The following is a 109833-nucleotide window of genomic DNA, read 5'->3' as shown; positions in this document are numbered from 1 at the left end:
TTAGCACCACCCCGGAAGGGTGGTTCTCCTCTTTGGGGTTGAGGGAAAGATGATCTGCTGGTAGCCTCGAAGGTTCGCCCTTGCCATTGGCCTGGGCCCCGAGGTGGACCATGAAGCGCACTTTCCAGCCCAACAACCGCCGTCGTGCCAAGACGCACGGTTTCCTCAGCCGGATGAAGACCAAGAATGGCCGTCTGGTGCTCAAGCGCCGCCGGGCCAAGGGCCGTCACGTCCTCGCACTCTAGTGCGATGAGGGTGGCCGGGCGCTACCGGGTCGTGCGGCGCCAGGATCACGCGGTCCCCCAGATACCGCCCCGTCCCCTGCTGGGGAAGGAGCAGCCCCTGGACATCCGCGTGTGGCGTCTGGCCGGAGGCGTCGAGCCTCTGCTGCTGGTGAACGCATCCCGCAAGCAGGGACGGGCGGTTCAGCGCAACCGCTTCCGTCGGCGCGTACGCATGGCCTTCCTCCAGGTGCTCAGGCAGCATTCCCATCTCCAAGGCAGTCCAGGCGTTGTGTGGGTCCGACCGGCCCGCGGTTCCGCCCGGGGCTGCCCGTTCACGTACCAGGAAATCGTCGGCCAGCTCACGCTGGCCCTGACCCGTTGGGAATCCCGATGAACAACCGGAATATGGTGATCTTCGTGGCCGCCAGCATCGTCATGCTGCTGGGCTACAACTACGCCATGAGCACGCTCTATCCCACCAAGCCGGCTCCGGCCCAGACGGTGGTCCGCCAGGAGAGCGCTCCCGCGCCTGCTCCCGCCGCGCCCGTCGCGACCGCGCCCCAGGCTTCGGCCGGACAGGCTCCCGCGGCGGATCCCGCCGCCCGGTTCACCCTGAAGACCCCGGTCCTCCAGCTCACCTGGCGCAAGCAGGACGGCGCGCTGGTGCAGGCCCGCTGGAGCGACGGCACCGCCTTCTTCACGGAGGCCCACCGGGACAAGGAGGGCAAGGAGGTCGCCCACGACTTCCCCGGCCTCGGCGCCGCCGTGGCGGCCCGGTTCCAGGGCGACCCCGCGGTCACGGTCGAGAACGGCTTCCAGGTGGTGACCTTCACGTCGCCCGAAGGCGACCGCCTCGTCTACCGGGTGCCGGACCAGGACCATGTGGTCGAAGTCGCCTGGACGAGCCCCCGCGCCATGGCCCTCAACCTGGTGCCCATGCCGGACGGCGAGGCCTCCGTGCACAACCTGGGCCGCGTCTTCACCCTGGAACCCAAGGACATCCACGCGGTGTCCTGGGGCGACATGCTGAAGGACCCCTTCTTCAGCTTCCTGGGCGCCAAGCGCAAGGTCCTGCCCCCCGCCGCCACCCGCGTGGGCCTGGACGCGGGCGTCGACGCCGGCTCCAAGGGCCAGCGCAGCTGGTACTTCGCGGCGATCTGGGATGCCGCCTCCCTCCCGGTCCGGGACGGGGCCAAGGGCTACCTCCTGTCCGCCCCCGCGGGCGGCACCGCTTCCGCCCGCCTCTACCTGGGCCCCAAGCAGGCCGAGGAACTGAGCGCCTTCCATCTGCCCGGCCGCAAGGATGACGGCAAGATCTTCGTCCAGGTCATGGACTTCGGCTTCTTCGGCCTGGTCGCCAAACTCCTGTTCATGATCCTCCGCGGCATCCACCAGGTGGTGCCCAACTGGGGCTGGTCGATCATCCTGCTGACCGTCCTCATCCGCGGCGTCCTCTGGCCCCTGAACACCAAGACCACGGTGCAGATGCTGCGCATGAAGGAGCTGGAGCCCCACCAGAAGGCCCTCCAGGCCAAGTACGAGAAGTTCGGCAACGACATGGCCAAGAAGGCCGAGATGCAGAAGGAGCTGATGGCCTTCTACAAGAAGAACGGCCACAACCCCATGGGCGGCTGCCTCCCCATGCTCCTCCAGATGCCCGTGTTCTTCGCCCTGTGGTCCATGCTGAACGCCGTGTTCGAGCTGCGGCACGCGCCCTTCGCCTTCTGGCTGAAGGACCTGTCGGCCCACGACCCCTTCTACGTCCTTCCGATCCTGATGGGCGTCTCCATGATCGTGCAGCAGGCCATGACCCCTTCCGTGGGCGATCCGACCCAGCGCAAGATGATGATGGTGATGATGCCGGTGATGTTCACCTTCTTCTTCGCCACGACCCCCTCGGGCCTCTGCCTCTACTACCTGATGTTCAACCTCATTGGCATTCTTCAGACCTGGCTGGTGATGCGCGGCTACAAGCCCCAGCCGATCGTGGTCTGATCCCGGAGGAAGCATGCGCAAGGCCTCCCTGTCCCTCGACCAGGTCCCCGAAGCGGTGGGCCGGTGGTGCTCCCACCTGGGCCTCCAGGTGACCACGGCGACCGTTCCCTCCGGGGATGAGGAACTCTTTCCCAACCGCATCGTGATCGACGGTCCCGACGCCCACTGGCTGGCGGCCAACAAGGGCATGGCCCTGGACGCCCTCCAGTTCCTCGTCCACGAGGCCCAGGGCGAGCGCGAGGAGCACCGCCAGGCCTACCTGGACGTGCAGTCCTTCCGCCTCTTCCGCATGAAGGAGATCGTGGCCATGGCCCAGTTCGCGGCCGAGAAGGCCCGGAGCCTGGGGTCGTACACCTTCGCCTCCCTGAGCCCCCGCGAGCGCCGCTGGGTGCACCTCGTCCTGGCCCGCGAGCCCGGGTTCACGACCGAGAGCGAAGGCACCGGCACGTTCAAGGCCCTCAAGGTCAGCCGCGTCTAGGGCCGGCCGGGCCATGGGAAGGGGTCGCCGCCGTGCCTGACCTCTCCGGGGCCCGGACGGGACCCATCTGTGCCCCCGCCACCCCCCTGGTGCCCGCCGCCGTGGCGGTGGTGCGCCTGTCCGGCGATAGCTTGGCTGAGCGCTTGGTCTCCATGGTGGCCCTTCCGCCTCCTCGGATGGCCCAGGTGCGCACCCTGGCCTGGGACGGGTTCCGGGAGCGGGCCCTGGTGCTCCACTTCCCGGCCCCCCACAGCTACACGGGGGAGGACGTGGTGGAGTTCCAGGTCCACGGCAACCCGCTGCTCGTTCGGCGGCTCCTCGACCACCTGGCCACCCTGGGCATCCGGGGGGCGGAGCCGGGCGAGTTCACCCGCCGGGCCCTCCTGAACGGCAAGGTGGACCTCCTGGGCGCCGAGGCCCTCCGGGACCTGGTGGGGGCCACGACGGACGCCCAGCTGCGCCAGGCCCAGGCCCGGAGTGGGGGCGCGCCCCCCTGGGTGGCCCGGGCGAAGGCGGCCCTGGCGCCCTGGGTGGCCCGGGCGGAGGCCTGCGTCGACTACGGGGAGGAGGAGGGCATCGGCCTCGACCTGACCGCCCTGGCGGCGGACCTGGACCCCCTCCGGCGGGTGTTCCACGTGGAACAGGAACGGGCGGCCGCCGCCCGGTGGCTCCGGGACGGCATCCGGGTGGTGCTGGCCGGACGCCCCAACGCCGGGAAGAGCACCCTCTTCAACGCCCTGGCCGGGCAGGACCGGGCCATCGTGACGGAGCACCCGGGCACCACCCGGGATGTGATCGACGTGGCCGCCCAGTGGGCGGACCTGCCCCTGCACCTCCTCGATACGGCGGGCCTCCGGGAGAGCCAGGATCCGGTGGAGCGCCTCGGGGTGGCCCGGGTGGGGGAGGAGCTGGCCCGGGCCGACCTGATCCTGCACCTGGTGCCCCTGGCCGACGCGGCGCCCGACCCGGCCGTGGAGGCCCACCTGGCCCCCTACGCCGCCAAGGTCCTGCGGGTGCGCACCCAGGCGGACCTGGGCGGAGCGCCGGATCCCGGCGCCCCCTGCGTCAGCGCCGCGACCGGGGATCTGGCCGCCCTGGCGGAGGCCCTGCGGACCCGCTTCCTGGGGGCCTGGTCCCCCGACGCCTGCCTGGGGGCCCTGGACACCCGGCGGCAGCGGGAGCTGCTGGACGAGCTCGCCGCCCAGGCGGACCTCCTGACCGGCCTGGACCCCGCCACGCCCCCGGAGATCGCCGCCTCCCTCCTCCAGGGCGCCTGGAGCCTCCTGGCCCGCCTCACGGGGGAGGATCGCGCCGAGACGGCCCTGGACCAGGTCTTCAGCGGGTTCTGCCTGGGCAAGTGAGGGGCCGCGTTCAACGTCGAGCCGCCCCGGGTCTGAGCAGGTACACTGGGGGCCGGAGCGCTCCATGGTGGTTGCCTACGAAGCGGTCATCGGCCTGGAAGTCCACGTCCAGCTGCTGACCCGGTCCAAGATGTTCTGTCCGTGCCCCAACCGGTACGGGGGGGAGCCCAACAGCCGAACCTGTCCCGTGTGCCTGGGGTTGCCCGGCGCCCTGCCGACCCTCAACGGGGAGGCGGTCCAGGCCGCCCTCCGCCTGGGCCTGGCCCTGGACGCCCGGATCCAGCCCCGGAGCACCTTCTACCGGAAGCAGTACTTCTACCCGGACCTGCCGAAGGGCTACCAGATCACCCAGGGGCCCGTGGCCCTCGTGGAGGACGGGCACCTGGACGTGCCCGGCGATCCCGCGGTGCGGGGGGCCGAGGGGCCGGTGCGGGCGGGCATCCTCCGGGCCCACCTGGAGGAGGACGCGGGCAAGTCCCTGCACGGGGCCTCCAAGGGATTCACCTGGGTGGACCTGAATCGCGCGGGGGTCCCCCTCCTGGAGATCGTGGGGGCGCCGGACCTGCGGAGCGCCCAGGAGGCCTCCGACTACCTGAAGGCCCTCCACCGGCTGGTGGTCTTCCTTGGCATCTGCGACGGCAACCTGGAGGAGGGCTCCTTCCGCTGCGACGCGAACGTGAGCGTCCGCAGGCCGGGGGCGCCCTTCGGCACCCGGGTGGAGATCAAGAACCTCAATTCCTTCCGCCATGTGCGCCAGGCCCTGGCCTTCGAGGTGGACCGCCAGACCGGGATCCTGGAGGCGGGGGGCGCCTTCCGCCAGGAGACCCGCGGGTGGGACGCGGACCTGGGCGAGACCCGGCCCCAGCGGAGCAAGGAGGAGCACCAGGACTACCGCACCTTCCCGGAACCGGACCTGCCGCCCCTCCAGGTGTCCCCCGCGGAGGTGGCGGCCGCCCGCGCCGCGCTGCCCGAACTGCCCTGGGCGCGGGAGGCGCGCTTCATCCGGGAGCACGGGCTGACCCCCTACGAGGCCGGCATGCTGCTCCAGTCGCCGGCCTTCGCCGCGTGCTTCGAGGCGGTGGCGGCCGCTTCGGGGAATGGGAAGCAGGCCGCGAACTGGATGCTGGGGGACGTGAGCCGGGTCCTCAACGCCCGGAACCTGCCCCTGGAGGCCCTGGGCCTGGCGCCGGAGCACCTGGGCGAACTCATCCGCCTGGTGGAGGCCAGGACCCTCAACCTGAAGACCGCCCGGGAGGTGGTCTTCCCCGCGCTCCTGGCGGGGGAGGGGAGCCCCCAGGCCATCGTCGCCGCCCGGGGGCTGGGCCAGGTGCGGGACGCCGGGGCCATCCGCGCCCTGGTGGACGGCGTGCTGGCCGCCCATCCCGCCCAGGTGGCCGAGTACCGCGGGGGCAAGGCCCTCCTCCGGGGCTTCTTCGTGGGCCAGGTCATGAAGGCCGGCGGAGGCAAGGCCGATCCGGCCCTGGTGAACGCCTGCCTGGACGAAGCCCTGGCGGAAGGGGAGGCCAGCCATGGCGCCTGACCAGGAACAGCCGAACCGGGATCCGGAGGCCTGGAAGCCCGTCGTCATGGGCCAGCTCAGCGGCGGCCTCATCCCGCCCCATCCGGAGCCCCCGGAGGCCGACGAGGACGAACTCACCCGCGCGGCCCTGGAGGACCCCGCCGCCCAGGCGGGACATCCGGCCGATGCGCCGCCCACCGTCTGGCGCCTGGTCTTCATCATCCTCGTCGCCGTGGCGGCCCTTTCCATCGTCTTCCGCCTGGCCCGCTGACCTGGAAGGCCGCGCGGGGTGATACCATGGCCCCTGCGCGCGGCCCAAGGACGGGCCCGGGGAGGACGGGCATGGATCCGCATGAGTGGGGCCTCAGCACGACCGCGATCCACGCGGGACGGAAGCACAATGGAACCCGGTCGGTGACGACCCCCATCTTCCAGACCTCCGTCTTCGAACTGAAGGAGAACGCGGAGGGGGCGGAGTTCGCCGCCGCCGTGGAGCCGCCCCAGTTCTACACCCGGTGGGGCAACCCCAACTTCAGCGAGGTCCAGGCCGTGGTGGCCTCCCTGGAGAAGGCCGAGCGGGCCCTCATCACCAGCAGCGGCATGAGCGCCTTCGCGACGGTCTTCGAGACCTTCCTCAAGCCGGGGGACCACGTGGTGGCCCCGGCTGCCATCTACCTGGGCACCGAGCAGCTGCTGCGCCGCTGGGAGACCCAGAAGGGCCTGCGCATCACCTGGGTCCAGAACACCCTGGACGCGGCGGAATGGGAGGCCGCGGTCACCGACGGGACCCGCCTGATCTTCGCGGAGACCCCCTCCAACCCCACGCTCAGCATCACCGACCTGGCCATGGTCGCCGACCTGGGCCGGCGCCGGGGGGTGCGGACGGTGGCCGACAACACCTTCGCCACGCCCATCTTCACCCGGCCCGTGGAACTGGGCATCGACCTCAGCGTGTCCAGCGCGACCAAGTACCTGGGCGGCCACTCGGACCTGGTGGCCGGCGTCATCGCCGGCTCGGAAGCGGATATCGCCGCCTGCTGGGGCACCACCAAGATCACCGGGCCGACGGTGGATCCCTTCTCCGCCTGGCTTCTTCACCGGGGCCTCAAGACCCTGTGCCTCCGCGTTCGCCGGGCGGCGGACAACGCCCAGTCCCTGGCGGCCTGGTTGCTCTGGCAGTCCCAGGTGGTGCGGGTGGACTACCCGGGCAACCGGGAGCACCCCGGGCACGCGGTGGCCGCGCGCCAGATGACCGGCGGCTTCGGCGCCATGCTCAGCTTCGAGTTGGCGGGAGGTCTGGCGGCTGGCCAGCGGTTCTGCGAGGCCCTGTCCGTCATCACGCGGGCCGTCAGCCTCGGCGGCGTGGAGAGCCTCATCCAGCACCCGGCGAGCATGAGCCACCTGCGCACCCCGCCGGAGGTGAAGGCGCGCCTCGGCATCTCCGACGGCCTCCTGCGGTTCTCCGTGGGCATCGAGGACGAGGCCGACCTCAAGGCCGATCTGGAAGCGGGCTTCCAGGCCGCTGGCCTGGCGCGGTAGGGGCCCGCATGCGCCTGATCATCAACGGCCAGCCCCAGGAGGCGCCGGAGCTGGGCACGGTCGCCGACCTCGCCCGGTGGATGGGCCTGCCCGACTTCGGGAGCGCCATCGAATTGAACGGCCAGGTCATCCGCAAGGCCGAGTGGCCCCAGCGCGGCCTCCAGGCCGAGGACCGCCTGGAAGTCGTCCGGCTCGTGGGGGGCGGTTGAGGGCGGTCCGCTAGGACGCCGCGAACACGTCCCAGACGCCGCCGGGGAAGGGCGTGCGGCTGCGGTGCGCCGGCAGGCGGCTCATGTCCAGGTCCACCCGGGGGCCGTGGGCCGGGGTCGTCGACTGGAAGCGGTGGAACTCGTCCACCAGGCCCTCCTGGAGGAGCTGGCGGGCCAGCATGCCGCCCCCTTCGAAGAGGACGCGGCCGACGCCCCGCGCGGCCAGTTCGAAGAGCAGGTGGCGGAGGCTGCAGCCGCCGGGGCCCGGGGGCAGGTGGAGGTCCTCCACGCCGCGGATGGGGGGGCGGTCCTCCACGAGGGCCCTGAGCACGGGCTGGCCGGGGACGGGGAGCCAGACCTTCCGGGTATTGGGCAGGCGCCCATGGCTGTCCAGGACGACCCGGAGGGCGGAGCGGTGGGGCAGGGTCGGGCCCGGCCAGCGGTCGGTGAGCCGGGGATCGTCCACTTCGACGGTCCAGCGGCCGACCACGAGGGCTTCGGTGGCCCGGCGCAGGGCGTGGGCGAGGGCCTGGATCTCGGGCGCGGTCACCTGGGTCGTCTGGCCCTCGGGTCCGAGGGCGCCGTCGGCGCCCAGGGCCAGCTTCAGGAGGACCCAGGGCAGGCCGGTGCGGATGGCCTTGAAGAAGGGGGCGTGGAACCGGGCGCAGGCCTCGCCGAGCACGCCCGCCTGGACCTCCACCCCGTGGGACCGGAGGATGGCCATGCCCCCGCCGTCCACCCGCGGATTGGGATCCTGGACCCCGATCACCACCCGGCGGATGCCGGCCCGGATGAGGGCGTCGGTGCAGGGCGGGGTGCGGCCGTGGTGGCAGCAGGGCTCCAGGGTCACGTAGGCGGTGGCGCCCCGGGGGTCCTGGTCGCGCAGGTCGGCGTCCCGGAGGGCCATGATCTCCCCGTGGGGATCCCCGGCCCGGGTGTGGACGCCCCGGCCGATGACCTCGCCGTCCAGGACGAGCACACAGCCCACCGGTGGATTGGGGCTGCTGAGGCCCACCCCGCGCATGGCCTCCCGCAGGGCCAGGGCCATGAAGTGCTCGTCACCCTGGGTGGCTTCGGGGGTGGGGTAGGGGCCCCCGCAGGCCAGCTCCCAGGCCAGCGTGCTGTCCAGGGGCCGGTCCGTCTCAGACATCGAGCAGCCCGTCCACGAAGGTCTCGGGATCGAAGGGGATCAGGTCGTCCACCTGCTCTCCCACGCCCACGAAGGCGATGGGGAGCTTCATGCGCTCCAGGATGGCCACGGCCACGCCGCCCTTGGCGCTGCCGTCCAGCTTGGTGAGGATGAGGTCGGTGACGCCAGCGGCCTGCTTGAACGCTTCCGCCTGGACGAGGCCGTTCTGGCCCGTGGTGGCGTCCAGCACCAGGAGGACCCGGTGGGGGGCGTCGGGGATGACCTTCTGGAGGGAGCGGCGGATCTTGTCCAGCTCCCGCATGAGGTTGTCCTTGGTGTGGAGGCGCCCGGCCGTGTCGATGAGGACCCAGGGGGTGCCCTTGGCCTTGGCGGAGGTGGCGCCGTCGAAGGCGATGGCCGCGGGATCGCCGCCCATCTGGTTGCGGATGACGGGCACCCCGGCCCGCTCCCCCCACAGCTCCAACTGATCGATGGCGGCGGCCCGGAAGGTGTCGCCGGCCACCACGAGGACCTCTTCGCCCCGGGCCTTGAGGTGGGCCGCCAGCTTGCCGAGGGTCGTGGTCTTGCCGACGCCATTCACGCCCACCAGCAGGCAGACCTGGGTGCCGGAGGCCTCCAGGGGGCGGGCGGGGACCTGGTGGATGATCTTGAGGAGCTCGTCCTTGAGCAGGGCCTTGGGGTCGATCTCGCTGGAACGCTTCATCTCGAACCGGAGGCGATCCATGAGGCGCTGCACCCCGTGGACGCCCAGGTCGGCCTGGAGGAGCAGGTCCTCCAGCTCCTCCAGCTGGGCCTCGTCCAGGCGGCGGAGGCCCAGGAGCCGGCCCATGGGGGCCAGCACGAGCTCCTGGGTGCGCTGGAGGCCCTGCTTGAACTTATTGAACAGGTTGCCGAAAAGACTCACCTTCACCTCGCGGGGGGCGTCCGTTCCACGTGGAACAGCCTAGGCCTGGGTCCGCCTGGCGCGGGGCTTGCGGGCCGACCCGGGCCGGACCCACCCCTCCAGGACCATCTCGAAGACCTCCTCCACGTGCTTGACGGGGTGGAAGCGGAGCTTCTTGCGCACCTCGGGGGCGATCTCCTCCAGGTCCTTCTGGTTGGCGAAGGGGATGATGATCTCCCGGACGCCCATGCGGAGGGCGGCCAGGGACTTCTCCTTCAGGCCGCCGATGGCCAGGGCCTCGCCCCGCAGGTCGATCTCCCCGGTCATGGCGAACGTGTTCTTGATGGGCACGCCCTTGAGGACCGACAGGAGGACGGTGGCGATGGCCAGGCCCGCGCTGGGGCCGTCCTTGGGGATGGCCCCTTCGGGGAAGTGGATGTGCAAGTCGTTTTTCTGGAATACTTCCGCATCAATCTCAAAGGCTTCGCCCCGGCTGCGGATGTACGAGAGGGCCGCCTGGGCGCTCTCCTTCATGACGTCGCCCAGCTGGCCGGTCAGGGTCAGGCCGCCCTTGCCGGGCATCTTCAGGGCCTCGACGAAGAGCACGTCGCCCCCGGTGGAGGTCCAGGCGAGGCCGGTGACGACGCCGACCCGGGGCGCCTTGAGGCGCTCGTCCTGGAGGATCTTCACGGGGCCCAGGAGCTCGTGGACGTTCTTCTCACTGAGGACCATCCGTCCGGCCTGCTCGCCCTCGGCCACGCGGCGGGCCACCTTGCGGCAGACGCTGCCGATCTCCCGCTCCAGCTGGCGGAGCCCCGATTCCCGGGTGTAGCCCGTGACGATGGCCTGGAGGCCCTTCTGGGTGAAGGAGAGCTGCTTCTCGGTGATGCCGTTCTTCTGGAGCTGGCGGGGGATGAGGTGGCGCTCGGCGATCCCCACCTTCTCCTCCAGGGTGTAGCTGGAGAGGTGGATGATCTCCATGCGGTCCCGGAAGGCGGGCTGGATGGGGTCCAGCTCGTTGGCGTTGGTGAGGAAGAGCACCTCGGACAGATCGATGGGCACGTTCATGTAGTGGTCGCGGAACGTGTGGTTCTGCTCCGGATCCAGCACCTCGAGGAGGGCGGCGGAGGGATCCCCGCGCATGTCGCGGCCGATCTTGTCCACCTCGTCCAGCATGATGACCGGATTCATGGACTTGACCTGGTGCAGGGCCTGGATGATGCGGCCCGGCATGGCGCCCACGTAGGTGCGGCGGTGGCCCCGGATCTCGCTCTCGTCGTGCACGCCGCCCAGGGAGATGCGGCTGAACTTCCGGCCCAGGGCCCGCGCGACGCTGCGGCCCAGGGAGGTCTTGCCCGTCCCCGGAGGGCCCACGAAGCAGAGGATGGTCCCCTTGTGCTCGGGGTTCAGCTTGCGGACGGCGAGGTACTCCACGAGCCGGTCCTTGATCTTGTCGAGGCCGAAGTGGTCCTCGTCGAGCACGCGCTTGGCCTCCTTGAGGTCCAGGTTGTCCTCGGTCCGGGTGCCCCAGGGCATCTCCGTCATCCACTCCAGGTAGGTGCGGGTGACCGCGGTCTCGCTGGAATCGGGGTGCATCCGCTCGAGCTTCTTGAGGTTGCGGTCGATCTCGGTGAGGGGCTCCTCGGGCACCTTCATCTTGGCGATCTTGTCGCGGAAGGCCTGGATCTCCTCGGCCAGTTCCGAACCCTCGCCCAGCTCCTGCTGGATGGCCTTGAGCTGCTGGCGGAGGTAGTACTCCCGCTGGCTCTTGTCCATCTCGCCGCGGGCTTCCATGGTGATCTTCTGCTGGACCTCCAGCAGGTCGATCTCCCGCATGAGGAGCTCGTTGACCCGCTTGAGGCGCTGGACGGGGTTGGCGATCTCCAGCACTTCCTGCATCTGGGGCGGCTTGAGATCCAGGTTGGAAGCCACCATGTCGGCCAGCCGGGCGGGGCTGTCCAGGTTGGCCGCGATGACCAGGACCTCCTGGGGGAGGTTCTTGCCGAGGGCGACGGCCTTTTCCAGGGTCTGCTTCACGGACCGCATGAGGGCGTCGATCTCGATGTTCCGCTCCACGACCTCGGCCTCGGCCATGATCTCCACCTTGGCCTTGAACTGGGTGGCCGTCTCGGTGAAGTACTCCACCCGCACCCGCTGCAGGCCCTGCACCAGGGCCCGGACGCGGCCGTCGGGCAGCTTCAGGACGCGCATGATGAGGGCGGCGGTGCCGACCTTGTAGAGGTCCTCGGGACCCGGATCGTCCATCTCCACCTGCCGCTGGCTCAGGAGCAGGATCATGCGGTTCTCGACCAGGGCGGTGTCCACGGCCTTGAGCGATTTCTCCCGGCTCACGGAGAGGGGGAGGATCACGTAGGGGTAGACCACCACGTCCCGGAGGGGGAGCACGGGAAGGACGTCGGGGATCTTCGGGGATTCGTCGATGACCTGGGGGGCCTGGATTTCTTCAGCCACGGAATACCTCTGCTGCACAGTCTAGCCGATGACGTTGGATCAACGGGATTTGCGACGCCTGGGAACCCCGGGGTCCTCGGGCTCCACCCCCTCGAAGAGGGGCGTCGCGAAGGAGGGGCCTTCGGTGGTCTTGGGGGGGGCGGGCTGCCGCTTCACGAGGGGGGGCGGGGCGGGGGCCGCGGGCGGGGCCGTCTTCGGGGTCCGGGGGGCCGGGGGCGGCGGAGGCGCCGGCTGGGCGCCGGCGCTGCCCATGAGGCCCTCCAGGGCCCTCACGAAGTCGGGCAGGTCCTTGAATTCGCGGTAGACGCTCGCGAAGCGCACGTAGGCGACGGAATCCAGCCCCTTGAGGGCGTCCATCACCAGTTCCCCCAGCTGGCGGCTGGGGATTTCCCGGTCGGGCAGTTCCATGAGGCGGGCCTGGATGTCCCCGGCGACCTCCTCCAGGCGGGCCAGGGGCACCGGGCGCTTCTGGCAGGCGGCGGTGAGGCCCCGCATGAGCTTGGCGGGGTCGAAGGCCTCGCGGCGCCCGTCCTTCTTCACGATGAGGATGGGCAACTCCTCCAGGCGCTCATAGCTGGTGAAACGCCGCCCGCAGGCGAGGCATTCGCGCCGGCGACGGATGGCGTCCCCCTCCCGGGATTCGCGCGAATCCACCACTTTGTCCTCATTATGGCCGCAGAAGGGACACCGCATGCCTCCAGGGTAACCCAAAGCGGGCCGGGCCGCTGTTCCACGTGGAACGTGCGGGCCCCGAAAGGGCTCATCGACCAGGCGGATCCGGCCGATAATGAATTGCCATGGCCGACGCCGTGAATGCCCTCTCCCCCCTGACCGGCGTGGTGGATCCCACCCGCCAGGCGGGGTCCGCCCTCGCGGGGGCCGCCCTCGCGGGGGCCGCCCTCGCGGGGTCCACCCCTGCGGGTCCGGGCGCCCAGGCGGGGACGGGCACCCAGGCCGGGACGGGCGCCCAGGCTGGGACGGGCGCCGGGGCGGGGCAGGGGCGCGCTCCGGCCACCGGGGACACGGTGGAGCTGTCCCCCGAGGCCAAGGCCCAGGTGGCCCAGCTCAAGGCCCGGGACACGGAGGTCAAGGCCCACGAGCAGGCCCACATGGCCGCCGGGGCCGGCATCGTCACCGGCGGGGCCAGCTACGCCTACCAGCGGGGGCCGGACGGCCAGAGCTACGCGGTGGGGGGCGAGGTTTCCATCGACACCAGCCCGGTGAAGGGGAACCCGGCCGCGACCGTCACGAAGGCCCTGCGCATCGAGGCCGCGGCCCTGGCGCCCGCCGATCCCTCCGGGCAGGACCGGGCGGTCGCTGCCCAGGCTGCTAGCATGGCCGCCCAGGCGGCTGCAGAAGCCGCCACCCAGGCGATGGGCGGCGGGGACAAGGCCCAGGGAACGAAGGCGGGGGGCGCCCCCCAGGACGCGGGCGCCGCCGCGTCCCGCCCAGGGACCTCGGCCGCCGGCCCGTACGCGGAGCCGACGGGTCAGTCCGTCCGGGGCCGGGGGCTGGACCTCTACGCCTAGGGCAGACCGCCAGGCCTAGTCCCAGCCGATCTGCCGGCCCTTGTTCTGGGCTTCCAGCCAGGCGGTGAGGGGCTTGAAGTACTCGGCCATGGCCCGGGTCGACAGGTCCTCGCCCGTGGTCTCCTTCAGGAGCCTGCGCCAGTCCACGGTGGCGCCCTTCTCCATGAAGGCCTTGAGGAACGCGCCCACATCCTTGCGGTTGGCGTAGTTGGCGGCGTGGACGTCCTGGTGGAGGATGCGGCGGCAGATGTAGTCGTGCATCTGGAACTTGAAGACCGTGGCCATGGCGTAGTTGTAGTAGTAGGCCGGGGTGTCGTCGATGTGGGTCTTCGTGGCGGCGTCGCACCACTGCTCGCCCCGGGGGGAGGGGGGCTCCACCCCCTGCTTTTCCTTCACCAGGGCCCACCAGCGGGCGTTGAGCTGGTCTGCGGGCATGCCGCCGCCGTAGAATTCGGCCTCCCACTCGGTCATGACGCCCGAGGACCAGAACATGAAGGGGATGGCCACCTCCAGGGCGTCGTTGAGGAGGATCTTCATCTCGTCCGCCTTGTAGTCCTGGGGGAGGACGCCGGTGCTCTTGAGGTAGGGGATCTGGCGGGTGGCGAGGGCCACCAGCTCGCCGATGCCCTCATGGAAGGAGGGGTTGGCGCTGGTGCGGAGGAGGGGGGGGACGCCGGGCTGGGTGTAGCTGATGAAGTAGTAGCCGTGGCCGAGCTCGTGGTGGGTGGTGCTGAACCACTCCATGTTGGGCTCGACGCTCATGAGGCTGCGCACGTCGGTGCCCAGGTCCAGGTGCCAGCAGGAGGCGTGGCTGTTCTTCTTGCGGTCGGAGCCCTTGGGGACGGGGTAGAGGTCGGACTTGGCCCAGAAGGTGGCCGGGAGCTTGGGGAAGCCCAGGCCGGTGTAGAAGGCCTCCGCGGTCTGGACGATCCGCTCCGGGGTCCAGCCCTTGAAGAAGGGGTCGAAGTCCACGCCGTCGACGAAGCCGGTCCAGTTCTGGCTCCAGCGGTTGTTGATCCAGTGGGCGGGGATGGTCTTCGGCACGGGCTGCCCGAACTTCCGGGCCATCTCGTACTTCACCCAGGTGTGGAGCTGCAGGTAGAGGGGGCGCAGCTCCTTCAGGAAGGCCCGGTGGAGGTCCACCATCTCCTGGCGGGTCATGCCGTGCTTGGCGGTCTGCAGGGAGAAGTAGTCCGGGTAGCCCAGCTCCCGGGCGCACCCGTTCCGCAGGTCCCGCAGCTTGAGCAGGTTGGCCCGGAGGATGGCCCCGTTCTCCTTGGAGGCCTCCCAGACCTTCTGGCGTTCGGCCAGGTTGGCGCTGGCGCCCAGGATGCCGTCGATGTCGTTGGCGGTGAGGGGCTTGCCATCCATCTTCCAGGTGAAGCCGTTCAGGAGGCTGGCCTGCAGGGTCTCCGCCGCGATGCGGTCCCGGGTCAGGGCGGGCTGGGTCATGGGGCCCTCCGCCGCGTTCAGGAGCACCCATTCCAGCTGGCGCCAGGTGGTCTCCTTGAGCTCGCGCTTGTGGGCCAGGAGCTCCTTGGCCTCCCGGATCAGGGCCGGGTTCCCGGTGAAGGCGGCCAGCGCTTTGCCGGCCGTCTCGGCGGCGGCGTCGTGGGCCGGGGTCACATCGGTGCTGGCGGCCCAGGCGGCCTCCTGCTGGACGTAGGTGAGGGCTTGGTAGCCGGAATTGACCAGCTGGAGGAAGCGCTCGGCCCGCTCCTGGGCGGGGTGGAGGGCCTGGGCGGCCAGGGGGATGCCGAGGACAAGGGCGGGCAGCAGGCGCATGGAACCTCCGAACCCCATGATTCTGAAGGAGAAACCCCATTCATCCAACTGTGGGTGCAAACCGTCACACCCCGCCGGGGTCGGCGCCTTGGCACGCCTGGACGGCCCGTGCGGGGTGTTACCCTTTCCCGAGAAGGCCTGTTCGCCGCTTCCACCCTTTTTCGAGGCTGCCCTATGCGCTACCTGCCAACGGCCCCTTCGGAGGATCGCGCCCTGCTCGACGCCATCGGCGTCCAGCGCGCGGAAGACCTCCTGTCGGGGATTCCCGAATCCCTCCGTCTGCACCGGGACCTGAACCTTCCCGCCTGCCTGTCCGAACAGGAGGTCCTGGCCCAGGTGCAGGGCCTGGCGGACCTCAACACCCCCTTCAAGGCCCGGTTCCTGGGCGCCGGCGCCTACGATCACTTCGTGCCCGCGGCGGTGGACCAGATGATCAGCCGCCAGGAGTGGTTCACCGCCTACACGCCCTACCAGCCCGAGATCAGCCAGGGCACCCTGCAGCACATCTTCGAGTACCAGACGCTGATGTGCGATCTCACGGGCCTGGAAGTGGGCAACGCCAGCCTCTACGACGGCGGCACCGCCTGCGTCGAGGCCGCGCTCATGGCCGTGCGCCTCCAGAAGAAGCGGAACACCATCCTCGTGAGCCAGGGGCTCCACCCCCACTACCTGGAAGTGCTCTGCACGAACATCACCCCCCACGAGGGCCTCAAGCTCGTGGTCGTCGACCTCAAGGACGGCGTCACCGACATGGACGACCTCCGGGCCAAGCTGGACGGCGACGTGGCCGCGGTGCTGGTGGGCTACCCCAACTTCCTCGGCTGCGTGGAGGACCTGCCGGCCATCTCCGAGGCCGCCAAGACCTGCGGGGCCTTCGTGGTCTCCGTCACCCAGGAGGCCCTGAGCCTCGGCTGGTTCGAGGCCCCCGGCCGCGCCGGGGCCGACATGGCCTGCGGCGAGGCGATGTCCTTCGGGAACCGGCCCAGCTTCGGCGGGCCCTTCCTCGGCTTCCTCACGGTCAAGGACGCCCACAAGCGCGAGATCCCGGGCCGCGTGGTCGGCCAGACCAGGGACCTGGACGGGACCACGGGCTACGTGCTGACCCTGACGGCCCGCGAGCAGCACATCCGCCGCGACAAGGCCACGTCCAACATCTGCTCCAACCAGGGCCTCGTGGCCCTGCGCGCCAACATCTACCTGCAGCTGGCGGGCCCCGAGGGCCTGGCGGGCCTCGCCGCCCGGAACGCCGCGAAGGCCCAGTTCCTGCGGGCGCGCCTCCTGGAGCTGCCGGACTTCGCCGCGCCCTTCGGCGCCCCCTTCTTCAACGAGTTCGTCACCGAATACAAGGGCGACATGAAGGCGCTGCTGGCGTCCTGCGCGAAGGAGGGCATCCTCCCCGGCCTCGACCTCACGCCCTACGCCCCCTCCCTGAAGAACCACATCCTGTGGTGCGCCACCGAACTCAACACCCGCGAGCAGATCGAGCACCTCGTGGAAGTGCTGGCCCGCGTGCCCAGCGTGGTCGGATAAGGACTGCCATGACTCCCCGAAACCGCGAATCCCTCATCTTCGAGCGTTCCGTGCCCGGCAAGGTCGGCATGGACCTGCCCCGCCTCGACGTGCCCGAGGCCAAGGACACCCGCCCCGAGAAGCTGCGCCGCAAGGGCTTCGACGCCATGCCCAGCGTCTCCGAGGTCGATGTCATCCGCCACTTCACCCGCCTTTCCAAGTGGAACTACGGCGTCGACGACGGGCTCTACCCCCTGGGCTCCTGCACCATGAAGCACAACCCCAGGCTCAACGAGAAGACCTCCGGCCTGCCGGGCTTCACGGACTCCCATCCGATGGCCCCCGCGGAGCACGTCCAGGGCAACCTGGCCCTCATCCACACCCTCCAGGAGTGGCTGAAGGAGATCACGGGCCTGGATGCCGTCACGCTGCAGCCCAGCGCCGGCGCCGCCGGCGAGCTCACCGGCGTCATGCTCATCCGCGCCTACCACGTGGCCCACGGCAGCAAGCGCCGGGTCATCCTGATCCCCGACAGCGCCCACGGCACCAACCCCGCGACGGCCGCCATGGCGGGCTACGAGGTGCTGGAGATCGCGAGCCAGGCCGACGGGACCGTCAGCTTCGAGGACGTCACCGACGCCGCCGGCAAGGTCCGGAAGGGCCTCCTGACCCTGGCCCGGGAGCTGGGCGACGAGATCGCCGGGCTCATGATCACCAACCCCAACACCCTGGGCGTCTTCGAATACCGCATCAAGGACATCGCCGAGGTGATCCACGGCGTCGGCGGCCTCGTCTACATGGACGGCGCCAACATGAACGCCCTGGTGGGCGTGGCCCGGCCCGGCGATTTCGGCGTCGACGTCATGCACCTCAACCTCCACAAGACCTTCAGCACCCCCCACGGGGGCGGCGGCCCCGGATCGGGCCCCGTGGCCTGCACCAAGGCCCTCGAGCCCTTCCTCCCCCGGCCCGTCGTGGTCCGGGAGACGCAGCGGGTCGGCGAAGGCCAGGTGGCCCGGCACACCTACCGCCTGGACTGGGACCGTCCCAGCAGCATGGGCAAGGTGCACACCTTCTTCGGCAACTTCGGCATCCTGGTCCGGGCCCTGACCTACTGCCTGAGCCACGGCGGGGACGGCCTCCGCGAGGCCACCCTGCGCGCCATCGTGAACGCCAACTACATCCGCAAGCAGCTGGAGGGGACCTACCACCTGGAGTACCAGACCCCCACCTTGCACGAGGTGATCTTCGACGACCACGACCTCGCCCAGCACGACATCCACACCCTGGACGTGGCCAAGGGGCTCATCGACCGCGGCTTCCATCCGCCGACGATCTACTTCCCCGCCATCGTCCACGGCGCGCTGATGATCGAGCCCACCGAGAGCGAGGGCAAGGACGAGCTCGACGCCTTCATCGACGCCATGAAGGACATCGCCCGGGAGGCCGCCGAGAACCCGGAGGCCCTCCACCAGGCCCCCGTCCGCGCCCCCATGCGGCGCCTGGACGAGACCACCGCCGCCCGCAAGCCGGTGCTGAGGTGGGTGAAGGGCTGATCGCGTCCAGCTCCTGACGGCAGAACGGCGCCCTGCGGGGCGCCGTTCTGTCGGGGCCGCCCGGGGCCCTTCAGTCCGGGCGCTTCGGTTCGGCTTGAGCGACCGGGCCCTCCACGGCCGGGGCCGCGGGGGACTTGGCCAGGGTCCAGGCCAGGAGGATGAGTTGCGCCGTTCGCTGGCCAGCTCGGCTGAGCTGCTCCCGGACGACGGGGCCCTGGGTCTTGGCGAAGACCAGCCAGTAGGTTTCGGGCTTGGCGGCCTTGCCGGTGGCGCCGGGATCGGCGAGGCGGTCGTCCCGGAGGACCCCGTCCACCAGGGCGTGGCTCTCCTCGAGCCAGGTCCAGCAGGCCTGGTACAGGTTCCGGGTCAGCTCGGCGGGGCGGACCTCGGGGGCGGGCCCGGCGAGGCGGTCGACGAGGCCCGTCTCCCAGCGGCTGTGGACCCCCCGCTGCCGGGTGCGCTGGCCGTCGTAGTTCTCGGCGGTGTGCAGGGGCACGTGGAGGTCGCCCACGTAGTGGCTCAGGACCGAGGCGAGGAAGGCCACCTGGGTCCGGTCCCCCTTGAGGAAGGCCTGGGCCAGGTCCTTGACCCGGTCCTGGATCACCCAGGGCAGCTGCCCGGCCCGCTGGAAGACGGCGGGGCCCAGCTGGGTCCGGGCTTCGGAGACGAGGGTGGGGACGTGGTCCCCGTAGCGCTCCATCTCCAGGAAGTGCCGGGGCCCCTCCAGGGGATCGTGCTTCCAGGTGTCGGGGTCGCTGCTGTGGGCTTCGACGAAGGCTTCCTGGCCCTCGAACCAGGCGCGAGGGCCAGCCGGCAGGTCCTGGAGGGCCAGGGCGGCGACGATGCGGTGGCCCTTCCGGCCCCAGGCCGCGAGGGGCGGGGCGGGGAGGAGGGCCAGGGCGAGGAGGGCGGGCAGCAGGCGCATGGACGGTTCCCGGGGCCACCGGGCCCTCCTTCCACCATGGCAGAGCGTCCCGTCAGCGGGAAGCGGGGGCGGGGGGCTCACCGGCCCGGTGCCAGGCCTCGAGGATCAACTGGGCGGTGCGGACGGCGGCGACGTCGAGCTGGCGTTCCACCTGGCGGCCCTGGAGATCCAGGAAGACCTGCCAGTAGGCGTGGCTCCGCCAGGTGGGGGCCGGCTCGGGCCGGCCCGCGGCCTCCAGGTCGGCGGCGAGGACGCCGGGAACCAGGGCGTGGCTGTCGGCGAGCCAGGCCCAGGGGGCGCCGGGGACATCGTCCAGCCGCCGGATGGCCCGGACCGGCGGGCGCCAGCCCCCCTTGCGCACCAGGTCCTCCACCAGACCCGATTCCCAGCGGTGGTGGATCCCGTGCTGCCCCGAGAGCTCGCCGTTGTGGTTCGTGGTGGTGTGGAGGGGCACGCTCAGGTCCCCCACGTAATGGGAGAGGCGGGCCGCCTCGACCCGCACCGCGCCGGCGTCCCCGGCGCGGAAGGCCTGGGCGAGCCGGTCCACGCGCTCCAGGACGACCCAGGGCACCTGCCCGGCCAGGAGGAAGGCCTCGGGGCCGAGCCGGGCCCGGGCCACCGCGGGATCGCGGGGGACCGAGGCGGGGCCGCCGTAGAGCTCGCAGTCCAGGTAGTGGCGGGGGCCCTCCAGGTGATCCCGGCCCTTCCAGTGGTCGGGGTCCATGGCGTGGGCGGTCAGGTCCGCCTCGGCCCCGTTGAACCACGCCGCGGGGCCGGGGGGGAGGTCATGGGCGGCCGCCACGGCCACGATGCGGTGGCCGAGGCTGCCCCAGGCCAGGGCCTGGGCGGGAAGGAGGGTGGCGAGGAGGAATGGGGCGAGCCATCGGAGCATGGGACCTTCCGGGAGTGGGGCGCGGACGTCGCGCGGGGTGGCGCGAGTCTGCGCCCTTCCGGGGACGGAAGGAACGGAATGGCTCGTATGAAAGGGGAGGGTCCGGGGCGCCTACTCGCTCTCCCGGAAGGTCACCTTGTTGATCTCGGCGAAGGTGGTCAGGCCCAGGCGGACCTTCTCCACGGCGCTCTCCCGGAGGCTCTGCATGCCGAAGGAACGGGCGGCGGCCTTGATCTCGCGGACGCTCGCCCGTCGGGTGATGAGCTCCCGGAGGTCGTCGTTGAGGCCCATGAACTCGATGATGGCCTGCCGGCCCCGGAACCCGGTGCCGTTGCAGTCCACGCAGCCGACCTTCTCGTAGAAGGTGGCGTCCCGGGCCCATTCGGGGGTGAGGCCGTTCTCCTGGAGCTCGGCGGCGCCGGGGGCGGCGACCTGCCGCTTGCACTTGGGGCAGAGGGTCCGGACCAGGCGCTGGGCCAGGATGCAGTTCAGGGCCGAGACGAAGTTGTAGACCTCGACGCCCATGTGCTGGAAGCGGCTCAGGACGTCCAGGGTGTGGTTGGCGTGCACCGTGGTGAAGACCAGGTGGCCCGTGAGGGCGGACTGGATGGCGATCTGGGCGGTCTCCGGGTCGCGGATCTCGCCCACGAGGATCTTGTCGGGATCGTGCCGGAGGATGGACCGGAGGCCCACGGCGAAGGTGAGGCCCTTCTTCTCGTTCACGGGGATCTGGGTGACGCCCTCGAGCTGGTATTCGACGGGGTCCTCGATGGTGATGAGCTTGTCCTCGGGGCTCTTGATCTCGCTGAGCACTGCGTAGAGGGTGGTGGTCTTGCCGCTGCCGGTGGGGCCGGTGACCAGGAACATGCCGTAGGGCTCCCGGGCGAAACGGCGCAGGCGGGTCAGCTCCCGTTCGCTGAACCCCAGGATGTCCAGGGAGAGGCTGCGGAACTCCTCCGACAGGTTCTCCTTGTCCAGGATGCGGATGACCGAGTCCTCCCCGTGGATGGTGGGCATGATGCTGACGCGGAAGTCGATGGCCCGGCCCCGCACCTTGAGCTTGAACCGGCCGTCCTGGGGCTTCCGCTTCTCGGCGATGTCCAGCTCGGACATGACCTTGATGCGGCTGATGATGGGGGAGGCGAAGCGCCGGTCGATGGGCTCGGCGGCGGCGTAGAGGCTCCCGTCGATGCGGTACTTGATCTGGAAGCCCGTGGACGTGGTCTCCAGGTGGATGTCGGAGGCCCGGCGCTGGAGGGCGTTGAAGATGGTGGTGTCCACGAGGCGGATGATGGGTGCTTCATCCTTGTCCGTGAGGTTCTCCAGGTCCAGGACGTCCTCGTCGATGTCCTCCTCCCGGAGCACCTGGACCCGCAGGGCCTCCCCGGCCTCCTCGAGCACTTTCTGCCCACTCTCCGACTTCTTGAGGACCACCTGGATCTGGGCATAGGGGGCTGCGGCGAACCGGAGGGGGCGCTTGAGGTGCATCCGGAGCACGTCCTGGGCGACGACGTCCAGGGGATCGGCCATGGCCAGCCAAAGGTGACCGTCCCGCTCATGTACGGGCACGAACCGGTGCTTGAGCATCAGATCGAGGGGGATCGCCTGGAAGAGGGCGAAGTCCACCACCTCCCGGGTCAGGTCGAGGGTGGGGTAGAGGGGCGCCGGGCGTGAATCGGTCTTGGATAATTCCTCGGCCGCGAGGGCGGATTTGATTTCGGACGCGGAGAGCGAAAATCCAGGGTCGGCTTGGGGGTCGGTTGGGGATACCATAGATATATAGTGTGGCGGTTTCCTCAGTGGTTCAAAAGGTCTTATCGGCCAAAAGCCCGAGGGATCCCTCGTTGACCGCCTTTGAAGGCGCAGACCACAATGGGTTATCCAACCCCGTCCCCTCCGGGAGGATCCATGCGCAGTTATGTTCCAGTCTTGTTGCTCATACTGGTCGCCGTCGCCCTGCCGATCGTGATCCTGTCCATATCCAGACTGGTCAGGCCCCACGTGCCGAACGCGACCAAGTACTCGACGTATGAGTGCGGCCTCCGCGTGACGACGGAGGCGCGCGAGAAGTTCTCGGTGCGCTACTACCTGGTGGCCGTGATGTTCCTCGTCTTCGACGTGGAGACGGTCTTCCTCATGCCCTGGGCCATCCAGATGAAGGAACTCGCCATCTTCGGCCTGGTCGAGATGGGCATCTTCCTGTTCCTCCTCCTGTTCGGCTACGGCTACATCTGGTCCAAAGGAGCCCTCACATGGGAATGAATCAGCCCTCGGCCCTGGAGAACATCCTCATCACCACCAAGGTTGAGAAGGTCATCAACTGGTCCCGGGCCACCAGCGTGTGGCCCATGACCTTCGGCCTGGCCTGCTGCGCCATCGAGATGATGGCCGCCGGCGCGGCCCGCTTCGACTTCGACCGGTTCGGGTGCGGCATCTTCCGGGCCAGCCCCCGCCAGGCGGACCTCATGATCGTGGCCGGCACGGTCACCTACAAGATGGCCCCCATCATCAAGCAGCTCTACGACCAGATGCCCGAGCCCAAGTGGGTGATCGCCATGGGGTCCTGCGCCACCGCGGGCGGGCCCTTCGACAGCTATCACACCATCCAGGGCGTGGACAAGGTCGTGCCCGTGGACGTGTACATCCCCGGGTGCCCGCCCCGTCCCGAGGGACTGCTCTACGGGTTCATGAAGCTGCAGGACAAGATCATGGCGAGCAGCATGGCTGACCGCTACAAGGAAATCTTCGAGGCGGTGGGCTAGCCATGGCGATCATCAAGGTCTGGATCGAAGAAGGTTGCATCGTCTGCAACGCCTGCGAGGCGGAGTGCGCGGACGTGTTCAAGGTCACCGACGACACCTGCGTGATCAACGCGGCCGTCCGCGAGGACGGCAAGGTGACCGAGAACCGGGTCGAGAAGGCCGCCCTCAAGGTGGATGTGCGCACGAGCCTGGAAGCGGGCATCGTCGCCGCCGCCGGCGGATGCCCCGTCAATGTCATCAAGTTCGAGCAGGTGGCCGCCGAGGCCCCCGCGCCCGTCGCTGAGCCGCCCGCGCCCGTCGCCGCCGCGCCCGCTCCGGCCCCTGAGCCGACGCCCGCGCCGGCCCCTGCGCCCGTCGCCGCTGCGCCCGCGCCGGCCCCTGCGCCCGTCGCCGCTGCGCCCGCGCCGGCCCCTGCGCCTGTCGCCGCTGCGCCCGTTCCGACGCCCGCTCCGGCCCCTGCGCCCGCGCCGGTGGCCGCCGAGGCCCCCGCCGCCCCCGAGGCCGCCGGTCCCTACGTCTACGACCTCAAGGCCGCGCCGAACCGGCAGGTGGTGATGCCGAAGACCGTGCCCCTGCCCAGCCTCCGGACCTACCTGGAGGAGCAGGCCGCCGCGGCCGCCGCCGAGGAGGCCAAGTGGCAGAAAGCCCTGGCCGACTACGAGACCGCCAAGGCCAAGGCCGAGGCCGAGGGCAAGGACGCCCCCAAGGCGCCCGTTCGCCCCGCGCCCAAGGCCGACGCCAACGACCTGAAGTACCCCGCCCCCCAGGAGGCCACCGATCCCGACCTCCTCCGGCTGAAGGAGCTGCTGGGCGACAAGGTGCAGGAGGTCTTCCAGCAGGGGTGCGAGCTCACCTGCCAGGTGGCTCCGGACGCGATCCGGGAGGCCCTGGAAGTCGTGAAGGCCGACCCGGCCCTCCGCTACGAGATGCTGGCCGACGAGACCGCCACCCACTATCCGGCGGCCCAGGGCTGGGCCTTCTCGGTGGTCTACCACCTGACCAGCCTCCGCCGGGCCAAGCGCCTCCGCCTGCGCATCCTCATCCCGGAAGGGTTCGAGCCGATGAGCGCGGTGCCGGTCTATCCGGGCGCGAACTGGCTGGAGCGGGAGATCTTCGACATGCTGGGCATCCGCTTCCAGGAGCACCCGGACATGACGCGGATCCTCTGCCCCGAGGACTGGGAGGGGCATCCGCTCCGGAAGGAGTACCCCGTGCCCGGCCTGGGCATGCGGGACATCGACTTCCGCGAGGACCGGAGCGGCGTGCTCATGCGCATCGCGATGGAGAAGGCCGGCAACATGGGCATCAACCTCCATCCCCCCAAAGCCGAATAGGAGTTCCTTGTGTTCAAGAACGAGGAGATGGAAATAAACATGGGGCCGCAGCACCCCTCCACCCACGGGGTGCTGCGACTCAAGCTGAAGCTGGACGGCGAGGTCATCACCTCCTGCCGGCCCTGCATCGGCTACCTGCACCGCGGCGTGGAGAAGATCTGCGAGAACAAGACCTTCTTCCAGGGCCAGGTGTGGACGGACCGCATGGACTACTGCTCCGCCGTGGCCAACAACCTGGGCTGGGCCGAGGCCGTCGAGAAGCTCTTCGGCATCACGGTGCCCCGCAAGGCGCGCTACGTCCGGACGATGCTCAACGAGTTCAACCGCCTGGCCTCCCACCTGATCTGGCTGGCCACCCACGGGCTCGACATCGGCGCCATGACGGTCTTCCTCTACACCTTCCGCGAGCGTGAGCGGATCCTCGACATCAACGAGGCCTTCTGCGGTTCGCGCCTGACGACGACGGCCTTCCGCATCGGCGGCCTCCGGGAGGACATGCCTCCGGGCTTCGAGAAGATGGTCCGCGACTTCCTGGCGATCTTCCCGGACGCCATGAACGAGTACGAGACCATGCTCACCGAGAACCGCATCTGGAAGAAGCGGACCATCGGCGTCGGCATCCTCAAGGCCGAGGACGCCATCGCCATGGGCGTCACCGGTCCCGTGCTCCGCGCGGCCGGCGTCGAGTACGACATCCGGAAGGCGCACCCCTACGCGGCCTACTCGGAGATGGACTTCTCCATCCCCACCCGGCCCGAGGCGGACACCTACGCGCGATATCTCGTCCGTCTTGAGGAGATGCGCCAGAGCGCCCGGATCATCCAGCAGTGCATCGACGGCATGCCCGAGGGCCCCGTCATGGCCAAGCTGCCCAAGGTCCTCCGGGCCGAGGTCAACGAGGTCTACCATCCGACCGAGGCTCCCAAGGGCGAGCTGGGCTACTACCTGGTGGGCGAGAAGGGGGGCCTCAACCCCTACCGCTTCCACGTGCGGGCCCCCGGATTCGTCAACCTCCAGGCCCTGCCCAAGATGATCGAGGGCAGCCTGGTCGCCGACGTCATCGCCACCATCGGGACCCTCGACGTGGTCCTGGGAGAGATCGACCGATGAACGCACCCGTCCAGATGACCCTCCTCCAGACCTGCGTCATGGCCATCCTCCAGGCCGTCGCCGCGGTCATCTTCATCTTCGTGGTGGTCCCCATGACCATCTACGCGGAGCGCAAGGTGATCGGGCACGCCCAGGACCGCCTCGGCGCCACCCGCATCGCGGGCCACCGGGTCGGCCTCACCGGCTTCCTCAACAAGTGGATGTGGCGCGCCGGCAAGGTGCCCATCCTCTCCTACTGGCGGGGCCTGCCGATGCTCGTCGGCGACATCGCCAAGATGTTCCTCAAGGAGGACGTGGTCCCCTCCAAGGCCGACCGCGCCATCTTCCTGGCCGCCCCCTGCCTTTCCATGATCGCCGCCGTGGTCGTCTTCGGCGCGATCAGCTTCGCCCCCGGCGCGCTCTTCATCATGCCGAAGTGGTTCCCCATCGTGGGCGGCCTGCCTTTCAACGGGGCCATGACCGACATGAACGTGGGCCTGCTCTTCATCCTGGGCATCGCCTCCGTGGGCGTCTACGGGATCGTGCTCGGCGCCTGGGCGTCCAACTCCAAGTACCCGCTCCTGGGCGGCCTCCGCAGCGGCGCCCAGATCGTCAGCTACGAAGTGCCCCTCACCCTGAGCCTGCTGGCCCCGGTGGTCCTGGCCGGCACCCTCAACTTCGGCACGCTCACCCGCGTCCTCGCGGTGGAGAGCTCCCCCCTGGCCATCCCCCTGATGGCCGTCGGGTTCCTGGTCTACCTCACCTGCGGCTTCGCCGAGACCAACCGCGTGCCCTTCGACATGCCCGAGGCCGAGAACGAGCTCGTGGCCGGGTTCCACACCGAGTACTCCGGCATGCGGTTCGGGTTCTTCTACCTGGCCGAGTACATCAACATGGTGGTCGTGTCCTGCCTGGCCGGGGCCTTCTTCCTGGGCGGCCCCTACCTGCTGCCCTTCGGCCTCCACCAGTTCGCCGCCAAGCTGCCGGTCATCGGCGCCCCCAACGCCCTCTGGTACGTCCTGAAGATCATCTTCCTTCTCTGGGTGTTCATCTGGGTCCGGGCGACGATCCCCCGCTACAGGTACGACCAGATCATGTCCGTCGCCTGGAAGTACCTCATCCCCCTGACCCTCGTGCTCGTCGTCCTGGCGGGCGCCGTCCGGTTCGTGTCCTAGGGGAGGAAAGCCGATGAAAAAGATCCTCAAGACCCTCATCCCCATCGACATCGCCAAGGGCCTCAAGGTCACCGGGAAGTACTTCTTCAAGGTGTTCCTGACCGCGAACCGCGCCAAGAAGCGTCCCCACGGCACGGAGGAATACCCCGAGGTGCCGGTGAAGCTGCAGCCCCGGTTCCGCGGCCGGCTCACCATGCTCAAGGACGAGCAGGGCGAGATCAAGTGCGTGTGCTGCCTGGCCTGCGAGAAGATCTGCCCGACCCAGGTCATCACCATCGAGAGCGGCAAGAAGGAGGGGCGCAAGACCAAGCTCCCCACCCGCTACGACTTCGAGATGGAGCGCTGCATCTTCTGCGAGTTCTGCGTGGAGAGCTGCGGCTTCGACTCCATCATCCTGAACCACCAGTTCGAACTGGCGGCCTACAACCGCGAGGACTTCTCCATCGGCATGCTGGGCAAGGAGCACAACATGTTCGAGGTGACCCCGGTCGCCAAGTTCTCCTACTCGGACGAGGACTGAGCCATGGAACACCTGATGACCTCCATCGGCAGCCACCTCTTCCTGGTCTTCGGCCTCCTGGCCGTGGCCGGGGCGGTGTCGCTCGTCTTCTCCAAGAACGCGGTCCACAGCGTGGTGGGCTTCCTCTTCTCCATGCTCTCCGTGGCCGCCTGCTACCTCTGCTTGTCCGCTGAATTCCTCGCCGTCGCCCAGCTCCTGGTCTACGCCGGGGGCATCGTGGTCCTGTTCCTCTTCGTGGTCATGCTCGTCGAGCTGACCAAGTACAAGGAGTCGGGGCTCTTCCAGCGCCAGACCGCGTGGGCGGTGGCGGCCGTGACCGTGGGCGCCGTCGCCTTCATCACGGTCTTCTGGAAGACGGTCTTCGGGCCCAGCGCCACCGTCGCGCTGACCCTCGACGCCGGGCTCGCCCAGGGCCTGGACGTCGCCACCCAGAACTCCCAGGCCGTGAGCCGCGGGATGTTCGCGGGCTACCTCCTGCCCTTCGAGATCCTCTCCGTGATCCTCCTCGTGGCCCTGGTGGGCGCGGTCACGCTGGCCAAGAAGGAAAGGGTGTAAGCCATGGCCTCCATGAACACCGTCCTCTTCATCTCCTTCCTCCTGTTCTCCGTGGGCGTGGCCGGCGTGCTGATCCGGCGCAACGCCCTGGTGATCCTGATGTGCGTGGAGCTCATGCTCAACGCCGCCAACCTGAACCTGATCGCCTTCGCCCGCCACGCCGGGACGGTGGCGGGCCAGGCCTTCGCCCTCCTGGTGATGGGGCTCGCGGCCGCCGAGGTGGCCATCGGGCTTGCCCTGGTCGTGGCCCTCTACCGCAAGCGGGACACGATCCAGGTTGACAACATCAACCTGCTCAAGGGCTAGGCGGAACGAGCCATGAACCTATCCTCCCCGACTTCGACCCAGGTGAACGCATGATCATGGAACCCGCCGCCGTGAGTACGCCGCTCCACAGCTCCGTGCTCTGGCTGATCCCCTTCCTGCCGGTCTTCGGCGCCCTCTTCAACGGCCTCACCGGCCGGCGCCTGAAGAACAACAAGCTCGTGGACCTCGTCGCCCTGGGCTCGGTCTTCGCCTCCTTCCTCATCGTGGCCTTCTACTTCGTGAAGCTCATGGGGATGGCCCCGGAGAACCGGGTGGTGACCCAGACCGTCTGGACCTGGCTCTCCTTCGGGGACGCCCAGGTGCTGGGCGGCCTCACCCGGACCACCATGACGTGGGCCTACCGGATCGACCCCCTCTCGGCCTGCATGGGCCTCCTGGTCACCGGCGTGGGCTTCCTCATCCACCTGTTCTCCACGGGCTACATGGCGGATGAGCGCAAGCGCGGCGAGTACTACCGCTTCATGACCTACCTGAACCTCTTCGTGTTCAGCATGCTCAACCTGGTGCTGGGCGCGAACATGATCATGATGTTCCTCGGCTGGGAAGGCGTGGGCCTCTGCAGCTACCTGCTGATCGGCTTCTACTTCGACCGCGAGTACGCGGCCGTCGCGGGCAAGAAGGCCTTCGTCACCAACCGCATCGGCGACTTCGGGTTCCTCATCGGCTTCTACCTCCTGTTCATGATCTTCGGGTCCGTGGACTTCGACACCCAGATGGGCCTCGTCCGCGGCGTCCTGGCCCAGAAGGAGCTCACCCTCTTCGGCCTGAGCCACAGCCCCACCTGGTGGTTCAACCTGGTGGGCTGCTGCCTCTTCCTCGGCGCCTGCGGCAAGTCGGCCCAGATCCCCCTCTACGTGTGGCTGCCGGACGCCATGGCGGGTCCGACCCCCGTGTCCGCCCTGATCCACGCCGCGACCATGGTGACCTCCGGCCTGTACATGATCGCCCGGATGAACTTCATCTACGTCAACGCCCCGGTCGCCCTGGCCGTGGTGCTCTTCGTCGGCGCCCTCACGGCGCTGGTGGCCGCGAGCATGGGCCTGGCCCAGTACGATATCAAGAAGGTCCTGGCCTACTCCACCGTGAGCCAGCTGGGCTTCATGTTCATGGGCATGGGCGCCGGCGCCTTCACGGCCGGCATGTTCCACGTGTTCACCCACGCCTTCTTCAAGGCGGCCCTCTTCCTCGGATCCGGCTCGGTGATCCTGGCCTGCCACCACGAGCAGGACATGCGCAACATGGGCGGCCTGCGGAAGTTCATGCCCTGGACCTTCGCCTCCATGGGCATCGCCACCCTGGCCATCGCCGGCATCTTCCCCTTCTCGGGCTTCTTCTCCAAGGACGAGATCCTCTGGAAGGTCTTCGAGGGGTGGTACGCGCACGGGACCTTCGCCGGTCCGCGCCTGAACATGATCGCCTGGGCCATGGGCATGATCGCCGCCTTCATGACGGCCTTCTATATGGTCCGCCTCATGGTCATGACCTTCTTCGGGGAGTACCGGGGCGCGGGCCACGACCCCCACGGCCTCACGGTCCCCTCGGAAGCCCACCACGCCTCCCCTGACGACGGCCACGACGCGCACGGGCACGACGCCCACGCCCACGGCCACGACGACCACGGGCACGGCGGCCACGCGGGTCCCCAGGAGGTGCCCTGGAACATGTGGTTCCCGGTGGCCCTCCTGGCCCTCCTCGCCCTCGTCGGCGGTTTCCTGAACATCCCCCACAGCCTCCACTGGATCGGCAGCTCCCACTTCAGCGAGTGGCTGAAGCCGCTGCTCTTCCAGGCGCACGGCGCCCACGAGGCCCACGGCGCGGCCCCCGCCATCGAGTACGTCCTGATGTTCGTCGCCACCGTCGTCTGGGCCCCGGCCGCCATGGGGCTGGCCTGGTGGTTCTACGGCGCCGATCCGACCTGGAGCAAGCCCCGGGCCTTCGTGAAGCGGTTCCCCGAGCTGTTCGAGTGGGTCCACGCCAAGTACTACGTGGACGAATTCTACGAGGCCGCCTTCATCGGCCCCTGCAAGCAGCTGGGCGCACAGCTCTGGGCCTTCGACGCCTGGGCCGTGGACGGCATGGTGAACGGCGCCGCGCGCCTCACCCTGACCGTCAGCCACGCCTTCCACTGGTTCGACGCGAAGATCGTGGACGGGCTGGTGAACCTCGTCGCCTGGATCCTGTCCCAGGTCTCCGGAGGCTTCCGGAAGCTGCAGACCGGCCGGGTCCAGAATTACGCCTTCGTCATGTTCCTGGGCTTCCTGGCCATCGCGCTCTGGAAGTTCCTGGCCTAACCCCTTCCCCCTCACGCCCGCCCAATCGCCGCTCCTGGAGTTCCCATGATCCCCTGGTACCAAAACCTTCCGTTGTGGGTCACCGTCCTGCCCCTCCTGGGGGCCCTCCTGCTCCTCTTCGTCCCCAAGGGCAGCCGGAGGATCTTCGAGCTCGGAGCCCTCGCCGTCACGGTGGTGGACTTCCTCCTGAGCCTGCCCCTCTGGTTCCAGTACGACCGCGCCTCCAGCGCGGTGCAGTGGGCCACCTCCTATGAGTGGATCCCCAGCATCGGCGTGCGGTTCAGCATCGGCATGGACGGCATCAGCCTCGTGCTCTTCCTCCTGACCACGTTCCTGGGCTTCATCGTGGTGTGGTGCTCCTTCACGGCGATCTCCGAGCGCCACAAGGAGTACTACATCTGGCTGCTGGTCATGCAGTTCAGCATGATGGGCGTCTTCATCACCCAGGACATGTTCCAGTTCTACCTGTTCTGGGAGCTGATGCTGGTGCCGATGTACTTCCTCATCGCCATCTGGGGCGGCCCGCAGAAGCTCTACGCCGCCATCAAGCTCTTCCTCTACACCCTGGCCGGCTCCGTGCTGATGCTGGTGGCCATCCTGGCCATCTACTTCCTGCAGTACAAGGCCACCGGCCGCTACGACATGTCCATCGCCAGCTTCCAGGCCATGGCCCCCGTCATCGCCCAGCAGTCCCGGACCTTCCAGACTCTCCTGGCGGTGGCCTTCTTCCTCGGGTTCGCCATCAAGGTCCCCATGTTCCCCTTCCACACGTGGCTGCCTGACGCCCACGTGGAAGCCCCGACCGCGGGTTCCGTCGTGCTGGCCGGCGTCCTCCTGAAGATGGGCACCTACGGCTTCATCCGCTTCCTCCTCCCCATCGCCCCCGACGCCACCAAGCAGCTGATGCCCTGGTTCATGACCCTGGCCCTGATCGGCATCATCTACGGCGCCCTCGTGGCCATGATCCAGAAGGACATGAAGAAGCTGGTCGCCTACTCTTCCGTCAGCCACCTGGGCATGTGCATGCTGGGCCTCTTCGCCCTGAACCCCGACGGCATCACGGGCGGCATCCTCCAGATGCTCAACCACGGCATCTCCACCAGCGCGCTCTTCCTCATCGTCGGCATCGTCTACGAGCGCCGGCACACCCGCCTCATCGCGGAATACGGCGGCCTCTCCAAGACCATGCCCCTCTACGCCACGGTCTTCATGATCATGACCATGAGCAGCATCGGCCTCCCCGGCCTGAACGGCTTCATCGGCGAGCTCGCCATCCTGCTGGGCGCCTTCCAGGCCGCTCCCTGGATCGCCGTCCTGGCCACCACCGGCATCATCCTGGGTGCCGCCTACATGCTCTGGCTCTACCAGCGCGCCATGTTCGGGCCCATCCGCGAGGTCAACACCCAGATGAAGGACCTCAACGCCCGCGAGCTGGCCTACTTCGCGCCGCTGATCGCGGTGGCCTTCTGGATCGGCATCTACCCGAAGCCCCTCCTGAAGGTGCTGGAGGCCCCCGTCGCCAAGCTCGTCACCCAGGTCAACCCCGACTTCTACAAGCAGAAGGCGCTTGATGCCGCCCAGCGCGAGGCCGCCAAGGCCGGCATGGCCGCCATGGCCGCGCCCGCCGAGCACGCCGCCTCCGGCGAGCCCGCCGGCGAGGCCGCCCACGCCGGGGCCGGAACCGAGCACGGAGGTCACTGATGGCTTTCGCCGCGACCCTGTGGGCGGCCCTCAACCGGGACCTCCCCCTCATCTACCCCCAGCTCCTGATGCTGGTGGCCGCCACGGTCATGCTGTGGCCGGCCGACGCCTTCGTGCCCCGGGCCTCCAAGGGCTCCTGGGCCGCCGTGACGGTCATCGTCCTCGCCGCGGCCGCCGTGCTCGTGGTGCGGACCCCCTCCGCGGACGGGTTCTCCCTGATGTTCCGGGTGGACGGCATCACCCGCGGCTTCCAGCTGCTCTGCCTGGGGGCGGGCATCATCACCGTGCTGCTCAGCCAGCTCCAGCTGAACCTCCTGCGCGAGCAGACCGTCGAGTACTACGCCCTCATCCTCTTCAGCGTGACGGGCATGATGTTCCTCGTCGGCGCCACCGACCTGGTGTCCATCTACTTCTCCCTGGAGCTGATGGCCCTCTGCATCTACATCCTGGTGGCCTACTTCCGCAACCAGGAGCGCAGCGTCGAGGCCGGGGTGAAGTACTTCCTGCTCGGCGCCTTCTCCAGCGGCATCCTGCTCTTCGGCATCAGCCTGATCTTCGCCGCCACCGGCGGGCGCACCACGAACCTCGAGGCCCTCTACGAGATCCTGGCCCTGGCCCCCGTGAACAGCAACCTGCTGGTCTTCTCGGGCCTCCTCATGGTCCTGGTGGGCTTCTGCTTCAAGGTCGCGGCGGTGCCCTTCCACATGTGGTCCCCCGACGCCTATGACGGCGCCCCCACCGCCGTGACCGCCTTCATGTCCATGGCGCCCAAGGCGGCCTCCCTGGCGGCCTTCGCCCGGGTCTTCGGCTCCGGCTTCGGCGGCGTCCAGTCCGAGTGGGCCGCGCCCCTGGCCTTCGTCGCCGGCGCGAGCATGGTCCTGGGCAACGTGGCCGCCCTCCGCCAGCAGAGCATGAAGCGCCTCCTGGCCTACTCCAGCATCGCCCACGTGGGCTACATGCTCCTGGGCATCCTCAGCGTCAACGTCCCCGGCGGCATCCAGGCCATCTGGCTCTACATGCTGACCTACCTGCTCATGCAGAGCGGCGCCTTCGGCATCGTCATCTACCTGCAGGGCAAGGGCGAGGGGGAGCGCATCGACGACTTCCGCGGCCTGGCCAAGACCCGTCCGGTCCTGGCCTTCGCCATGATGGTGGTCCTCCTGAGCCTGGCGGGCATTCCCCCCCTGGTGGGCTTCTTCAGCAAGTTCTACCTGTTCAAGCTGGCCATCGAGCAGGGCCATGTGACCCTCACCGTCCTCGCCCTCCTCACCAGCGCCGTGGCCGCCTACTACTACCTGAACGTGGTGGCGACGATGTACTTCAAGGAGCCCGCGGAGGGCGAAGTCCGGCCCCTGGCCGGCCTCACCTCCCTGGTGGTGGGCGCCTCCTGCGCCCTGATCCTGGTGGGCACCCTGTTCGGCTCCTACCTCCTGGACTGGGCCGGCAGGATCCTCTAGGCTTCGCGGACCGCCAGCGGCTCCGCGCACGGTCTTTTCCCACGGTTCCCGCGGTCCGCCGCGGCTCCCGGGGAAAGGCCGGCGCGGAGCCGCCGGGCCGTACGGGGGACCGCGCGCGGGAAGCCGGGGCCGGCGGCGGAAACGCGGGATAATGGACCCTCACCAGGATTCAGCATGCTCTTCAAGCGCAACACCAAGGACGCCTCGCCCCGGGAACGGGCCCTGTGGGGGGACCTCATGGGCCTGGGGATGGTGTTTCCCATCGCCATCGCCCTGGGCTTCTTCCTGGGGCGCTGGGCCGGGGGCAAGCTGGGCCACCCCAGGGCCGGCATGTGGATCGGCCTCGTGTGGGGCGTGGCCACCGGGTTCTGGGAGCTCTACAAGACCACGGTGCGCCTGGACCGCTACGACGAGGCGGAGCGCAAGCGCCGGGAGGACCAGGGCGATGACCGTTGAGGACGGCGGGACGGGGCACCTGCGCCGCATCGCCTGGATCCAGGCGGCCCTGCTTCCCGTGGGCGGGGCCCTCTGGGCCCTGCGGTCCTGGCGGGCCGTTCCGGCCTTCCTGGCGGGGGGGCTGGCCAGCCTCGCCTTCTGGAGCCTCCACCGGTGGGTGGTGGGGGGCATGCTGACGCCCTCGGTGCGCCGGCGGTGGCTGTTCGCCCTGGCCGCCATGGGCAAACTGGCTTTGATCGTGATTCTGCTTCGTGGGATGATGGTCTGCTTCCCGTCGGAAGTCCTGCCTTTCGCCACCGGCATCCTGCTCTTCAGCGCCGCCATCGTCGTTGAAGCGATCCGGCTGGTGTTCCGGCCGGAATGAGCTCCTGAGGTCACATCCATGGAACACCATGCGTCCTTCCTGGCGGTCCTGCTCACGAACCTGCTGGGCCTCTCCCGTCATCCCTGGGGCAGCTTCGCCCACGGGGCGCCCCTGTCGGTGCTGGAGCGCTTCGATCACCTGCTGATCTCGGCCCTGGCCGCCCTGGTGACCGTGCTCCTGGTTGTCCTGGTGCGGGCCCGCCTGGTCCGGATCCCCGGTCCCCTCCAGCAGACCATGGAGTACCTGGTCGGCTTCGTGCGGACCCTGGTGGCCGACAACGTCGCCCATCATCCGGACCGTTACGTGCCTCTCATCGGGACCCTGGGCGTCTTCGTCCTCCTGAACAACCTCTTCGGCCTGATCCCGGGCCTGGGTTCGGGCACGGCCAACTACAACGTCACCCTGGGCTGCGCCCTGGTGGTGTTCCTCTACTACAACTTCCACGGCATGCGCGAGCACGGCGTCCTGAAGTACCTGGGCCACTTCGCGGGCCCCGTGTGGTTCCTCTGGATCCTGATGTGGCCCCTCGAGGTCCTCGGCCTCTTCAGCCGGATCCTGAGCCACAGCCTCCGTCTCTTCGGCAACATCGCCGGCGAGCACGTGGTGTCGGGCATCTTCTTCGCCCTCGCGCCCCTCGTCGTGCCGGTGCCGCTGATGATCATGGGCCTCTTCTTCGGGCTCATCCAGACGTTCGTCTTCATCATGCTCGCCACCATCTACGTGTCCGGGGCCGTCGCCCACGAGCACTGAGCCCGCTTTCCCACCTGGCGTCGGGATTCCGAACCCCGCGCCTCCAACCGAAAGGTGTCCCATGAAGAAGTTCCTCGCCACCGCCTTCCTCTTCACCGTGGCCATCGCCGCCTTCGCCCAGGGCGCTCCCGCCGCCCCCGGCCTCTTCGAAGGCAAGTTCCTGGCCCACATCGCCCTCGCCATCGCGGCCGCCGGCTGCGGCATGGCCCAGGGCAAGGCCGTCGTGGCCGCCTGCGAAGGCATCGCCCGCAACCCCCAGGCCGCCGGCAACATCCGCACCACGATGATCATCGGTCTGGCCCTCATCGAGGCCCTCGTGATCTACGTCCTCGTGGCCGCCTTCGCCGTCAAGTAGGCGACGGACGCGAACCCCGCGATGCCGGGGAGGTGGGCATTCCAGCCCCCTCCCCGGTTTTTTCATGCCTGTCCGGACACGCCGCGACCCCCGGGCTCCGCCCCGCGGACGGGCGTCGTTCGCCGGCCATCTTTCTTCCAATCCAGCGTTGATTCCGGCGCGAGACGCGATTAATTTCTTTCTTGCAGCTGTTCTTCAAATAACGCCCCTGGATCCGTGCCGTAGGAGGTCCCATGTTGAACATCCAGACCCGCCAGGAGGGCAACGCGTCGGTCGTGACCATCCAGGGCAAGGTCAATTTCGAGGTGACGGCCCAGCTCCGGGACGTCATCCGGGACACGGTCACCTCCCTCCAGCCCAAGCTTCTGGTCATCAACCTCGAAAGCGTCTCCTTCATCGATTCCTCGGGCCTCGGCCTGCTGGTGGCCGCCCGCAACAGCGTGGACAAGAACAACGGCAAGCTCCACCTCTGCGCCCTGCCGCCCCAGGTCAAGAAGACCTTCGACCAGACGAACCTGACCAACTACTTCTCCATCTTCGCGACGGAGCAGGACGCCCTGCGCGGGGCCTGAGCCATGCCGAAAGGGGTCGTGCTCGTCGTCGATGACGAAGCCCCCATCCGTGACATCCTCAGCTTCTACCTGAAGCGCGCCGGCTACACCGTCCTGCTGGCGGAGAACGGGCGCGCGGCGATGGAGGAGATGGGCAAGCTCCAGCCCGACCTCATCCTGTCGGACCTGCGGATGCCGGAGATGGCCGGGGACGAACTCTGCCAGAAGGTGAAGGGCGATCCCCGGACCCGCGATATCTATTTCATGCTCGTCTCCGCCATCGACGGCACGGCCTCCAAGATCGGCGGCCTGAACCTGGGCGCGGACGACATGATCTCCAAGCCCTTCCATGCCCAGGAGGTGATGGCGAAGGTGGAATCCGCCTTCCGCATCATCGGCATGCAGAAGGAGATCAAGCGCCAGAACCTGGAGCTCACCCGCTTCCAGGAGCGCATGACGGCGGAGCTGGCGCTGGCCGCGCGCCTCCAGGTGGGCCTCCTGCCGCCCATTCCCGGCCGCGCGGGGGACCTGCGCTACACCCACCGCTACCTGCCCGCCGAGGGCATCGGCGGCGACATCTACGCCATCCTCGCCCTGCCCGACGACAGCGTGGCGCTCATGATCGCCGATGTGAGCGGGCACGGGGTGACGGCGGCCCTCATCTCCGCCATGGTCAAGACCTGCTTCGAGAACCAGGTCCGCTTCGGCCACCGGCCCCTCGCCTGGGCCCAGGCCATGAACCGGGACCTGGCCCGCAGCACCCTGTCCGAGCAGTTCGCCACCGCCTTCCTGGCGCGCCTGGATCCGGCCGCCGACACCCTCCAGTACGTGGCGGCGGGCCATGTGGCGCCCATGATCATCCCCCAGGGAGCCTCGGGAGGGCCCAAGCAGCCGACGATCCTGGGCGAGCGTGGGTTCATGCTCGGCATCGAGGAGGACCTGCCCTTCCAGGAGCGCAGCGTGCCCTTCCGCCGGGGCGACCGTCTCATCGTCTACACCGACGGTCTGGTGGAGGTGGAACGGGAGGACCGCACCTTCCTGGGCGACGAGGGCCTCCAGCAGATCTGCGGCGACCTGCCGGCGGACGAGGAGGCCGCGGCGGACCACATCGTTCACCGGGCCATCGCCTTCAACCAGTCCACCCCCTTCTCGGACGACGTGACCCTGGTCGTGCTGGACCGGGCCTAGCCAGGGGCTCCCGGTGGACAGCCCGGCCCGGCCCGACGCCTTCGCCCCTCCGGATGGCACCCTGCGGCGGTTGCGGCAGGCCCTCGCCCTGGCGCCGGACGACGTCGGGGCGCGCCGGGACCTGGCCGCGACCCTGGCGCGCCAGGGCCGCTTCGCCGAGGCCCGCCTGGAAGCGGAGGCCCTCGCCGTCCGGACCCCGGCGGACCCGGAGGCGGCCTTCCTGCGCGCCTGGGCGGGCCTGGGGGCGGGGGAGACGGAGGTGGCCTCCCACGTGCGGGGGCGGGCGGGAGAGGCCGAACTGTGCGCGCGACTGGCCCCCCTGGCCGCGGACCTCGGGCGCTGGGGGGAGGCGGTGGCCCTCACCGGCCGCGCCGCGGAGCTGATTCCCGGCCAGCCGGAGGCCGTCCTCCGCCAGGCCCTGGCCCTGGACTACGACGACCGGTTCGAGGCCGCCTCGGCCCTGCTGGAGGCCCTGGCGGGGCGGTCCGCCGGCGACCCGGGCCTGGAGGCCCGCATCCGCTTCCACCTGGCCGTCACGAACCTCCTCCAGGGGCGGCTGGCGGAGGGGTTCGCGCGCATGGAGGCGCGGCTCCAGGTGCAGGGCCCCCGGCCCATGCCCTTGCCCCGCTGGGACGGCTCCCCCTTGGCCGGTCGCTCCATCCTGGTTCGGGCCGAGCAGGGCTACGGGGACCTGTTCATGTTCATCCGCTACGCGGGCCTCCTGGCGGCCCAGGGCGCCCGGGTCCTGGCCGAGCCCTTCCACGGGGCCGAGGGGGTCCTGGCGACCTGCCCGGGCGTCGCCGAGGTGGTGACCGGGGCCCTGACCCTGCCGGCGGACACCTGGCAGATCGAGCTCCTGTCCCTGCCCCACCTGCTGGGCACCCGGGAGGGGGCCGTGCCGGCGCCCATCCCCTACCTGGCGGTGCCGGCCCACGTGCCCAGCCGGGAGGCCCTGGACCGGGCCCTGGACGTCCCCGGGCGCCGCCTCGGCCTGGTGTGGTCCGGGAACCCTGGCCACGCGCGGACCCAGGAGCGCAACCTGCCCCCCGAGGTCCTGGACCTCCTGGCGGACGTGCCGGGCGTGACCTGGTTCAGCCTCCAGAAGGGGGCCCGGGCGCGGCCCGCCCTGCCGCTGGTAGACCTGGAGCCCTGGCTCACGGACTTCTCCGACACCGCCCACGCCCTGAGCCGCCTGGACGGCCTCGTCAGCGTGGACACGGGCATCGTCCACCTGGCCGGGGCCATGGGCCTGCCCACCTGGGTGCTCCTGGCCCACCTGCCGGATTGGCGGTGGGGCTTGGCCGGCACCCGGACGCCCTGGTATCCGAGCCTCCGCCTCCACCGCCAGGCCCGCCACTGGGACTGGCCCCCCGTGGTCGAGGGCCTGGCCGCGGAGCTGACGCGTGCCGCGTCCGCCTAATCGCCTGAATCATCCGGACGCGAGGGGAGCGGCCCGTGCCGGGGGTCTGGGGGCCAGGCCCCCGATGGACGCGCGGCGGCCGCTCCCCCCGGATGACCCAGGCTACTTTGCCCGCTGCACTAGGGTGTGTTCGTAATCTAGGATAGTAATGGCTAATACCCATCCGTGCCGGAGCATGGAGGAGCTGGAATAGTGAGTCTGTGCTGCAGTGCCTGATGGCGCCGCGCATTCGCAGCATCCTATTGGAACGCGGAGGCGCGGAGGATCTCGCTGAGGCTCGCGGAGAAAGGATCAAGCCCTTGTATGTATCACCCGCTTGATTCCACCGTCTTTGAAAGGCCACTGACGGGAATTGAGGAGCAGGCCGACCTCCATTCCGCCTTAGCCTCCACGACCACGAGGTCGTCAACCAGCAAATCCAGCCGGTAGGCCCGCTCAACCACAAGCCCCCTCCACTCGATATCCAGGGGCAGGTTCCAGGAGCGCTTTCCTCCGCGACCCTCTGCGAGATCCTCCGCGCCTCCGCGTTTCATAGGATCAATGAGGATCCGGAACGCTTGTCACCCTCCGCTCATAGCCTCAGCCAGATCACGATGCAGGCCAAAGCCACCTGGGCTGAGAAACTTCGCGCCGTTTTGTCGAACCTGGTGGCCAGCGCCCTGAACTGTTTGAGCTTGGCGAACCCATGCTCGATGGCATGGCGGGCCTTGTATAGGTGTGAGTCCCAGGCCGCCGGATTCTTGCGCCGGGGATGAGGTGGGATGACGGCTGTCGCACCCATGGCCTCGATCGCCTTCCATACCGGGTTCCCATCGTAGGCCCGATCTCCGAACCCGTACTCTGCCTGCCAACCGCACAGCAATCCTTCAGCAGACCGGCTTTCATGGGCTTGCCCCGGAGTGACCAGGAAATCCAAAGGATTACCGTGGGCATCGCAGATCAAATGGATCTTGGTCGAGCATCCACCCCGAGATCGTCCGAGCGCCTGGTTCCAGAGCCCCCCCTTTTGCCTGCTGAAGGTTGATGAGCGCGAAGGATGGTGCCATCCAGCATGACCCACTCCAGGTCGGCTTCCTTGCGCAGGAACTCCAGGATCCTTTGCCACACGCCGCGCTTGGTCCAGGCCTCAAATCGCGTGTACACGCTTGTCCAAGGTCCAGATTCCTCCGGCAGGTCCCTCCACGGCGCCCCAGTCCTGTGCCTCCACAGGATCGCCTCCACCATGGGACGGTTGGGGTGACGGGATCGCCCCATCCCTCCACGCTCTGGCGGAAGGAGCGGTTCAAGCTTTGCCCACATGGCATCGGTCAGGAAACGTCTCGGCATCGTTACCCCAGGAAAATTCGTGGTGTACGAGCCTTTACGTATGAGTACAAGTTAACTATTTATCTAATCTATAGATTCCGAACACAGCCTAGGCTTCCAGCTCCTCGAGGGTGAGGCGGATGCCCTCCTCCAGCTCGGTCATGGGCCGGGTGTAGCCGGCTTGGCGGAGGGTCGTGAGGTCGGCCTGGGTGAAGCTCTGGTACTTGCCCTCGAGTTCCCTGGGGAAGGGGATGTACTCGATGCGGCCCTGGCCCAGGTGGCGGATGAGGGTCTCGGCGATGGCGTTGAAGCTGCGGGCCTTGCCGGTGCCGGCGTTGAAGATGCCCTTGACCAGGGGGCCGGTGGCGAAGGCGAGGCCGATGTCGATGACGTCGCCCACGTGGACGAAGTCCCGCACCTGGCCGCCGGGCCCGAAGCCGTCGGTGCCGTCGAAGAGGCGGCAGACCCCCGTCTCCCGCAGCTGGCGCAGGAGCTGGTGGAGGACGGACATCATGCGGCCCTTGTGCTGCTCCCGGGGGCCGTAGACGTTGAAGTAGCGGAGTCCCACCACCGGGCTCGCCGCGTGGGGCAGGAGGGTGCGCACGTGCTGGTCGAAGAGGAGCTTGGAGTAGCCGTACACGTTGAGGGGACGCTCGTTGGCGGGCTCGGGCACGAAGGCCCGGCTGGCCCCGTACGTCGCGGCGCTGCTGGCGTAGACGAAGGGGATGCCCTTGGAGAGGGCGTAGTTGAGGAGGGCCTTGGAATCCCCGAAGTTGTTCTCGAGCATGTAGCGGCCGTCGGTGCCCATGGTGTCCGAGCAGGCCCCGTTGTGGAGGATGAAGTCCACCTTGAGGTCGAAGGTGCCGGCGTCGAGGCGGGCCCGGAAGTCCCGCTTGTCCAGGTAGTCCTGGATGGTGAGGTCGGCCAGGTTCCGGAACTTCTCGGCCCGCTCCAGGTTGTCGACGACGAGGATATCCGTCCGGCCCCGCCGGTTCAGCTCCTTGACGGTGTTGCTTCCGATGAATCCGGCGCCGCCGGTGACGATCAGCATGGTCGCTCCTTCATTCCGAACAGGCCCTGGCCCGATTATCCCTCAACCGTCGAGCTCCGGGCGCGCATCGCCGAACCGGGCCATCCACCGCGGGCCCACCTCCGCCAGGATCATGGCGCCGAGGATGATGGCGCCGCCCAGGAGCTGGAGGGGCGACAGGCGCTCCCGGATGCCCGGGACCCAGCCGGTCATGGCCAGCAGGGCCGTGAACACGGGCTCCAGGGAGTAGAGGATGGCGGCCTCGGTGCTGCCGAGGTGGGCCTGGAGGGTGGACATGAGATAGAAGGCCAGGGAGGTGGCCAGCACCCCGAGGTAGAGGAGGCTCGTCCAGACGCCGGGGGCGGCCAGGGCCGCGCGGGCCGTCTGGAAGCCGTGGGGCGCGGGGAGGAAGGCGGTGATGGCCAGGGAGAGGCAGGCCAGGGTGGCCACCTGCGTGAAGGCCAGCACCCACCCGCTGGAACGCCGGGAGAAGATGCCCGTGTAGGCGATGTGGAAGCCGCAGCCCACGGCGCAGGCGAGGGTCAGGCTGTCGCCGCTGTTCCAGCCTCCGAGGCTGGCCCCCGGGGTCCGGACGAGGAGGAACAGGCCCCCCGTGGCGACCAGGGCCCCCAGGGCGTGGGCGATCCGGAGCCGGTGGCCGAGGAGCACGCTGGCCATGGGCGTGAAGAGCACGTAGAGGCCGGTGATGAACCCGGACTTGGTCGTCGTCGTCGTCACGAGGCCCCCGGCCTGGAGCCAGAAGACGATCGTCAGGATGACCCCGAGCACGAGCCCGTCCCGCACCTCGGGCCACCGGGGCCTCACCTGGAGGACCGCGAGGAGGAGGCCCAGGCAGACCGTCCCGATGCCGAACCGCACGGTGAGCATGGCGCCCACGCTGAGGCCGGCCTGGAGGATGAACTTCATGGCCGCGAAACTGGCGCCCCAGACGAAGGCCGTGGCGATGGTGCCGGCGACGGCCGTGGCGTGCCGCGCGCCGGATGAGGATGCTGTCATGGGCTCAGCGGAGGGAGGCGGCGACGCGCAGTTCGAATTCCCGCTGGTCGGGGCTGTCGGTGGTGAGGGTGATGCGTTCGTTGTAGAGGCCGGCCTTGGCGCGGGCGTCCATCACGATCGTGAGCTCGTGGCGGTCCGAGGCTCCGCCGCCGAGCCCCTCGACGCGCAGGAGCGAGCTGGTGGCCCTGGCGGAGAGGATCCGGAAGGGCTTGCGGTCGGCGTTCGCGACGAGGATCTTCTGGCGGTGCTCCCGGCCAGGGGCCTCGGCGATGGCGACGCGGGGGGGCGTCGCGGTGAGGGCCTGGTAGGCCTCCCACTGGACGGTCACGTTGAGGAGCGGGGCCCGGGGGTTGTCGGTCTGGATCGCGACGGCGTCCGTGCCCACCATCTGGTGCGCGGGCAGGGCCGCCCCGTCGAGGGCGATGTCCACCCAGACGTTGCCGCCCTCGGGGCGGATCCCGAAGGAGAGGTACTTCGCGCCCGGCGCGTCGATGCGGGTCACCCGGACGGGGCGGCCCGTGCCGGAGGTGAGCTTGACGGCGTGCTTCGTGGTCCCCGTGCGGCGGACGCCCTGGAAGAACACCGAATCCTGGGAGGGGGTGATCTCCCGGACGATCTCCGCCTCGAAGGTGAGCGTGAGGTTCGGGTTGGCGGGGTCGTCCGAGACCACCTGGATGGACTTCCGGACCGTGCCCCGGAAGCCGGCCGGATTGAACGCGGCCTCGACCTCCGTGCTCTCGCCGGGCTTGAGGGTCCACTGGCCGATGACCGTGGAGGTGCAGCCGCAGGAGGGGTTCAGCCGGGAGATGTTGAGGTTCGCCCCGCCCCTGTTGGAGATCCGGAACCGGTGGGTGACGCGGCTGTCGCCGTCGATGCGGCCGAAATCGTGGTGGGGGCGGTCCACGGAAATGACCGGCCCCTGGGCCCAGCAGAGGGCCGGAACCGTGAGCAGCAGCAGGGGTGATCGCATGGGTACCTCGGACAGGCCGATTCTAGCGTGAAACCAGGGCCTCCAGGGCCGACCAGGCCCGTTCGGGCCCGAGCTGCGCCAGGCAGGGGTGGCCCGCCACGGCGCACACCCGCTTCCTGCAGGGGGCGCAGGGGATGCCGTCCAGGCGGAGGGTGGCCGCCCGGGGGCCCACGGGGGCGCAGTCCGTGGCGTCCGTGGGGCCGAAGAGGGCGAGGGTCGGGGTGCCGCAGGCCGCGGCCAGGTGGCAGAGCCCGGAGTCGTTGCCCAGGGCGGCGCGGGCCCCCTTGAGCCAGGCGGCCGCCTCCACGAGGGTCGTGCGGCCGACCAGGTCCAGGTCCCCGGGCTGGATGACCTGGGCGCAGAGCTCCCGCTCGGCGGGGGCGCCCAGGACCGCGATCTGGAGCCCGGCGGCCCGGGCGATGGCCGCGACGCGCCGGAAGTGATCCGCCGGCCAGGCCTTGGAAGGCCACATGGAGCCGGGCATCAGGCAGAGGTAGGGGGCCCCGGGCAGGGCCACGGTCCCGGGGGGCGTGTAGTCGGCGGGGGGCAGGGGGGGCAGGCCCGGCCAGCGCTGGGCGAGGACCGCGTGGTAGCGGTCGAGGAAGTGGCCCGGGGCCCCCCAGAAGGGGGCGCTGTGGGTGTTGAAGAGGCCCGCCAGGCTCTCGTCCACCCCGATGCGCTCCGGGACCCGGGCGAGGAAGGCGGCGAGGGCCGGCCGGAGGGATTTGGGGAAGTGGACGCTGCGGGCGGCCCGGTGGGTCCGCAGGAGGGCGGCCATGGCCCAGGGGCCGGGCCGGCCCACGTCCGGGATCACCGCGTCGGCCAGCGGATGGCCGTCCACGAGGGCGACCGTGGCGGCGGGGCCCCAGACGACGAGGGGGCCGGCGCCCACCGCCCGCAGGGCCCGGAGCACGGGGAACTGCATGACCGCGTCCCCCACGAAGCGGGGGAAGCGCACCCAGGTGGCGCCCGGCGGGGGCGGGGCGCCCATCATGCCTCCGGCTGGGCGAGGCGCGCCAGGTGGGGCAGCAGGTCGCGGGGGTCGAGGCGGTCCATGCCGCCGGAGAGGTCCGCCTCGGGGGGCGGATACTGGAGCACCTGGACCCGGCGGCCGAGGGGCGCCCAGCGGCTCGGGCCCCGGTTGGAGGTGAGCCCCATGAGGGCGAGGGTGGGCACGTCCAGGGCCCCGGCGATCTGGGTGGGGCCCGTGGAGGGGCCCAGGAAGACGTCGCAGGCCGCGATGCGGGCCAGCAGGCCCCGCAGGTCGGCGGGGGGCAGGGGGGCGTCCTCGGGGGGGGACAGGATGACGGGTGTCCAGCCGGCCTCCCGCACCACCGCCAGGGCCCGGTCCCACCAGGCGGCGCTGGGGTAGGCCGAGGACCCGGAGGAACGGGTGGCCACGCCCAGGCGGGGGCGGGGCAGGTGGGCGAGGTCCGCCCGGCCCCGCTCCCGCTCCGCCGCGTCCAGGACCAGCCGGGGCGGGGCGGGCCAGCCCCCCTCCCAGCCCCAGGGCTTGAGGAAGTCGAGGACGTTCATGGCCTCGGGGCGCCCCGTGCCGTTGCGGCCGTTCCACAGCACGTGGGTGGCCTCCCAGATCTGGCGGCCCCGGCTCCGGGCGACCCGGACCGGAACCCCCGCCGCGCGCGCCGCGGTGATGATCGCCTGGTCCCGGTGGCCCAGGTTGAGGACGGCGTCCGGGGCGATGGCCCGCAGGAGGGCGGCGAGGTCCTGGCCGTCCTCCCGGAGGTGGACCGTCCCCAGGCCCCGCAGGAGGGGGGCGGCGTAGGGGCGCACGAGCCAGTGCACCTCGGCCTCCGGCATCCGGGAGAGGATGCGCTCCCTCACGGGAAGGGAGATGACGACGTCCCCCAGGGCGTCGGTCCTGCCGAGCAGAAATCGCATGATGCGATGGTTCCGCATTCCCCTGGCACCGTCAACGCTGAGATACTGACGCGGCACGTCACTTCCAGGTTCCCCATGCATCCGTCCGCACCCGTCCGAACGGTCCTCATCGTGGAGGACGAGCCCGGTTTCCGGGACGTGCTCCAGATGGGCCTCGCCCCCCAGGGCTTCGACAGCCAGCCTGCCGGCGGCCTGGCGGAAGCCTGCCAGCTCCTGTCCAGTCGGGCCTTCGACGCCGTGGTCTCGGACCTGCGCCTCAAGGACGGCAGCGGCATCGACCTCCTCACGTGGATGAAGGCGCGGGGGCTGGAGACCCCCGTGGTCATCATGACCGCCTACGCCACCACCGAGACCACGGTCCAGGCCCTGAACCTGGGCGCGGTGGACTTCCTGACCAAGACCAAGAACGACATCCAGGAGCTCACCAAGGTCCTCAAGGGGATCTTCTCCGTCTCCGAGACCTCGCCGGCGGCCGAAGTGCGGGACATCGGCGACCTGGTGGGGGTCGGCCCCACCATCCGCAAGGTCCAGGCCCTCGTCGGGAAGGTGGCCCGGGCCGACACCACGGTCCTCGTCACCGGGGAGAGCGGCACGGGCAAGGAGATCGTGGCGCGCCTCATCCACCGCTACTCGGACCGGGCCAAGGGGCCCTTCGTGCCCGTCAACTGCGGGGCCCTGCCCGAGGCCCTCCTGGAGTCCGAGCTCTTCGGCTACGAGAAGGGGGCCTTCACCGGCGCCACCGGCCTGAAGCGCGGGCTCTTCGAGGAGGCCGAGGGGGGCGTCATCTTCCTGGACGAGATCGGCGAGATCCCCCTGCCCCTGCAGGTCAAGCTCCTGCGGGTGCTCCAGGAGCGGCGGGTGCGGCGGGTCGGCGCGACCGGGGAGCTCCCCGTCGACGCCCGGGTGATCGGGGCCACCAACCGGGATCTCCGGGACCGGGTGGCCCGGGGCCAGTTCCGCCAGGACCTCTACTACCGCCTGAACATCCTCCACATCGGGCTGCCGCCCCTCCGGGAGCGCCAGGAGGACCTGCCGGTCCTGGTGGAGCATTTCCTGGCCCGGTTCTGCCGCAAGCTGGGGAAGCCCCCCATGGGCCTCTCGGCGGAGGCCATGGACGCCGTGCGCCGCTACCGGTTCCCCGGCAACGTCCGGGAGCTCGAGAACCTCATGGAGCGCTGCGTCGCCCTCAATTCCGGGGGCCCCATCGGCGTGGACCTCTTCCCGGACGAGGTCCTGCGCCCCGGGCCCGCCGCCCCGGGCGCGGTCCTGGAGATCCCGGGCGCCGGGTTCGACCTCGAGGGCTACCTGGCCGCGCTCAAGCGCCATTTCCTCCTGGGGGCCCTGGAGCGGGCCGAGGGGAACAAGACGCGAGCCGCTCGCTTGCTCGGCATGAGCTTCCGGGCCTACCGCTACTGGCTCCAGGAGATGGGGGGGGCGGAAGCTCCCGCCGGCGCCTTCCCCCTTCCCGAGGCCTTCCCGCCCGGGGCGGCCGCGGAGGGGGAGGGGAAAGGCGAGAATGTCAATGAATTCTTGTAAAATCGTGCACCTGTGGCACACTGGGATGCTTGGACAGGACCGTTCGGCCCCCCCATACTTGGTTGCGCCTTCGCGCCTACCGGGAACCCCTCAAATGAACAAGAAAACCCAAGCCGGCTTCTCCCTCATGGAACTCCTGGTCGCGATGATGATCATCGCCGTCCTGGCGACCATCGGCATCAGGCAGTTCCGGGAGTTCTCGGCCAACGCCCGCTACATCAAGGCGCATGACACGGTGAAGATCGTCAGCGAGGGCCTGGACCAGTACTTCCTCAAGCACGGCAAGTATCCCGACCTGACCTCCTTCGAGGCGATGGTCGAGCCCAACTCCCCGCTGGTCAAGGAGAACCTGATCCCCGTCGGCGTGGCCAACCAGGATCCCTGGGCCAACCCCTTCGAGGGCAAGTCCGGCAAGGGCACCTACGAGCTCAAGTGCGCCGGCGACCCCAACGGGTCCCCGGACCGCCCCCCCTTCGCCGTCGAGCCCGGCAAGATCTCCGGCGGCGCCACCGGAACCCCCTCCGCCCCCGCCGCGGACGCGAAGGAACCCGGGAAATGATCGATCTCGCCCAGCTGCCCCCCGAAGGCGCCACAGCCTCCGGCGCCGCGGCCTCCCTCGACCTGGGGGACGGCACCGTCCTGCGCGACGCCTCCTGGCGGGTCCGCGTCCTCCCCTCCGACGGCGACTACTTCCTGGAAGTGAAGGGCGCCGCGGTCTGGGAAGGCGCCTGCTCCCGCTGCCTGGAGCCCCTGGACCTCTCCCTGGAGCTGGAAAGCCGCTTCCTGGGGAGCCGGGACGCCGCCCTGGTCTCCGGCGGGAACCACGTGATCGGGTCCCAGGACCTGGACGTCGTCTTCCTCCCCGAGCCGGCCGTGGACGAGGAGGCCCTCGCCGTCGAGCACTTCCAGCTCCACGCCCCCATGCACCCCCTGTGCAGGGAGGATTGCGCCGGTCTCTGTCCCCAGTGTGGTAAGAATTGGAACAAGGGTCCCTGTTCCTGCAGGCCCGACATCGTGAAGGAGCCCGGCGCCCTCGCCAAGGCCCTTTCCGGACTCAAGCTCAACCTGGAAGGGGACTGAACCCTCCTTCCGCCCCTCCCCTCAACCGACACCCCCCATCGAGGAGCAACGCCATGCCGAATCCGAAACGACGCCACTCCCGCGCCCGCCGCGACCGCCGCCGCACCCATGATTCCCTCGAGGCGATGAGCGCCAGCACCTGCCCGAACTGCGGCGAGGCCAAGATGCCGCACCGCGTGTGCCCCTCCTGCGGCTTCTACCGCGGCAAGCTGACCGTTCGTCCCCAGCAGACCGTCTGAGGGGAAAGGTGGACGTTCCCTCCGTCTACCACATCGCCCTGGACGCCATGGGGGGCGACCATGCCCCCCGCGCCATCCTGGAAGGGGCCCTCGCGGCCCTGGAAGCCCACTCGGACCTCTACCTCCACCTCGTGGGGGACGAGGCCCGTCTGCGTCCCCTCATGGGGCAGCTGGGCTTCAAGGGCGAGCTCCTCTCCCGGTGCGCGGTGGTGCATGCCGCCACCGTGGTGGAGATGGATGACAAGGCCACGTCCATCCTGAAGGAGAAGAAGGACTCCTCCATCCGGGTCGCCGCCCAGATGGTCCGGGAAGGCAGGGCGGACGGGATCGTGTCCATGGGGCACACCGGCGCCGCCATGGTCGCCTCCAAGATGGTGATCGGCACCCTGCCGGGGGTCGACCGGCCCGCGCTGGCCACGATCCTTCCGAACATGAAGGGGCGGCCGACCGTCCTCGTGGACGTGGGCGCCAACGTCGACTGCCGGCCGGAGCACATCGCCCAGTTCGCCATGATGGGCGCCATCTACGCGGGCGAGGTGCTCGGCATCGAGCGCCCCCGGGTCGGCGTCCTCAGCGTCGGCGAAGAGGAAGGCAAGGGCTCCGCCACCTCCAAGGAGGCGGCCCAGGCCCTGAAGGACATGGAGATCAACTTCACGGGCAACGCCGAGGGCCGGGACATCTGGAACGGCAAGTTCGACGTCATCGCCTGCGACGGCTTCGTGGGCAACGCCCTCCTGAAGTCGGCCGAGGCCCTCGCCGAAGGCCTCATGATGGGCCTGCGGGACACCTTCTACGAGAACATCTTCACCAAGCTCGGCGGCCTGCTTACCAAGCCGGCCCTGAAGCGCTTCGCCAAGCGCCTCGACTACGCGGAGTACGGCGGGGCCCCGCTCCTGGGGGTGAAGGGCATCTCCATCATCGGCCACGGTCGCTCGAATGGACGGGCCGTCCACAGCGCCATCCGCGCCGCCCTCATGGCCTGCGAGCACCGGGTGAACGACCACATCCAGGAATCCCTGGGGCGCCTGCTGCCCCAGACGGAAACCCGGGAGACAACCTGACCGGGAGGGGACGCCCCCTCCCGCCGCCCGTCCGCGCTCCTGGAAGCCCCCCTTCCGGGAGCGCGTTCCATGGAGCCTCCACATGAAATACAAGCGCATTCTCCTCAAGCTTTCCGGCGAGGCCCTCATGGGCGACCTGGGCCACGGGATCGATCCCGAGGTGGTCTCCCTCATCGCGGGCCAGGTGAAGGCCATCCAGGCCCTGGGCGTGGAAGTGGGGCTGGTGATCGGGGGCGGGAACATCTTCCGGGGCGTCGCGGGGGCCACCAAGGGCATGGACCGGGTGACCGCCGACCACATGGGCATGCTCGCCACCATGATCAACGCCCTGGCGCTCCAGGACGCCCTCGAGCAGGACGGCATCGAGACCCGCGTCATGGCCGGCATCGACGTGCCCAAGGTGGCCGAGAGCTACATCCGCCGCCGCGCGATGCGCCACCTGGAGAAGGGGCGCGTCGTGATCTTCGGGGCGGGGACGGGCAACCCCTACTTCTCCACCGACACCGCCGCCGCCCTCCGCGCCAACGAGATCGACGCCCAGGTGGTGATGAAGGCCACGAACGTGGACGGCGTCTACACCGCCGATCCCAAGAAGGACCCCACGGCCACCAAGTACGACCGGATCAGCTTCCAGGAGGTCCTGGAGAAGAACCTCAAGGTCATGGACGCCGCCGCCATCAGCCTCTGCCGCGACAACCACCTGCCGATCCTCGTCTTCAACATGACCGAGCCCGGCAACCTCCTGGCCGCCGTGAAGGGCCAGGTGGTGGGCACCCTGGTCGGCTGACCCGGGCGGGGGCGATTGGGTCCACAATGGATCCATGGCCACCTTTCCCGAGATCCCCGACGCCGCCGTCCTCACCGCCTCGGACACCACCGAGGCCTACCGCCACGACGAGTCCCACCTGACGGGGGACGCGCCCCTGGCGGTGGTGAAGCCCCGCACCCCCGCGGCCCTGCGGGAGCTGGTGCGCCGCGCCAAGGCCGAGGGCTTCTCCCTGGTGCCCCGCGGCACCGGCACGGGCAAGGCCGGCGGCTGCCTCCCCATGGGACCCGCCGTCGTGGTGGACATGGGCCAGTACGAAGGCCGCATCGAGGTGTCGCGCCCCGACCTGGCCCTGCGGGCCCCCGCCAGCGCCCTGCTGAAGGACGTGAAGGCCGCCGCCCTCGCCGAGGGGCTGTTCTATCCCCCGGATCCGAACTCCTGGGACCAGTGCGCCTTCGGCGGCAGCCTCGCCACCAACGCGGGCGGGCCCGGCGCCTGCAAGTACGGCATGACGCGCCAGTGGGTGCTGGCCGTCGAGGCCCTCATGGCCGACGGCGAGGTGCACACCTTCGGCATCCCCAGCGTCAAGTGCAACACCGGCCCCAGCCTCGGCCAGCTCCTCATCGGCAGCGAGGGCATCTTCGGCATCATCACCGGCGCCACCGTCCGGCTCATCCCCGCGCCCCAGGAGCGCCTGACGCTCCTCCTGCCCATGGAGCGCTGGCACGACCTGCTGGAGCTCCCGGCCCGCCTGGTGTCCGCGGGGTACCTGCCCGCGGCCTTCGAGTTCTGGGATCCCTCCGTGCTGGCGGACCTGCGCAGCCATGGGCCCGAGGCCGCGCGCCGCATGCCCGGGGAGGCCCTGGCCCTCCTGGAGTTCGATGACCGGGACTGCGGCACCGAAGCCTTCCTGGAGGGGCTGATCGAGGCCCTCGGCGACCTGGCCGAGCACCTCCAGTCGGCCACCGACGCGCGCCAGCGCGAAGCCCTATGGGAGGTCCGCCGCCTCACCTCCGTGCACCTCAAGGAGCGCTACCCGCGCAAGGTCAGCGAGGACATCGTCGTGCCCCGCAGCCGGGTGCGCGAATTCTTCGAGGCCATGGAGGGCATGGGCCTGCCCACGGTCACCTACGGGCACCTGGGCGACGGCAACCTCCACGTCAACCTCCTGGCGGCGGGCGAGACGCCGCGGCCCGAGCTGGACCGCCAGCTGGTGGACCTCTTCGGCATCTGCGTGCGCCTGGGGGGCACCCTCAGCGGGGAGCACGGCATCGGCCTCGCCAAGCGGGACGCCTTCCATCACTTCAGCGACCCCTACCACCTGGAGGCCCTCCGGGGCATCAAGCAGGGCGTCGATCCGCTCGGCATCTTCAACCCCGGCAAGATCATCTAAGGTCCCGCCTCGCCGGTGAACCATGATCGCCCCCCGGACCTTCCTCGCATCCATCCTTTTCTGGTCCCTGCCCGCCGCGGCCCCGCTGCGGGCGGAGACGCCCCCCCGGCAGGAGCCCCCCATGACCCGCATCCTCGGCCATCGCGGCCTTTCGAGCAAGCACCTGGAGAATTCCCTGGAAGCCTTCAAGGCCGCCCTGGCGGCCGGCATGGACGGCTTCGAGCTGGATGTGCAGCCCACGGCGGATGCCGTCTGCCACGTGCTCCACGATGACGACCTCGGCCGCACGGCCCAGGGCCGGGGCCTCCTCCGCCGCCTGAAGAGCTCGGACCTGCCCCGCCTCCGGAACGGCGAGGCGGTGCCCCGCCTCTCCGACGTGCTGGACCTGCCGGCCCGCCTCATCAACGTGGAGCTCAAGGGCGAGCCCGGCTGGGTCCAGGCCCTGGCCGCCGTCGAGGCCGCCGGGGCCCTGGATAGGGTGATCTTCAGCAGCTTCGAGCACAGCGAAGTGCTCCAGCTCTGGGCCGCCTGCCCCGAAGCCCGCTGCGGCTTCCTCTGGGAACCCGACGAGGCCGCGGACCTGGACGCGGAGGCCCTGGCCGACCTGCCCGAAACCCTCACCCTCCACCTGCCCCTGTCCGCCGTGAAGGCCCGCCCGGCCTTCTTCGCGCCCTACGCCAAGCGCATCGCCCTCTGGGGCCTGCGCACGCCGAAGGACGCCGAGGGCCTCGGCTTCGCCCCCGGCATCCTCATCGTGGATGGCCTGGACTGACGTCCCGCGGGGCGGAGCTCAGCGGCGCTGCCAGTGGGCCCCCAGCCGGGAGGCCCCCAGGATCCAGGCGGCTGAGGCCGCCAGGGCGGCGGGGGCGACGGGCAGGGCCAGGGCGGCCAGGGCCGCCGGGGTCCAGGTGCCCAGGAGATCGCCCACGCGGTAGATGAAGGTGTCGATGAAGGGCTTGGCCTTGTACTTCTCGTCCGGGCCCAGGGGGATGTAGAGGGCCTCCCGGGCCGGGCGGTCCACGGCGTAGTGGAGGCCCCGGCGCAGCACCTGGAAGACCGCCAAGGTCCCGAAGGTGGGCAGGGCCGCCAGGGCGCCAAAGCCGCCCAGGGTCAGGACCGGCATGAAGCAGAGCACGGCCCGGAGGCCGAAGCGGGCGATGATCCGGCTGGCCAGGAGCACCTGGGTGGCGAGGGTGAGCACGTTCACCCAGAGATCGATGCGGGCGAAGGCCGCGGTGCGGGCGGCCCCGGTGAAGGTGCGGGCGACGATGGCCCCCTGCTCCAGGTAGAGGAAAGTGGACGTGAGGGTGTAGAGCAGGATGTAGAGGGCGATGAGGGCGAGGAAGGGCGACCCGGCGATGAGACGCAGGCCCTGGAGGGTGCCGGGGCCCGGTTCCCGGGTGGCGGTGCCCGCGCCCATGCCGAAGCGCGCGGCGAGGGCCCGGATGCAGAGGACCGCCGCCTCCAGGCAGAGCACCGCCAGGAGGAGGGAGGTGCCCGCGTCGGCCCTCCAGAGCCCCCGGGCGAGGGCCTGGGCGCCGGCCGCGCCCACGATGGCGCCCAGGGTGCCCCCCATGGCCATGAAGCCGAACAGCCGGCTGCCCTGCTCCTGGTTCCAGCCGTCGGCCATGAAGGCCCAGAACACCGAGACGGCGAAGAGATTGAAGACGCTCAGCCACACGTAGAACACGTAGCCCAGGGCCGCCCCGCCGTGGCCGGGGAGGAAGCGGTAGAGGGCGTAGAAGGCCACCAGGCACAGGGTGCACAGGCGATAGGCCAGGGGCACGAAGCGGCGCCGCGGGAGGCGGGAGACCATGGCCGCGAAGGCTGGGTTCACGGCGAACATGCACACCAGCGTGGCCGTCATGAGCCAGGGGAGTTTGTCCGCCCCGCGGGCGATGCCGAAGGCGTCCCGGACGGGCCGCAGGAGGTAGTAGCCGGTCATGAGGAGGAAGAACCAGGCCGTCCCCAGGACCAGGGGGCGGCCTTCGCCCTCCCGCACCTGGACGAGGCGGCCGAGGGCCTTGAGGGCAAAGGAGGGTTGGGCGTCCATGGGGGGTCCGAAAAAGGGTGGTTGATATATAGCATGACGAGGTATAGTCGAAGCACCTTTTCCACCGGGGGTCCCCATGGTCCTGTCCCGCCGCACCTTCCTCCAGGCCGCCGGCACCGCCGCCGCGGCCGCCACCCTGGGCCGCACCGCCTTCGCGGCCGCCACCCTGGGCCGCACCGCCTTCGCGGCCGCCCCCAAGGCGCCCGCCAGGCCCGCCAAGCCCCTGCGCATCCTCGTGCTGGGCGGCACGGGCTACCTGGGCCCCGCCACCATCGAGCACGCCCTGGCGAGGGGCCACAAGGTCACCATGTTCAACCGCGGCAAGACGCGGCCGGACCTCCTTCCGGGCGTCGAGCGCCTCCAGGGCGACCGGGATCCGAAGAAGGGCGAGGGGCTCAAGGCCCTGGAGCAGGGGACCTGGGACGTGGTCATCGACAACTCGGCCTACTACCCCCGCCACGTGGCCGCCTCCGCCAGCCTCCTGGCCGGGCGCTGCAAGCAGTACATCATCATTTCCAGCATCTCCGCCTACAAGGAACCCAACCCCGTGAACGGGGACGAGCGGGCCCCCCTGGCCACCCTGGCCGACCCGGCCGTGGAGGAGATGGGCAAGCAGTACGAGAACTACGGCGGCCTCAAGGCCCTGTGCGAGCAGGCCGCGGAGAAGGCCATGCCCGGGCGGGTGACCGTGGTGCGCCCCGGCTACATCGTGGGGCCCGACGACCCCACCGGCCGGTTCACCTACTGGCCTGTGCGCATGGACCGGGGCGGCGAGGTGGCCGTGCCGGGCGGTCCGGCGGATCCCGTCCAGATCATCGATGTGCGGGACCTGGGCCAGTGGCTGGTGCACCTGGCCGAGACGGGCACCCGGGGCGTGTTCAACGCCTGCGGCCCCGCCCGCAAGCTGCCCTGGGGCGAGCTGGTGGAGGCCTGCCGGGCGGCCAGCTCCACGAAGCCCACCCTCACCTGGATCCCCACCGCCTTCCTCGCCAAGCAGCAGGGGCCGGACTTCCCCATCTGGGCGCCCGCCGAGGGCGAGACCCAGGGCTTCCACACCTGGAGCAACCTGAAGGCCGTCAAGGCGGGCCTCACCTTCCGGCCCGTGGCCGAGACGGTGAAGGACACCCTCGCCTGGTACCACGGCCAGGAGCAGGTGGAGAAGGGCCGGATCCGCCTGGCCGGGCCCGACGCCGCCGCGGAGCGCAAGCTCCTCGACGCCTGGAAAACCGCGCAGAAGTGACGCGCCTCACCCCTTGGGGGAGGCCGGGGCCGTGCTAAGCTGGCCGTGGCAATATATTGCCCATTCCCGGCAACCCCACCCAAGGAGCGAACCATGGCAGTCAACCTGAAGGGCCGCAGCTTCCTGACCCTCATGGACTTCACCGTCGAGGAAGTCCGCTACCTCCTGGACCTGTCCAGGGACCTCAAGGCCAAGAAGCGCATGGGCATCTACAACGACGTGCTCAAGGGCAAGAACATCGTCCTGCTCTTCGAGAAGACCTCCACCCGCACGCGCTGCGCCTTCGAAGTGGCCGCGCTGGAGGAGGGGGCCCACGTCACCTTCCTGGACAGCAACAGCAGCCAGATGGGCAAGAAGGAGTCCCTGGAGGATTCCGCCAAGGTGCTGGGCCGCTTCTACGACGGCATCGAGTACCGCGGCTACAAGCAGGAGGTGGTGGAGGCCCTGGCCAAGCACGCTGGCGTGCCCGTCTGGAATGGCCTCACGGACGTGGATCATCCCACCCAGATCCTGGCCGACTTCCTCACCATCGAGGAGCACGTGGCCAAGCCCCTGAACAAGGTGAAGCTGGTCTTCTGCGGGGACATCCGCAACAACATGTCGTACGCCCTCATGTACGGCGCCGCCAAGACCGGCATGCACTTCGTGGGCCTGGGCCCCAAGGCCCTCGCGCCCAGCGAGGACGTGCTCGCCCGCGCCCGCGAGGCCGCGAAGGAGACGGGCGCGATCCTCGAGATCACCGATGATCCCGCCGCGGTGGCCGGGGCCGACGTCATCTACACGGACGTGTGGGCCTCCATGGGCGAGGAGGCGCAGATCCCCGAGCGCGTGCGGCTCCTGACGCCGTACCGCGTCACCCTGGACCTGCTCAAGCGCACGGGCAATCCCGACGTGATCTTCCTCCACTGCCTGCCGGCCTTCCATGACTTCGAGACCAAGCTGGCCAAGGACATGAAGGAGCAGGGCCACGACATCCGCGAAGTCACCGACGAGGTCTTCCGCAGCCGGCACTGCAAGGCCTTCGACGAGGCCGAGAACCGCATGCACACCATCAAGGCCGTGATGGTCGCCACCCTCTAGCTCAGCGTCCGCGACGGAGCCTGGATCCTCCGAGGGGATCGGCCGCTGCCCCAGGCGCCCGGGCCCGTACACGAAGGCCCCCGCTCGCGCGGGGGCCTTCGGGTTGGGTGGAACGGCTCAGAAGGCCAGCTTCACGCCGAAGCGGAAGGACCGGGGAGCCTGGTACGTGGTGGGGGACCTCCACTTGCCGTCCGGCAGCATGTTGCCGAGCACGTCGGCGGCCTGCTCGAAGACCGAGAGGGCGGGACGGTAGTTGTAGAGGTTGTAGATCTGGAGGAAGCCGGAGAGCTTCATCTTGTTGGCGAGGACGTGGGTGTACATCATGTTCACGTCCAGCTTGGTCTGGGTCTGGGTGCGGCCGTAGTTGCCCATCAGGCCGCCCACGAAGGTGGCGTTGCCGTAGCCACCGGGATCGCCCAGGCCGGCACCGTAGGTGCTGTCGCCGTTGTCCTGCTTGGAGATGGGCGTGCCGCTCTGGGCCATGAAATTGAAGCCCAGGGTGAGGGAATCCAGCTGGCCGACCAGGAACTTGTGGTAGCCGTAGGCCTTGAAGGCGTGCTCGTGGTCGACGGGGAGGAGGCCCGTGCCGACGTAGGGCTGGTAGTCGTACGAGGCGGTGATGTTGCCGTCAGCCTGGCCATTGGAGGGGCTGATGAGGCCCTCGTAATTGCCGTAGTTCCGGCTCCAGGTGTAGCCCAGGAAGAGGAGGGTGTTGGCCGTCTTGTAGGTGTACGAGACGTCCACGGCCTTGTACTCGTTGTAGGCCTCGGGGTAGCCCTGGACGTCGACGGTGACGTGCTGGCCCGCCAGGTTCGTGAAGGAGACCTTGCCGGGACGCGGGTTCCAGATGACGGCCTGGCCCACGTCGTCGTTGGGATCCAGGGGCGTTCCGGAGCCGTCGTTGACCACCAGCTCCGAATCCTCGAGGGGGTTCGTCAGCTTGCGGTAGCGGCCGTGGATGCCGAGGGTGGTGGTGGTGGACACCTGCTGGTCGTAGCCCAGCTGGTACTCGATGCGCTTCGGCAGCTTGACGCCGTCGGCGATGGGATCGTGGCTCCAGCCGAGGGAGTAGTTGGCGGCGAGCACGGGGGTCTGGCCATTGACCAGGGTCCAGGGCTGGGTGGAGGCGGCGGCATTCCACATGAGGACGGGGCCGGTGTAGCCGCTGCCGTAGTAGTTGTAGCGGAAGTAATCCTCGTTGCCGTAGGTGCGGATGGCCATCCGCTGCGGGATCTGCTCGTAGTATTCGGCGAAGCTGCCGGACAGCTTGGACGTGGCGTCGCCCTTGATGTCCCAGGTGAAGCCGATGCGGGGCTGGATGTAGTCCGTGAACTTGAACTCCATGAAGGGCTTCCCGTTGTTGCCCTTCTGGGTCTGGTGCTCGGCGCGGGCGCCGTAGAACAGGTTCAGGTTCTTGGTCACCTGCCAGGTGTCCTGCAGGTACAGGGCCTGGAATTCGGCGTTGGCGACGGAGTCATTGGTGTAGAGACGCTTGCTGATGCGCAGCTCGCCATTGGCCGCCATGTTGGTGTACCAGACCACGCTCTCGGCGCCGCTGCGGTGGCTGTGGGTCTCGTACCGCGAGGTCATGTGGGAGAAGCCGCCCTTGACGGAGTGGTTCCCCAGGACCCAGGTGAAGTCGATGGAGCCCTGCCGGAGGAGGTTGGTCTCCTTCTCGTTGGTGCCGTAGCCGCCGGTGGCCCAGCGGATGCCCTCGTCGGCCTGGCCGTAGCCGGCGCCGCCGGGGAAGCCGGTGCGGGGCCCGTAGAAGTAGGTGTAGTCGATCACCTCGGGGGTGTCCGACTTGGGGGTGACCTGGTTGAGGCGGCTGGCCTGGCCGAGCTTCACCGACATGCTGAAGTTGGTCGTGAGGGCGGAATCCCAGATCAGGCTGAAGTTGTTGGAATTGTCCTTGGTCTTGTTGCCGGACCACATGTTGCCGTGGCCGTCCACGAAATCGCCGGGCGTGGCCGCGTTGTTGTCCTGGTCCGCGGTCTGCTGGCTGCCGAAGTAGGAAGCGGTCAGCTGGTTGTCCGTGTTCAGGTAGTAGTTGAACTTGGCGAAGAACTGGTAGGTGGGCGTCTTGATGGCGCCAACCGAAAGGCCGTCCAGGTTCGGGGAGCTGGGGGTGTTCGTCTGCAGCAGGTTGAGGCCCACGGCGTAGAAGAACTTGTCCTTGATGAAGGCGCCGCTGGCCAGCGCGCCGATCTGGTAGGTGTCGACGGGCTTGGACTCGGAGTAGAAGGCGTTCTTCTTCAGGGCGGGGGACAGGGAGCCGGGGCTCATGTCGGCCCAGGCGCTGCCGGCGAAGGTGTTTGTGCCGCTCTTGGTGAGCACGTTGAACACACCGCCCATGGCGGAGTACTCGGGCTTGTAGCCGCCGGTCTGGACCTCGATCTGGTCGACGAACTCCTGGCTCATGGAGACGCCCTGGCCGCCGTAGCGCATGTCGTTGGTCTTCAGGCCGTCCACGCTGAAGGAGTTCTCGGCGCCGGAGGCGCCGGCGATGGAGATGTTCAGGCCGAGGCTGTCGCTGGCGTTGAAGCCGGAGAACGACACGCCCGGGGTCATGAACGCCACGTCGCCGATGTCGCGGCCCTTCGGCACGTCCGCGATGACGTCCATGGAGAAGTTCGAGCCGGTCGTGGTCGAAGTTGTGTCGACCGCGGTGGCGGAGGCGACCACTTCGACGGTGGCGGACCCTTCCTTGCCCATCTTGAAGTTGGCGAGGGTGTTGGTGTTGATGCTGACCGAGACGGTCTGCTTGGTGGTCGTGTACCCGGGCTTGGACACCGTGCAGGTCCAACGGCCGGGGTTGAGGAGGCTCGCGGAGAACCGGCCTTCCGCGTCCGTCACCACGGTGCGGCTGATCTGACCGGAAACCATGAGGATGGTCGCGCCGGCGACAGGGGCGCCGCCCTTGTCGGCAACGACGCCGTTGACGCTTCCCGTCGTGGAGGTCTGGGCGACCAGCGCGGGGCTGGCGACCAGGGCCAGGGCTGTAAAGCCCAGCTTGGCAAAGCGGTTAGTCATAGGCTGGCTCCTATGGAACGTTGAGGGGAGGTCCCGGGTTCTCGGTCCCGGGACGGTGGAAGTGCAGTCTGGCAATGACCCCGTGTCGTCCAACGCATGGTTGTGACAATTCGGTGGCGGATTGCCGTCATTACAATCCTCTTTTGTTGAAATGCAAGGAGAAAGAGTGGATAAATTTATATAAAAAATTCACCAACTTGTCACAGCTTCACATAAATTCAATTAAGACTGAATTTCAAAAAGGGTTTACGCGGCGACCCTTTTTATTTTCTTTGGACCCGATTCGGAATTCCGGGGAACCCCACCCGCCATCCGCGCATACCTGAAGACGTGAGGGCCGCGCCCGCTCCGACTGGCTCCCGGAGATGGACACGCGGGGTTGGAAGCAGAAGAAGACGAAGGCCCCCTTCCGGGGGCCTTCCGTTCGTCAGGGCAGCGGATCCGTCACGTAGAGGTCGGAGGCCAGGGTGCGGGTGTAGGCGTAGGCCAGGGTCCGCCCATCGGCGCTCACCACCAGGGCGCGCAGGCGGTCGACACCGTCCCGGTCCGGGGGGCCCACCTCCCGCCAGGGTCGCCGGGCGCCCGTGGCCAGGTCGAGGCGCGTGAGGCGCGCGGGGAGGCCGGTCAAGTCGGCCAGCAGCAGCGCTTGGCCGGAGGGCTCCCACTGGACGGGGATCTCGCCCTCCCGGAGGCCCCGCACCGTCCGCAGGAGCCGGCCTTCCAGGGTGTAGATCTCCACCCGGCCGCGCACCGGCGCCAGGGCGACCTGGGCGCCGCCGGGGGCCACCACCGGAAAGGCCTCGGGGGGCACGGCGGCGGTCCAGGGGGTGGGCGCGCCGCCCGCCGCCGGCTGCAGCCAGACCCGGAATTCGCCGTCGGGGCCGATGCCGCCCACCAGGACCTGGCTGCCGCCGGCGGCGAACACGGCCCAGTCCGCCCGCACCGTCGGACAGAGGACCCGGGGCGCGCCCTGGCCGGTGGGGAAGAGGGAGAGGGCCTTCCGGGCGTCGACGGAGAGGATGAGGGCTGCGGAGCCGTCGGGCGCCAGGGACAGGGGATCCCCGTCCCCCAGGCGCACGGCGTCCCCCCCGTCCCGGCGCCGGAGGTAGGCGCCGCCGGGTCCCGGGCCCTCCTGGGGTTCGCCGAAGAGGACCTGGGCGCCGTCGGCCGAGAGATCGGCGAGGTACGAGGTGTTCAGCCAGGAGAGGTCCTGGCCGGCCGGGGATCTGGGTCCCTGGAGGACCATGGAGGTGCGGTTGAGGGTCTGGTCCAGCAGGAGCCGGCCCGAGGGGGTGATGTCCCGGATCCGCACGCGGCCCAGGACGGTCGCCACGACCTGCTGGCGCCCGGCGAGGGTCACGGACCGGATCTCATGCCGGTCCCCCCCGGGCTGGAAGGTGAAGAAGAGGCGCTTGCCGTCGGGGGCCCAGGCCAGGGTCTCGCAGGCGCCCTCCACCAGCACGGTCCGGCGCCCGGCGCGGTCCACCACGGACAGGCTTTCGCGGCCGATGCCCAGGTGCTCCAGGAAGGCGACCCGGTCCCCCCGGGGGCTGACCCGGACGTTGTCCAGGAGGGTGGGGGTCACCGGGGGGCCGTGGTAGACGGGATGCCCGATGGGATACTCGACCACGTAGTGGCTGTCCGCGCCCTTGCGGATGACGGCCAGGTGCTGGCCGTCGGGGCTCCAGTCGGCCTCGTACACCTGGGCGAGGCGCTCCCGGGGCGCCCCGCCGGAGAGGGGCGCGATGGCCAGCGTGCCTGCGTCCGAAGGATCCGGCCTCAGCAGGAGGGCCATGTCGCCGTGCCGGGAGATGGCGAGGATCTCGGTTCCCTCCGGGAGGCCCAGAGACCGGGCGCCAACACCGTCCGTGCGTCCCGCCAGCACCTGGGTGCGGCCGGTGGTGTGGAGGCTGTACACGTAGGTCTGCCCATCGGCGGAAAACCGGGCGGAGCGGATGACGCCTTTGCGGTAGGTGAGCCGGTGGTACCCCGGCGGCGCGGGGGCCGAGGCGCGCCGCCCCAGCAGGAAGGCGCCCGCGGCCAAGGCCGCCAATCCGGCCGTGGCCGCCGCGAGGCGGAGCCACCGGGGCACGGGCCGGGGGCGCCAGGGGAGGCGCAGGTGGGTCTGGGTGCTCTGGGGGAGCGTGGCCCCCTCCAGGTGGAAAAGCAGGTCCGCGGCGGTCTGGAACCGCCGCCGCGGATCCTTCTCCAGGCACCGGTGCAGGGCCCGGGCCAGGGCCGGCGGCAGGCGCCCGGCCGGGTCCGGATCCGGAGGCTCCTCCTTGAGGATGGCGTGCAGGGTCTCCACCAGGGTGGGGCGCTGGAAGGGGGGGCGGCCCGCGACCAGCTCGTAGAGGATGGCGCCGAAGGCGAAGAGGTCGGAGCGGGCGTCCACCTCCGAGCCGTTCACCTGCTCGGGGGACATGTAGCCCGTGGTGCCGAGGAGGGTGCCGGCCAGGGTCGCGCCCGCGGCGAAGGGCTGGGCCAGGGTCTTCTCCGCGTCCTGGGGAAGGGCGGGGGCGAGCTTGGCGAGCCCGAAGTCCAGGATCTTCACCAGGCCTTCGGTGGTGATGAACAGGTTCTCCGGCTTGAGGTCCCGGTGGATGATCTTCTTGTCATGGGCGGCCGCGAGGCCCCGGGCCGCCTGGATCGCGATGTCCAGGACCCGGCGGGGCGGGAGGGGCTGGCCCCCCATGCGCTCCCGCAGGTTGGACCCCTCCAGGAGTTCCATGACGATGTACGGCGCGTCCTCGTGCAGGCCCGTGTCGTACACCTGGAGGATGTTGGGATGGTTCAGGGCGGCCACCGCCCGGGCCTCCTGCTCGAACCGGCGGAGCTGCTGCGGATCGGAGGCCCCGGAGGCGTGGAGGACCTTGAGGGCCACGTCCCGGCCCAGGCGGGGATCCAGGGCCCGGTAGACCTCGCCCATCCCTCCGGCGCCGAGGAGGGCGACGAGCTCGTAGGGACCGAGCCGGGATCCGGGTGGGAGGCTCATAGGCTGCCCCCCACGTTACCATCTCAGGGGCGGGCGGGATCCACGCCCAGGGCCCCCAGCAGGTCGCCGATGAAATAGAGGGAGCCGCACACGAGGCGCGGGCCGTCCGCGGGTTCTCGCAGGCGGGCGGCGGCCGTGGCGATGTCCAGGACCGCCTGGCGGGTGCCCCAGATCTCCCGGAGGGCCTCGGGCGTCGCATACCGCGGGTTCTCGCCGTGCACCAGGGTGAGCGAGACCGGCGCGAGGCGCTCCAGCTCGGCGCGCATGCCGGCCAGGTCCTTGTCGCCCATGGCGCTGAAGAAGAGGTGGGGGCGGGTGCCCGTGGCGAGGGCGTGCTCCGCCAGGCGCCGGGCGCCGTCCAGATTGTGGGCCCCATCCAGGGTGACGCCGTCCAGCCCCGGCACGGCCCAAAGCCGGCCCGGCCAGCGCGTCGCCTCGACGCCCCGCCACGCGGCCGCCTCGGGCACGCCCAGGCAGCGCAGGGCCTCCAGGGCCGTGGCCAGGTTCTCCAGCTGGTGGGCGCCGGCGAGGGGCACGCGATGGCCGGCCACGCGGCTGTGGTCCCAGGCCAGGTGCTCCGCGCGGAGGGCGGGCGCGGGGTGGAGGACCGGGCGGCATTCCAGCAGGGGCCAGATCCAGGCGGGGTCCAGGCGCGGCCCCAGGACGAGAGGCCGGCCGTGCCGCGCCGTGCAGAGCTTCTCGCGGCCGATGGCCTCCCGGGTGGAGCCCAGGTACTGCATGTGGTCCCGTTCCACGTTGGTGAGGACGGTGAGCACGGGATCCGAGGCGTTGGTGGCGTCCCAGCGGCCGCCCATGCCCACTTCCACGACGGCGCCGTCCAGGCGCGCCGCACGGAAGGCGAGGAAGGCGGCGGCGATCATGAGCTCGAAGTACGTGGCCCGCAGCCCCAGGGCCGCTTCCGCCCGGAAGACCTCCTCCAGGAACCCCTCCAGCTCGGCGGGCTCCAGGCAGGCCCCATCCACCCAGATGCGCTCCCGGGGGTGGCGGAGGTGGGGGGAGGTGGTCCAGCCGACGCGGCGACCGGCGGCCCGGAGGGCGTGGGCCAGGAAGGCGCCGGTGCTGCCCTTGCCGTTGGTGCCGGCGATGAGAACGACGGGGCAGGCGCGCTCCGGGTGGTCCAGCCGCGCGAGCAGGCTCCTGATGTTCTCCAGCCCGCACTTGATGCCCCAGTGGCCCCGCGCTTCCAGGCGGCGCAAGCCGTCCGGCTCAGTCATGGCCGCCGGTCATCCAGTCCAGGGCCGTGGCCACGAAGTCCCGCAGCCGGTCGCGGGGGACGACCTTGTCCACCATGCCGTGGGCCTGCAGGAACTCGGAGCGCTGGAAGCCCTCGGGCAGGGTCTGCTTGATGGTTTGTTCGATGACCCGCGGCCCGGCGAAGCCGATGAGGGCCTTGGGTTCGGCGATGTTGAGGTCGCCCAGCATGGCGTGGCTGGCGCTGACCCCGCCCGTCGTGGGATCGGTGAGGATCGAGAGGTAGGGGATCCCGGCGTCGTCCAGGCGCGCCAGGGCCGCGCTCACCTTGGCCATCTGCATGAGGGAGAGGGTGCCCTCCTGCATGCGGGCCCCGCCCGAGCAGCTGACGATGATGTAGGCGCAGCCCTGGGCCAGGGCGCGTTCGGCGCCCAGGCGGAGCTTCTCGCCCACCACGCTGCCCATGCTCGCGGCCAGGAAGTCCCAGTCCATGATGGCCAGGACCACCGGGTGCCCCTTGAGGGTGCCCTCCACGACGAGGACGGCGTCGTGGTCGTGGCCCGCCTCGTGGAGGCGCTTGAGCTGGTCCTTGTAGGGCTTGGTGGCGACGAAGCCCAGGGGGTCGCCGCTGCGGAGGTTGCCGAAGAGCTCCACGGAACCCGGGTCCATCATGGATTCCAGGCGCTCGGCGACCCCGATGCGGAAGTGGTACCCGCACTTGGGGCAGACGTTCCGCGTGTTGGCCAGTTCGGCCCGGTAGATGAGCTCGCGGCAGGCCTCGCACTTGACCCAGAGCCCCTCGGGGACCCGGACCGTGCGCTCCTCGACCGCGGTCTTCTGCTGACGTTTCTTGATGAACCAGGACATCGGCACCTCAGAACCGGGGGGAACGGCGACCCTGCGCTGGGATGATCCGGATCCCCCCAAACCCCCGGCGGACCGCCGGGCTCAGCCCGGCCGGACCGAGGGGAAACGTTAACGGGTTCCCGGGCCCGATTTCAAGCCTTCGAAGATCCGGTCCAGCTCGGCCTCGCTGCCGTAGTGGATCTGGAGCAGGCCCCCCTTGCCCCGGGGGCGGATCTCCACCCGGGTGCGCCAGGCCTGGGTCAGCTCCTCGGCGGCCGCCTTGAGGAAGACCGCCTGGGGATGGTGGCGCCGGGTCTTGCCCTTGGTCGCCCGCCCGAGCTTGTGGACGCGGGCCTCCAGGGCGCGGACGCTGAGCTGCTTCTCGACCACCTCCTCGGCGAGCTGGTCCTGGAGCCGGGCGTCCTCGACGCCGAGCAGGACCTTGGCGTGGCCCGTGGAGAGGCGGGAGAAGGACACCAGCTCCTGGAGGCGGGAGGGGAGGCGCAGCAGCCGCAGGGTGTTGGCCACCTGGGGGCGGGACTTGCCCACGCGGTCCGCCACCTGCTCCTGGGTGAGGCGCAGGTGCTCGCCGAGCTGGAAGTAGGCCTTGGCCTCCTCGATCGGGTTGAGCTCCTGCCGCTGGATGTTCTCCACCAGGGCGAACTCCAGGAGCCGGTCGTCGGGGACGTCCTTGAGGACGACGGGGACCGTGGTGAGCCCGGCGAGCTTCGCGGCCCGCCAGCGGCGCTCGCCGGCGATGATCTCGTAGCGGTCGCCCACCTTGCGCGCCACGATGGGCTGGACCATGCCGTGGGTCCGCAGGCTCGCGGCGAGATCCTCGAGGAGGCCCTCGTCGAAGTGGAGGCGGGGCTGGTGGCGGTTCGCCACGAGGGCGCCCACCGGCAGCTCGCGGTTGGTGGTGTCTTCGGGGGCCAGCTGGCTCATGAGGGAGGTGAGCCCGCGGCCCAGGGCGGGGCGTTTGGTGGTCATGGGTTCTCTCTCGCGGGGAGGGGCGCCTCGAGCCCCAGCCACTCCTTGGCCAGGCTCAGGTAGGCCTGGGCGCCCTTGGAGCGGAGGTCGTAGAACGCGACGGGCTTGCCGTGGCTCGGGGCCTCGGCCAGCCGGATGTTGCGGGGGATCTGGGTCTGGAAGACCTTGCCGGGGAAGGCCGAGCGCACCTCGCTGGCGACGGCGGAACCCAGGTTCGTGCGCTCCTCGGCCATGGTGAGGAGGATGCCGCCCAGCTTCAGGCGCGGGTTCGGCCCGGCCTGGATGCGGCGGATGGTCTCCATCAGCTCCGCGAGGCCGTCCATGGCGAGGAACTCGCAGGGCATGGGGACGATCACCTCGTCGGCGGCGGTGAGGGCGTTGAGGGTGATCATGCCCAGGCTGGGGGGCGGATCGATGAGGATGTAGTCGAAGCGCTCCAGGACGGGGCCCAGGGCCCGGCGCAGCACCTGCAGCTCCGGCAGCTCGAAGAGCTCGAACTCCAGCTGGGCGAGGTCCTTGCCCGCGGGGATCACCTGCAGCATCGGGACCTCGGTGGTGAGGATGAGGGCCTCGACCGGGGCGCCCTTCATGAGGGCGTACGACCCCGCCCGGTGATCCGGCTTGGGGAACCCGAGCCCCGTCGTGCTGTGGCCCTGGGGATCGAAGTCCACCAGGAGCACGAGCTTCTCCATCATGGCCAGGCTCGCGGCCAGGTTGATGGCGGAGGTCGTCTTGCCGACCCCGCCCTTCTGGTTGGCCAGCGCGATGATCCGTGCGGTCATGACAGGGCCTGCGGGATGGGGGGAGGGAGAGGGGACACCGGTAGATCCTCGGGCGTGGAACAGTGGAAATTCTAGCAGGTTCCACGCCGAATGTTCATTAGGTGGTTAAGGGATTCCCCGACGCGACGGCCCACGTCCGCCCAGTCCCCGTAGCGGATCTGCCGGAAGAGGCGGAAGGCCGGGTACCAGGGGGTGGACTCCCCCTCCAGCCGCCAGCGCCAGTCGGCGATGAGGGGGAGCATGAGCCAGACCGGCTTGCCCAGGGCGCCCGCCAGGTGGGCGACGGCGGTGTCCACGGCGAGGACGAGGTCCAGCCGCTCAATCACCCGGGCGGTGTCCCCGAAGTCCTTCAGCCAGGGCGCCAGGTCCCGCAGGGCGGGATCCGGGAGGCCGCCCTCCCAGCCCACCTGGAGGCTGTGCCAGGCGATGCCGGGCAGGCGGAACAGGGGCGCCAGGGCCTCGGGCGGCAGGGTGCGGAGCGCGTCCAGGCGGTGGCCCGTGGAACCCGCCCAGACCAGGCCCACCCGGAGGCCCTCCCCGGCCACCCGCGCCTCGGCCTCCGAGGGGGCCGCCGGGGCCCGCAGGTAGGGGATCTCCGCGGGAATCTCGCCGCCGAACACGTGGGGCAGGGACATCAGGGGCAGGTGGAGGTCGTGGGGCGGCAGGGGGTCCCCGGGGACGAGCCACTGGTCCACCCCCGCGCAGCTGCGGACCACGGGCAGGAGCTGCGGCTGGACCTGGACGGCCACCGCGCCGCCGAGGGCCTTCACCCGGCCCGCGTAGCGCAGCGCCATGAGCGTGTCGCCGAAGCCCTGCTCGTAGTGGAGCAGGAGGGTGCGCCCGGGGAAGGGGGTCCCGTCCCAGCGGGGGGCCTTCAGGTCCAGCACGGGGCCCACCTGGGGCGGGTCGGCCCAGCGGGCCTCGTAGTCCCGGAAGCCTTCCCGCAGGTCGCCGCAGGTGAGCCGGGCCAGGCCCCGCTCGAAGACCGCCTCCGCGCCGGTCATGTCCCGCTCCGCGATCTCGAGCCAGGTGGCCAGGGCCCGGTCCCAGGCGCGGGCCTTCATGCGGCTCGTCCACAGGGCGAGCCGGGCCCGTCGGTTCCCCGGGTCCAGGGCCAGGACCCGGGCGAAGTGGGGTTCGGCCTCCAGGTGGAGGTCCCGGGAGGCGAGGCCCAGACCCAGGCCCAGGTGGGCGGCGGGGGCGTCCGGGACCCGGCGGAGCAGGTCGCGGCAGTGGGCCTCCGCCTCCGCGTACTGCTCCAGGCCCAGGAGGGCCCCGATGAGGTTCTGGAGTGCCGCGGGCAGGCCCGGGCGGGCCTCCAGCGCTTCCCGGGACAGGGCCAGGGACTCCTCGTACCGGCCCAGCACCAGCAGGAGGCCGGCCAGGTCCACCTGGGCCTCCAGGCAGCCCGGGTCGGCCCGGAGCACCAGCTTGTAGGCCAGGACGGCGCGCCCGTGCTGGCCCTCCCGGTCCAGGCGCCGCGCCTCCGCGAGGCGGGCGGGGGTCGCGGGATCGGTGCTCACCGGAGGTCCTCCAGGATGCGGGCGATGGCCGGCGCCCAGGCGCCCGGCTCCGGCTGCCGCAGGAGCCGCACGGAGGGGTACCAGGGGCAGGCCTCGCCGGTCATGCCCCAGCGCCAGTCCGGGAAGAAGGGCAGCAGCAGGCGGGTGGGGACGCCCATGGACCCGGCCAGGTGGGCCACCGAGGTGTCCACGGTCACCAGCAGGTCCAGGGTGGCCAGGGCGGCCGCCGTGTCCGAGAAATCCCGGAAGGTGCGGCCCAGGTCCACGAGGCCGGGCAGAGGGGGAGGCGGAGGCCCGCCCACCTGGAGGCTCGCCCAGCGGACCCCCGGCGCCGCCCCCAGGGGGGCCAGGAGGGCGGGATCCAGGCTGCGCCGGGCATCGTCCAGGTGCTGGGCGCTGCCGGCCCACACGAGGCCCGCGCGCCGGCCGGGGCCCTCCCGGAAGGCCTGGAGCTCCGGGGTCGCCGGATGGCCCGGCGGGGGGCCCAGGGGGGCGGGGGGCGGCAGGTCCGCGGGGGTGCTCCCGAAGAGGGCGGGCAGGTCCAGGAGGGGGGCCTGCAGGTCGAAGGGGGGCAGGTCCTCCGCCTCGGTGACGATGCGGTCGGCCCCCGGCAGGTCCCCCAGGACGCCCCGGAGGCAGGCGTAGGTCTGGAAGAGCACGGTGCCGCCCCGGGCCCGGGCGAGGGGCAGGTAGCGGGCGAACTGGAGGGTGTCGCCCAGGCCCTGCTCGGCCCACACGAGGAGGGTGCGGCCGGGGAAGGGCGCGCCGTCCCAGGCCGGTTCCTGGAAGCTGCGGAGGTTGTCCAGGCCCTGGGGAACGTCCAGGCGGGCACGGAAGTCCGGCCAGGCCTCCCGGTAGCGGCCCTGGAGGAGGCGCAGGTAGGCCAGGTTCCACCGGGCCTTGGCCAGGCCGGGGTCGGCGGCCAGGGCCGCCAGGAAGGCCGCCTCCGCCTCGTCCAGGCGGCCCATGCGCATGAGGGTGTAGCCGAGGTTGAGCCGGACCTCGGGGTTGGCGGGCGCCAGGGCGAGGGCCGCGCGGTCGGCCTCCAGGGCTTCATCCAGGCGGCCAAGCCGGGCGAGGACGCCGGCGAGGTTGGCGGTGGCGGCGAGGTTGCCGGGGTCCTGGGTCAGGGCCTCCCGGTAGGCCTCCAGCGCCGCCCCAGGGCGCCCCAGGGCCGCGAGGACCCCGCCGAGGGTCACCAGGGCGGCGGGGTTGGCCGGGGCCAGGCGCAGGGCCTCCTGGACGGCTTCGTGGGCCTCCTCGTGGCGGCCGAGGGTGTGGAGGACGGACGCCAGGTTGCTCCAGGCGTCGGGGATGGCCGGATCACGGCTGAGAACCCGCCGGTACGCCAGCAGGGCGCCGCCGAGGTTGCCCGCGCGCTGCTTGGCCAGCGCTTCGGCCAACCAGGGCAGGATGTCCGGCCGGGGGGCCTCCATGCGCGTCTCCGGGTGCGGGGTTCAGGATAGCAGTGCGGGATCGGGGGCGTGGGTGCCGAGCACACGGACGGGCCCCGACAGCCACAGGTCCCGCCAGTGGGGGCCTTCCAGGCGCACCGCCACCTGGACCGGATCGTCCAGGGTCTCCAGGCGCCAGACCGGAATGCCCGTGCGGCTGGCCAGCCACGCGCCGGCGACGGCGCAGCCCGTGCCGCAGCAGCGGGTTTCCCCCTCGACCCCCCGCTCGAAGCTCCGGATCCGGGCCTGGCCCGGGGCGAGGATCTCCACGGCGTTCACGTTCGTCCCACCGGGGAGGGCCGGGTGGTGCCGGAGGGGGCGGGCCAGGGCCGGCAGATCCAGGCCCGCGACGCCGCGCCGCTCCAGGACCAGCTGGGGATTGCCGATCCAGCCGAACGCGTGGCCGGGGCCCGCGGCCTCGGCCAGGGCGGGGGGGAGGTCCCGGAAGCCGGTGCCCGGCCCGTCGGGCATGCGAATGCCCACCTCCCCGCCGTGGCGGCGCAGGAGCACGTCCTCGCCGTTGGAGCGCGCGGCCACCAGGTCGCCCCCGGGGGCGCCCTCCACGGCCAGGGCCGCCCGTGTCCCGTTGGAACAGAAGGTGGCGCCGCCGTCGGCGTCCCAGTGCTCCAGGACCCAGGGGCCCCCGTCGCCGGCGGGCGGCTGGAGCACGAAGAGGCCGTCCAGCCCCAGGCGGGGACAGAGGATCCGGGCCCACTCGGAGGCCCGGTCGAAGGGCGCCCAGGCGTAGGCGAAGGCGTTGCCCGAGGCCGAGGCCAGGGTGAGCATGCCGCGGCCTACTTGCGGCCGCGGTCGCGGAAGGTGTAGACCGTCTCCCCGGGCCGGGCCAGGCCCTGCTGGCGGGCCAGGGCTTCGTAGAGTTCGGGATCCTTGGCGGCGAGGCGCTGCACCTCCTGCGCCAGCTCCAGGTTGGCCCGGTGCATGCGCAGGAGCTGCCGCTGCTGCTCGACGAGGTCGGCGCGGCGCTTGTGCAGGCTGGTCACGCCGTCGGGACTGAAGAGGAGGATGGCGGCGGATCCCAGCCCCGAGAAGCCCAGCACCGTCCAAAGGGTGCTGGACTTCAGGAGGAGGGAGGTGTTCATCGCGGTCCTAGCGGAGGAGGGCGCCGAAGGCTTCGGGGCCCGCGTAGCGGGCGGCGGCGCCGAGCTCCCACTCGATCTGCAGGAGGCGGTTGTACTTGGCCACCCGGTCGGAACGGCAGGGGGCGCCGGTCTTCAGCTGGCCCGCGCCGGTGGCGACGACCAGGTCGGCGATGAAGGTGTCCTCGGTCTCGCCGCTGCGGTGGCTGATGATCGCCCGGTAACCGGCCTTGTGGGCCATGTCGACGGCCTTCAGGGTCTCGGTCACGGTGCCGATCTGGTTGAGCTTGATGAGGATGGCGTTCGCGACGCCCTCCTTGATGCCCTTGGCGAGGATGGCCGGGTTGGTGACGAAGAGGTCGTCGCCCACCAGCTGGATCTGGTTGCCGAGGGCCTTGGTGAGGAGGCCCCAGTTCTTCCAGTCGGACTCGTCGAAGCCGTCCTCGATGGTGAGCACGGGGTGGCGCTCCACGAGGCCCTTGTAGTAGTCGACGAGCTGGGGACCGGTCTTCCGGCCGCCGTCGATCTCGTAGGCCTTGTCCTTGTAGAACTCGGAGGAGGCGCAGTCGAGGCCCAGGTGGAAGTCCTTGCCGGGCTTGAAGCCGGCCTTCTTGATGGCTTCCTGGATCAGCACGAGGGCTTCCTCGTTGCTGCCCAGGTCGGGGGCGAAGCCGCCCTCGTCGCCGACGCCGGTGGAGAGCTTGCGGGCCTTCAGCACGCCCTTGAGGGCGTGGTAGACCTCGGCGCACCAGCGCACGCACTCCCGGAAGCTGGGGGCGCCCACGGGGAGGATCATGAATTCCTGAATGTCCACGTTGTTGTCGGCGTGGGCGCCGCCGTTGAGGATGTTCATCATCGGCACGGGAAGCGTGCGGGCCGATGCGCCACCCAGGTAGCGGTACAGGGGCTGGCCGCTGGCGTTGGCCGCGGCGGCCGCGAGGGCCATGGAGGTGCCCAGGAGGGCGTTGGCCCCCAGGTTGGACTTGTTCTCGGTGCCGTCCAGGTCCAGGAGGAGCTCGTCGAGCTCGGCCTGCTGGAAGGGGTCCATGCCCTGGAGGGCCTCGTTGATCTCGGTGTTGATGGCCTGGACGGCGCCGAGGACGCCCTTGCCCAGGTAGCGCTTCTTGTCCCCGTCGCGCTTCTCGAGGGCCTCGCGGCTCCCCGTGGAAGCCCCGGATGGAACCATCGCCTGGCCGATGGTTCCATCTGAGAGCGTCACCCGGGCCATTACTGTCGGATTGCCTCGACTATCCAGGACTTCGAGGGCGGAAACACGATCAATCAATTTCATGGCGATATCCGGATCTGCTTTCTTGCGGGGTTGCTGAGGAACAGGTGCTGCTGACTGCGGCAGTGAGGGGAGGCTACTTCTTGGTGGTCTTCTTGGCGGCCGGCTTCTTGGCGACGGCCTTCTTGGCGACCGGCTTCTTGGCGACGGCCTTCTTGGGGGCGGCCTTCTTCGCGGGAGCGGCCTTCTTGACGACGGCCTTCTTGGCGACCGGCTTCTTGGCGACGGCCTTCTTGGGGGCGACCTTCTTCGCGGGAGCGGCCTTCTTGGCGACCGGCTTCTTGGCGACGACCTTCTTGGGGGCGGCCTTCTTCGCGGGAGCGGCCTTCTTGACGACCGGCTTCTTGGCGACGGCCTTCTTGGGGGCGGCCTTCTTCGCGGGAGCGGCCTTCTTGACGGCGGGCTTCTTGGCGGCGGCCTTCTTGGGGGCGGCCTTCTTGGCGGGGGCGGCCTTCTTCGCGGGGGCGGCCTTCTTGGCGGCGGGCTTCTTGGCCGCGGGCTTCTTCGCGGCGGGCTTCTTGGCGGCAGGCTTCTTGGCCGCGGGCTTCTTGGCAGCGGGCTTCTTGGCGGCGGGCTTCTTCGCGGCGACCTTCTTGACGGTCGGGGCAGCCGGCTCCGGGGTGGTCTCGACGGGGTTGGTGGTCTCGTCGGGCAGGTTGATGTGTTCCATGGGGAACTCCTTTTTGCCCTTGCGGGCGGGTTGGGGGGATTGGGTGGTGGATTGTGCCTTGCCGGTCGGGACCGCGCCACCCGTCTTGGTCTTCGAACCTTCCGCCGCCTCCGCCTGGGCCTTCTCGGGCCTGGAACCCTTGGCCTGGGGGGGCTGCTGCGCTTCCTGCTTGCCCTTCGCCTTCACGGGCTTCCTGGCCACCTCGACGCCCGAAAGGATCTGGGCCAGGCGCTTGCCGGGGTAGAACTCGTCCAGCAGGGCGTCGCCGATGACGACGCCGTGTACACCCATGCCTTCCAGCTGCTGGATCTGCTGGAGGGTGCAGACGCCGGCTTCCAGGATGCGCAGGCACCTGCTCTGGGGGACCTTCTTCATCAGCGCGAGGGCCTCCTCCCACTTGGGCTCCCACGTGTCGAGGTCCCGGCCCAGCACGCAGACGATGTCGGCGTCCGCCTCGAGGGCCTTCTTCAGGTCCGCGTCCGAGGCGATCTCCACGATGACGTCCAGGCTCTTGGCGCGGGCCAGCCTGGACAGGGCGGAGAGCCTCTCGGTCTCCAGGAGCGCCGCCATGAGGAACACGGCGTCCGCGCCGAGGATCTTGCTCTCCTCGATCTGGTACTCCTCGAAGATGAAGTCGTGGCGGAGGAGGGGGACCTTCACCGCGGAACGCACCTCCGAGAGATGCTTGTCCTCACCGTAGAACAGGAAGCGGTCGGTCGCGACGGAGATGGCCCTCGCGCCGTTCTCGACGAGGCTCTTCGCGTGGGTCGAGGCCCGGTACGCCTCGCGCACCTGGCCGCGGAGGGGGTTCCCGCCGGCGGTCTCGGCGATGACGGTGATGCCCGGCTGGCTCAACTCCTCCTTGAGGGAGTGGTGCCCCTTGTAGGCATCCTTGACTGCGGCGGGCCCTTTTTGCTTCTTGATCTCGATGTCCAGCGCTTTGAAGATCTGGACTTTTTTCAGCATTTACAACCCCCGGGTCTCACTGGGTCCAGACACGTTTTTGCACCAGGATCCTCATGAGAATGTTCTTACTAGAAACCACTAAACCAGCGTTTCTAAAGAGGTCAACAGAATTGTGGCTTCTTTTCTCCGTTGCGCCCGTGATTTTTTTCAAGGAACCACCGATTTCGGAATCGGCCGGGATGCCCCAAACTAGAGGCATCTAGGAGGCTGACCCATGGATGCGACCGTTCTCGATCACCCGTTGTGCGACCACAAGGTCTCCCTCCTGCGCGACCGGAAGACGCCTGGAATCCTGTTCCGGCGCGTGCTTGAGGAGCTCGGCCTGATCCTCGCCGTCGAGTGCACGCGGCATCTGCCGACCGAGCCCGTGGCCGTGGAAACGCCGCTGGAGCGCACTCAGGGCCGCAGGCTCACCGCCCTCGACCCGGTGCTCGTCCCCGTCCTGCGCGCCGGCCTCGGCCTGCTGCCGCCGTTCCTGCAGCTGCTGCCGACGGCCAAGGTGGGCCACCTCGGCCTCTACCGCGACCACGATTCGCTGGTGCCCGTGCCGTACTACCGGAACTTCCCCCCGCTCCTCGACCAGCGCCACGTCTTCATCCTGGACCCCATGCTCGCGACCGGCGGCAGCGCGTCCGAGGCCGTGCGCCAGCTGAAGGTCGCCGGCGCCCAGCGGATCACCCTCTGCTCCGTGCTGGCCGCCCCCGAGGGCGTCGCCCGGCTCCAGCAGGACCACCCCGACCTGCGCATCTTCGTCGCGGCCCTCGACCGGGAACTCAACGACAAGGCGTACATCCTCCCCGGCCTCGGCGACGCGGGGGACCGCCTCTTCGGGACCCTGTAGCCGGCACGCCCGGGCGTCCACGGCCGGATCCGGGTCCCCGCCGACCCGGATCCCGGCGCGTGGCATCGCCGCGGATCGAGGCGGGCCGCGCCGTTCCGACGGGACGCCGGGGTCCCGGGATCCCCCCGGACCCGTTTGACCCCGGCCCCTGGATTGCACACAAAAATGTGCAATTGTCAGGTCGTCGGCTTGTAACCTCGGAGGGCCCTGCCGCCCTTCTCCTGGGCCAGGAGCTCCTCCCGGATCGCCCCGCGAAGGGCCCTGAGTTGGCTTGTGCGCGTTTCCAGGCGCTGGCCCAGCTCCCGGGCCCGGGCCGCGATCCCGGGCCACTGGGGGCCCCGCTCCGCCCCGGCGAGGGCCGCCTTGAAGGCCGTGTGCCAGGTCTCCACGGCCACCGGATCCGGATCGTCCATGACCTCCCCCAGCAGACGCTCCAGGTCGTCCAGGCTGGCGGCGACGGTCAGGTCGCTCATCCCACCAGCCCCTGGGCGCTGAGGGGGCTGGCCTGGGTGGTGCTCTGGCGCTGGTCCAGCTCGGCCCAGGCGGTCTTCATCTCCGCGATCTGCCGCTCGATGGTTTCCAGGCGCTCGGCCTCGTTGCGCTGGCTGGCCTCGAAGAGCTCCTTCAGCCACCAGTCGTAGATGCGCGTCAGGTTGCCCACCAGCTCACCGCCCTCCTCGTGGTTGAGGCGGATGGCCAGCTCCTCCACGATGGAGGAGACGCGGTTGACCATGCGGGCGCGGGTGGCGATGTCCCGCCGGCGGACGGCGGCGATGGCCTGGAGCAGGAACTTCTGGGCCCCTTCCAGGAGCATGAACATGAGGCGCTCGGGCGAGGCGCCGTTGATCTGCTGGATCAGGTAGTGGTTGGCGGCGGTGCCGCCGTAGTTCGGGTTCATGCGGTTCCCCCCATGGGAATGATCGTCCTGTCACGGCCGGAGCTGAAGCCTCAGAGGCTGGAGAGGCTTTGCCCGGCTGCCTGCAACTGTCCGACGACGGTTTCGAGGTTGGAATAGAGTTTCTGAAGACTGGCCTTGGACCGGTCCAGATAATCCTTCTGCTGGTCGATCTGGATCTGGAGCCGGTAGTTGGAGGCCGAGAGATCGGAAATGAGGCCGCCGATATCGCCCGGGTTGCTGTCGCTGAGGGTGTTGTTCAGGTCCTGCAACAGGCGGGAGATGCCGGTGGAAACCGTCAGGGTCCCGGTCGCTCCTGCGCTGGCCTGGAGAACCAGGCCTTCCAGGGGCGTGCCGGTGGCGCCATAGAAATTGCCGTCGGTGGAGGTGAGGGTGTAGGTCGCGGGATTCCCGTCCGCGCCGGTGGTGGTGAAGGAGCCCGTGAGGGTCCCGGCGTTGTTGGCGACGGAGAACGCGATGGGGGAACTCGTGGTCTTGCTCCCCGAGCTCACGAAGGTGAGGAGGGGGCTCGTGGAGCTGCCGCTGTTGGCGAAGAGGTTGGACACCGCCCGGCTGCCCTTCGTGAGGGCGTCGGTGAAGGCGGTGGTGTCCAGGGCGATGGTGCCGTCCTGGTTGGTCTTGAGGCCGATGGAGGCGGCCGAGTTGTAGGCGGTCGCGGGGTTGACCCCGGAGGGGGAGCCCATGAGGGCCTGGGAGACCTGGCTGACGATGTTGCGCACCGTCATGTCCATGTTGAAGACGCCCTTGGTGTAGGTGCCGTCGTCGTTCTGGGTGAACTTGGCGTTGTCCTTGTAGTCCTTGTAGAACGCGTTGAACTTGTCGACGACGGTCTGCATGGCCTTGGTGGCGGCGTCCGTGTCCATGGCGACCGTGAACGTGGTCGTCTTGGTCAGGTCGGTCTGGGCCTGGTTCAGGTTGAAGGTGACGCCGGCGACGGCGTCCGAGACGGCGTTGGAGCTCCGCCACATCTCCACCCCGTTGAGGATGAAGTTGGAATTGGTGGCGGTGCTGGAGGTGAAGGTCCCGGTCGCGCCGGGGTCGAGGGCGCTGCCGGCGGCCATCTGCAGGGAGAACGTGGTGGCCCCGCCGCTGCCGACGCCGGTGTTGTTGGCGCTGAGGACCAGCTGGCTGGTCCCGTCCGCGTTGGTCTGGATGACGGTCGCCCCCACGTCCAGGGCGGTGCCGCTGGCGTCCTTGGCGTTGTTGATGGCCTGGGCGAGGCCGGACAGGGTGTTGTTGGTGCTGTCGATGGTGATGGAGGCCGTCCGGCCCGACATGTCCGTCAGCGTGTACGTGCCGGTGCCCACCGCGGCGCCGGTGGCGAGGGCGGTGGGGAGGACGAGCCGGGACCGGGTGGCCAGGCTCTTCACGGTGAGGTCGTACTGCCCCGAGGCGGCGCCGCTGGCGGTCGCCGTGGCGTACGTGCCCTGGGAGTCGGTGCTGGTGACCTTGTTGCTCTGGAAGCCGCTGATGGTCAGGCTGTCGATGGCCGTGCTGAGGCTCGTCAGGTCCGTGCGCAGGGTCTGGAGGGCCAGGGACTTCTTGTTGTTGGTCGCCTGCTGGTTCTGCATGCGGACCATCGGCTGGCTCTGCTGATTGATGATCGCCGCGATGAGCTGGTCCGTGGGCAGGTTGGTCGACAAGCCTTGAAAGCTGATGGCGGATGCCATGGGACCCTCCCCCTTACCAGAGCGGCAGAAACTGCTGCCTCAAAAACTCTCATCAAGAAGGATGCCAGAATGTCCGCGCTTTTCGGCCAGGCGCATGTTCCGCACCTGGTTGACGACCTCTTCCGGCGGCAGCTGCCGGATGACTTTCTGGGTCACCGGGTTGACGACCTTGAAGACGACGATGCCGGCTTCGTAGTCGGGCTTGAACTGGAGGTTGGAGGGCAGGCTGTTCAGGTAGTCCTGGAAGGCCTGGGCGGCCTCCTCCATGGTCATGACAGCGTTGACCGGGGCCTTGGCCGTGGCCTGGGCGGCCGTCTCGGACAGCTCGAGCTTGGCCGCGGCCTGGGACTGCGCCGCGGCGGTGTGGATGGCGCCAGCCTGGGCGCTCGCAACGGTGGTGGCGTCCGTACGGGGTGACGCCTGCGCGGCCACGCTCTGGGCCGCAGCCAGGGCGGCCGAGGGCGGTGACACCCCTTGGTTCCCTGCTGGACTGATGGCATCGGACATGGCGTCCTCCTCGGTTTCCATGGACAAGGGAGGAGGACCTGACGGCCCTCCCCCCATGTCTCATTCAGCCGGTGGAGTCAGTGACCTACTGGAGGAGGGCGAGAATCTGCTGGGCGTTCTGGTTGGACTTGGCCAGGGCGCTGGTGCCGGACTGGTTCAGGATCTGGAACTTGGTCAGGTTGACCACTTCATCCGCGATGTTCGCGTCCTGGATCTGGCTGGAGGCGGCGGTGAAGTTCTGCACCTGGATGCCCAGGATGTCGGAGGTGGCGTTCAGCTGGGCCTCGGAGGCGCCGATGGTGGCGCGCATGCTGCTGACCGAGTTCAGGGCGGCGGCCAGGGCGTCGGCGGAGGTCTTGGCGGCGGAGGAGCTCTGCAGGTTGTTGCCCGTGGTGCCGTTGGAGGTCAGGCCGAGGGCGGACGTGGAGCTGCTGGCGACCTGGGCCAGGGAGATGGTCAGGGAGCTGTAGTCGCCCGCCTGGACCGTCACGCTCTGGGTGCCGGTGGAGCTGAAGATGGCCGTGCCGTTGAAGTTGGTGTTGATGCCGATGTTGGAGATGGTGGTGATGATGTTCTGGAACTCGGCGTCGAGGTTGGCCCGGTTGGACGTGCTGATGGTGCCGGTCTGGGCCTGCTGCGCCAGCTGGGAGGCGCGGGTGAGGAGGGAGGTCACCTGGTCGAGGGCGCCGTCGGCGACCTGCAGGTAGGAGACGCCGTCGTTGGCGTTGCGCTGGGCCTGGCCGGCGATCTTGATGTCCGCGTTCAGCTTGTTGGCGATCGCCAAGCCGGCCGCGTCGTCGGAGGCCTTGTTGATGCGCTTGCCGGTGGTCAGGCGCTCAATCGTCTGCTGAAGGTTGGAGCCGGTGATACCCAGCTGACGGCTCGCGCCCATGGCAGAGATATTGTTAAGAATGGAACTCATGGCATCCTCCGTGATGCTGAGGGCGGCATCCGTGCCGCCGGGATGGGGTCCGGGGGAATCCCCCCGCACAGATCTCTTCGGTCCAGTCGAGCGGACACTTTAGCCTTTTTTCCCGGCGCGCAAGTCCCCAGGGCGGTCCATCTATATATATAGATGTGGACGCGCCGGCGCTCAGTCCCCGCCGAGCATGGATTTGAATTTCCCGAGCAGGCCCTTCTTGGCCGGGGCGGGCGCCGGGGTGGGGGCGGGGGCGTCCAGGTCCACGTCCTTGGGGATCGCCACCGACGGGTCCAGGCCGAGGGCCTTCTTGAAGCAGGCGATGGCGTTCGTCTCGAAGCCCTTGCGGTGGTAGATCTCGCCCATGGCCGCCCAGGGCTCCGCGCGCCGGGGCCGGAGGCGGGCGGCCTGCTGCAGCGCCTCGATGGCCCGGGTCGACCAGGCGGGGTTGGTGCTGCGGAGCCGGCCGAGCATCAGCCAGGCCTCGAAGGCCACCTCCCCGTCGGGGTCCAGCTGCACCACCTGCTCCAGCAGGCGGACCGCCTCCACCGTCCGGTCCTGCTGGGCGGACATGCGGGCATGGGTCATCAGTTGGCGCGCCCGGGCGGGTCCCTCCAGGACCGGGGGCGGGGGCGGCAGGGCGGGGATGGCCGTGGCCGCGGCCTCCAGGGGCCGGTCCGGGTTCTCCGGCGGCGCGGGCGCCGGGGCGAGGGGGATGGCGGGGGAGGCCAGGGGAATGCCGGCCGGAGAAAGGGGCAGGCCCGTGGGGGGCAGCTGGGGCGGCAGCTCGGGCTCCGGCTCCGCGGGCGGCGGGGGCGGGGGGGGCGGCGGCGCGGCCGGCGCCTGGATGCGCTTGTTGCCGGAAGGCCCCTTGCCGTCCCCGGGCTCCCCTTCGAAATCCAGGAATTCGGGCTGGATCGGCAGCGGCTCCAGGTCCAGGGCCGGGGGCGTCGCCCGGGGCGGGCGCGGGGGAGGCAGGATGAGCGGGAGGCCGGTGGAGGGCCGGATGTCGGAGGGCCGGAGGAGGGGCGGGGGGATGAGGGGAAGCGGATCCGGGGCGGGGCCGGGCGTGAATTCGAGGACCGGTTCGGGCGCCGGGGCCGGGGGGGGCGCCGCCTTCAGGGTGGGGACCGCCTCCGCCTTGAGGGTGAGGGCGCCCAGGGCCCAGAGGGTCATGACGAGCCGGGCCGCCTCCTCCTCGTCGAGGGCGCTCAGGTCCCGGAAGGTGCCGAAGGCGATGGGGTCGGCCCCCAGGAAGGAGAGGGCGTAGGCCGTTCCCGGGGTGAGCGGCAGGTCCGCCATGCTCTCCACCAGGTCCCGGCGTCCTTCCCAGGTCCAGTCGCGCTGGCCGTCCAGGATGTCCAGGAGATCCATCATGTAGTGGCATTCCTGGAAGGCGTTCCACACGAAGCGCCGGTGGTGCATCCGGAAGTGGAGGTCCTGCTCCAGCCGCTGGTCCATGGCGCCCGGGGTCCACGTCCAGTCGAGGACGGGGTGCTCCAGGGCGTGCACCATGATCTGCTCCTGCAGCGCCAGGATGTGCGTGTCCCGCTCCTCGAGGGTCATCATGCCCCACTGGATGACCTTCTCGCCGAGCCGGTAGCGCTCCTCGTTGGCGAGCAGCTCGTTGAGGGCCTGGAGGTCCAGGATGCCCTGGCGGAGCAGGTAGTTGCCGAACTGCTCGCCCGCGGCCTCGCTCTTGAGGTGGACGAGCTCGCCCTTCACGAAATAGAAGCGCCGTTCCCCGTCGTTCTGGACGAGCGCCAGCTCTCCGTCGGCCCCGTCCTGGCGGATGGCCCCCAGCAGGATGGGCAGGTTCTTGAAGGGAATGGCCACGTGGGTGAACCCCGGGGTTTGCAGGAAAGGGAGGATGCGGCAGCTTGAGGTCATTATATTCATGGCGCCCGGGGACGTGCGGCAATATTCGCGGCCTCCGCTACGATGGAGGGAGCGGGGCGCGGCCGGCGCTCCGGGAAAGGAGGGGGACCCCCCCTTGAGCGCACGCAAGCCCACGCCCCTGGAAGCGAAACTGGGTTACACATTCAGGGATCCCGCCCTCGTGGAGGCCGCGCTGACGCCCCCTTCGGCGGGCCTGGACGTGGACAACCAGCGGCTCGAGTTCCTGGGCGACGCGGTCCTCCAGCTCTGCGTCTCGCGCCTCGTGTACCGGGAGCACCCCGCCTGGCCCGAGGGCGCGCTGACCAAGCTGCGGGGCCTCGTGGTCTGCGCCGACGCGCTCCACGCCTGGGCCGAGGACCTGGGGCTGGAGGTCCGGATGGGACCCCGCTCCGGACGCAGGACCCGCGGCACCCGCAACGAGCTGGCCGATGCCGTGGAGGCCCTCCTCGCCGCGGTCCACCTGGACCTGGAAGCGCGGGGGCGGTCGCCCCTCGACGGGGTGATGGCCCTGGTGGAGGCCCGGTTCCTGGAGACGATCCGGCGGGCCTACCTCGGGGTCTGGGAGGTGCGCGACACCAAGACCACCCTCCAGGAGCGGGCCGCCGTCCTTTCGCTCGGGGCCCCGGTCTACGAGGAGGTCTCCCGCCAGGGCCCCGACCACGCCCCCACCTTCACGGTGAAGGTCCGCGTCGGCCCCCACGAAGCCGTCGCCTCGGCGGGCTCCCTCAAGCGCGCGCAGATGGAGGCCGCGCGCCTCCTCCTGGAGGCGCTCCCCGCCTCCTCCGCGGGCGCGCCTTCTTAAAGGGCGCCGCATCGGTTACCATCGGCAGTGTCGCGAGAGGATGGAAGCTCCCTTGAAGATCCTGCCAACCCTCAACATCCAGAACGGCCTCGTCGTACCCCTCTCGGGCCAGGGCGGCGCCACGGGCGACGTGATGGGCATGGTCACGTGGCTCATGGACCAGGGCTGCCACCGCCTGGGCCTCGTGGACGTCGACGCGGCGCGGGGCCACGGCAACAACCGGGAGCTCATCGCGCGCGCCGTCAACCGCTTCCACGCGGGCCGGCAGAAGGTCCTCATCCAGGTCGGGGGCGGGATCCGCAGCTCCGACCAGGCCCAGTTCTTCCTCGACCACGGGGCCACCTGGCTCGCGGTCGGGACGATCCTGCACCGCTCCCCGGTGATGGTGGAGCAGCTCCTGGCGCGGTTCCGCGAGCACCTCACCGCGGCCGTGGACGTGCGCGGGGGGGAGATCCTCGCCTCCGGCTGGGGCGGGACCTGGGGGCAGAAGCCCGACGCCGCGGGCGGCCTCATCGGGCGCTTCGGCTTCAAGCGCGTGCTCTTCATGGACCTGTCGCCCGACGCGCCCGAACCCGACTTCGAGACGGCGCGCCTCCTCTCCCTCCAGTCCAAGGTCCCCGTCTTCATGGGCGGCAGCATCCGGGCCCCGCGGCACCTGACGCAGGCCAAGGAGATCCCCGGCCTGCAGGGGGTCGTCCTGGACGGCCTGCTCCTCAGGGACGATCCCGCCTTTTCCGTGTCCAACATCGTGCCTGGATGCTAGGGGCATGTCGGAGCCGGGCGTCCCGATCCTGCTGAGCCTGCCGGAGCCCGACCGGCCGCACTTCCGCAACCTCGCCCTGATCCGCCCCCAGCTCCCCACGGAGCGCCAGCTGGAGCTGGTGGAGAACCTGGCCCGCACCCTGGCCTCGCCCCACCTCCTCGCGCTCATCGCGCGCACGCCCCACTGGCTCGTCCATCCCCCCGTGCTGCACGGCCTGGCCGCCAACGAGGCCACGCCCGAGGGGCTGCGGCGGGACCTGGAGATGGCGGTTTCCCTGTTCGACCTCATGCGGGAAATGGACCGCGCCCCGGAGGGGGAGAAGGCGGAGCGGGCCGAGGCCGTCAAGGCCCTCTACCAGGAACTGCCCGGCGAGCTGCGGCCGGTGGTGAAGCAGATGGCCAAGCATATGGCCCGCAGCGTCCACGCCACGGGGACGACCCTCGAACTGCCGCCCCTGCCCTCCGGGGACCCGGACTGGGAGGCCCTCCTCCGGCTGCCCCCGGCCCCGGGACCGGTCCGTCCCGCCTACCGCATGTCCAGTGCCGACCGCACGGCCCAGGCCGAGAGCACCCTGGTCCAGGAGGACCTGGGTCGCTTCCTGGCCGACGAGGAGAGCCGGGTGCGGATCGCGGCCCTCCGGAACCCCGCCCTGTCCGAGGACACCCTCCACGGGGCCCTGGAGGCGGCCCAGGCCCCGGGCCTCTTCGAGGAGATCTACCAGGAGGCCCGCTGGTACTTCAAGGAATCGATCCGGGAGGCGCTCTGGACCTCGCCCTTCTGCCCCGGGGAGCTCGCCCGGCGCATGGGCGCGACCCGGGACCTGATCCTGGCCCTGGAGCGGGGGGCCGCGGCCCCGGGCGGCCTGGACCGGCGCCGCCTGCGGCGCGTGGTGAGCCTCTTCACCCAGGCCGAGGAATCGGAGTACCAGTACCTCACCTGGTGGGCCAAGCGGAAGGCGCCGACCATGCTCCGGGTCATCAAGGTCTTCTTCGACCGGCTCCAGCGGCGCCGGGCCACCCAGGCCTCGGGCCTCTCCCCCTCCCAGGCCGAGGGCCGCTGGGTCTCCCTGGAGGAGCGGGTCTTCCTGGCCAACCAGGCCACCCAGCCCGAGCAGATCCAGGCGGCCCTCCGGGACCCCGATCCCCAGGTCTTCCAGGTGGCCCTGGAGAACCCGGGCCTGGCGCCCCGGGACCTGCTGCCCGCCATCCCCGCCCTGGACGGCCACCGCGCGGAGCGCCTCGCGGCCAACCGGACCTGGTCGGCCCACCCCGCGGTGAAGGAGGCCCTCCTCCACAACCCGCACCTCTCCGAGCCCACCGCCCTCACCCTCCTGGCGGGCCTCGATGGGCCGCCCCGCCTCCTGCTGGACCTCCTCCGGGACCAGCGCCTGCCGCACCTGGCCGTGAAGCGCCTGGCCCAGGAGCGCCTGCGGGCGGCCTACGAGGGCATGGACGTGCCCCAGCGGATCCTCGCGCTCCGGCACTCCGGGGGAGAACTCATCCGCCACCTGCCCGCCGAGGTGTTCCGGGACGAGGAGGTTCTGCGCCTCCTGGTCTCCGACCGCCAGGTGGATCCGGCGATCCTGCTGCGCCTCGCCCGGAACAAGCAGACCCCCCGCGAGGTGCTGGAGCGGATCGCGGGCCACCCCGCCCTCATGGCCCACCCCGCCGTCATGAGCGAGCTCCTGCTCAATCCCAAGACGCCCCGGGAAGCCGCCCGCCGGATCTGGACCTTCCTGTCGCCCAGCGAACAGCAGCAGCTCCTCCGCAGCCCCCACCTGCCCATGGCCCTGCGGGCCCTGGGCCAGCTAAGCCCCGGGCCCGCCCAGCCGTAGCCCCCCTCGGAGACACCATGGACCTGCGACCCCCTTCCCTGCGACGCCTGGCGGGCGGAGCCGCGGTCGTTTCGGTCCTCGTCCTGGCCGCCTGTGGCCACCGCAAGGCCGCCGCCCCGGACTGGGCCGGCTCCGCCCCCGCCGGCACCGTCATGGCCCTGTCGGGGCGCGCGGGCTGGCTCATCGAGCAGCAGGCCTTCCAGGCCTACCTGCGCCAGTACCCCTACGCGGACCAGACCCTGGACCTGTTCCTGAAGAAGGCCCGCATCAGCCCCGCCCGGGAGACGGGGCGGATCAGCTTCTACGTGCTCTCGGTCCCCCGCGTGGACCCGGACGGGAAGCCGTCCCTGCCCGAATTCCTCATCCAGCTCGGCGGGTTCAAGGACCAGGCCGGTCTGAACATGGCCGTGAGCGAGGCCTTCCCCACCGAAGGCTCCCTGCCGGTGAATCGGCAGGAACTGCCGGTCCACGTCATCCTCGATGTCAACCAGGTCCACATCCGGGCCGTCACGGACGCCCAGGGCCGGGTGTGGCTGGGCGACCTGAAGACCCTCACGCGCCTGGCCATGGGGCCCCTGGGCCCCCGCCACCCGGTGATGAAGGCCGCGGAGTGGACGGACGGCGCTTCCCCCATCCAGGGCTTCCTCCAGGTGCGGCCCATCCTGGACGGCCTTTCCGCCTCGGTGCCGCCCGACCTGGCCCGGAGCCTGCCGAAGGGCATCGAATCCCTGGCCTGGAGCGTGACCCCGGGCGGCAAGGGCACCCACCGCTTCGACCTGTCCCTGACCGGGAGCCCCGAAGCCATCCTCCAGGTGGCCCCCTGGGTCCAGCGCTTCATGGCCGCCGCCTCGGCGGTGCAGGGCGGCACCGGCACGGCGGCCCCCGAGATCCTCCAGGAGCGCGAGCGCATCGGCCTCCGCTGCCAAATGACGGCCGACCAGATCAACCAGGCGCTGGGCCGCCTGGCCCTGCCCGGCCTGTCCCTGGCGGGGAAAAAGTGACCATGGCCCCGGCCCTTCTGGAAGAACGCCCGCCGGAATACTGGATGATGCGGCTCCGGGCCGGCCAGGAGGAGGCCCTCGCCCACCTCATGGCGCGGTTCGAGAAGCCGGTCTTCGCCTTCCTCCATCGCCGCCTGGGCGGGGAGACCGGCGTGGTCCAGGAGTTGACCCAGGATGTGTTTCTCAAGTGTCTGCAGCACTGCCAGCGCTTCGAGGAAGGTCGTCCGGTCGCTGCGTGGATTTTCACCCTGGCGGCTAATGCGGCGACGGACCATCTGCGTAAACGAGGTCGGGAGCTGCCCCCTCCCGAGACCTTTGACGCTCCAGACCCCCACCAGCCCGCTCCCTGGGACGAGGTGGACCAGAGCCGGAGGATCCAGGGCCTGCGCCAGGCCCTGGAGGGACTGACCCCCCGGCAGCGTGCCATGGTGCTGGCCTATTACGTCCACGAGCATCCCGTCAAACGGATCGCCGAGGACCTGGGCTGCGCCGAGGGCACCGTCAAGGCGACCCTCTTTCAAAGCCTCGCCAAGTTGCGCAAGAACCTGGATGTGAACCATGAACCCCGCCCCTGAACCCCATGATCTGAGCCCCGAGCAGGCCTTCGAGATTCTCGAACGGCCCGAGCTCTGGCCCGACGATCCCGCGGCCCAGGCGGAACTCGCCGCCCTGCTCGAGGTGCACCTCGCCCTCTCCGCGGAGGGCGTGGCGGCCGAGGCCCTCGGCGACGAGGCCCCGCGGGTCGCCCCCCTCCACCGGTTCCCCTGGATGCTGTCCGCCGCCGCCGCGGTGCTGATGGCCCTGCCCCTGGGCTACCACCTGGTCCATTCCCGCCACATGGCCCGCCTGGCCCAGGACCAGGCCCGCATCCAGGAAGTGGCGCAGAAGCGGGGCCAGGAACGCCTGTGGGCCGCCTTCTTCCAGCAGAGCTCCACCCTCATCCAGCGCTTCAACACCCAGCCGCCGGTCTGCGACAAGCGGAACACCCAGGATCGGGCCGAGGAGCGGGAGATCGCTCTCGCCCTCCTCCAGAGCAGCCACGGCCTCGCCGGCCAGGAGGCCCCCGGCCCGGAGGCCGAGGCGGTCCGGGCCGACCTGCACGCCTGGCTCCGGGAGCTCAGCCTCGAGGACGCCTGCATGGATCCCCAGCGGGCCGAGGAACTGCGCCAGTGGGCCAGCACCCACAACCTGGGTGACGAGGCCCGGCGGCTCAGCCAGGTCCTGAAGGGGGACAAGTCTTGATCGCCCTCTTCCTGACCTGGGCGCTGGCGGCGGGGCCCCTGCCCATGCCCGAGCCCCTGCCCGCGGCCGCCCTCCGGGAGGACGCCGGCGACGCCCTGCTGCGGGAGGCCAAGAACCTCCGCTACGCGGGCCGCTGGTACGAGGCCGCCGTCGTCTACCGGCGCTTCCTGGCCGAGCACCGGGCCTCCACCCGGGTCCCGGAGGCCCGGTTCTGGCTCGCGGCCAGCCTCGAGTCCAACCAGCAATGGGACGCCGCCGCCGCCGCCTACACGGAGTTCCTGGACAAGCATCCCGACCAGCGGCTGCTGGGCAAGGAGGCGAAGCTGAATCGCATCCGGTGCTGGGGCATCACCCAGGGGCAGGTGCCCCAGGCGACCCCCGGGCTGGTGGCCGCCCTCAACGATCCCACCCTGGAGGTGCAGGTGGCTGCCGCCCTCCAGCTCGCCAAGACCGGGGACGCCCGCAGCGTGCCGGCCCTCCGCCGGGGCCTGGAGGTGGCGGCCTCCGCGGACGCCTGCAGCCTCGCCCTCCTCAACCTGGGCGTGAAGCCTTCGGCCGCCGCGACCCCCGCCACCCGGGGCCGCTTCCTCGTCATCCGCATCCGGGAGGCGGGGAAGCCCGACACCGTGACCATCCGTCTCGCCCTCTCCCTGGCCCGGGCTGTCGTCAACTACATGTCCGACGCCCAGATCAAGGAGGCGCGGGCCAAGGGGGTGGACCTGGAGTCCCTCACGGACCAGGCCGTCAACCTCCCCAAGGGCAGCGTCCTCCTGTCGGTGGAGGACCCGAAGAGCAGCATCGAAGTGAAGGTGGAGTAGGCTGGTAATCTGGTTGGATGTCGTCATTCGGCCGGTTCTTCCGCGAGCACCTCAAGCGCTTCCTCCCCCTGATCGCCTCCGGGTCGGTCCTCCTGGCCCTGGCCGGGGCCTGCCATGGGGCCATGATCGGGGTCATCCAGATCATCTTCGGCACCCTGCTGGGCATGGGCACCTCCTCCGGCCTGGACCGGATGGCGGGGGCGCACGCGGACAAGGTGGGCCTCCTGGTCTCGATCAAGGCCTGGGCCGCCGCCCACCTGCCTAGCCCGGCGACCCTCCAGGCCAAGGCCTGGATCCTGCCGGCCGTCCTGGTGGCCATCTTCATCCTGAAGGGCATCTTCACCTATGCGGGCACCCTGATCATGGTCCGCTCGGGCATCCGGGCGACCATTTCCCTGCGGGAGCGCCTCTTCGGGCATCTGCTCCGCCAGGAGCCGGCCTTCTTCCAGAAGCACCCCGTGGGCGAGCTGCTCCAGCGGTGCATCAGCGACGTCCAGGCTGTCCAGGGCATCTCCTCCAACCAGTTCGCGGACGCGGTGCGGGAGATCACCCAGGCCCTGGCCATGCTCAGCTACGTGATGTACCTGAACTGGCGCCTGAGCCTGACGGTCTTCATCGCCGGGCCCCTCGTGGTGTTCCCCATCCGGAAGCTGAGCCAGCGCATCCGGCGCATCAACCACCGGAACATGGAGGCCTCCAGCCGGCTCCTCCAGCGCCTCAAGGAGGTGTTCAGCAACATCCGGGTCGTCCTGGGCTTCGCGCGGGAGCCCTTCGAGGAGGCCCGCTTCCACGAGCAGAACAACGAGCTCTTCCGGCTCGGCATGAAGTCGGCCCGGGCCTCGGCCATCTCCCACCCGATCATGGAGCTGGTGGGGGGGCTGCTCCTGGCGGGCCTGCTCATGTTCGCCACCCGGCAGATCCAGGCCGGCCTCATGGACGGCCCCGCCTTCTTCGGATACATCCTCGCCCTCTACAGCTTCTACGACCCCATCCGCCGCCTGACCAAGCTCAACGCCGAGATCCAGGTCGCCCAGGCGAGCCTCGACCGCATCTACGGCATGCTGGACCGGGAGACCGGGATGACGGTGCCCGCCGATCCCCGGCCGGTGCCGGAGAACCCCGCCCGCCTCGCGTTCGAGGGCGTCCGCTTCGCCTACGATGGGCGGAACGGCCGGAACGAGGTGCTCCGGGGCATCGACCTGCAGGTGGGCCGGGGCGAGACGGTGGCCCTGGTGGGCGGCTCCGGCGGCGGCAAGACCACCCTGGTGAACCTCGTGCCCCGCTTCTTCGATCCCACCGAGGGCCGGGTGACCCTGGACGGCACCGACCTCCGCGACTTCGATCCCCGGGAACTGCGCCAGCGCATCGGCATCGTGACCCAGGAGACCCTGCTGTTCATGGACTCCGTGCACGAGAACATCGCCTACGGCAAGGAGGCCTCCCGCGAGGCCGTGATCGAGGCGGCGCGGAAGGCCCACGCCCACGACTTCATCATGGCGCTGCCGAAGGGCTACGACACGGCCCTGGCGGAGACGGGCTCCACCCTCTCCGGCGGCCAGCGCCAGCGCCTGGCCATCGCCCGGGCCCTGCTCCAGGATCCGCCCATCCTCCTGCTGGACGAGGCCACCAGCGCCCTGGACACGGAGAGCGAGCGCGCCGTCCAGGAGGCCCTCGAGGCCCTCATGAAGGACCGCACCACCCTCGTCATCGCCCACCGGCTCTCCACCATCCAGCGGGCCACCCGGATCTGCGTGCTCAAGGGCGGCGAGATCGTCGAGCGCGGGACCCACGAGGAGCTGCTCGCCCTGCGCGGCGAGTACGACCGCCTCCACAGCCTCCAGTTCCACGACTGAGGCCGGGCGTGCGTAGATCGGCCTTCCACTTCGACCTGCCCCCGGAGCTCATCGCGCAGCATCCCGCGGAGCGCCGCGACGGGGCGCGCCTCCTCGTGGCCGACGCGGCGGCGGGGACCCTCCGCCACGCCATGATCCGCGACCTGCCGGACCTGGTCCCCCCGGGCGCCGTCTGCGTGCCCAACGACGTGAAGGTGAGGCACGCGCGGCTCCCGCTCCGGCGATCCGGGGGCGGAACCGGCGAGGCCCTCCTGCTCCGGGCCCTGCCCGGCGGAGCCTTCGAGGCCCTCGTGCGGCCCGGGTCCCGCCTCCGCCCCGGCAAGCACGCCCTCGTGGTGGACGAGGCCGGCAGCGTCCTGGCCGAGGTCCAGATCGAGGCCGCCCTGGACGAGGGCCTGCGCCGGGTGCGCGTCGTCGGGCCCGGCGGGGACCTGGACTGGGACGCCGTGGACGCCATCGGCCGCCTCCCCCTGCCGCCCTACATCGCGCATCCCGCCGACGCCGAGGACGAGGGGCGCTACCAGACGGTCTTCCACGCCGCGGAGGGCGAGGCCGTGGCCGCCCCCACCGCGGGCCTCCACTTCACCCCGGAGCTGATCGGCGCCCTCCGCGCCCGCGGCTGCGCCTGGGAGCCGGTGCGCCTCCACGTGGGCCTGGGGACCTTCCGGCCCATGACCGCCGAGGACCTCGACGACCACGTGATGCACGAGGAGCGCTACGAGGTGCCGGAGGCCGCCGCCGCCCTGCTGGAGCCGGCCTTCCGGGAGCGGAACCGGCCCGTCCTGGCGGTGGGGACCACCAGCCTCCGCACCCTGGAGGCCGCCTGGGACGGCGAGCGCCTGGCCCGGTCCGGTTCCACCCGGCTCTTCATCCAGCCCGGCTACCGCCTCCGGACCGCGGACCACCTCCTCACCAACTTCCACCTGCCGGAGAGCACCCTTTTCGTCCTGGTGAGCGCCCTGCTGGGGCTGGACTTCGCCCAGGAGGCCTACCGGGAGGCGGTGCGGGAGCGCTACCGGTTCTTCAGCTACGGGGACGCCATGCTCATCCTGGGGGCGCGCGCCGGCCGGGACTGACGGCGCTGCGACCTCCGCGCCTCCGGTCCGCCCCCTGGGGCGGATGCGGAGGCGCGGACGTCCTGGGAGGCGGGCGGAGGCCGAAGGGCTGTTGTGGGGAGGTCTCGATGAATATATAGTATGAATTGTAAATTTCTGGGAGTCCCATGGGCACCGCCGCCTGGTCCATCATCCTGCTGCTCACCCTGGCCCTGGGGGCCGCAAGTTACACCTGCTGGTCTTATCAGCGGCGCCTCCACCTCCTCCACGGCAAGGCGATGGGCTGGCCGCTTCCCTCCCTCCGGCTGGAAGAGTTTGATGAACTGTTCAAGCGTGATGACCTGGGACCCCTGCCCGAGCGCTGCGAGGTGGCCTTCCTGGGGCGGGGGGACGGGGTCCCCTCCGGCACCACGGACCTGGAGGCCTGGGTGCTGGCCGTGCTCGCGAAGCGGGCCTTGAACCTCTTCGAATTCGGCACCTGCTCCGGCCGCACCGCCTACCTCTGGGCCCGGAACAGCCCGCCGGAGGCGCGCATCGTCACCCTCACCCTGGCCCCCGACCAGCGGGACGACTTCCGGCCCGAGGCCACGGACACCGCCAAGGCCCGGGCGGTCTCCCTGGAGGAGTCCTGCTTCACCCGCTTCCGCTACACGGGGACCGACGTGGAGGCCAAGGTCACCCAGATCTTCTCGGACAGCAAGCTCTTCGACGAGACGCCCTTCGCCGGGACCATGGACCTCGTCTTCATCGACGGCTCCCATGCGTACAGCTACTGCCGCAGCGACACGGAGAAGGCCCTTCGCATGCTCCGGCCCGGGGGCATCATCCTCTGGCACGACTACGCCGCCACCCGGGGCCGCGCCTCGAAGGGGGTCTTCCAGTACCTCAACACCCTCCGGCACAGCCTCCCGGTCGCCCACCTCCGGGGGACCACCCTCGCGGTCTACCGGTCCCCTTCCGCCTGACCCGGCGCGCGCGCTCAGCGGAAGTGGGGATCCCGGCGCAGGAAGTCGGCGGTCTCGGGCGTGGCGCCTGCCTGGGTGCACACGAAGGCGGAGAGCCGGGTGGCTCGGCGCTGCAGGGTCCGCAGGTCCTGGCCAAAAACCAAGCCAGCGACCAACGCGGCGGTGAAGGCGTCCCCGGCCCCGACCGTGTCCCGCACCGGGACGGACAGGCCGGGCGCCTCGATCCGCTCCTCCTCGGAGCAGAGAATGCTGCCCCGCTCGCCGAGGGTGAGGGCCACGAGCCTCAGCCCCAGGCCGGCGCGCAGGGCCTGCAGGTCCGGGCGCAGCCCGCACAGGTCGGCGACGACGGGGAACTCGTCCTCGTTGAGCTTCAGGACGTCGCAGTACCCCAGGAGGGCGAGGATGCCCGCGGGCTCCCAGCAGTCCCGCCGCAGGTTGATGTCGAGGACCCGGAGGCAGCCGCGGCCGGCGCAGGCCAGGAAGGCGAGGATGCTCTCGCGGCTCCGGGGGTCGCGGCAGGCGAGGCTGCCGTAGCAGATGGCGGCGGCCTCCGGCGCCCAGCTCCGGAGGGCGTCGGGGCAGGCGATGGCGTCCCAGGCGATGGGGCGGTGGATGCGGTAGGTGGGGCGGCCCTCCGGGTCCACGGTCACGTCCACGGTGCTGGTGGGCAGGTCCGGATCCACCTGGACCCGGCTGCGGTCGACGCCGGTGCGGTCCAGGAAGGCCAGGGCGTCCCGGCCGTTCGCGTCATCACCGACCCGGCTGACGACCGCACCCCGGCATCCGAGCCGGGACACGTGGAAGGCGAAGTTGGCGGGGGCCCCGCCCAGCCGGCGGCCTTCGGGGAACACGTCCCAGAGCAGCTCGCCGATGCCGATGACCAGCGGGCGCACTACAGGTAGTCCATGAACTGGCAGAGGACCGGGATCTTGTGCCGCTTGCCCTTGCAGGCCTGCAGGATGGCGGTGACGGACATGGTCAGGCACCACATGAGCCAGAGGGGGAGGAAGAAGCGCACGAAGACGAAGCCCACGAGGGGGAAGAGCCCCATGATGACCAGCGCCAGGGCCAGGGACACCTCGGAGAAGGCCAGCAGCACCCCCTGCCGGGAATGCCAGAGCAGTTCCTCGTCGTCCCGGCGGCGGAGGTAGGGCAGGAAGGCCCAGGGGCCCGCATAGCACAGGATCAAGTCCCTCAGGCGGTCACCCGTGTACAGGGGGGCAGGGGCTTCCAGCGGCACGACGGCATCCTCCAGCGCAAGGATACCAGTACGCCCGGGCGCCGCCGGGGGCATCCTTGCCGCCGATGCCCACGGGGCCCCCCGGTCATGTTCCAATGGGAGGGAGCGGAAAAACAGGCCCATGCAGATCAAGTTCTCGGAAGACATCATCCTCGACAGCCGGAGAGCCATCCTCCTGCCCCGCCAGGAGACCCTGGTCATCGCCGACCTGTTCCTGGGGTTGGGGGCCGGACGGCGGAAGCGCCCGGACGCACTTCCGAATGGCCAGCAGCACGAGATCTGGGAGCGCCTCCTGGGCCTGCTCGATGACTTCAAGCCGCGCCGGGTGGCCATCCTGGGCGACATCAAGCCCAACCAGGGGCACCTGGAGGACGAGGAGGCCGAGGAACTGCGCCTCCTGTTCCGCAAGCTGGCCGGCCACCGCCGGGAGGTCGTGCAGGTGGTGGGCCACCCCGAACGGAGCTGGGGCCCGTCCCTGGAGGGGACCGGGATCCAGCCCATGGACACCTACCGCGTGGGCTCGCACACCCTCATGCACCGCCGCCGCATCTTCGTCTACCCCCGCCACGACCCGCCCAACGGCTTCTGGATCAACGGCGGGCTCCATCCGCTCTTCGCGGTGCCCATCGGGGAGACCGGGTCGGAGTGGCTGCGGTACCCCGCCTTCCTCTTCACGGGCTTCGCCCTCGTGATGCCCTCCTTCGTTTCGTACGCCCAGGGCTGGGAGGTCATGCAGCCCGAGCGCCTGCCCAAGCAGGCCCGCGCCTGGAAGGTGGTCGGCGACAACCTGCTGTCCCCCCTTTCCCTGCCCGATCTGCCCCCGCCCCCCGAATCCCTTCGGCTCATCACCCGGCCGCCCACCAAGGGCCGGCACCGGGAGGGGAAGGGCGGCGAGGCCTGACCCCGTAAACGGACCCGGCGCCTCCCCGTAGCCCAGCCATTGGCAAGGGGACGATATGGGGCGAAGCATCCTGGGGGCCCTCCTCGCGTGCGCGCTGGGCGCGGTCGCCCTGGCCGGGGACCCGGCCCCGCCACCGCTGGTCCTGCGGCCGGTTCGTCTGGAAAAGGGCCCGGAGCTCCGGGGGGACCTGAGCGATCCGGCCTGGGCCCAGGCCCGGCTCCCGGACGGGGCCTGGGGCACGTACAACCCCGCGCGCGGCGGGGCCTTCACGGAGCGCACGGAGGTCTACCTGGCCTACGACGCCGAGGCCCTGTACGTGGGTTTCCGATGCCACGACAGCCAGCCCGGGACCATCAAGGCGAGCCTCAGCAAGCGGGACGATCTGTGGGGCGACGACTGGGTGGGCCTCTCCCTGGACACCTTCGGCACCCGCCACAGCGCCATCCACCTCTTCGTGAACCCCCTGGGCATCCAGGGCGACGCCCTGGATTCCCTGGCCAGCGGGGAGGATTCGAGCCCCGACTGGGTCTGGGAATCCAAGGGTGCCCGCTTCCCGGGCGGCTACACCGTCGAGCTCCGGCTCCCCTTCAAGAGCATCCGGTTCAAGAGCGGCACCGACGTGCGCATGGGCATCCTCTTCTGGCGGAAGATCACCCGCCTGGGCATCAGCGGATCCTGGCCGGCCATGAAGGCGGGGGACTGGGTGTACCAGACCCACCTCCCCCTCCAGTTCGCGAAGCTGGACGCCCCCCTGCGCCTGGAGGTCCTGCCCAGCGTCACGTACGGCCGGACATCGGTGCACGCGGCCCCGGGGCGCTGGGACCGGGCGTCCTCCACGGAGCTGGGCATCGGGGTGAAGGCGGGCCTGACCTCCTCCATCACCGCCGACCTCACCTACAACCCGGACTTCAGCCAGGTGGAGAGCGACGCCTTCCAGGTGGAGGTGAACCAGCGCTACCCGATCTTCTACAGCGAGAAGCGCCCCTTCTTCATGGAGAGCATGGGGATCTTCAGCCTGGCGGGGCCCAGCGGCGACGCCAACATGCAGGTCGCCGTCCACACCCGGAAGATCGTCGATCCCAAGTGGGGCGCCAAGGTCACCGGCGACGAGGGGCCCCTCTCCTTCGGCGTCCTGGCCGCGGGGGACCGGGCCCCGGGCCAGGCCTGGGCGGACGGGGAGAACCCCGGCCTCGGCCATGCGGCGGCGTGGACCATCGCCCGGGGCCTCTACGGGTTCGGCCAGGGCGAGTACGCCGGGGCCCTGTGGGGCAGCCGCGCCTTCGACGGCGGCTGGAACCGGGTCGCCGGCGCGGATTTCCAGATCCGGCCCGCCGCGGGCCAGACCCTGGCGGGCAACGTGCTCCAGTCCTGGTCCGCCGACCCCGGCGTCGCCGACCGGAAGGCGGGGACCGGGGCCCTCCTCCTGTGGAGCTACGCCTCCCGGTCCCTGGACCTCCAGGCGACCTCGGAGCACTACGACCCTGACTTCCGCATGGACACGGCCTTCTACAACCGGACCGGGATCGACCAGCACACCTTCTACGTCGGGCCGAACTTCCACCCGAAGGATTCGTGGATCACCAAGGTGAACCCCTTCCTCTTCGGCTACGTCATCCATGACAACGTCACCGGCCTCACCGACTACCTCGCCCTCGCCGCCCTCCGCCTCAATACGGTGCACGGGGGCAGCCTGAGGTTCGACCTCCAGCGCGTGCGGGAGGGCTGGAAGGGCCTGCTCTTCACGAAGACGGTCTACAGGGTCAACGGCGGCGTCTGGGCCACCCGCTGGCTGAACGTCTCCGGGACCCTCCGCTACGGCCGCGATGTCTACTACGAGGCCGACGTCCCCTTCCAGGGCCCGACCCGGTCCGTCACCGGCAGCCTCGTCCTCCAGCCCAGCCAGGAGCTCCGCTGGACCCTGGACCTGAACCGCGTGCGCATGGACGCCCCGGACACGGGGGCGCCCGTCTTCGACGTGCGGACCGTGAACAGCCAAGTCACCTACCAGTTCAACAGCAGCTTCTTCCTGAGGGCCACCGTCCGCACCGACTCCTGGCGCCGCCGGATGCTCACGGACTACCTGGCCTCCTTCACCTACATCCCCGGCACCGTGCTCTTCCTCGGCTACGGCGAGATCCAGGACAAGGCCGAGTGGGTGGAGGGCCAGTGGAAGCCGCAGGGCTCGCGCTACGAGCCCATGCAGCGGAGCCTCTTCTTCAAGGTGAGCTACCTCTGGCGGAACTAGGGTGTGTTCGTAATCTAGGATAGTAATGGCTAATACCCATCCGTGCCGGAGCATGGAGGAGCTGGAATAGTGAGTCTGTGCTGCAGTGCCTGATGGCGCCGCGCATTCGCAGCATCCTATTGGAACGCGGAGGCGCGGAGGATCTCGCTGAGGCTCGCGGAGAAAGGATCAAGCCCTTGTATGTATCACCCGCTTGATTCCACCGTCTTTGAAAGGCCACTGACGGAAATTGAGGAGCAGGCCGACCTCCATTCCGCCTTCGCCTCCACGACCACGAGGTCGTCAACCAGCAAATCCAGCCGATAGGCCCGCTCAACCACAAGCCCCCTCCACTCGATATCCAGGAAAACCTCCCGCTTCACCTTATGGCCGGCCAGTCTCAGGGAGTGCGCCAGACAGACCTTGTAGGGATCTTCCAGGAGTCCGTGCCCCAGAGCCTTCTGGATCTCGATGGCCTCCCCGATGATGGCCTGGGTGATCTCCTTGTGCGGATGATCCTCCCCGTCGACCTCTCCCCAATGCCTTCCCATCACGCCTCCCGTTGGGACGTGTCATTGGGAGGTGGCAGGTTCCAGGAGCGCTTTCCTCCGCGACCCTCTGCGAGATCCTCCGCGCCTCCGCGTTTCATAGGATCAATGAGGATCCGGAACGCTTGTCACCCTCCGCTCATAGCCTCAGCCAGATCACGATGCAGGCCAAAGCCACCTGGGCTGAGAAACTTCGCGCCGTTTTGTCGTAGTCGGGTCGGCCAGTTGCTCATCTTCCGTTTGATGGCCCTGGGGTTCATCCGGTCGCGGCTACAGCCTGCGGGTTCGCTCAGCAGCTCAGACAGGACGCTCTGATGGAATGCCGGCCTCTCCCGAGGGGGGGAGAGACGCGAAACGCGTCAGCTTGCGGCGAATCACCCGAACTGCGTGCAGGAACGATAAGCGATCGGGATCGACATCCCCCTTCAGGGCCGCTTCATGCATCAGGCCGCGGATGGAAAAGTGGGCCATCATCATCCCGTAGAACTCCTGTCTGACCAGGTCAGGCGTCTTGCTTCGAAGGGTTACCTGGCGACCCCGGAGATGGGTCTTCAATTCATCGAACGCACTCTCGATCTCCCATCGCTCGTGATAGAGGGCAGCCAATTCCCTGGCTGGGGCTTTCTCTGGATCGAGGATGGTAGTCGCCAGGCGGTAGATCGGTTCCGCTCCCTCCATCCCATCCAGGGTGTATTCCACAACGCGGACCCGAATTCCATTCGTGGACTTCTTCCGGTCATACCAATACTCGTAGAAGGTGCTCAGGTAGCTTCCATCCTGCAGTTGCTTCTCCCTGGGCAGGTTCATGTCCTTACGCAGGCGCCAAAGGAGATCAGCCCCGGTTCCTTGGGCCAACTTCCATAGCTTGAAGCAATTGAATCCGCGATCGGCCAGGCAGAGCATCCCTGGTTCGAGCAGGGGCAACACGTCCTCCGCAAGTGTGACCTCTCCGACCTCATAGGAATCTACGCGACTCCCGAACATCACATGGGTCCCAAGCTCACAGAGGCAAACAAACCGGACCTTCGGGAATGCGACTTTGCCTCGCGATGACCCCAGAGATCCGAAGGCTTCCTCCTTCTCAGCCTCATCCGGAACATCAAGGGTGCTTCCGTCAATGCTCACCAGACGCCAGTCCCGAAACCAGGCACCACGTGTCTGAGGCGTTGCGATCGGCTTGACGATCTCGTCGTGAAGCAATTTCATCGGCTCCCAACCAAGTCGGATTCGGGCCTGGGAAATGCTGGATTTGTGGGAGACCTTCGGCTCGACAGCCTTGTCCATCAACCATTGGACGCCTTCCAGCAGGCATCGCAGCACCTCACCGTAGGAAGCCTGCATGAATAACGCGAGAGCGATCACGTAGTAGACGACGACATGGGCGGGCAGGTCCCGTTGCCGCGCACTGGTCCTGCCTGTGCGCTTTAGAACCTCGTCCACGTGTGCTCGGGGGAAGGTCTTTGCCACCACCCCCAAGCTCATGTAATCGGTGATCCGACTCCCTGCCGGGAGCGTCGCCGCAGTCCTCGCCATGGTCGCCTCTTCTTGCAACTATAGGCTACCGAGGCGGCATGGCAAGGCTTGTACCGACAGTATTGAGCCTAGGGTGTGTTCGGAAGGTCCAATCAGGGATGGCTAACTGATCATTTTGCCCATGGGATGCCAAACGCTCCCTAGAGCATGCCTTTTTCGCGCATCCAGTCGTCGTTGAAGATGGTGCTGAGGTACCGGCTCGCGCTGTCGGGGAAGAGGACGGCCACCCGGGCCCCTTCGGGGATCGACGGCGCGATCGTGCGGAGGGCATGGATGACGGCGCCGCTGGACCCGCCCACGAGCAGGCCCTCGGTGCGGGCCAGTTCCCGGGCGGCGAGGAAGGCGTCCCGGTCGGTCACCTGGACCATGTCGTCGATGACGGAGAAATCGGCGGTGCCGATCAGGAACTCGTCCCCCAGGCCCTCCAGGAGGTAGGGCGCGGCCTGGCCGGGTTCGCCGGTGCGGAAGAAGCGGGTGAAGACGGAGCCCACCACGTCCACGGCCACGATCTTCACATCGGGGTTGCGCTCCTTCAGGAACCGGCCGACGCCGCCGACGGTGCCGCCCGTGCCCATGCCGGCCACGAAGACATCGATCTGGCCGTCCAGCTGGTCCCACAGCTCGGGCCCGGTGCCCAGGTAGTGGGACTGGTTGTTCTCCCGGTTGTTGTGCTGGTCAGGGAAGTAGCAGTCGGGGATCTCCCGGGCGAGCCGGGGGGTGATGTTGTTGTAGCTGTCGGGGTGTTCGGGGGGCAGGCTCGTGTCCACCTTCACCACGTCCACGCCCAGGGCGGAGAGCTGGTCCAGCTTCTCCTTGCTGGTGCGGTCCCGGACGACCGCCTTCAGGCGATAGCCCTTCTGGATGGCCATGAGGGCCAGGCCCATGGCCGTGTTGCCCGAGGAGTTCTCGAGGATGCAGTCGCCGGGGTGCAGGCGGCCCGTGCGTTCGGCCTGCTCGACCAGGTACTTGGCGATGCGGTCCTTGCTGCTCCCCATGGGGTTGAGGAATTCCAGCTTGGCCCAGACGGGGAAGGGCATGCCGGCCGTGATGCGGTGGAGCCGCACGAGGGGGGTGTTCCCGATGACGTCCAGGATGCTGTCGTAGACGCGCTTGTCACGCATCGGCGCCGGCCTCGGCGACCAGCTCGATCTCCACGCGGGCGCCCTTGGGAAGGGCGGCGACCTGGACGGTGCTGCGGGCCGGCTTCGCGCCGCCCAGCATCCGCTCGTACACCGCGTTGAAGGCCGCGAATTCGCCCATGTCCGTGAGGAAGACCGTGGTCTTGACGACCCGGCTCCAGTCCGTGCCTGCGGCGGCCATCACCGCGTCCAGGTTCCGGATGACCTGCTCGGTCTGGGCCTCGATGCCGCCGGCGATCAGGTCGGCGGTCCCGGGGACGAGGGGGATCTGGCCGGCGGTGAAGAGGAACCCTCCGCAGACCTTGGCCTGGGAGTAGGGACCGATGGCGCCGGGGGCGCTGGAGGTGGAGATGGTCTTCATGGCGGCTCCTTTGTTCCGGTCTCAGCCCTTGCCCCAGCGGCGCTTCTTGTTGTGGCGCCATGACTTGGAGCTCGAGGGCGGGGGCATGGGCGTTTCGAAGGGGGAGGGCGCCTGGCCCTGCTCGGGGGGCGCGCCCTCGGGCTCCTCCATGTTACCAACCCCTTCCTCGATCTGGATCTGGACGACCTGGGCGGTGCGGTGCATGAGGGCCGCGAGGCAGAGGCTGGTCTCGATCCGGGCGTGGGGGAGGGGGCCCAGCTGGATGAACACGGAGGGATCCGGGGGGATGGCGCGGGGGATGGGGATCTCGGGGATCGCGGCCCTGGGGGCGTCGTAGACGGCCTCGTCCATGCGGAGCCAGGGTTCGGCCATCTCGTGACGCCGGGCCAGCAGGTCCACGACGGAGACCTCCTTCCGCGGCCTCCCGCGCTTGCGGGGGGCGGGCTGGGCGGGCTCGACGCGGGCCTGCAGGGCCTCCAGGACCTCTTCCCGGGTCCGGCCGCGCAGGTCGAAGAGGAGCCAGGGGTCCCGGTCCAGGGCCTCGGCCATGATGTAGCACACCGCGGCCACGTGCTTGCAGGGGTTCGCCCAGTCGGGGCAGTCGCAGTGCGTCTGGAGCTCCTTCGGCACCCGGGGGTAGAGGCTGGCCCCGGCCTCGCGGAAGGTCTCGTCCAGGCCCTGGGGCATCTCGCCGGCCAGGAGGGAGGCCACGAACCGGCTTTCGGCGTGGATCCGCTCGAGGGCCTTCTCCCACTGGGTGGCGCTGAGGGCCGGCAGGCCGAGGGTGACGTTGTAGGTCTTGCGGCCGTGGACCTTGGCCTGGATCTCGCCGGGGCTGACGGTGAAGTGGCTCACCGCGCCCTCCTCGGCGTACTTCTTCCCGCGGGGCAGGCGGTTCTCGAAGTCGTCGCCCAGCTGCTCCAGGGCGTGGATCCAGAGGCGGCCCCACCACGTGGTGCCGAAACGCTCGCTCAGGGTGTTCACGACAGCACCCCCTTCCTGGCGGCGGTCTTGGGCTTGCGCCGGACCGGAGTGCGGGTGCGGGCGGGGAGGAGGTCCTCGAGGGTCTCTTCCGTGACGCCGTCGTCCCCCCGGGGGGGCGCGCCCTCATCGGAGGAGCCGTTGCCCGATTCGTCCTCGCCCATGATGTCGGCGTCGGGCTCCAGGATGACGAGGCGCCGCAGGGCGTCGTCGTCCAGCTCGGTGAGCCAGCCCTCCCCCGTGCCGACGACCCGGTCCGCCAGATCCCGCTTGGATTCCAGCAGCGCGTCGATCTTCTCCTCCAGGGTCCCCATGGTGATGAGCTTGTGGACCTGGACGTTCCGGGACTGGCCGATGCGGTAGGTCCGGTCCGTCGCCTGGTCCTCCACGGCGGGGTTCCACCAGCGGTCGAAGTGGAAGACGTGGGTGGCCGCGGTGAGGTTCAGGCCGACGCCGCCGGCCTTGAGGGAGAGGAGCATGATGGGCGGCGCGTCGGCGTCCTCCTGGAAGGTGCGGACCATCTCGTCGCGCTGCTCCCGGGTGGTCCCGCCATGGAGGAAGGGGGGCTCGAAGCCGAGCACCTCCGCCAGGTGGACCTGGAGGCGGTCCCCCATCTCCTTGAATTGGGTGAAGACCAGGGCCCGTTCTCCGCTCGCGAGCACCTCCTCGAGCATCTCGGTGAGGCGTTCGAGCTTGCCGCTGCGGCCCTTGTAGGGGCCGGTCTGCTTGAGGAACTGGCTCGGGTGGTTGCAGATCTGCTTGAGGTGGGTGAGGAGGGCGAGGATGCGCCCGCGCCGCTCGATGCCCTGGGCGGCCTGGAGGTCCTTCTCCATCTGCTCGACCCGGCCCTGGTACAGGAGGGCCTGTTCGCGGGAGAGCTGGGTGTAGACCTTCATCTCCTGCTTGTCGGGGAGGTCCTGGATGATGGACCGGTCCGTCTTCAGGCGGCGGAGGATGAAGGGCCCGACCCGCTGGCGCAGCTCCAGGGCGGCGTCGGGGTCCCGGTACTTCTCGATGGGGGCGGCGAACTGGTCCTTGAACCGGCCTTCGTTCCCGAGGTAGCCGGGCAGGGCGAAGGCGAGGATCGACCAGAGCTCCAGCAGGCGGTTCTCGATGGGCGTGCCGGTGAGGGCCAGCTTGAAGGGCGCCCGCAGCTTCCGGACGGCCTTGGCCTGGTGGGAGCCGGGGTTCTTGATGGCCTGGGCCTCGTCGACGACCACCATGGACCAGTTGCGGGCCGCGAACACGTCCTCCTCCCGCCGGACGACGCCGTACGTGGTGAGGACGATGGTGTGGGGCTTGAAGTGCTTCGGCAGGCTGTCCCGGTTGTTGCCGTGGTGGACGAAGAAGGGCAGGGTCGGGGCGAACTTGGCGATCTCGCGCTCCCAGTTGCCCAGGAGGGAGGTGGGGCACACCAGCAGGGTCGGGTCCCCGGCGTGGGGATCGCGCTGCTGGCGATGCAGGAGGAGGGCGAGGACCTCGATGGTCTTGCCCAGGCCCATGTCGTCGGCGAGGATGCCGCCCAGGCCGAGCCGGCAGAGCCCCTCGAGCCAGGCGAGGCCCCGGAGCTGGTACGGGCGGAGCTGGCCCTTGAAGGCCGCGGGCTGGGTGATGGGCTTGTCGGGCAGGACCTTGAGATCCTCCAGGGCCGCGCCGAAATCGCCCGCGACCTCGACCTCGATGGCCTCGGAGACGCCGGGGATGTGCGCGCTGCCGGTGAGGGCTGCGGCCAGCGCCTCCCCCTTGCTCATGCTCTCGAAGCCGGCGCCGCGGCTGGCCTGGATGACCTGGGTGATCTGCTTGAGGGTCTCCGGATCCAGGGCCACCCACTTGCCCTTCCAGGCCACGAGCGGGTGCTTCAGGCTGGCCATCTGGGCGAAGTCCTGGAGGTCCAGGGTGTCGTCGCCCAGCATGAGGGACCAATCCGCGGACACGGCCCCCTCCAGGCCCTCCTGGGCGGCGGGCCCGGCCCCGGCGCCCCCATCGAGTCGACGGGCGCCCAGCTTCACCTTGGCGCGGAGGCGGCGGGCGCCGCCGAACTCGGCCAGGGCTTCGGGGATGTGGACGAGGAAACCCGCCTCCTTGAGCTGGGTGGCGCCTTTGGTCAGGAACTGCCAGGCCTCGGCGGGCAGGAGGGGAAGGTCATCCGGTTGTTTGCCCGCGAGGGCCCCGCCCAGGGGCGGGAAGAAGGGCACGGCCCGGGCCAGGCCCCGGAGGAGGACCTTGCGGGCCTCCAGGACCTCCGGCTCCGTGGACGAGGCCCAGAGCCGGGCCACGGGGATCTCGTCCCCGTCCTGGGTCTCCAGGCCCACCCGGAGGATCCAGCCCGCTTCGGACAGGCGGTCGGCTTCCTGGATGGCGTCCTTGCCGGGGGGCACCGGGGGCGCCTCCAGCTTGAGGCTCGGCCGGATCCACTGGACCCGGGCGCCCTCGCTCCACTGCTCGAGCTGCTCTCCGAGCGTGCGCTCGGTAACCCCGATGGTGGGAAATTCATTCATGGGGTGGCTGAGGGCCACCATGAGGCGCTCGTCCCAGGGCAGCCGGTCCCGCTTGTGGCCGCGGAGCCGGTGGATGAGGGCGAGGCGGGGATCGTCCCCCTGCCGGAGGGAGCCCGCCACGAAGCGCACCAGGAAGTCGGCGCCGTCCTCCAGGAAGGCCCGCAGCACGAAGGCGGCCCCGGGCGGCTGGGCCAGGTCGTCGTCCACCTCTTCCGTGTCGAGGGTGCCCAGGGCGAGGCCCTTGGTGAAGATCCAGCCGTCGGCCTCGGGGAAGGCGAGGACGGACGGGGGCATGGCCTTGAGGAGCGCGTCCAGGGCCTGGCGGTCCGCGGGGCTCGTGAGGCTGATGCCCCACGTGGCGCGCCACGGGTTGCCCCGGGTGTCGAGCTGGGGCAGGAGGGCGCCGCGGAGGACGAGGGACTGGAGGAGGCGCAGGGCCGAGGCCCAGAAGGCGAGGCTGCCCCCCACCCGCTCCGGGTCGGTGGGCATGGAGGCCAGCCAGGGCAGGGCCCGCTGCCAGCGGAGGGGCACCGTGTGGGTGTCGACCAGGGTCGAGTCGGGCAGGAAGAGCCGGGCCCGGGCCGGCGTCAGGCGGTCCCGGCCGTGGAGGTTGCCGGGAAGGCTCCGCAGCGTCCGCTGCCACGCGTGGCTTCCCCCCTCACCGGGCAGGCAAAGGAGGAATCCCCGGTCCAGGGGACGATACTGGAGGATGGGCCGGGCCATTCAGTTACCCTCTTGTAAGGGAGTGAATTTATGAAAATCGGCTTTGGTAGCGATCATGCAGGTTACGACCTCAAGGAGCGCCTGAAGGCTTGGGCCCAGGCCCAGGGTCACGAAGCGGTGGACTTTGGCACCGATGGCCACGCCTCTGTGGATTATCCGGATTTCGCGCACCGGGCTGCGGAAGGTATGGACAAGTGGGAGCGCCTCGTTCTCGTATGCGGATCGGGCATCGGCATCAGCATCGCAGCCAATCGCCACAGGGGCGTCCGTTGCGCCCTGGTGACTTCACCAGAGCACGCCAGCCTCGCCAGGATGCACAATGACGCTAACGCCATCGCTTTCGGCCAGCGGCTGACGGATCCGCTACAAGCTGAATACTACCTCAAAATCTTCCTGGAAACCCCCTTCGAAGGGGGGCGGCACGAAAATCGGGTGAAAAAGATCGAACCGGAGGCCTGAGACCATGAGACTTCAGGGAGAAACAAGGCGGATCGCCTTCGAGACCGGTGTGCAGGTCCATGCGGAGGGCTCCTGCCTCGTCCGCCTCGGGAACACCCACGTGCTCTGCTCGGCGAGCCTGGAGGATCGTGTGCCCGACTGGATGAAGGGCCGGGGCACGGGCTGGATCACGTCCGAGTACGGGATGCTGCCCCGCAGCACCCACACCCGCAACGCGCGCGAGGCCGCCAAGGGCCGCCAGCAGGGGCGCACCGTGGAGATCCAGCGCCTCATCGGCCGGAGCCTGCGCCAGGCCGTGGACCTGGCCCGGCTCGGGGAGCGCCAGCTCACCCTCGACTGCGACGTCCTGAACGCGGACGGCGGCACCCGCTGCGCCTCCATCACCGGGGCCTGGGTGGCCCTGGCCCTGGCCCTCAAGGCCCGCGGGCTGGAAAGTGCGCTGAAGAACCAGGTCTCGGCCGTGAGCGTGGGTATCCTGGAGGCAGGCCCCGGCCTTCGCCAGGGCCTCATCCTGGATCTGGAATACGAGGAGGACCACCGTGCCGCGGTGGATTGCAACCTGGTCGCGTCCCGGCCCGCGGGCCGGGTGGAGGACGTCCCCGACATCGTGGAGTTCCAGTCCACGGGGGAGGGGCGCAGCTTCACCCGGGCCGAGGCCCTGGACCTCCTGGACCTGGGGTTGACCGGATGCGCCTCCTTCATGGACGCCCAGCTCGAGGCGATCGCCCGCGCATGAGGTTCCTCGCGGCCCTGCTCGCGGCGGCCGCCCTCGCCGCGCAGGAGCCCGCGCCCTGCATCGACGTGACGGTGATCCCGCCGGACATGGTGTTCACCTTCTCGCCGCGGGTGGAGGTTCCCGGCAGGCCGAAGGTGGTCCTCGCCCTCTCCGGGGGCGGGGCCCGCGGCGTGGCCCACATCGGCGTCCTCCAGCGCATGGAGGAGGTGGGCCTCTCCATCGACGGGGTCGCGGGGACCAGCGCCGGCTCCCTGATGGGCGCCCTCATGGCGGGCGGCTTCTCCGGCAAGGAGATCGAGGACCTCTTCGCCCGGGTCGACTTCAACCGCTCCTTCCTGGATCCCCTCGGGCGGAGCCTGGGGCGGACCCTCACGGAGGACGAGGCGGAGAACGGCACGCTGCTCAGCCTCCGGTTCGAGGCCGGCGGACCTTCCTTCGCCCTCTCCCTCCGGGAGGGCGTCGAGATCCGGAGGGCCCTCGAGGGCCTGATGACGCGGGGGGCCTACTTCAGCTCGGCGACCTTCGATGGCCTCAAGTACCCCCTGCGGGTCGTGGCCACGAACCTGGACACCGGGCACGGGAAGGTGTTCGACCGGGGCGACCTGGTGGAGGTCCTCCGGGCCTCCATGGCCGTGCCCGGGGCCTTCCGTCCCGTCGTCATCGACGGCCAGCCCTACGTGGACGGGGCCCTGGTGGAGAACCTCCCGGTCCTCGCCGCCAAGCGGGCCTTCGACGCCGAGGTCACGGTGGCGGTGGACGTGAGCACCCCCTTCCAGAAGGCGCCGGTCTCGAACTTCTTCTCCCTCGCGGCGCGCAGCCTCGACCTGGTGGTGGAGCGCCGCCAGTGGGAGAGCCGCGCCGCGGCGAGCATCGTCATCCGGCCCGAGATCGAGACGGCGGACTTCCTCGACTACGGCCGGAGCCTGGGGTCCCTGGTCAAGGCCGGCCGGGACGCCTTCGACGCGAACCTCCCGGCCCTGCGCGAGCTCCTGCTCGCGAACGTTCCCGACGAGACCCTCCCCGCCGACCGCGTCGCGGTGGACTGCGTCCGCCCCCTGGACCCGGAGGCCCAGGCCATGCTGGGGCGGGTGCTGCCCCAGGGCGCGCCTGTGAAGCGCCGGGACGTCCTCGTGGCCCTCCAGCAGCTCCTCCTCCACGGCTGGGCGAAGCAGGCCCGGGCCCGGGTGGCGGGCGGGGCGGTCCACCTGGAGGTGGTGCCCTTCGGCCGGGTGGCGGCGATCCGCGTGGAGGGCCGGCCGCGTCTGGTGCGCCGGATCGAGCGCGACGTCCGCTCCCGCTTCCCCGCGGGGGAGCCGTTCAATCCCGCGGCCTTCGGCGTCTACCTCAGCGCCTTCGTGCACGACCTCGCCGTGGAGGGGACGCCCCTGGTGGACGTGCGGGGCTCGGGGTTCCAGGAGGCGACGGGGGAGCTGGTCATCCGCCTCCAGGAGCCGACGATCCGCACCGTCATCGTGAAGGGGGCCCGGGGCGAATACGAGAGCGTCTACCTGGAGACCCTCATGGCGCGGGCCCGCGGGCACGTGGTCCACACCGGCGACCTGCGCCAGCTCCTGGACCTGGCCCAGCGCCGGCTCCACCTCGCGGAACTCCGGGCCCGGATCGTGGCCGCCGAAGGGACGCCGGACGCCGACCTGGAGCTCACCCCCGTCCACCAGCAGGCGATGGCGGTGGATCTCAGCGTCGGCTACGAGACGAACCTGGGCTCGGCCCTGGGCGTGAAGTACCGCACCGAGAACCTCGGGGGCTTCGGCCTGGAGGGGGAGCTGAGCGCCGCCAGCAACCGCCTCCAGCAGCAGGCCCTCCTCGCCATCCAGGGGCCCGTGTTCTTCCGCTTCCCGGGCTTCGCCATGGAGTTCTGGGCCTCGGCCTTCCGCCAGTACGTGGAGAACGCCCTCGTCTACCCTTCGCCCGAGGTCCGCGCGGACGCAAGCCGGACGGTGATCACCACCCAGGACGTGGGGGTGGGGGGTTATGTGCGGGTCGGCGGTTTCGGCAAGGGCAAGCTCGAGCTGGCCGGGACGTGGCGCCAGGCGGCCTTCTCCCTGGGCGTGGATCCCCGCCGCGTCCGCCACGAGCGGACCGCGGAGCTGAGCTTCGAGTGGGACAACTTCGACCGCCACACCTTCCCCCGGGAGGGCCTGCTGGTGCGCAGCCGCTACGCCATCGGGGACGCCCTGCCCGACCTGGATCCCCAGGGGGCCTTCCGCTTCGCCTACCTGCGCCTGCGCGGCCTGACCACGTTCGGCTCCCTGCGGGCCACCACGAACCTGGGCCTGGACCTGGACGTGGAGTACGGATACGGCCGGAACCTGCCCCTGGACCGGTTCTGGAACCTGGGCGGCCCGGCGTTCCTGGTGGGCTCCCAGGCCCTGGCCCTCCAGGCCCCCCAGTTCGCGGTCGCGCGGTTCGGGGTGCCCGTGCGGATGCGGGGCCCCTTCGCCCTCTCCCTCCAGGTGGTGCCGCGGGTGGACTACGCCGTCACCGCCGCCACGGCCGGGGGGCTCTTCTCGGACCGGCGCATGCTGGGCACCGGCCTCGTGGTCCGGACCGTCTTCTCCCGGTTCTACGTCGAACTGGCCTACGGGTTCCTCCGCCAGGGGGGCCCCGGCGGTTGGGGTCCCTCGAGCGGCAGCTTCAACGCGCTGATCGGGACCCAGCCCTTCGACATCTGGCGGCGCTGATGGGCGCGGGCCCGGGTCTGCCCGCGCTGCTCGCCCGGGAGCAGTTCGCCTTCCTGCGCCGGGACCGGGGCGCCTGGGCCGATCACCTCGCCCGCGCCCGGGCCTTCCTGGGCGAGGGCCTGCGGGGGGCCACCGGCCCCGCCCTGGTGCTGGGGGCCGGCTCCGGCCTCGAGGTGCCCTGGTCCCTGGCCCCGCGGGGCACCACGGGCTGGGACGCGGACCCCACCAGCCGGATCCGCACCCTGCTGCGCCACGGCCGCTGGGTCCCCTGGGTCCAGGCCGACCTGACGGGGGGCATGGCCGACCTGGCGGCGGCGGCGCGCCGTTCCGCGCGCCAGCCCTGGTCGGGGCGGGTGCGCGGCACGCGAAGTTCGGCACGCCGCCTGGCGGGCCTCATGGCCTCCCTGCGGCCGGAGGCGGCGCCCCTGGGCGCCTGGATCCGGGCGCATCGGCCCGCGGCGATCCTGGCCGCCAATGTCATGGGCCAGTTCGGCGTGATGGCCGAACGGGCCGTCACCTCGGCCTTCGGCGGCCACCTGCCCGACTGGGGGGAGGAGGACGATCCCCTGGATCCGGCCCTCCGGGCCTGGACGGCCCGCGCCGTGACGGCCTTCCTGGCGCGGCTGGCCGAGAGCGGGGCGCCCCTGTGGCTGCTCCACGACCGGGGCGTCCTCTTCGGGTCCGCCCGGGTGGAGCTGGGGCCTCCGGCCGAACCCTGGACCGCCCAGCTTCGCGCCACGGAAGCCCTGGAGGCCGACGACCCCCTGTGCGGCGTGGACGTGGCGCGGGCTTTCCCGGGTCGGCGCGTGGCCGAACCGGTCCGCTGGCTCTGGCCGGTGGGGCCGGGGCAGGTCCATGTGGTGGAAGCGCTGCGGGTGGATGGGCAATGATTTGCCCATGAAAACCGGCGCCCGCCTTTCCGGGGGCTCCTAGCGGGAACGAGGGTCCCCGGACTTGGATCACTTCGCCACGGGCGGGGCTTCCAATGGTGCATTCCTAGGTTATGATCCAACCTCGGGCTATTTCCCACGGGGCCATATGGCTGATTTTCGACGTCTTCTTTTGGGTCGCCGCCTGGCGAGCGACGAAACCCACGCTACCAAGATCAGCAACCCCGTCGCCCTGGCCGTTTTCTCCTCGGACGCCCTCTCCTCCGTCGCTTACGCCACGCAGGAGATCATGGCCTCGCTGTCCACGGCCATCGGCCACGGCGGGGCCGCGGCGGCGGCCGCGGGCGGCGCCGCGGCCTTCGTGTTCGGGCTCTCCGTCCCCGTCGCCATCGGCATCACCCTCCTGCTCCTGATCCTCGCCTTCAGCTACCGCCAGACGATCCTGGAGTATCCCAGCGGCGGCGGCGCCTACATCGTCGCCAAGGAGAACCTGGGCGAGACGGCGGCCCAGACCGCCGGAGCCTCCCTCCTGGTCGACTACATCCTGACCGTGGCCGTGTCCGTCTCCTCCGGCATCGCCGCCATCACCGCGGCCGCTCCGGTCCTCCAGGACCACAACGTGGCGCTGACGCTGCTGGCCATCGCGTTCATCGCGATGGCGAACCTCCGCGGCGTCAAGGAGAGCGGCGCGCTCTTCTCCATCCCGACCTACGGTTTCCTCGTCAGCATCCTGGTGATGATCTTCATCGGGTTCGCCAAGTGGATCGCCGGGGTGCCCGCGGGCGTCCAGGCCCACCAGGTGGAGGCCGCCGTCGGCAACGCGCACAACCTCGCGGGCCTCGCCCTCATCTGGGTCTTCATGCGGGCCTACTCGGCGGGCTGCACCGCGCTCACCGGGGTGGAGGCCATCTCCAACGGCGTCACGGCCTTCAAGGAACCCTCGGGCCCCAACGCCGCCAAGACCATGATCGCCATGGTGCTCCTGCTGGGCACGATGTTCCTCGGCATCACCCTGCTGGCCCACCACTACGGCGTGGTCTACCACCACAGCACCGACCCGCGGGTGGTGCAGGAGACGCTGCTCTCCAACCTGACCCGCCACGTGCTGGGGCACAACGGCGTGGTCACCGGCCTCGGCAAGGTCTACTACTACGTGATCCAGGGCTTCACCTTCGCCATCCTGGTCGTCGCCGCCAACACGGCCTACGCGGACTTCCCGCGGCTCGCGGCCCTCCAGGCCAAGGACGGCTTCCTGCCCAACCAGTTCGCGAGCATGGGCGACCGGCTCGTGTTCTCCAACGGCATCCTGATCCTCTCCGTCTTCGCGGGCTTCCTGGTTGTGCTCTTCCACGCCAACACGGACGTGCTGCTGCCCCTCTACGCCCTGGGCGTGTTCCTGGGCTTCACCATCAGCCAGACCGGAATGGTCGTGCACTGGCGCCGCAAGCAGGGGCCGCACTGGAAGGTGAAGGCCGTGGTGAACGGGATCGGCGCCTGCGCCTCGGCCATCGTCATGCTGGACATCGCCATCACGAAGTTCGTCGGCGGCGCCTGGATCGTCATCGTGCTCGTCCCCATCCTGGTGACGACCTTCTTCAACATCCACCGGCACTACATCAAGGTGAAGTCGACGCTGGCGGCGAGCCGCACCGACGCCTTCCTGCCCAGCAAGCACCACGCCATCGTGCTCGTGTCCGGGCTCCACGCCGGGGTGGTCCAGGCCCTCTCCTACGCGCGCCTGATCTCCGGCAACCGCGTGGAGGCCCTGACGGTGGACCTCGGCTCGGACGGGTTCCACGAGAGCCCCGCCATCCAGAAGCTGCGCGCCGACTGGGCCTACTACGGCATGGGCGTGCCCCTGCGCAGCGTGCCCAGCCCCTACCGCAAGGTCGTCGAGCCGATCCTGGAGGAGGTCACCCGCTTCCGCCTGGCGGAGCCCGAGGTGTGCCTCACCATGATCCTGCCCGAGTACGTGACGCCCAAGTGGTGGCAGCGGGTGCTCCACAACCAGATGGCCTTCCGCATCAAGGCCTCCCTCATGCTCAAGCCGGGGGTGATCGTCACCTCGGTGCGCATGCACCTGCCGGACTGAATCAGCGCAGGCGGGCCGAGGGCACCTGGAGGATCTCCTGGCCGCTGAGCAGCTCGGCCAGGGTCCGGTGATCCGGCGTGAGCACCATGCAGAGGAAGGAGACGGGGAAAGCGGCGCTGGAGACGAGGTGCAGCAGGCTGAAGGCCATGCGGCGCTCCGGCTGGTCCGCGTCCACGGCCAGGCGGAGGAGGGCCATCATCGGCGACTGGCCCACGAGGACCAGGGGCACCATGAGGTAGGCCCAGGAGAGGGTCAGGTGCAGGGGGACCAGGTAGGCCCACATCTCCCCGTAAAGGCGGGCGGGGAAGACGCCGGAAGCCAGGCAGGCCGCCATCGCGGCGATGAGGTTGAGGGCCAGGAGGCAGGCCAGCTCGCCGGCCTCCATGCGGACCACGGGCCAAAAGGCGTCCAGGAGATCGGACTCCGGGGCCGCGGGGGTCCGGAGTTCGACCGCGGGGATGGGCGGAAGGGCCAGGGGATCGCCGGGCGGGGGCTCGACGAGGGGCAGGGGCTCGACCCGGCCCAGGGCAGGGACGGACAGGCTCTGCCGCTCGCCCTTGGGGGCGGGGGCCGGCGCGCGGAGGGCGCTCGCCTGGAACAGGAGGGGCCGGGGCAGGGGGCGGCGCGGCAGGGCCAACCCGCACACCGGGCATTCCAGGGCCAGGGGCGTCACCCGGGCGTGGCAGCTGGGGCAGGGGGGGCGGGTCATCCGGTCAGCCGAGAAGGGGGATCCAGGGGGCCCGCTGGCCCTTGGGGAGGGCCTGGATCTGCTCGAGGAGGCGGAGCCGGGCCAGCCAGGTGCGGTCCTGGGGGAACATGGCCCGGCCCTGGAGGAGCAGGTCCCGGGCGTCGCCGTAGTGCTCGGCGCCGGCCCGGGCCTGGACGAGGGCCAGCCACACGGTCTTCGCCCGGCCCTTCAGCTCGGCGTCGTCGGGGGCCTGGCGCAGGCGGTTGAGGAGGGTGCTTCGCGCGGTGTCCAGGTCCCCGTCCCGCAGGCTCTTGTCCAGGTCGGGCGATTCGGGGAGCGGGGGCAGGGCGGCCAGGCCCGCCTTGGCCCGGTCCAGGATCTGGGCGGCGGCGGCGTCGCCGGGGTCCAGCCGCAGGCATTCCTGGGCCCGGTAGTAGGCGGTCAGCGGATCGTCGGAGACGGCCTTGTCCGCCTCGGCCCGGATCGCGGCCGGGGTCTCGCCCAGCACGGGGGCCTGGGTCTTGCGGGCCGCGGGGGCGGCCGCGCTGTTCCGGGCCGCGGCCACCGCCTCGCGGAGGGCCACATCGCGCTGGTAGGAGCGGAAGATGATGGAGAGGGTCAGGAGGACGACGACGGCCAGGCCGGCGATGGTCACGTTCCGGGGGGTGAGGAGCCATTCCGGCACGGGCAGGTCCCGGGCCACGCGGGGGGGGCGGGGGCCGCCGCGGGTGGTGGCGCGGGTGGTCACGGTCCGGGGCATGGCGGGCACGGGGGCGGCCTCCACGGGCGCCGGCTCCGGGCTGGCCACGGGGTGGGCCGGGGGGGCCTCGGGCGCCGCCTGGGCGCCCAGGAGGGTCCGGCACTGCTGGTAGCCGAGGATCACCCGGGGATCCCGGGAGCCGGCCTCGAGCAGCTGCTGGAAGGAATACGCGGCCTCTTCGATCCGCCGGGTCCGGAGGAGGCGCTCGGCCGCGAGGATGCGGTCCTCGCCGGGTTCCGCCACCGGGTGGGCGGGTTCGGGGGGGGCGGGGACCGCGGGCAGGGTGGGCGTGGGGCCCGTGCCCCGCTCGCGCATGGCCATGTCCAGGTAGGCCTGGGCGTCCGGCTGTCCAGGATCCGCGTCCAGGGCCCGCCGCCACTTCTCGATGGCTTCGTCCGCCATGCCGAGCTCGTAGATCTGGATG

101 protein-coding genes and 1 pseudogene (1 of these 102 running past the window's edge) are annotated in these 109833 nt (G+C 70.1%); 58 read left to right on the top strand and 44 right to left on the bottom strand.

What is annotated here, in order from left to right; translation table 11 throughout:
• Window positions 1-110: 110 nt before the first annotated feature.
• From rpmH to thiS, 9 genes are all read left to right on the top strand, one after another.
• On the top strand, window positions 111-245 hold the full coding sequence (gene rpmH / locus R2J75_RS19755; RefSeq protein WP_005035876.1) for a 50S ribosomal protein L34: 135 nt from the start codon (window positions 111-113) through the stop codon (window positions 243-245).
• On the top strand, window positions 187-618 hold the full coding sequence (locus R2J75_RS20035) for a ribonuclease P protein component (protein ID WP_394365866.1): 432 nt from the start codon (window positions 187-189) through the stop codon (window positions 616-618). The genes rpmH and R2J75_RS20035 overlap by 59 nt, the downstream gene beginning before the upstream one ends.
• Window positions 615-2219, top strand: a complete 1605-nt coding sequence (gene yidC, locus R2J75_RS19750) for a membrane protein insertase YidC (protein WP_316410841.1) — start codon at window positions 615-617, stop codon at window positions 2217-2219. The genes R2J75_RS20035 and yidC overlap by 4 nt, the downstream gene beginning before the upstream one ends.
• Before the next feature lie 13 nt (window positions 2220-2232).
• Window positions 2233-2697 (top strand): R3H domain-containing nucleic acid-binding protein, encoded by a 465-nt coding sequence (locus tag R2J75_RS19745; protein WP_243332361.1) that lies wholly within the window; start codon window positions 2233-2235, stop codon window positions 2695-2697.
• Between the two features lie 32 nt (window positions 2698-2729).
• Window positions 2730-4058, top strand: a complete 1329-nt coding sequence (locus R2J75_RS19740; RefSeq protein WP_308220525.1) for a tRNA modification GTPase — start codon at window positions 2730-2732, stop codon at window positions 4056-4058.
• Between the two features lie 64 nt (window positions 4059-4122).
• Window positions 4123-5598 carry an Asp-tRNA(Asn)/Glu-tRNA(Gln) amidotransferase subunit GatB gene (gene gatB, locus R2J75_RS19735; protein ID WP_316410840.1) on the top strand — a complete coding sequence of 492 codons (1476 nt, stop codon included), beginning with the start codon at window positions 4123-4125 and terminating at the stop codon, window positions 5596-5598.
• On the top strand, window positions 5588-5848 hold the full coding sequence (locus R2J75_RS19730) for a hypothetical protein (RefSeq protein ID WP_243332365.1): 261 nt from the start codon (window positions 5588-5590) through the stop codon (window positions 5846-5848). The genes gatB and R2J75_RS19730 overlap by 11 nt, the downstream gene beginning before the upstream one ends.
• Before the next feature lie 71 nt (window positions 5849-5919).
• Entirely contained in the window at window positions 5920-7116 is a 1197-nt protein-coding gene (locus R2J75_RS19725; RefSeq protein ID WP_243332367.1) for a trans-sulfuration enzyme family protein, read from the top strand.
• 8 nt (window positions 7117-7124) lie between these two features.
• Window positions 7125-7325, top strand: a complete 201-nt coding sequence (gene thiS / locus R2J75_RS19720) for a sulfur carrier protein ThiS (RefSeq protein ID WP_243332369.1) — start codon at window positions 7125-7127, stop codon at window positions 7323-7325.
• Between the two features lie 10 nt (window positions 7326-7335).
• Here the strand turns inward: thiS and ribD are convergent, their stop codons facing one another.
• Genes ribD through nrdR form a run of 4 tightly spaced genes read right to left on the bottom strand, consistent with a single transcriptional unit; the run spans window position 7336 to window position 12523 of the window.
• Window positions 7336-8475: a bifunctional diaminohydroxyphosphoribosylaminopyrimidine deaminase/5-amino-6-(5-phosphoribosylamino)uracil reductase RibD gene (gene ribD, locus R2J75_RS19715; protein ID WP_316410837.1), complete on the bottom strand. Its 1140-nt coding sequence runs from the start codon at window positions 8473-8475 to the stop codon at window positions 7336-7338.
• On the bottom strand, window positions 8468-9379 hold the full coding sequence (gene ftsY / locus R2J75_RS19710) for a signal recognition particle-docking protein FtsY (protein WP_243332373.1): 912 nt from the start codon (window positions 9377-9379) through the stop codon (window positions 8468-8470). Before ftsY ends, ribD begins: the two co-directional genes overlap by 8 nt.
• Before the next feature lie 39 nt (window positions 9380-9418).
• On the bottom strand, window positions 9419-11830 hold the full coding sequence (gene lon, locus R2J75_RS19705; protein WP_243332375.1) for an endopeptidase La: 2412 nt from the start codon (window positions 11828-11830) through the stop codon (window positions 9419-9421).
• A 39-nt stretch (window positions 11831-11869) separates the two neighbouring features.
• Window positions 11870-12523 carry a transcriptional regulator NrdR gene (gene nrdR / locus R2J75_RS19700; RefSeq protein WP_316410836.1) on the bottom strand — a complete coding sequence of 218 codons (654 nt, stop codon included), beginning with the start codon at window positions 12521-12523 and terminating at the stop codon, window positions 11870-11872.
• A 104-nt stretch (window positions 12524-12627) separates the two neighbouring features.
• Here nrdR and R2J75_RS19695 point away from each other — a divergent pair, with 104 nt between their 5' ends.
• Complete coding sequence (locus R2J75_RS19695; protein WP_316410835.1) at window positions 12628-13359, top strand: putative metalloprotease CJM1_0395 family protein; 732 nt, start codon at window positions 12628-12630, stop codon at window positions 13357-13359.
• A gap of 15 nt (window positions 13360-13374) precedes the next feature.
• Here the strand turns inward: R2J75_RS19695 and R2J75_RS19690 are convergent, their stop codons facing one another.
• The gene (locus tag R2J75_RS19690; protein WP_243335227.1) at window positions 13375-15144 is read right to left on the bottom strand and encodes a M2 family metallopeptidase; all 1770 of its coding nucleotides are present in this window, start codon (window positions 15142-15144) and stop codon (window positions 13375-13377) included.
• Between the two features lie 174 nt (window positions 15145-15318).
• Between R2J75_RS19690 and gcvPA the strand changes: the two genes are divergently transcribed.
• Window positions 15319-16674, top strand: coding sequence for an aminomethyl-transferring glycine dehydrogenase subunit GcvPA (gene gcvPA / locus R2J75_RS19685; protein ID WP_243335225.1), 1356 nt, complete (start codon window positions 15319-15321; stop codon window positions 16672-16674).
• An 8-nt stretch (window positions 16675-16682) separates the two neighbouring features.
• A complete protein-coding gene (gene gcvPB / locus R2J75_RS19680; protein WP_243335223.1) occupies window positions 16683-18209 on the top strand; it encodes an aminomethyl-transferring glycine dehydrogenase subunit GcvPB in 1527 nt (508 codons plus the stop codon).
• A gap of 70 nt (window positions 18210-18279) precedes the next feature.
• Here gcvPB and R2J75_RS19675 read toward each other — a convergent pair whose 3' ends face one another.
• From R2J75_RS19675 to R2J75_RS19665, 3 genes are all read right to left on the bottom strand, one after another.
• Window positions 18280-19134 (bottom strand): S1/P1 nuclease, encoded by an 855-nt coding sequence (locus tag R2J75_RS19675; RefSeq protein WP_243335221.1) that lies wholly within the window; start codon window positions 19132-19134, stop codon window positions 18280-18282.
• Between the two features lie 52 nt (window positions 19135-19186).
• Window positions 19187-20026, bottom strand: a complete 840-nt coding sequence (locus R2J75_RS19670; protein ID WP_316410834.1) for a S1/P1 nuclease — start codon at window positions 20024-20026, stop codon at window positions 19187-19189.
• Window positions 20027-20137: 111 nt separating this feature from the next.
• Window positions 20138-21799, bottom strand: a complete 1662-nt coding sequence (locus tag R2J75_RS19665; protein ID WP_279342227.1) for a GspE/PulE family protein — start codon at window positions 21797-21799, stop codon at window positions 20138-20140.
• Window positions 21800-21958: 159 nt separating this feature from the next.
• On the opposite strand from R2J75_RS19665, the gene R2J75_RS19660 reads away from it, so the two are divergent.
• The 18 genes from R2J75_RS19660 to R2J75_RS19575 all read left to right on the top strand — a co-directional run bounded on the left by R2J75_RS19660 (window position 21959) and on the right by R2J75_RS19575 (window position 38321).
• The gene (locus tag R2J75_RS19660) at window positions 21959-22288 is read left to right on the top strand and encodes an NADH-quinone oxidoreductase subunit A (RefSeq protein WP_316410833.1); all 330 of its coding nucleotides are present in this window, start codon (window positions 21959-21961) and stop codon (window positions 22286-22288) included.
• Window positions 22279-22788 (top strand): NADH-quinone oxidoreductase subunit B, encoded by a 510-nt coding sequence (locus R2J75_RS19655; protein ID WP_243335213.1) that lies wholly within the window; start codon window positions 22279-22281, stop codon window positions 22786-22788. The genes R2J75_RS19660 and R2J75_RS19655 overlap by 10 nt, the downstream gene beginning before the upstream one ends.
• 2 nt (window positions 22789-22790) lie before the next feature.
• On the top strand, window positions 22791-24122 hold the full coding sequence (locus R2J75_RS19650; protein WP_316410832.1) for an NADH-quinone oxidoreductase subunit C: 1332 nt from the start codon (window positions 22791-22793) through the stop codon (window positions 24120-24122).
• Between the two features lie 39 nt (window positions 24123-24161).
• A complete protein-coding gene (locus tag R2J75_RS19645; protein WP_243347366.1) occupies window positions 24162-25232 on the top strand; it encodes an NADH-quinone oxidoreductase subunit D in 1071 nt (356 codons plus the stop codon).
• Window positions 25229-26386, top strand: a complete 1158-nt coding sequence (locus R2J75_RS19640) for a complex I subunit 1/NuoH family protein (protein WP_243335208.1) — start codon at window positions 25229-25231, stop codon at window positions 26384-26386. Before R2J75_RS19645 ends, R2J75_RS19640 begins: the two co-directional genes overlap by 4 nt.
• A 13-nt stretch (window positions 26387-26399) precedes the next feature.
• Window positions 26400-26906 carry a NuoI/complex I 23 kDa subunit family protein gene (locus R2J75_RS19635; protein WP_243335206.1) on the top strand — a complete coding sequence of 169 codons (507 nt, stop codon included), beginning with the start codon at window positions 26400-26402 and terminating at the stop codon, window positions 26904-26906.
• Window positions 26907-26909: 3 nt separating this feature from the next.
• Entirely contained in the window at window positions 26910-27461 is a 552-nt protein-coding gene (locus R2J75_RS19630) for an NADH-quinone oxidoreductase subunit J family protein (protein WP_243347367.1), read from the top strand.
• 3 nt (window positions 27462-27464) lie between these two features.
• Window positions 27465-27767, top strand: a complete 303-nt coding sequence (gene nuoK, locus R2J75_RS19625) for an NADH-quinone oxidoreductase subunit NuoK (RefSeq protein ID WP_243335203.1) — start codon at window positions 27465-27467, stop codon at window positions 27765-27767.
• Between the two features lie 50 nt (window positions 27768-27817).
• Window positions 27818-30079, top strand: a complete 2262-nt coding sequence (gene nuoL / locus R2J75_RS19620; protein ID WP_243335201.1) for an NADH-quinone oxidoreductase subunit L — start codon at window positions 27818-27820, stop codon at window positions 30077-30079.
• Window positions 30080-30124: 45 nt separating this feature from the next.
• Entirely contained in the window at window positions 30125-31780 is a 1656-nt protein-coding gene (locus R2J75_RS19615; protein WP_243335199.1) for a complex I subunit 4 family protein, read from the top strand.
• Window positions 31780-33237, top strand: a complete 1458-nt coding sequence (locus tag R2J75_RS19610; protein ID WP_243335197.1) for an NADH-quinone oxidoreductase subunit N — start codon at window positions 31780-31782, stop codon at window positions 33235-33237. Before R2J75_RS19615 ends, R2J75_RS19610 begins: the two co-directional genes overlap by 1 nt.
• A gap of 174 nt (window positions 33238-33411) precedes the next feature.
• On the top strand, window positions 33412-33693 hold the full coding sequence (locus R2J75_RS19605) for an AtpZ/AtpI family protein (protein ID WP_243335195.1): 282 nt from the start codon (window positions 33412-33414) through the stop codon (window positions 33691-33693).
• Entirely contained in the window at window positions 33683-34057 is a 375-nt protein-coding gene (locus tag R2J75_RS19600) for an ATP synthase subunit I (RefSeq protein ID WP_316410831.1), read from the top strand. Before R2J75_RS19605 ends, R2J75_RS19600 begins: the two co-directional genes overlap by 11 nt.
• Before the next feature lie 18 nt (window positions 34058-34075).
• Complete coding sequence (gene atpB / locus R2J75_RS19595) at window positions 34076-34807, top strand: F0F1 ATP synthase subunit A (protein ID WP_243335190.1); 732 nt, start codon at window positions 34076-34078, stop codon at window positions 34805-34807.
• A gap of 61 nt (window positions 34808-34868) precedes the next feature.
• Window positions 34869-35162 (top strand): ATP synthase F0 subunit C, encoded by a 294-nt coding sequence (locus R2J75_RS19590; RefSeq protein ID WP_243335187.1) that lies wholly within the window; start codon window positions 34869-34871, stop codon window positions 35160-35162.
• Between the two features lie 233 nt (window positions 35163-35395).
• Window positions 35396-35734, top strand: coding sequence for an STAS domain-containing protein (locus R2J75_RS19585; protein ID WP_243335185.1), 339 nt, complete (start codon window positions 35396-35398; stop codon window positions 35732-35734).
• Window positions 35735-35737: 3 nt separating this feature from the next.
• The gene (locus tag R2J75_RS19580) at window positions 35738-36901 is read left to right on the top strand and encodes a PP2C family protein-serine/threonine phosphatase (RefSeq protein WP_243335183.1); all 1164 of its coding nucleotides are present in this window, start codon (window positions 35738-35740) and stop codon (window positions 36899-36901) included.
• Window positions 36902-36914: 13 nt separating this feature from the next.
• On the top strand, window positions 36915-38321 hold the full coding sequence (locus tag R2J75_RS19575) for a tetratricopeptide repeat protein (RefSeq protein WP_316410830.1): 1407 nt from the start codon (window positions 36915-36917) through the stop codon (window positions 38319-38321).
• A gap of 308 nt (window positions 38322-38629) precedes the next feature.
• Here the strand turns inward: R2J75_RS19575 and R2J75_RS19570 are convergent, their stop codons facing one another.
• The 7 genes and pseudogenes from R2J75_RS19570 to R2J75_RS19540 form a co-directional block, all read right to left on the bottom strand.
• Complete coding sequence (locus tag R2J75_RS19570) at window positions 38630-38854, bottom strand: GxxExxY protein (RefSeq protein ID WP_316410655.1); 225 nt, start codon at window positions 38852-38854, stop codon at window positions 38630-38632.
• Window positions 38855-38895: 41 nt separating this feature from the next.
• Window positions 38896-39620: pseudogene (locus R2J75_RS19565) on the bottom strand (IS5 family transposase); the annotation flags it as partial.
• Between the two features lie 115 nt (window positions 39621-39735).
• Complete coding sequence (gene rfaD, locus R2J75_RS19560) at window positions 39736-40677, bottom strand: ADP-glyceromanno-heptose 6-epimerase (RefSeq protein WP_243333528.1); 942 nt, start codon at window positions 40675-40677, stop codon at window positions 39736-39738.
• 42 nt (window positions 40678-40719) lie between these two features.
• The gene (locus R2J75_RS19555) at window positions 40720-41673 is read right to left on the bottom strand and encodes a DMT family transporter (protein WP_243333530.1); all 954 of its coding nucleotides are present in this window, start codon (window positions 41671-41673) and stop codon (window positions 40720-40722) included.
• A 4-nt stretch (window positions 41674-41677) separates the two neighbouring features.
• Entirely contained in the window at window positions 41678-42643 is a 966-nt protein-coding gene (locus tag R2J75_RS19550; protein ID WP_243333532.1) for a DUF1573 domain-containing protein, read from the bottom strand.
• Window positions 42644-42665: 22 nt separating this feature from the next.
• A complete protein-coding gene (locus R2J75_RS19545; protein ID WP_243333535.1) occupies window positions 42666-43634 on the bottom strand; it encodes a glycosyltransferase family 9 protein in 969 nt (322 codons plus the stop codon).
• Complete coding sequence (locus R2J75_RS19540) at window positions 43634-44545, bottom strand: glycosyltransferase family 9 protein (protein WP_279342088.1); 912 nt, start codon at window positions 44543-44545, stop codon at window positions 43634-43636. Before R2J75_RS19540 ends, R2J75_RS19545 begins: the two co-directional genes overlap by 1 nt.
• Window positions 44546-44620: 75 nt before the next feature.
• Here R2J75_RS19540 and R2J75_RS19535 point away from each other — a divergent pair, with 75 nt between their 5' ends.
• The 8 genes from R2J75_RS19535 to R2J75_RS19500 all read left to right on the top strand — a co-directional run bounded on the left by R2J75_RS19535 (window position 44621) and on the right by R2J75_RS19500 (window position 51392).
• Entirely contained in the window at window positions 44621-46081 is a 1461-nt protein-coding gene (locus tag R2J75_RS19535; protein ID WP_243333536.1) for a sigma-54-dependent transcriptional regulator, read from the top strand.
• Between the two features lie 94 nt (window positions 46082-46175).
• Window positions 46176-46640, top strand: a complete 465-nt coding sequence (locus tag R2J75_RS19530) for a type II secretion system protein (protein ID WP_243333538.1) — start codon at window positions 46176-46178, stop codon at window positions 46638-46640.
• Entirely contained in the window at window positions 46637-47161 is a 525-nt protein-coding gene (locus R2J75_RS19525; protein WP_243333540.1) for a YceD family protein, read from the top strand. The genes R2J75_RS19530 and R2J75_RS19525 overlap by 4 nt, the downstream gene beginning before the upstream one ends.
• Before the next feature lie 53 nt (window positions 47162-47214).
• Window positions 47215-47400 carry a 50S ribosomal protein L32 gene (rpmF, locus tag R2J75_RS19520; RefSeq protein ID WP_243333541.1) on the top strand — a complete coding sequence of 62 codons (186 nt, stop codon included), beginning with the start codon at window positions 47215-47217 and terminating at the stop codon, window positions 47398-47400.
• An 8-nt stretch (window positions 47401-47408) separates the two neighbouring features.
• Window positions 47409-48461, top strand: coding sequence for a phosphate acyltransferase PlsX (plsX, locus tag R2J75_RS19515; RefSeq protein ID WP_243333542.1), 1053 nt, complete (start codon window positions 47409-47411; stop codon window positions 48459-48461).
• A gap of 82 nt (window positions 48462-48543) precedes the next feature.
• Entirely contained in the window at window positions 48544-49248 is a 705-nt protein-coding gene (pyrH, locus tag R2J75_RS19510; protein ID WP_243333543.1) for a UMP kinase, read from the top strand.
• A gap of 34 nt (window positions 49249-49282) precedes the next feature.
• On the top strand, window positions 49283-50620 hold the full coding sequence (locus tag R2J75_RS19505) for an FAD-binding oxidoreductase (protein ID WP_243333544.1): 1338 nt from the start codon (window positions 49283-49285) through the stop codon (window positions 50618-50620).
• A 22-nt stretch (window positions 50621-50642) separates the two neighbouring features.
• The gene (locus R2J75_RS19500; RefSeq protein ID WP_243333545.1) at window positions 50643-51392 is read left to right on the top strand and encodes a glycerophosphodiester phosphodiesterase; all 750 of its coding nucleotides are present in this window, start codon (window positions 50643-50645) and stop codon (window positions 51390-51392) included.
• A gap of 18 nt (window positions 51393-51410) precedes the next feature.
• On the opposite strand, the gene R2J75_RS19495 is transcribed toward R2J75_RS19500, so the two are convergent.
• Window positions 51411-52673, bottom strand: coding sequence for an NTP/NDP exchange transporter (locus R2J75_RS19495; protein WP_316410828.1), 1263 nt, complete (start codon window positions 52671-52673; stop codon window positions 51411-51413).
• A gap of 76 nt (window positions 52674-52749) precedes the next feature.
• Here R2J75_RS19495 and R2J75_RS19490 point away from each other — a divergent pair, with 76 nt between their 5' ends.
• Both R2J75_RS19490 and argF read left to right on the top strand, forming a co-directional pair.
• Complete coding sequence (locus R2J75_RS19490) at window positions 52750-53913, top strand: SDR family oxidoreductase (RefSeq protein WP_316410827.1); 1164 nt, start codon at window positions 52750-52752, stop codon at window positions 53911-53913.
• A 93-nt stretch (window positions 53914-54006) separates the two neighbouring features.
• Window positions 54007-54993, top strand: a complete 987-nt coding sequence (gene argF / locus R2J75_RS19485; RefSeq protein ID WP_243333548.1) for an ornithine carbamoyltransferase — start codon at window positions 54007-54009, stop codon at window positions 54991-54993.
• 117 nt (window positions 54994-55110) lie between these two features.
• Here the strand turns inward: argF and R2J75_RS19480 are convergent, their stop codons facing one another.
• The 12 genes from R2J75_RS19480 to R2J75_RS19425 form a co-directional block, all read right to left on the bottom strand.
• Window positions 55111-58026 carry a TonB-dependent receptor gene (locus R2J75_RS19480; protein WP_243333551.1) on the bottom strand — a complete coding sequence of 972 codons (2916 nt, stop codon included), beginning with the start codon at window positions 58024-58026 and terminating at the stop codon, window positions 55111-55113.
• A 427-nt stretch (window positions 58027-58453) separates the two neighbouring features.
• The gene (locus R2J75_RS19475) at window positions 58454-61021 is read right to left on the bottom strand and encodes a serine/threonine-protein kinase (RefSeq protein WP_316410826.1); all 2568 of its coding nucleotides are present in this window, start codon (window positions 61019-61021) and stop codon (window positions 58454-58456) included.
• A 23-nt stretch (window positions 61022-61044) separates the two neighbouring features.
• Complete coding sequence (locus R2J75_RS19470; protein ID WP_316410825.1) at window positions 61045-62256, bottom strand: bifunctional folylpolyglutamate synthase/dihydrofolate synthase; 1212 nt, start codon at window positions 62254-62256, stop codon at window positions 61045-61047.
• On the bottom strand, window positions 62249-63100 hold the full coding sequence (gene accD, locus R2J75_RS19465) for an acetyl-CoA carboxylase, carboxyltransferase subunit beta (RefSeq protein ID WP_243333557.1): 852 nt from the start codon (window positions 63098-63100) through the stop codon (window positions 62249-62251). The genes R2J75_RS19470 and accD overlap by 8 nt, the downstream gene beginning before the upstream one ends.
• A 108-nt stretch (window positions 63101-63208) precedes the next feature.
• On the bottom strand, window positions 63209-64069 hold the full coding sequence (locus R2J75_RS19460) for a ParB/RepB/Spo0J family partition protein (RefSeq protein WP_243333558.1): 861 nt from the start codon (window positions 64067-64069) through the stop codon (window positions 63209-63211).
• On the bottom strand, window positions 64066-64851 hold the full coding sequence (locus R2J75_RS19455; RefSeq protein ID WP_243333561.1) for a ParA family protein: 786 nt from the start codon (window positions 64849-64851) through the stop codon (window positions 64066-64068). The genes R2J75_RS19460 and R2J75_RS19455 overlap by 4 nt, the downstream gene beginning before the upstream one ends.
• 71 nt (window positions 64852-64922) lie before the next feature.
• Window positions 64923-66374, bottom strand: coding sequence for a tetratricopeptide repeat protein (locus R2J75_RS19450; protein ID WP_316410824.1), 1452 nt, complete (start codon window positions 66372-66374; stop codon window positions 64923-64925).
• Window positions 66371-67810, bottom strand: a complete 1440-nt coding sequence (locus R2J75_RS19445) for a tetratricopeptide repeat protein (protein ID WP_316410823.1) — start codon at window positions 67808-67810, stop codon at window positions 66371-66373. Before R2J75_RS19445 ends, R2J75_RS19450 begins: the two co-directional genes overlap by 4 nt.
• A 21-nt stretch (window positions 67811-67831) precedes the next feature.
• Window positions 67832-68614 (bottom strand): diaminopimelate epimerase, encoded by a 783-nt coding sequence (locus R2J75_RS19440; RefSeq protein WP_243333565.1) that lies wholly within the window; start codon window positions 68612-68614, stop codon window positions 67832-67834.
• 8 nt (window positions 68615-68622) lie between these two features.
• Entirely contained in the window at window positions 68623-68928 is a 306-nt protein-coding gene (locus R2J75_RS19435; RefSeq protein WP_243333567.1) for an FtsB family cell division protein, read from the bottom strand.
• A 7-nt stretch (window positions 68929-68935) separates the two neighbouring features.
• A complete protein-coding gene (gene eno / locus R2J75_RS19430; RefSeq protein ID WP_243333570.1) occupies window positions 68936-70216 on the bottom strand; it encodes a phosphopyruvate hydratase in 1281 nt (426 codons plus the stop codon).
• Between the two features lie 73 nt (window positions 70217-70289).
• Window positions 70290-71849 (bottom strand): indole-3-glycerol-phosphate synthase, encoded by a 1560-nt coding sequence (locus R2J75_RS19425; RefSeq protein ID WP_243346707.1) that lies wholly within the window; start codon window positions 71847-71849, stop codon window positions 70290-70292.
• A 214-nt stretch (window positions 71850-72063) separates the two neighbouring features.
• On the opposite strand from R2J75_RS19425, the gene upp reads away from it, so the two are divergent.
• The gene (gene upp, locus R2J75_RS19420; protein ID WP_243333573.1) at window positions 72064-72690 is read left to right on the top strand and encodes a uracil phosphoribosyltransferase; all 627 of its coding nucleotides are present in this window, start codon (window positions 72064-72066) and stop codon (window positions 72688-72690) included.
• Window positions 72691-72866: 176 nt separating this feature from the next.
• Here upp and R2J75_RS19415 read toward each other — a convergent pair whose 3' ends face one another.
• The 6 genes from R2J75_RS19415 to R2J75_RS19390 form a co-directional block, all read right to left on the bottom strand.
• Window positions 72867-73163 (bottom strand): hypothetical protein, encoded by a 297-nt coding sequence (locus tag R2J75_RS19415; protein ID WP_243333575.1) that lies wholly within the window; start codon window positions 73161-73163, stop codon window positions 72867-72869.
• Window positions 73160-73588, bottom strand: a complete 429-nt coding sequence (gene fliS, locus R2J75_RS19410; RefSeq protein ID WP_243333578.1) for a flagellar export chaperone FliS — start codon at window positions 73586-73588, stop codon at window positions 73160-73162. Before fliS ends, R2J75_RS19415 begins: the two co-directional genes overlap by 4 nt.
• 50 nt (window positions 73589-73638) lie before the next feature.
• Window positions 73639-75276 carry a flagellar filament capping protein FliD gene (gene fliD, locus R2J75_RS19405; protein ID WP_316410822.1) on the bottom strand — a complete coding sequence of 546 codons (1638 nt, stop codon included), beginning with the start codon at window positions 75274-75276 and terminating at the stop codon, window positions 73639-73641.
• Between the two features lie 39 nt (window positions 75277-75315).
• Window positions 75316-75783 carry a flagellar protein FlaG gene (locus R2J75_RS19400; protein ID WP_316410821.1) on the bottom strand — a complete coding sequence of 156 codons (468 nt, stop codon included), beginning with the start codon at window positions 75781-75783 and terminating at the stop codon, window positions 75316-75318.
• An 85-nt stretch (window positions 75784-75868) separates the two neighbouring features.
• On the bottom strand, window positions 75869-76705 hold the full coding sequence (locus R2J75_RS19395) for a flagellin (protein ID WP_243333585.1): 837 nt from the start codon (window positions 76703-76705) through the stop codon (window positions 75869-75871).
• Between the two features lie 171 nt (window positions 76706-76876).
• Entirely contained in the window at window positions 76877-78538 is a 1662-nt protein-coding gene (locus R2J75_RS19390; RefSeq protein ID WP_316410820.1) for a tetratricopeptide repeat protein, read from the bottom strand.
• A gap of 157 nt (window positions 78539-78695) precedes the next feature.
• On the opposite strand from R2J75_RS19390, the gene R2J75_RS19385 reads away from it, so the two are divergent.
• The 10 genes from R2J75_RS19385 (at window position 78696) to R2J75_RS19340 (ending at window position 88934) form a co-directional block, all read left to right on the top strand.
• On the top strand, window positions 78696-79403 hold the full coding sequence (locus R2J75_RS19385; RefSeq protein ID WP_243333588.1) for a ribonuclease III family protein: 708 nt from the start codon (window positions 78696-78698) through the stop codon (window positions 79401-79403).
• Between the two features lie 52 nt (window positions 79404-79455).
• Window positions 79456-80166, top strand: coding sequence for a HisA/HisF-related TIM barrel protein (locus R2J75_RS19380; protein WP_243333596.1), 711 nt, complete (start codon window positions 79456-79458; stop codon window positions 80164-80166).
• A 4-nt stretch (window positions 80167-80170) separates the two neighbouring features.
• On the top strand, window positions 80171-82000 hold the full coding sequence (locus tag R2J75_RS19375) for a hypothetical protein (protein ID WP_243333597.1): 1830 nt from the start codon (window positions 80171-80173) through the stop codon (window positions 81998-82000).
• A 17-nt stretch (window positions 82001-82017) separates the two neighbouring features.
• Entirely contained in the window at window positions 82018-83001 is a 984-nt protein-coding gene (locus R2J75_RS19370; RefSeq protein ID WP_243333598.1) for a hypothetical protein, read from the top strand.
• Between the two features lie 2 nt (window positions 83002-83003).
• Complete coding sequence (locus R2J75_RS19365; RefSeq protein WP_243333599.1) at window positions 83004-83576, top strand: RNA polymerase sigma factor; 573 nt, start codon at window positions 83004-83006, stop codon at window positions 83574-83576.
• The gene (locus R2J75_RS19360) at window positions 83560-84243 is read left to right on the top strand and encodes a hypothetical protein (protein ID WP_243333602.1); all 684 of its coding nucleotides are present in this window, start codon (window positions 83560-83562) and stop codon (window positions 84241-84243) included. Before R2J75_RS19365 ends, R2J75_RS19360 begins: the two co-directional genes overlap by 17 nt.
• Window positions 84240-85061, top strand: a complete 822-nt coding sequence (locus R2J75_RS19355; protein ID WP_243333603.1) for a tetratricopeptide repeat protein — start codon at window positions 84240-84242, stop codon at window positions 85059-85061. The genes R2J75_RS19360 and R2J75_RS19355 overlap by 4 nt, the downstream gene beginning before the upstream one ends.
• 17 nt (window positions 85062-85078) lie before the next feature.
• Window positions 85079-86914, top strand: coding sequence for an ABC transporter ATP-binding protein (locus R2J75_RS19350; protein WP_316410819.1), 1836 nt, complete (start codon window positions 85079-85081; stop codon window positions 86912-86914).
• A gap of 8 nt (window positions 86915-86922) precedes the next feature.
• The gene (gene queA, locus R2J75_RS19345) at window positions 86923-87990 is read left to right on the top strand and encodes a tRNA preQ1(34) S-adenosylmethionine ribosyltransferase-isomerase QueA (protein ID WP_243333607.1); all 1068 of its coding nucleotides are present in this window, start codon (window positions 86923-86925) and stop codon (window positions 87988-87990) included.
• Between the two features lie 146 nt (window positions 87991-88136).
• Window positions 88137-88934, top strand: coding sequence for an O-methyltransferase (locus tag R2J75_RS19340; RefSeq protein WP_243333609.1), 798 nt, complete (start codon window positions 88137-88139; stop codon window positions 88932-88934).
• 14 nt (window positions 88935-88948) lie between these two features.
• Here the strand turns inward: R2J75_RS19340 and R2J75_RS19335 are convergent, their stop codons facing one another.
• On the bottom strand, window positions 88949-89827 hold the full coding sequence (locus R2J75_RS19335; protein WP_243333611.1) for a carbohydrate kinase family protein: 879 nt from the start codon (window positions 89825-89827) through the stop codon (window positions 88949-88951).
• Window positions 89827-90174 (bottom strand): hypothetical protein, encoded by a 348-nt coding sequence (locus R2J75_RS19330; RefSeq protein WP_243333612.1) that lies wholly within the window; start codon window positions 90172-90174, stop codon window positions 89827-89829. The genes R2J75_RS19335 and R2J75_RS19330 overlap by 1 nt, the downstream gene beginning before the upstream one ends.
• Window positions 90175-90295: 121 nt before the next feature.
• Here R2J75_RS19330 and R2J75_RS19325 point away from each other — a divergent pair, with 121 nt between their 5' ends.
• The gene (locus tag R2J75_RS19325) at window positions 90296-91075 is read left to right on the top strand and encodes a metallophosphoesterase family protein (protein ID WP_243333615.1); all 780 of its coding nucleotides are present in this window, start codon (window positions 90296-90298) and stop codon (window positions 91073-91075) included.
• Window positions 91076-91130: 55 nt separating this feature from the next.
• Window positions 91131-93320 (top strand): carbohydrate binding family 9 domain-containing protein, encoded by a 2190-nt coding sequence (locus R2J75_RS19320; protein WP_243333626.1) that lies wholly within the window; start codon window positions 91131-91133, stop codon window positions 93318-93320.
• Window positions 93321-93505: 185 nt separating this feature from the next.
• Here the strand turns inward: R2J75_RS19320 and R2J75_RS19315 are convergent, their stop codons facing one another.
• The 6 genes from R2J75_RS19315 to R2J75_RS19290 form a co-directional block, all read right to left on the bottom strand.
• Entirely contained in the window at window positions 93506-93850 is a 345-nt protein-coding gene (locus tag R2J75_RS19315; RefSeq protein ID WP_243346661.1) for a GxxExxY protein, read from the bottom strand.
• A 294-nt stretch (window positions 93851-94144) separates the two neighbouring features.
• Entirely contained in the window at window positions 94145-95380 is a 1236-nt protein-coding gene (locus R2J75_RS19310; RefSeq protein ID WP_316410818.1) for an IS4 family transposase, read from the bottom strand.
• Window positions 95381-95520: 140 nt separating this feature from the next.
• Complete coding sequence (locus R2J75_RS19305; protein WP_243346699.1) at window positions 95521-96501, bottom strand: PLP-dependent cysteine synthase family protein; 981 nt, start codon at window positions 96499-96501, stop codon at window positions 95521-95523.
• On the bottom strand, window positions 96494-96880 hold the full coding sequence (locus R2J75_RS19300) for a RidA family protein (RefSeq protein ID WP_243333351.1): 387 nt from the start codon (window positions 96878-96880) through the stop codon (window positions 96494-96496). Before R2J75_RS19300 ends, R2J75_RS19305 begins: the two co-directional genes overlap by 8 nt.
• Before the next feature lie 21 nt (window positions 96881-96901).
• Window positions 96902-97864, bottom strand: a complete 963-nt coding sequence (locus R2J75_RS19295; protein ID WP_243333353.1) for an SWIM zinc finger family protein — start codon at window positions 97862-97864, stop codon at window positions 96902-96904.
• A complete protein-coding gene (locus R2J75_RS19290) occupies window positions 97861-101082 on the bottom strand; it encodes a DEAD/DEAH box helicase (protein WP_243346698.1) in 3222 nt (1073 codons plus the stop codon). The genes R2J75_RS19295 and R2J75_RS19290 overlap by 4 nt, the downstream gene beginning before the upstream one ends.
• 30 nt (window positions 101083-101112) lie before the next feature.
• Between R2J75_RS19290 and R2J75_RS19285 the strand changes: the two genes are divergently transcribed.
• From R2J75_RS19285 to R2J75_RS19265, 5 genes are all read left to right on the top strand, one after another.
• Complete coding sequence (locus R2J75_RS19285) at window positions 101113-101541, top strand: RpiB/LacA/LacB family sugar-phosphate isomerase (protein WP_243333357.1); 429 nt, start codon at window positions 101113-101115, stop codon at window positions 101539-101541.
• Between the two features lie 4 nt (window positions 101542-101545).
• A complete protein-coding gene (rph, locus tag R2J75_RS19280) occupies window positions 101546-102277 on the top strand; it encodes a ribonuclease PH (RefSeq protein ID WP_316410817.1) in 732 nt (243 codons plus the stop codon).
• Window positions 102274-104979 carry a patatin-like phospholipase family protein gene (locus R2J75_RS19275; protein WP_243346697.1) on the top strand — a complete coding sequence of 902 codons (2706 nt, stop codon included), beginning with the start codon at window positions 102274-102276 and terminating at the stop codon, window positions 104977-104979. The genes rph and R2J75_RS19275 overlap by 4 nt, the downstream gene beginning before the upstream one ends.
• On the top strand, window positions 104979-105869 hold the full coding sequence (locus R2J75_RS19270; protein WP_243333448.1) for a hypothetical protein: 891 nt from the start codon (window positions 104979-104981) through the stop codon (window positions 105867-105869). Before R2J75_RS19275 ends, R2J75_RS19270 begins: the two co-directional genes overlap by 1 nt.
• Before the next feature lie 148 nt (window positions 105870-106017).
• Window positions 106018-107961, top strand: a complete 1944-nt coding sequence (locus R2J75_RS19265) for an APC family permease (protein WP_243333361.1) — start codon at window positions 106018-106020, stop codon at window positions 107959-107961.
• Between the two features lies 1 nt (window position 107962).
• Here the strand turns inward: R2J75_RS19265 and R2J75_RS19260 are convergent, their stop codons facing one another.
• Together R2J75_RS19260 and R2J75_RS19255 are read right to left on the bottom strand one after the other, a co-directional pair.
• Complete coding sequence (locus R2J75_RS19260; RefSeq protein WP_243333363.1) at window positions 107963-108670, bottom strand: hypothetical protein; 708 nt, start codon at window positions 108668-108670, stop codon at window positions 107963-107965.
• 4 nt (window positions 108671-108674) lie between these two features.
• Window positions 108675-109833 carry the 3' portion of a tetratricopeptide repeat protein gene (locus R2J75_RS19255; protein WP_316410816.1) on the bottom strand. It continues 728 nt past the right edge of the window, so 1159 of the gene's 1887 nt are visible here — the last part of the coding sequence; its start codon lies off the right edge, out of view — the gene reads right to left on this strand; the stop codon is at window positions 108675-108677.

The organism is Mesoterricola sediminis, from assembly GCF_030295425.1.
GTDB lineage: Bacteria > Acidobacteriota > Holophagae > Holophagales > Holophagaceae > Mesoterricola > Mesoterricola sediminis.
This window is presented reverse-complemented; position numbering and strand designations above follow the sequence as displayed.

Excerpts from the sequence above, each read along its gene's own strand:
- rpmH (WP_005035876.1), top strand. The coding sequence starts at position 111 with ATGAAGCGCACTTTCCAGCCCAACAACCGCCGTCGTGCCAAGACGCAC.
- R2J75_RS20035 (WP_394365866.1), top strand. The coding sequence starts at position 187 with ATGGCCGTCTGGTGCTCAAGCGCCGCCGGGCCAAGGGCCGTCACGTCC.
- yidC (WP_316410841.1), top strand. The coding sequence starts at position 615 with ATGAACAACCGGAATATGGTGATCTTCGTGGCCGCCAGCATCGTCATG.
- R2J75_RS19745 (WP_243332361.1), top strand. The coding sequence starts at position 2,233 with ATGCGCAAGGCCTCCCTGTCCCTCGACCAGGTCCCCGAAGCGGTGGGC.
- gatB (WP_316410840.1), top strand. The coding sequence starts at position 4,123 with ATGGTGGTTGCCTACGAAGCGGTCATCGGCCTGGAAGTCCACGTCCAG.
- R2J75_RS19730 (WP_243332365.1), top strand. The coding sequence starts at position 5,588 with ATGGCGCCTGACCAGGAACAGCCGAACCGGGATCCGGAGGCCTGGAAG.
- R2J75_RS19725 (WP_243332367.1), top strand. The coding sequence starts at position 5,920 with ATGGATCCGCATGAGTGGGGCCTCAGCACGACCGCGATCCACGCGGGA.
- thiS (WP_243332369.1), top strand. The coding sequence starts at position 7,125 with ATGCGCCTGATCATCAACGGCCAGCCCCAGGAGGCGCCGGAGCTGGGC.
- ribD (WP_316410837.1), bottom strand. The coding sequence starts at position 8,475 with ATGTCTGAGACGGACCGGCCCCTGGACAGCACGCTGGCCTGGGAGCTG.
- nrdR (WP_316410836.1), bottom strand. The coding sequence starts at position 12,523 with ATGCGGTGTCCCTTCTGCGGCCATAATGAGGACAAAGTGGTGGATTCG.
- R2J75_RS19695 (WP_316410835.1), top strand. The coding sequence starts at position 12,628 with ATGGCCGACGCCGTGAATGCCCTCTCCCCCCTGACCGGCGTGGTGGAT.
- R2J75_RS19690 (WP_243335227.1), bottom strand. The coding sequence starts at position 15,144 with ATGCGCCTGCTGCCCGCCCTTGTCCTCGGCATCCCCCTGGCCGCCCAG.
- gcvPA (WP_243335225.1), top strand. The coding sequence starts at position 15,319 with ATGCGCTACCTGCCAACGGCCCCTTCGGAGGATCGCGCCCTGCTCGAC.
- gcvPB (WP_243335223.1), top strand. The coding sequence starts at position 16,683 with ATGACTCCCCGAAACCGCGAATCCCTCATCTTCGAGCGTTCCGTGCCC.
- R2J75_RS19675 (WP_243335221.1), bottom strand. The coding sequence starts at position 19,134 with ATGCGCCTGCTGCCCGCCCTCCTCGCCCTGGCCCTCCTCCCCGCCCCG.
- R2J75_RS19670 (WP_316410834.1), bottom strand. The coding sequence starts at position 20,026 with ATGCTCCGATGGCTCGCCCCATTCCTCCTCGCCACCCTCCTTCCCGCC.
- R2J75_RS19665 (WP_279342227.1), bottom strand. The coding sequence starts at position 21,799 with ATGGTATCCCCAACCGACCCCCAAGCCGACCCTGGATTTTCGCTCTCC.
- R2J75_RS19655 (WP_243335213.1), top strand. The coding sequence starts at position 22,279 with ATGGGAATGAATCAGCCCTCGGCCCTGGAGAACATCCTCATCACCACC.
- R2J75_RS19650 (WP_316410832.1), top strand. The coding sequence starts at position 22,791 with ATGGCGATCATCAAGGTCTGGATCGAAGAAGGTTGCATCGTCTGCAAC.
- R2J75_RS19645 (WP_243347366.1), top strand. The coding sequence starts at position 24,162 with ATGGGGCCGCAGCACCCCTCCACCCACGGGGTGCTGCGACTCAAGCTG.
- R2J75_RS19640 (WP_243335208.1), top strand. The coding sequence starts at position 25,229 with ATGAACGCACCCGTCCAGATGACCCTCCTCCAGACCTGCGTCATGGCC.
- R2J75_RS19635 (WP_243335206.1), top strand. The coding sequence starts at position 26,400 with ATGAAAAAGATCCTCAAGACCCTCATCCCCATCGACATCGCCAAGGGC.
- R2J75_RS19630 (WP_243347367.1), top strand. The coding sequence starts at position 26,910 with ATGGAACACCTGATGACCTCCATCGGCAGCCACCTCTTCCTGGTCTTC.
- nuoK (WP_243335203.1), top strand. The coding sequence starts at position 27,465 with ATGGCCTCCATGAACACCGTCCTCTTCATCTCCTTCCTCCTGTTCTCC.
- nuoL (WP_243335201.1), top strand. The coding sequence starts at position 27,818 with ATGATCATGGAACCCGCCGCCGTGAGTACGCCGCTCCACAGCTCCGTG.
- R2J75_RS19615 (WP_243335199.1), top strand. The coding sequence starts at position 30,125 with ATGATCCCCTGGTACCAAAACCTTCCGTTGTGGGTCACCGTCCTGCCC.
- R2J75_RS19610 (WP_243335197.1), top strand. The coding sequence starts at position 31,780 with ATGGCTTTCGCCGCGACCCTGTGGGCGGCCCTCAACCGGGACCTCCCC.
- R2J75_RS19605 (WP_243335195.1), top strand. The coding sequence starts at position 33,412 with ATGCTCTTCAAGCGCAACACCAAGGACGCCTCGCCCCGGGAACGGGCC.
- R2J75_RS19600 (WP_316410831.1), top strand. The coding sequence starts at position 33,683 with ATGACCGTTGAGGACGGCGGGACGGGGCACCTGCGCCGCATCGCCTGG.
- atpB (WP_243335190.1), top strand. The coding sequence starts at position 34,076 with ATGGAACACCATGCGTCCTTCCTGGCGGTCCTGCTCACGAACCTGCTG.
- R2J75_RS19590 (WP_243335187.1), top strand. The coding sequence starts at position 34,869 with ATGAAGAAGTTCCTCGCCACCGCCTTCCTCTTCACCGTGGCCATCGCC.
- R2J75_RS19585 (WP_243335185.1), top strand. The coding sequence starts at position 35,396 with ATGTTGAACATCCAGACCCGCCAGGAGGGCAACGCGTCGGTCGTGACC.
- R2J75_RS19580 (WP_243335183.1), top strand. The coding sequence starts at position 35,738 with ATGCCGAAAGGGGTCGTGCTCGTCGTCGATGACGAAGCCCCCATCCGT.
- R2J75_RS19570 (WP_316410655.1), bottom strand. The coding sequence starts at position 38,854 with ATGAAACGCGGAGGCGCGGAGGATCTCGCAGAGGGTCGCGGAGGAAAG.
- rfaD (WP_243333528.1), bottom strand. The coding sequence starts at position 40,677 with ATGCTGATCGTCACCGGCGGCGCCGGATTCATCGGAAGCAACACCGTC.
- R2J75_RS19555 (WP_243333530.1), bottom strand. The coding sequence starts at position 41,673 with ATGACAGCATCCTCATCCGGCGCGCGGCACGCCACGGCCGTCGCCGGC.
- R2J75_RS19550 (WP_243333532.1), bottom strand. The coding sequence starts at position 42,643 with ATGCGATCACCCCTGCTGCTGCTCACGGTTCCGGCCCTCTGCTGGGCC.
- R2J75_RS19545 (WP_243333535.1), bottom strand. The coding sequence starts at position 43,634 with ATGGGCGCCCCGCCCCCGCCGGGCGCCACCTGGGTGCGCTTCCCCCGC.
- R2J75_RS19540 (WP_279342088.1), bottom strand. The coding sequence starts at position 44,545 with ATGCGATTTCTGCTCGGCAGGACCGACGCCCTGGGGGACGTCGTCATC.
- R2J75_RS19535 (WP_243333536.1), top strand. The coding sequence starts at position 44,621 with ATGCATCCGTCCGCACCCGTCCGAACGGTCCTCATCGTGGAGGACGAG.
- R2J75_RS19530 (WP_243333538.1), top strand. The coding sequence starts at position 46,176 with ATGAACAAGAAAACCCAAGCCGGCTTCTCCCTCATGGAACTCCTGGTC.
- R2J75_RS19525 (WP_243333540.1), top strand. The coding sequence starts at position 46,637 with ATGATCGATCTCGCCCAGCTGCCCCCCGAAGGCGCCACAGCCTCCGGC.
- rpmF (WP_243333541.1), top strand. The coding sequence starts at position 47,215 with ATGCCGAATCCGAAACGACGCCACTCCCGCGCCCGCCGCGACCGCCGC.
- pyrH (WP_243333543.1), top strand. The coding sequence starts at position 48,544 with ATGAAATACAAGCGCATTCTCCTCAAGCTTTCCGGCGAGGCCCTCATG.
- R2J75_RS19505 (WP_243333544.1), top strand. The coding sequence starts at position 49,283 with ATGGCCACCTTTCCCGAGATCCCCGACGCCGCCGTCCTCACCGCCTCG.
- R2J75_RS19500 (WP_243333545.1), top strand. The coding sequence starts at position 50,643 with ATGATCGCCCCCCGGACCTTCCTCGCATCCATCCTTTTCTGGTCCCTG.
- R2J75_RS19495 (WP_316410828.1), bottom strand. The coding sequence starts at position 52,673 with ATGGACGCCCAACCCTCCTTTGCCCTCAAGGCCCTCGGCCGCCTCGTC.
- R2J75_RS19490 (WP_316410827.1), top strand. The coding sequence starts at position 52,750 with ATGGTCCTGTCCCGCCGCACCTTCCTCCAGGCCGCCGGCACCGCCGCC.
- argF (WP_243333548.1), top strand. The coding sequence starts at position 54,007 with ATGGCAGTCAACCTGAAGGGCCGCAGCTTCCTGACCCTCATGGACTTC.
- R2J75_RS19480 (WP_243333551.1), bottom strand. The coding sequence starts at position 58,026 with ATGACTAACCGCTTTGCCAAGCTGGGCTTTACAGCCCTGGCCCTGGTC.
- R2J75_RS19475 (WP_316410826.1), bottom strand. The coding sequence starts at position 61,021 with ATGAGCCTCCCACCCGGATCCCGGCTCGGTCCCTACGAGCTCGTCGCC.
- R2J75_RS19470 (WP_316410825.1), bottom strand. The coding sequence starts at position 62,256 with ATGACTGAGCCGGACGGCTTGCGCCGCCTGGAAGCGCGGGGCCACTGG.
- accD (WP_243333557.1), bottom strand. The coding sequence starts at position 63,100 with ATGTCCTGGTTCATCAAGAAACGTCAGCAGAAGACCGCGGTCGAGGAG.
- R2J75_RS19460 (WP_243333558.1), bottom strand. The coding sequence starts at position 64,069 with ATGACCACCAAACGCCCCGCCCTGGGCCGCGGGCTCACCTCCCTCATG.
- R2J75_RS19455 (WP_243333561.1), bottom strand. The coding sequence starts at position 64,851 with ATGACCGCACGGATCATCGCGCTGGCCAACCAGAAGGGCGGGGTCGGC.
- R2J75_RS19445 (WP_316410823.1), bottom strand. The coding sequence starts at position 67,810 with ATGGAGGCCCCCCGGCCGGACATCCTGCCCTGGTTGGCCGAAGCGCTG.
- R2J75_RS19440 (WP_243333565.1), bottom strand. The coding sequence starts at position 68,614 with ATGCTCACCCTGGCCTCGGCCTCGGGCAACGCCTTCGCCTACGCCTGG.
- R2J75_RS19435 (WP_243333567.1), bottom strand. The coding sequence starts at position 68,928 with ATGAACACCTCCCTCCTCCTGAAGTCCAGCACCCTTTGGACGGTGCTG.
- eno (WP_243333570.1), bottom strand. The coding sequence starts at position 70,216 with ATGAAATTGATTGATCGTGTTTCCGCCCTCGAAGTCCTGGATAGTCGA.
- R2J75_RS19425 (WP_243346707.1), bottom strand. The coding sequence starts at position 71,849 with ATGCTGAAAAAAGTCCAGATCTTCAAAGCGCTGGACATCGAGATCAAG.
- upp (WP_243333573.1), top strand. The coding sequence starts at position 72,064 with ATGGATGCGACCGTTCTCGATCACCCGTTGTGCGACCACAAGGTCTCC.
- R2J75_RS19415 (WP_243333575.1), bottom strand. The coding sequence starts at position 73,163 with ATGAGCGACCTGACCGTCGCCGCCAGCCTGGACGACCTGGAGCGTCTG.
- fliS (WP_243333578.1), bottom strand. The coding sequence starts at position 73,588 with ATGAACCCGAACTACGGCGGCACCGCCGCCAACCACTACCTGATCCAG.
- fliD (WP_316410822.1), bottom strand. The coding sequence starts at position 75,276 with ATGGCATCCGCCATCAGCTTTCAAGGCTTGTCGACCAACCTGCCCACG.
- R2J75_RS19400 (WP_316410821.1), bottom strand. The coding sequence starts at position 75,783 with ATGTCCGATGCCATCAGTCCAGCAGGGAACCAAGGGGTGTCACCGCCC.
- R2J75_RS19395 (WP_243333585.1), bottom strand. The coding sequence starts at position 76,705 with ATGAGTTCCATTCTTAACAATATCTCTGCCATGGGCGCGAGCCGTCAG.
- R2J75_RS19375 (WP_243333597.1), top strand. The coding sequence starts at position 80,171 with ATGTCGGAGCCGGGCGTCCCGATCCTGCTGAGCCTGCCGGAGCCCGAC.
- R2J75_RS19370 (WP_243333598.1), top strand. The coding sequence starts at position 82,018 with ATGGACCTGCGACCCCCTTCCCTGCGACGCCTGGCGGGCGGAGCCGCG.
- R2J75_RS19365 (WP_243333599.1), top strand. The coding sequence starts at position 83,004 with ATGGCCCCGGCCCTTCTGGAAGAACGCCCGCCGGAATACTGGATGATG.
- R2J75_RS19360 (WP_243333602.1), top strand. The coding sequence starts at position 83,560 with ATGAACCCCGCCCCTGAACCCCATGATCTGAGCCCCGAGCAGGCCTTC.
- R2J75_RS19350 (WP_316410819.1), top strand. The coding sequence starts at position 85,079 with ATGTCGTCATTCGGCCGGTTCTTCCGCGAGCACCTCAAGCGCTTCCTC.
- R2J75_RS19340 (WP_243333609.1), top strand. The coding sequence starts at position 88,137 with ATGGGCACCGCCGCCTGGTCCATCATCCTGCTGCTCACCCTGGCCCTG.
- R2J75_RS19325 (WP_243333615.1), top strand. The coding sequence starts at position 90,296 with ATGCAGATCAAGTTCTCGGAAGACATCATCCTCGACAGCCGGAGAGCC.
- R2J75_RS19320 (WP_243333626.1), top strand. The coding sequence starts at position 91,131 with ATGGGGCGAAGCATCCTGGGGGCCCTCCTCGCGTGCGCGCTGGGCGCG.
- R2J75_RS19315 (WP_243346661.1), bottom strand. The coding sequence starts at position 93,850 with ATGGGAAGGCATTGGGGAGAGGTCGACGGGGAGGATCATCCGCACAAG.
- R2J75_RS19310 (WP_316410818.1), bottom strand. The coding sequence starts at position 95,380 with ATGGCGAGGACTGCGGCGACGCTCCCGGCAGGGAGTCGGATCACCGAT.
- R2J75_RS19305 (WP_243346699.1), bottom strand. The coding sequence starts at position 96,501 with ATGCGTGACAAGCGCGTCTACGACAGCATCCTGGACGTCATCGGGAAC.
- R2J75_RS19300 (WP_243333351.1), bottom strand. The coding sequence starts at position 96,880 with ATGAAGACCATCTCCACCTCCAGCGCCCCCGGCGCCATCGGTCCCTAC.
- R2J75_RS19290 (WP_243346698.1), bottom strand. The coding sequence starts at position 101,082 with ATGGCCCGGCCCATCCTCCAGTATCGTCCCCTGGACCGGGGATTCCTC.
- R2J75_RS19285 (WP_243333357.1), top strand. The coding sequence starts at position 101,113 with ATGAAAATCGGCTTTGGTAGCGATCATGCAGGTTACGACCTCAAGGAG.
- rph (WP_316410817.1), top strand. The coding sequence starts at position 101,546 with ATGAGACTTCAGGGAGAAACAAGGCGGATCGCCTTCGAGACCGGTGTG.
- R2J75_RS19275 (WP_243346697.1), top strand. The coding sequence starts at position 102,274 with ATGAGGTTCCTCGCGGCCCTGCTCGCGGCGGCCGCCCTCGCCGCGCAG.
- R2J75_RS19270 (WP_243333448.1), top strand. The coding sequence starts at position 104,979 with ATGGGCGCGGGCCCGGGTCTGCCCGCGCTGCTCGCCCGGGAGCAGTTC.
- R2J75_RS19265 (WP_243333361.1), top strand. The coding sequence starts at position 106,018 with ATGGCTGATTTTCGACGTCTTCTTTTGGGTCGCCGCCTGGCGAGCGAC.
- R2J75_RS19260 (WP_243333363.1), bottom strand. The coding sequence starts at position 108,670 with ATGACCCGCCCCCCCTGCCCCAGCTGCCACGCCCGGGTGACGCCCCTG.